General features: G+C 57.1%; 110 protein-coding genes and 1 tRNA gene (1 of these 111 only partly in view). 74 read left to right on the forward strand and 37 right to left on the reverse strand.

What is annotated here, in order from left to right; genetic code table 11:
- Positions 1-13: 13 nt before the first annotated feature.
- Together AC2FIM_RS09215 and AC2FIM_RS09220 are read left to right on the forward strand one after the other, a co-directional pair.
- The gene (locus tag AC2FIM_RS09215) at positions 14-268 is read left to right on the forward strand and encodes a BolA family protein (RefSeq protein WP_142634975.1); all 255 of its coding nucleotides are present in this window, start codon (positions 14-16) and stop codon (positions 266-268) included.
- Between the two features lie 262 nt (positions 269-530).
- Positions 531-1,613, forward strand: coding sequence for a glycosyltransferase family 4 protein (locus AC2FIM_RS09220; protein ID WP_496702210.1), 1,083 nt, complete (start codon positions 531-533; stop codon positions 1,611-1,613).
- A 55-nt stretch (positions 1,614-1,668) separates the two neighbouring features.
- On the opposite strand, the gene AC2FIM_RS09225 is transcribed toward AC2FIM_RS09220, so the two are convergent.
- The 5 genes from AC2FIM_RS09225 to pepN form a co-directional block, all read right to left on the reverse strand.
- Positions 1,669-2,100, reverse strand: coding sequence for a DUF4177 domain-containing protein (locus AC2FIM_RS09225; RefSeq protein ID WP_496677550.1), 432 nt, complete (start codon positions 2,098-2,100; stop codon positions 1,669-1,671).
- 182 nt (positions 2,101-2,282) lie between these two features.
- Positions 2,283-3,794 carry an Asp-tRNA(Asn)/Glu-tRNA(Gln) amidotransferase subunit GatB gene (gene gatB / locus AC2FIM_RS09230; RefSeq protein WP_496677547.1) on the reverse strand — a complete coding sequence of 504 codons (1,512 nt, stop codon included), beginning with the start codon at positions 3,792-3,794 and terminating at the stop codon, positions 2,283-2,285.
- Positions 3,795-3,864: 70 nt separating this feature from the next.
- Entirely contained in the window at positions 3,865-5,076 is a 1,212-nt protein-coding gene (locus AC2FIM_RS09235) for a hypothetical protein (protein ID WP_496708089.1), read from the reverse strand.
- Between the two features lie 178 nt (positions 5,077-5,254).
- Complete coding sequence (locus AC2FIM_RS09240) at positions 5,255-5,683, reverse strand: hypothetical protein (RefSeq protein WP_271950240.1); 429 nt, start codon at positions 5,681-5,683, stop codon at positions 5,255-5,257.
- The gene (pepN, locus tag AC2FIM_RS09245) at positions 5,680-8,289 is read right to left on the reverse strand and encodes an aminopeptidase N (protein WP_496677544.1); all 2,610 of its coding nucleotides are present in this window, start codon (positions 8,287-8,289) and stop codon (positions 5,680-5,682) included. The genes AC2FIM_RS09240 and pepN overlap by 4 nt, the downstream gene beginning before the upstream one ends.
- Positions 8,290-8,508: 219 nt before the next feature.
- Between pepN and AC2FIM_RS09250 the strand changes: the two genes are divergently transcribed.
- From AC2FIM_RS09250 to AC2FIM_RS09260, 3 genes are all read left to right on the forward strand, one after another.
- Complete coding sequence (locus AC2FIM_RS09250; protein WP_271950236.1) at positions 8,509-10,641, forward strand: malate synthase G; 2,133 nt, start codon at positions 8,509-8,511, stop codon at positions 10,639-10,641.
- Between the two features lie 25 nt (positions 10,642-10,666).
- Entirely contained in the window at positions 10,667-11,092 is a 426-nt protein-coding gene (locus AC2FIM_RS09255) for a GlcG/HbpS family heme-binding protein (protein WP_142635183.1), read from the forward strand.
- 220 nt (positions 11,093-11,312) lie between these two features.
- Positions 11,313-12,092 carry a gamma-glutamyl-gamma-aminobutyrate hydrolase family protein gene (locus AC2FIM_RS09260; RefSeq protein WP_142634959.1) on the forward strand — a complete coding sequence of 260 codons (780 nt, stop codon included), beginning with the start codon at positions 11,313-11,315 and terminating at the stop codon, positions 12,090-12,092.
- 42 nt (positions 12,093-12,134) lie between these two features.
- Here the strand turns inward: AC2FIM_RS09260 and AC2FIM_RS09265 are convergent, their stop codons facing one another.
- Positions 12,135-14,375 carry a xanthine dehydrogenase family protein molybdopterin-binding subunit gene (locus AC2FIM_RS09265; protein WP_496731949.1) on the reverse strand — a complete coding sequence of 747 codons (2,241 nt, stop codon included), beginning with the start codon at positions 14,373-14,375 and terminating at the stop codon, positions 12,135-12,137.
- A gap of 3 nt (positions 14,376-14,378) precedes the next feature.
- Positions 14,379-14,843 carry a (2Fe-2S)-binding protein gene (locus AC2FIM_RS09270; protein ID WP_496708087.1) on the reverse strand — a complete coding sequence of 155 codons (465 nt, stop codon included), beginning with the start codon at positions 14,841-14,843 and terminating at the stop codon, positions 14,379-14,381.
- A gap of 102 nt (positions 14,844-14,945) precedes the next feature.
- On the opposite strand from AC2FIM_RS09270, the gene AC2FIM_RS09275 reads away from it, so the two are divergent.
- Positions 14,946-15,524 (forward strand): TetR/AcrR family transcriptional regulator, encoded by a 579-nt coding sequence (locus AC2FIM_RS09275; protein ID WP_142634953.1) that lies wholly within the window; start codon positions 14,946-14,948, stop codon positions 15,522-15,524.
- On the opposite strand, the gene kynU is transcribed toward AC2FIM_RS09275, so the two are convergent.
- A complete protein-coding gene (kynU, locus tag AC2FIM_RS09280; protein ID WP_496708085.1) occupies positions 15,517-16,710 on the reverse strand; it encodes a kynureninase in 1,194 nt (397 codons plus the stop codon). The two genes, AC2FIM_RS09275 and kynU, sit on opposite strands and share 8 nt — an antisense overlap.
- Positions 16,711-16,893: 183 nt before the next feature.
- On the opposite strand from kynU, the gene AC2FIM_RS09285 reads away from it, so the two are divergent.
- The 7 genes from AC2FIM_RS09285 to AC2FIM_RS09315 all read left to right on the forward strand — a co-directional run bounded on the left by AC2FIM_RS09285 (position 16,894) and on the right by AC2FIM_RS09315 (position 24,813).
- On the forward strand, positions 16,894-17,346 hold the full coding sequence (locus AC2FIM_RS09285; RefSeq protein ID WP_142634949.1) for a methyltransferase family protein: 453 nt from the start codon (positions 16,894-16,896) through the stop codon (positions 17,344-17,346).
- Between the two features lie 128 nt (positions 17,347-17,474).
- Positions 17,475-19,046, forward strand: a complete 1,572-nt coding sequence (locus AC2FIM_RS09290; protein ID WP_142634946.1) for a Re/Si-specific NAD(P)(+) transhydrogenase subunit alpha — start codon at positions 17,475-17,477, stop codon at positions 19,044-19,046.
- A 13-nt stretch (positions 19,047-19,059) separates the two neighbouring features.
- A complete protein-coding gene (locus AC2FIM_RS09295; protein WP_271950227.1) occupies positions 19,060-20,514 on the forward strand; it encodes an NAD(P)(+) transhydrogenase (Re/Si-specific) subunit beta in 1,455 nt (484 codons plus the stop codon).
- A gap of 160 nt (positions 20,515-20,674) precedes the next feature.
- Positions 20,675-21,031 carry a VOC family protein gene (locus AC2FIM_RS09300; RefSeq protein WP_271950225.1) on the forward strand — a complete coding sequence of 119 codons (357 nt, stop codon included), beginning with the start codon at positions 20,675-20,677 and terminating at the stop codon, positions 21,029-21,031.
- Between the two features lie 108 nt (positions 21,032-21,139).
- Positions 21,140-22,417, forward strand: a complete 1,278-nt coding sequence (locus tag AC2FIM_RS09305) for a DUF3422 family protein (RefSeq protein WP_142634941.1) — start codon at positions 21,140-21,142, stop codon at positions 22,415-22,417.
- A gap of 68 nt (positions 22,418-22,485) precedes the next feature.
- Entirely contained in the window at positions 22,486-23,631 is a 1,146-nt protein-coding gene (locus AC2FIM_RS09310; RefSeq protein WP_496677527.1) for an MFS transporter, read from the forward strand.
- An 18-nt stretch (positions 23,632-23,649) separates the two neighbouring features.
- On the forward strand, positions 23,650-24,813 hold the full coding sequence (locus tag AC2FIM_RS09315) for a M20 aminoacylase family protein (RefSeq protein WP_496708083.1): 1,164 nt from the start codon (positions 23,650-23,652) through the stop codon (positions 24,811-24,813).
- 28 nt (positions 24,814-24,841) lie between these two features.
- Here the strand turns inward: AC2FIM_RS09315 and AC2FIM_RS09320 are convergent, their stop codons facing one another.
- Both AC2FIM_RS09320 and moaA read right to left on the reverse strand, forming a co-directional pair.
- Positions 24,842-26,152: a 3-deoxy-D-manno-octulosonic acid transferase gene (locus AC2FIM_RS09320; RefSeq protein ID WP_496731952.1), complete on the reverse strand. Its 1,311-nt coding sequence runs from the start codon at positions 26,150-26,152 to the stop codon at positions 24,842-24,844.
- 1 nt (position 26,153) lies between these two features.
- Positions 26,154-27,161: a GTP 3',8-cyclase MoaA gene (gene moaA, locus AC2FIM_RS09325; RefSeq protein WP_496731954.1), complete on the reverse strand. Its 1,008-nt coding sequence runs from the start codon at positions 27,159-27,161 to the stop codon at positions 26,154-26,156.
- A gap of 90 nt (positions 27,162-27,251) precedes the next feature.
- Between moaA and AC2FIM_RS09330 the strand changes: the two genes are divergently transcribed.
- Entirely contained in the window at positions 27,252-27,668 is a 417-nt protein-coding gene (locus tag AC2FIM_RS09330) for a hypothetical protein (RefSeq protein WP_142634930.1), read from the forward strand.
- Here AC2FIM_RS09330 and AC2FIM_RS09335 read toward each other — a convergent pair.
- The 4 genes from AC2FIM_RS09335 to glmU are packed head-to-tail and all read right to left on the reverse strand — an operon-like array spanning position 27,656 to position 32,067.
- Positions 27,656-28,345, reverse strand: a complete 690-nt coding sequence (locus AC2FIM_RS09335) for a DNA alkylation repair protein (protein WP_496731956.1) — start codon at positions 28,343-28,345, stop codon at positions 27,656-27,658. The two genes, AC2FIM_RS09330 and AC2FIM_RS09335, sit on opposite strands and share 13 nt — an antisense overlap.
- The gene (locus AC2FIM_RS09340; protein ID WP_496677512.1) at positions 28,342-28,887 is read right to left on the reverse strand and encodes a pyridoxamine 5'-phosphate oxidase family protein; all 546 of its coding nucleotides are present in this window, start codon (positions 28,885-28,887) and stop codon (positions 28,342-28,344) included. Before AC2FIM_RS09340 ends, AC2FIM_RS09335 begins: the two co-directional genes overlap by 4 nt.
- 3 nt (positions 28,888-28,890) lie before the next feature.
- Complete coding sequence (gene glmS / locus AC2FIM_RS09345) at positions 28,891-30,711, reverse strand: glutamine--fructose-6-phosphate transaminase (isomerizing) (protein ID WP_142634924.1); 1,821 nt, start codon at positions 30,709-30,711, stop codon at positions 28,891-28,893.
- 3 nt (positions 30,712-30,714) lie between these two features.
- Positions 30,715-32,067 carry a bifunctional UDP-N-acetylglucosamine diphosphorylase/glucosamine-1-phosphate N-acetyltransferase GlmU gene (gene glmU / locus AC2FIM_RS09350; protein ID WP_271950216.1) on the reverse strand — a complete coding sequence of 451 codons (1,353 nt, stop codon included), beginning with the start codon at positions 32,065-32,067 and terminating at the stop codon, positions 30,715-30,717.
- Between the two features lie 134 nt (positions 32,068-32,201).
- On the opposite strand from glmU, the gene AC2FIM_RS09355 reads away from it, so the two are divergent.
- A complete protein-coding gene (locus AC2FIM_RS09355) occupies positions 32,202-32,873 on the forward strand; it encodes an HAD-IA family hydrolase (protein ID WP_142634920.1) in 672 nt (223 codons plus the stop codon).
- A gap of 40 nt (positions 32,874-32,913) precedes the next feature.
- Positions 32,914-34,104, forward strand: a complete 1,191-nt coding sequence (locus AC2FIM_RS09360) for a DegT/DnrJ/EryC1/StrS family aminotransferase (RefSeq protein ID WP_496708080.1) — start codon at positions 32,914-32,916, stop codon at positions 34,102-34,104.
- Here the strand turns inward: AC2FIM_RS09360 and AC2FIM_RS09365 are convergent, their stop codons facing one another.
- Positions 34,105-35,175, reverse strand: coding sequence for a Hint domain-containing protein (locus AC2FIM_RS09365; RefSeq protein WP_496708079.1), 1,071 nt, complete (start codon positions 35,173-35,175; stop codon positions 34,105-34,107).
- Positions 35,176-35,351: 176 nt separating this feature from the next.
- Between AC2FIM_RS09365 and AC2FIM_RS09370 the strand changes: the two genes are divergently transcribed.
- Complete coding sequence (locus AC2FIM_RS09370; protein WP_271950212.1) at positions 35,352-36,515, forward strand: isovaleryl-CoA dehydrogenase; 1,164 nt, start codon at positions 35,352-35,354, stop codon at positions 36,513-36,515.
- A 52-nt stretch (positions 36,516-36,567) separates the two neighbouring features.
- Here the strand turns inward: AC2FIM_RS09370 and AC2FIM_RS09375 are convergent, their stop codons facing one another.
- A complete protein-coding gene (locus tag AC2FIM_RS09375; protein WP_271950306.1) occupies positions 36,568-37,173 on the reverse strand; it encodes an OmpW/AlkL family protein in 606 nt (201 codons plus the stop codon).
- 136 nt (positions 37,174-37,309) lie between these two features.
- Here AC2FIM_RS09375 and AC2FIM_RS09380 point away from each other — a divergent pair, with 136 nt between their 5' ends.
- The 33 genes from AC2FIM_RS09380 (at position 37,310) to AC2FIM_RS09540 (ending at position 67,435) form a co-directional block, all read left to right on the forward strand.
- Positions 37,310-38,842, forward strand: a complete 1,533-nt coding sequence (locus AC2FIM_RS09380) for an AMP-binding protein (protein ID WP_271950210.1) — start codon at positions 37,310-37,312, stop codon at positions 38,840-38,842.
- 1 nt (position 38,843) lies between these two features.
- Complete coding sequence (locus tag AC2FIM_RS09385; RefSeq protein ID WP_496708078.1) at positions 38,844-39,650, forward strand: EcsC family protein; 807 nt, start codon at positions 38,844-38,846, stop codon at positions 39,648-39,650.
- Position 39,651: 1 nt separating this feature from the next.
- Positions 39,652-41,256, forward strand: a complete 1,605-nt coding sequence (locus tag AC2FIM_RS09390; RefSeq protein ID WP_496708077.1) for a carboxyl transferase domain-containing protein — start codon at positions 39,652-39,654, stop codon at positions 41,254-41,256.
- A gap of 1 nt (position 41,257) precedes the next feature.
- Positions 41,258-41,683 (forward strand): ASCH domain-containing protein, encoded by a 426-nt coding sequence (locus AC2FIM_RS09395; protein ID WP_142634907.1) that lies wholly within the window; start codon positions 41,258-41,260, stop codon positions 41,681-41,683.
- Positions 41,684-41,686: 3 nt separating this feature from the next.
- Positions 41,687-43,618 (forward strand): acetyl/propionyl/methylcrotonyl-CoA carboxylase subunit alpha, encoded by a 1,932-nt coding sequence (locus tag AC2FIM_RS09400; RefSeq protein WP_142634905.1) that lies wholly within the window; start codon positions 41,687-41,689, stop codon positions 43,616-43,618.
- Positions 43,619-43,682: 64 nt separating this feature from the next.
- A complete protein-coding gene (locus AC2FIM_RS09405) occupies positions 43,683-44,537 on the forward strand; it encodes a hydroxymethylglutaryl-CoA lyase (protein WP_496731960.1) in 855 nt (284 codons plus the stop codon).
- A gap of 3 nt (positions 44,538-44,540) precedes the next feature.
- Positions 44,541-45,323, forward strand: a complete 783-nt coding sequence (locus tag AC2FIM_RS09410) for a crotonase/enoyl-CoA hydratase family protein (protein WP_271950204.1) — start codon at positions 44,541-44,543, stop codon at positions 45,321-45,323.
- Positions 45,324-45,505: 182 nt separating this feature from the next.
- On the forward strand, positions 45,506-45,871 hold the full coding sequence (locus AC2FIM_RS09415) for an NADH-quinone oxidoreductase subunit A (protein ID WP_142634899.1): 366 nt from the start codon (positions 45,506-45,508) through the stop codon (positions 45,869-45,871).
- Positions 45,862-46,395: a NuoB/complex I 20 kDa subunit family protein gene (locus AC2FIM_RS09420; protein ID WP_037307875.1), complete on the forward strand. Its 534-nt coding sequence runs from the start codon at positions 45,862-45,864 to the stop codon at positions 46,393-46,395. The genes AC2FIM_RS09415 and AC2FIM_RS09420 overlap by 10 nt, the downstream gene beginning before the upstream one ends.
- A gap of 10 nt (positions 46,396-46,405) precedes the next feature.
- Positions 46,406-47,011: an NADH-quinone oxidoreductase subunit C gene (locus AC2FIM_RS09425; protein ID WP_271950203.1), complete on the forward strand. Its 606-nt coding sequence runs from the start codon at positions 46,406-46,408 to the stop codon at positions 47,009-47,011.
- Positions 47,011-47,184 (forward strand): hypothetical protein, encoded by a 174-nt coding sequence (locus AC2FIM_RS09430; RefSeq protein ID WP_170433422.1) that lies wholly within the window; start codon positions 47,011-47,013, stop codon positions 47,182-47,184. The genes AC2FIM_RS09425 and AC2FIM_RS09430 overlap by 1 nt, the downstream gene beginning before the upstream one ends.
- A gap of 1 nt (position 47,185) precedes the next feature.
- Positions 47,186-47,317: a hypothetical protein gene (locus tag AC2FIM_RS09435; RefSeq protein ID WP_281972810.1), complete on the forward strand. Its 132-nt coding sequence runs from the start codon at positions 47,186-47,188 to the stop codon at positions 47,315-47,317.
- On the forward strand, positions 47,317-48,540 hold the full coding sequence (locus AC2FIM_RS09440; RefSeq protein ID WP_281994873.1) for an NADH-quinone oxidoreductase subunit D: 1,224 nt from the start codon (positions 47,317-47,319) through the stop codon (positions 48,538-48,540). The genes AC2FIM_RS09435 and AC2FIM_RS09440 overlap by 1 nt, the downstream gene beginning before the upstream one ends.
- 367 nt (positions 48,541-48,907) lie before the next feature.
- Positions 48,908-50,008 (forward strand): NADH-quinone oxidoreductase subunit NuoE, encoded by a 1,101-nt coding sequence (nuoE, locus tag AC2FIM_RS09445; protein ID WP_271950195.1) that lies wholly within the window; start codon positions 48,908-48,910, stop codon positions 50,006-50,008.
- Between the two features lie 32 nt (positions 50,009-50,040).
- Positions 50,041-50,262 (forward strand): DUF5337 domain-containing protein, encoded by a 222-nt coding sequence (locus AC2FIM_RS09450; RefSeq protein WP_271950193.1) that lies wholly within the window; start codon positions 50,041-50,043, stop codon positions 50,260-50,262.
- 12 nt (positions 50,263-50,274) lie between these two features.
- The gene (gene nuoF / locus AC2FIM_RS09455) at positions 50,275-51,573 is read left to right on the forward strand and encodes an NADH-quinone oxidoreductase subunit NuoF (protein ID WP_142635179.1); all 1,299 of its coding nucleotides are present in this window, start codon (positions 50,275-50,277) and stop codon (positions 51,571-51,573) included.
- Between the two features lie 5 nt (positions 51,574-51,578).
- Complete coding sequence (locus tag AC2FIM_RS09460; protein WP_271950191.1) at positions 51,579-51,995, forward strand: MAPEG family protein; 417 nt, start codon at positions 51,579-51,581, stop codon at positions 51,993-51,995.
- Positions 51,995-52,378, forward strand: a complete 384-nt coding sequence (locus tag AC2FIM_RS09465; RefSeq protein WP_142634885.1) for a hypothetical protein — start codon at positions 51,995-51,997, stop codon at positions 52,376-52,378. Before AC2FIM_RS09460 ends, AC2FIM_RS09465 begins: the two co-directional genes overlap by 1 nt.
- 98 nt (positions 52,379-52,476) lie before the next feature.
- Complete coding sequence (locus AC2FIM_RS09470; protein WP_271950189.1) at positions 52,477-52,881, forward strand: DUF5333 domain-containing protein; 405 nt, start codon at positions 52,477-52,479, stop codon at positions 52,879-52,881.
- Positions 52,882-52,901: 20 nt separating this feature from the next.
- Complete coding sequence (locus AC2FIM_RS09475; protein WP_496708076.1) at positions 52,902-53,327, forward strand: DUF5333 family protein; 426 nt, start codon at positions 52,902-52,904, stop codon at positions 53,325-53,327.
- A gap of 8 nt (positions 53,328-53,335) precedes the next feature.
- Positions 53,336-55,357, forward strand: coding sequence for an NADH-quinone oxidoreductase subunit NuoG (gene nuoG / locus AC2FIM_RS09480; protein WP_496677485.1), 2,022 nt, complete (start codon positions 53,336-53,338; stop codon positions 55,355-55,357).
- 204 nt (positions 55,358-55,561) lie between these two features.
- Positions 55,562-56,599 carry an NADH-quinone oxidoreductase subunit NuoH gene (nuoH, locus tag AC2FIM_RS09485; RefSeq protein ID WP_142634879.1) on the forward strand — a complete coding sequence of 346 codons (1,038 nt, stop codon included), beginning with the start codon at positions 55,562-55,564 and terminating at the stop codon, positions 56,597-56,599.
- 1 nt (position 56,600) lies between these two features.
- Positions 56,601-57,095 carry an NADH-quinone oxidoreductase subunit NuoI gene (nuoI, locus tag AC2FIM_RS09490; protein WP_037307839.1) on the forward strand — a complete coding sequence of 165 codons (495 nt, stop codon included), beginning with the start codon at positions 56,601-56,603 and terminating at the stop codon, positions 57,093-57,095.
- Positions 57,092-57,502, forward strand: a complete 411-nt coding sequence (locus AC2FIM_RS09495; protein ID WP_142634878.1) for a carboxymuconolactone decarboxylase family protein — start codon at positions 57,092-57,094, stop codon at positions 57,500-57,502. The genes nuoI and AC2FIM_RS09495 overlap by 4 nt, the downstream gene beginning before the upstream one ends.
- Complete coding sequence (locus AC2FIM_RS09500) at positions 57,499-58,101, forward strand: NADH-quinone oxidoreductase subunit J (RefSeq protein ID WP_496731962.1); 603 nt, start codon at positions 57,499-57,501, stop codon at positions 58,099-58,101. The genes AC2FIM_RS09495 and AC2FIM_RS09500 overlap by 4 nt, the downstream gene beginning before the upstream one ends.
- A gap of 98 nt (positions 58,102-58,199) precedes the next feature.
- Positions 58,200-58,733: a hypothetical protein gene (locus AC2FIM_RS09505; protein ID WP_142634876.1), complete on the forward strand. Its 534-nt coding sequence runs from the start codon at positions 58,200-58,202 to the stop codon at positions 58,731-58,733.
- A complete protein-coding gene (nuoK, locus tag AC2FIM_RS09510; RefSeq protein ID WP_050602759.1) occupies positions 58,730-59,035 on the forward strand; it encodes an NADH-quinone oxidoreductase subunit NuoK in 306 nt (101 codons plus the stop codon). Before AC2FIM_RS09505 ends, nuoK begins: the two co-directional genes overlap by 4 nt.
- A 6-nt stretch (positions 59,036-59,041) precedes the next feature.
- Positions 59,042-61,192 (forward strand): NADH-quinone oxidoreductase subunit L, encoded by a 2,151-nt coding sequence (nuoL, locus tag AC2FIM_RS09515; protein WP_496731964.1) that lies wholly within the window; start codon positions 59,042-59,044, stop codon positions 61,190-61,192.
- On the forward strand, positions 61,192-62,736 hold the full coding sequence (locus AC2FIM_RS09520) for an NADH-quinone oxidoreductase subunit M (protein ID WP_271950170.1): 1,545 nt from the start codon (positions 61,192-61,194) through the stop codon (positions 62,734-62,736). Before nuoL ends, AC2FIM_RS09520 begins: the two co-directional genes overlap by 1 nt.
- A gap of 15 nt (positions 62,737-62,751) precedes the next feature.
- Positions 62,752-64,194, forward strand: a complete 1,443-nt coding sequence (nuoN, locus tag AC2FIM_RS09525) for an NADH-quinone oxidoreductase subunit NuoN (RefSeq protein WP_271950168.1) — start codon at positions 62,752-62,754, stop codon at positions 64,192-64,194.
- Positions 64,195-64,230: 36 nt separating this feature from the next.
- Positions 64,231-64,980 carry a biotin--[acetyl-CoA-carboxylase] ligase gene (locus tag AC2FIM_RS09530; protein WP_271950167.1) on the forward strand — a complete coding sequence of 250 codons (750 nt, stop codon included), beginning with the start codon at positions 64,231-64,233 and terminating at the stop codon, positions 64,978-64,980.
- An 11-nt stretch (positions 64,981-64,991) separates the two neighbouring features.
- On the forward strand, positions 64,992-65,771 hold the full coding sequence (locus AC2FIM_RS09535; RefSeq protein ID WP_271950166.1) for a type III pantothenate kinase: 780 nt from the start codon (positions 64,992-64,994) through the stop codon (positions 65,769-65,771).
- A complete protein-coding gene (locus tag AC2FIM_RS09540; protein WP_271950165.1) occupies positions 65,768-67,435 on the forward strand; it encodes a ribonuclease J in 1,668 nt (555 codons plus the stop codon). Before AC2FIM_RS09535 ends, AC2FIM_RS09540 begins: the two co-directional genes overlap by 4 nt.
- 6 nt (positions 67,436-67,441) lie before the next feature.
- On the opposite strand, the gene AC2FIM_RS09545 is transcribed toward AC2FIM_RS09540, so the two are convergent.
- The gene (locus AC2FIM_RS09545) at positions 67,442-68,146 is read right to left on the reverse strand and encodes an NUDIX hydrolase (protein WP_271950304.1); all 705 of its coding nucleotides are present in this window, start codon (positions 68,144-68,146) and stop codon (positions 67,442-67,444) included.
- A 25-nt stretch (positions 68,147-68,171) separates the two neighbouring features.
- Positions 68,172-68,570, reverse strand: coding sequence for a DUF983 domain-containing protein (locus tag AC2FIM_RS09550; protein ID WP_271950164.1), 399 nt, complete (start codon positions 68,568-68,570; stop codon positions 68,172-68,174).
- 222 nt (positions 68,571-68,792) lie between these two features.
- On the opposite strand from AC2FIM_RS09550, the gene AC2FIM_RS09555 reads away from it, so the two are divergent.
- Genes AC2FIM_RS09555 through AC2FIM_RS09570 form a run of 4 tightly spaced genes read left to right on the forward strand, consistent with a single transcriptional unit; the run spans position 68,793 to position 70,685 of the window.
- The gene (locus tag AC2FIM_RS09555) at positions 68,793-69,260 is read left to right on the forward strand and encodes an EF-hand domain-containing protein (protein WP_142634858.1); all 468 of its coding nucleotides are present in this window, start codon (positions 68,793-68,795) and stop codon (positions 69,258-69,260) included.
- A 6-nt stretch (positions 69,261-69,266) separates the two neighbouring features.
- Positions 69,267-69,881, forward strand: coding sequence for an RNA polymerase sigma factor (locus AC2FIM_RS09560; RefSeq protein ID WP_496731966.1), 615 nt, complete (start codon positions 69,267-69,269; stop codon positions 69,879-69,881).
- A complete protein-coding gene (locus AC2FIM_RS09565; RefSeq protein WP_271950159.1) occupies positions 69,868-70,215 on the forward strand; it encodes a hypothetical protein in 348 nt (115 codons plus the stop codon). The genes AC2FIM_RS09560 and AC2FIM_RS09565 overlap by 14 nt, the downstream gene beginning before the upstream one ends.
- Positions 70,212-70,685, forward strand: a complete 474-nt coding sequence (locus AC2FIM_RS09570; protein WP_271950157.1) for a periplasmic heavy metal sensor — start codon at positions 70,212-70,214, stop codon at positions 70,683-70,685. Before AC2FIM_RS09565 ends, AC2FIM_RS09570 begins: the two co-directional genes overlap by 4 nt.
- A 5-nt stretch (positions 70,686-70,690) precedes the next feature.
- On the opposite strand, the gene AC2FIM_RS09575 is transcribed toward AC2FIM_RS09570, so the two are convergent.
- Positions 70,691-72,112 carry a diguanylate cyclase gene (locus AC2FIM_RS09575; RefSeq protein WP_496689766.1) on the reverse strand — a complete coding sequence of 474 codons (1,422 nt, stop codon included), beginning with the start codon at positions 72,110-72,112 and terminating at the stop codon, positions 70,691-70,693.
- Positions 72,113-72,178: 66 nt separating this feature from the next.
- On the opposite strand from AC2FIM_RS09575, the gene AC2FIM_RS09580 reads away from it, so the two are divergent.
- The 5 genes from AC2FIM_RS09580 to AC2FIM_RS09600 all read left to right on the forward strand — a co-directional run bounded on the left by AC2FIM_RS09580 (position 72,179) and on the right by AC2FIM_RS09600 (position 76,563).
- Complete coding sequence (locus AC2FIM_RS09580) at positions 72,179-72,463, forward strand: DUF3572 domain-containing protein (RefSeq protein ID WP_142634849.1); 285 nt, start codon at positions 72,179-72,181, stop codon at positions 72,461-72,463.
- A gap of 25 nt (positions 72,464-72,488) precedes the next feature.
- Positions 72,489-73,184, forward strand: coding sequence for an HAD family hydrolase (locus AC2FIM_RS09585; RefSeq protein ID WP_271950155.1), 696 nt, complete (start codon positions 72,489-72,491; stop codon positions 73,182-73,184).
- Between the two features lie 118 nt (positions 73,185-73,302).
- A complete protein-coding gene (locus AC2FIM_RS09590) occupies positions 73,303-74,862 on the forward strand; it encodes a trimethylamine methyltransferase family protein (RefSeq protein ID WP_271950153.1) in 1,560 nt (519 codons plus the stop codon).
- Positions 74,863-74,983: 121 nt separating this feature from the next.
- Positions 74,984-75,571: a heme NO-binding domain-containing protein gene (locus AC2FIM_RS09595; RefSeq protein WP_271950151.1), complete on the forward strand. Its 588-nt coding sequence runs from the start codon at positions 74,984-74,986 to the stop codon at positions 75,569-75,571.
- Entirely contained in the window at positions 75,568-76,563 is a 996-nt protein-coding gene (locus AC2FIM_RS09600; RefSeq protein WP_271950149.1) for a diguanylate cyclase domain-containing protein, read from the forward strand. The genes AC2FIM_RS09595 and AC2FIM_RS09600 overlap by 4 nt, the downstream gene beginning before the upstream one ends.
- Positions 76,564-76,608: 45 nt before the next feature.
- Here the strand turns inward: AC2FIM_RS09600 and AC2FIM_RS09605 are convergent, their stop codons facing one another.
- From AC2FIM_RS09605 to AC2FIM_RS09640, 8 genes are all read right to left on the reverse strand, one after another.
- On the reverse strand, positions 76,609-77,307 hold the full coding sequence (locus AC2FIM_RS09605; protein WP_496677453.1) for a CbiX/SirB N-terminal domain-containing protein: 699 nt from the start codon (positions 77,305-77,307) through the stop codon (positions 76,609-76,611).
- 69 nt (positions 77,308-77,376) lie between these two features.
- Positions 77,377-78,309, reverse strand: coding sequence for an AEC family transporter (locus AC2FIM_RS09610; protein WP_142634838.1), 933 nt, complete (start codon positions 78,307-78,309; stop codon positions 77,377-77,379).
- A 62-nt stretch (positions 78,310-78,371) separates the two neighbouring features.
- Positions 78,372-79,169 (reverse strand): MBL fold metallo-hydrolase, encoded by a 798-nt coding sequence (locus AC2FIM_RS09615; RefSeq protein ID WP_271950144.1) that lies wholly within the window; start codon positions 79,167-79,169, stop codon positions 78,372-78,374.
- The gene (locus tag AC2FIM_RS09620; protein WP_271950143.1) at positions 79,166-79,972 is read right to left on the reverse strand and encodes a TatD family hydrolase; all 807 of its coding nucleotides are present in this window, start codon (positions 79,970-79,972) and stop codon (positions 79,166-79,168) included. The genes AC2FIM_RS09615 and AC2FIM_RS09620 overlap by 4 nt, the downstream gene beginning before the upstream one ends.
- Positions 79,969-81,090 carry a DNA polymerase III subunit delta' gene (locus AC2FIM_RS09625; RefSeq protein ID WP_496677446.1) on the reverse strand — a complete coding sequence of 374 codons (1,122 nt, stop codon included), beginning with the start codon at positions 81,088-81,090 and terminating at the stop codon, positions 79,969-79,971. Before AC2FIM_RS09625 ends, AC2FIM_RS09620 begins: the two co-directional genes overlap by 4 nt.
- Positions 81,091-81,100: 10 nt before the next feature.
- Positions 81,101-81,724: a dTMP kinase gene (gene tmk / locus AC2FIM_RS09630; RefSeq protein ID WP_496677443.1), complete on the reverse strand. Its 624-nt coding sequence runs from the start codon at positions 81,722-81,724 to the stop codon at positions 81,101-81,103.
- Positions 81,721-82,887: a D-alanyl-D-alanine carboxypeptidase family protein gene (locus AC2FIM_RS09635; protein ID WP_496690829.1), complete on the reverse strand. Its 1,167-nt coding sequence runs from the start codon at positions 82,885-82,887 to the stop codon at positions 81,721-81,723. The genes tmk and AC2FIM_RS09635 overlap by 4 nt, the downstream gene beginning before the upstream one ends.
- Before the next feature lie 19 nt (positions 82,888-82,906).
- A complete protein-coding gene (locus AC2FIM_RS09640) occupies positions 82,907-84,091 on the reverse strand; it encodes an SPOR domain-containing protein (protein WP_496708068.1) in 1,185 nt (394 codons plus the stop codon).
- A 204-nt stretch (positions 84,092-84,295) separates the two neighbouring features.
- Here AC2FIM_RS09640 and AC2FIM_RS09645 point away from each other — a divergent pair.
- Positions 84,296-84,385, forward strand: a tRNA-Ser gene (locus tag AC2FIM_RS09645).
- Between the two features lie 374 nt (positions 84,386-84,759).
- Here AC2FIM_RS09645 and AC2FIM_RS09650 read toward each other — a convergent pair.
- From AC2FIM_RS09650 to AC2FIM_RS09660, 3 genes are read right to left on the reverse strand one after another with little or no spacing between them, the layout of a single operon-like run.
- A complete protein-coding gene (locus tag AC2FIM_RS09650) occupies positions 84,760-86,439 on the reverse strand; it encodes a recombinase family protein (RefSeq protein ID WP_271950134.1) in 1,680 nt (559 codons plus the stop codon).
- On the reverse strand, positions 86,436-86,852 hold the full coding sequence (locus AC2FIM_RS09655; protein ID WP_271950132.1) for a DUF2924 domain-containing protein: 417 nt from the start codon (positions 86,850-86,852) through the stop codon (positions 86,436-86,438). Before AC2FIM_RS09655 ends, AC2FIM_RS09650 begins: the two co-directional genes overlap by 4 nt.
- Positions 86,849-87,079: a DUF3489 domain-containing protein gene (locus tag AC2FIM_RS09660; RefSeq protein ID WP_496677439.1), complete on the reverse strand. Its 231-nt coding sequence runs from the start codon at positions 87,077-87,079 to the stop codon at positions 86,849-86,851. The genes AC2FIM_RS09655 and AC2FIM_RS09660 overlap by 4 nt, the downstream gene beginning before the upstream one ends.
- 457 nt (positions 87,080-87,536) lie before the next feature.
- On the opposite strand from AC2FIM_RS09660, the gene AC2FIM_RS09665 reads away from it, so the two are divergent.
- The 6 genes from AC2FIM_RS09665 (at position 87,537) to AC2FIM_RS09690 (ending at position 94,441) form a co-directional block, all read left to right on the forward strand.
- The gene (locus AC2FIM_RS09665) at positions 87,537-88,931 is read left to right on the forward strand and encodes a site-specific DNA-methyltransferase (RefSeq protein WP_271950128.1); all 1,395 of its coding nucleotides are present in this window, start codon (positions 87,537-87,539) and stop codon (positions 88,929-88,931) included.
- Positions 88,924-89,358, forward strand: a complete 435-nt coding sequence (locus AC2FIM_RS09670; protein WP_271950126.1) for a DUF5681 domain-containing protein — start codon at positions 88,924-88,926, stop codon at positions 89,356-89,358. Before AC2FIM_RS09665 ends, AC2FIM_RS09670 begins: the two co-directional genes overlap by 8 nt.
- Positions 89,345-90,823, forward strand: coding sequence for a phage terminase large subunit (terL, locus tag AC2FIM_RS09675; protein WP_282168758.1), 1,479 nt, complete (start codon positions 89,345-89,347; stop codon positions 90,821-90,823). The genes AC2FIM_RS09670 and terL overlap by 14 nt, the downstream gene beginning before the upstream one ends.
- A 479-nt stretch (positions 90,824-91,302) precedes the next feature.
- The gene (locus AC2FIM_RS09680; protein WP_058274113.1) at positions 91,303-92,274 is read left to right on the forward strand and encodes an ABC transporter substrate-binding protein; all 972 of its coding nucleotides are present in this window, start codon (positions 91,303-91,305) and stop codon (positions 92,272-92,274) included.
- A 67-nt stretch (positions 92,275-92,341) separates the two neighbouring features.
- Positions 92,342-93,370 carry an ABC transporter permease gene (locus AC2FIM_RS09685; RefSeq protein WP_496677432.1) on the forward strand — a complete coding sequence of 343 codons (1,029 nt, stop codon included), beginning with the start codon at positions 92,342-92,344 and terminating at the stop codon, positions 93,368-93,370.
- 12 nt (positions 93,371-93,382) lie between these two features.
- Entirely contained in the window at positions 93,383-94,441 is a 1,059-nt protein-coding gene (locus AC2FIM_RS09690; protein ID WP_496677429.1) for a quaternary amine ABC transporter ATP-binding protein, read from the forward strand.
- A gap of 33 nt (positions 94,442-94,474) precedes the next feature.
- Here the strand turns inward: AC2FIM_RS09690 and AC2FIM_RS09695 are convergent, their stop codons facing one another.
- Positions 94,475-95,398 (reverse strand): LysR substrate-binding domain-containing protein, encoded by a 924-nt coding sequence (locus AC2FIM_RS09695; RefSeq protein ID WP_298856016.1) that lies wholly within the window; start codon positions 95,396-95,398, stop codon positions 94,475-94,477.
- Positions 95,399-95,635: 237 nt separating this feature from the next.
- Between AC2FIM_RS09695 and AC2FIM_RS09700 the strand changes: the two genes are divergently transcribed.
- The 6 genes from AC2FIM_RS09700 (at position 95,636) to AC2FIM_RS09725 (ending at position 103,755) form a co-directional block, all read left to right on the forward strand.
- Positions 95,636-97,240, forward strand: coding sequence for a fatty acid--CoA ligase (locus tag AC2FIM_RS09700; protein WP_496677425.1), 1,605 nt, complete (start codon positions 95,636-95,638; stop codon positions 97,238-97,240).
- Entirely contained in the window at positions 97,237-97,923 is a 687-nt protein-coding gene (locus AC2FIM_RS09705; RefSeq protein WP_496677422.1) for a dimethylsulfonioproprionate lyase family protein, read from the forward strand. The genes AC2FIM_RS09700 and AC2FIM_RS09705 overlap by 4 nt, the downstream gene beginning before the upstream one ends.
- 11 nt (positions 97,924-97,934) lie before the next feature.
- Complete coding sequence (locus AC2FIM_RS09710) at positions 97,935-100,055, forward strand: 3-hydroxyacyl-CoA dehydrogenase NAD-binding domain-containing protein (RefSeq protein ID WP_496708059.1); 2,121 nt, start codon at positions 97,935-97,937, stop codon at positions 100,053-100,055.
- Positions 100,052-101,236 (forward strand): acetyl-CoA C-acyltransferase, encoded by a 1,185-nt coding sequence (locus AC2FIM_RS09715; RefSeq protein WP_496708058.1) that lies wholly within the window; start codon positions 100,052-100,054, stop codon positions 101,234-101,236. Before AC2FIM_RS09710 ends, AC2FIM_RS09715 begins: the two co-directional genes overlap by 4 nt.
- 128 nt (positions 101,237-101,364) lie before the next feature.
- Entirely contained in the window at positions 101,365-102,384 is a 1,020-nt protein-coding gene (locus AC2FIM_RS09720) for an AraC family transcriptional regulator (protein ID WP_496708057.1), read from the forward strand.
- A gap of 192 nt (positions 102,385-102,576) precedes the next feature.
- Positions 102,577-103,755, forward strand: coding sequence for an acyl-CoA dehydrogenase family protein (locus AC2FIM_RS09725; RefSeq protein WP_496677409.1), 1,179 nt, complete (start codon positions 102,577-102,579; stop codon positions 103,753-103,755).
- Between the two features lie 685 nt (positions 103,756-104,440).
- Here AC2FIM_RS09725 and AC2FIM_RS09730 read toward each other — a convergent pair.
- From AC2FIM_RS09730 to AC2FIM_RS09755, 6 genes are all read right to left on the reverse strand, one after another.
- Positions 104,441-105,094, reverse strand: a complete 654-nt coding sequence (locus AC2FIM_RS09730; protein WP_271950326.1) for a DUF3299 domain-containing protein — start codon at positions 105,092-105,094, stop codon at positions 104,441-104,443.
- 18 nt (positions 105,095-105,112) lie between these two features.
- Positions 105,113-106,516: an ABC transporter permease gene (locus tag AC2FIM_RS09735; protein ID WP_271950328.1), complete on the reverse strand. Its 1,404-nt coding sequence runs from the start codon at positions 106,514-106,516 to the stop codon at positions 105,113-105,115.
- Positions 106,516-107,202 (reverse strand): ABC transporter ATP-binding protein, encoded by a 687-nt coding sequence (locus tag AC2FIM_RS09740; RefSeq protein WP_271950330.1) that lies wholly within the window; start codon positions 107,200-107,202, stop codon positions 106,516-106,518. Before AC2FIM_RS09740 ends, AC2FIM_RS09735 begins: the two co-directional genes overlap by 1 nt.
- A 29-nt stretch (positions 107,203-107,231) precedes the next feature.
- A complete protein-coding gene (locus tag AC2FIM_RS09745) occupies positions 107,232-108,341 on the reverse strand; it encodes an HlyD family secretion protein (protein WP_271950332.1) in 1,110 nt (369 codons plus the stop codon).
- Between the two features lie 82 nt (positions 108,342-108,423).
- Positions 108,424-109,878, reverse strand: coding sequence for a guanitoxin biosynthesis MBL fold metallo-hydrolase GntH (gene gntH, locus AC2FIM_RS09750; protein ID WP_271950334.1), 1,455 nt, complete (start codon positions 109,876-109,878; stop codon positions 108,424-108,426).
- A gap of 4 nt (positions 109,879-109,882) precedes the next feature.
- Positions 109,883-110,191: a hypothetical protein gene (locus tag AC2FIM_RS09755; protein ID WP_271950336.1), complete on the reverse strand. Its 309-nt coding sequence runs from the start codon at positions 110,189-110,191 to the stop codon at positions 109,883-109,885.
- Between the two features lie 144 nt (positions 110,192-110,335).
- Between AC2FIM_RS09755 and AC2FIM_RS09760 the strand changes: the two genes are divergently transcribed.
- Both AC2FIM_RS09760 and AC2FIM_RS09765 read left to right on the forward strand, forming a co-directional pair.
- Positions 110,336-111,661, forward strand: a complete 1,326-nt coding sequence (locus tag AC2FIM_RS09760; protein ID WP_496708056.1) for a tetratricopeptide repeat protein — start codon at positions 110,336-110,338, stop codon at positions 111,659-111,661.
- A gap of 599 nt (positions 111,662-112,260) precedes the next feature.
- A protein-coding gene (locus AC2FIM_RS09765) for an IS6 family transposase (RefSeq protein WP_282021412.1) crosses the window boundary here: on the forward strand, positions 112,261-112,523 show its start. It continues 445 nt past the right edge of the window; 263 of the gene's 708 nt are visible here — the first part of the coding sequence; the start codon lies at positions 112,261-112,263; its stop codon lies off the right edge, out of view.

Genomic DNA, 112,523 nt, shown 5'->3' on the forward strand with positions numbered 1-112,523 from the left:
GCTGAGCGTAAAAATGACCGTGACCGAAGAAATGCGAAGCCGCCTGCAATCGGCGTTTGATCCACATGAGCTTGAAATCGTTGACGACAGCGAAAGCCACCGCGGGCATGCCGGATTCCAAGAAGGTGGTGAAAGCCATTTCAACATCCGAATCCGCGCGGCTGCATTCGAGGGGCAATCTCGCGTTGCCCGCCACCGCGCAGTGCACAAAGCGCTTGGAGATATCGTGCCGCGGATCCATGCTTTGGCATTGGATATCGGTGTTTAGGCAGGCTTTTGTAACGCGGCCCGGAACGGTCGCACCCCTGCAGCGAAGACAATTCGCGGGTTTTGCCGTGATCGTTCAGAGATTGGCACAGGGTCGCGGGTTGGATAGGTGAAAGCCGGCCGGTAATTTTTCGGTGTTTTGGTGATTTCGACCGGTTTCTTGCAGTGATGGCAACAAATCAGGAAATTCAGTCTGAATGTGAAAACATTCCATGCATAACAGTTGCTCGAACGCGGGCCCTAATCTACCCTCAATTGACGGGATGTTTTTCAGGTATTTGGTTTTGAGAGTTCTTTTTGTGCAGGCTGGATTTGGGCCTGGGGGGGCAGAGAAAGTAATAGCCATGCTTTCAGGGCATTTTGCCCGGCGCGGTTGTGCTGTTCACGTTACCGGTTTTCAGATGCCGACCGATGGTCCCTATTTCCCGATGCATCTCGATGTTGAACTCAGCGTTGCAGAAAAGGCGACGGGACAGGCGTCACGTATTACGCATATCCGCTCTGTCATAAAGAAATTCCGACCGGACGTTGTAATCTCATTCCTGACCAAGGTGAATGTTCAGACTCTTCTGGCAAGCGTTGGAACCGGGATTCCCGTTATCATTTCTGAACGCAATAATCCGCTGCGACAGGACGCACATCCCCTTTGGGCACCGCTTCAAGGGATTGCGGGGATAAAGGCAGCAAAGGTTGTCGGGCTGACACATCGCGGATTGGCGGATCTTCCCTTCACTTTGCGCAAGAAGGGGATGGTTATTCCGAACCCGATCCTCCCCTTTGAGCGAGTTGAATCCTCTGGCACGAGGCAGGGTGTGCAACTGGTCGCGGTTGGCCGCCTCGTTCGGCAAAAGGGGTTCGACATGTTGCTGCAGGCGATGCAGCGCATTCATTCCCAAGCTCCAGATACCAGGTTGATTATCTATGGTGAGGGCAGCGAGCGGGAAAATCTGCAGAAACTGCGCGATGATCTGGGGCTACAGTCGGTTGCTCGGCTGCCCGGCAATACGATCGAGGTCGGGGAATGGGCGCAGCGTGCGGACATTCTGGTAGCCACCTCGCGGTTCGAAGGGTTTCACAATGTCGTCGCTGAGGCGGCGGTCAGCGGGATACCGGTCGTGTCTTTCGATTGCGATTACGGTCCGTCAGAGTTCATTCAAAACGGACGGAACGGATATCTGGTTCCCGTCAACGATGTCAGTGGTTTGGAACAGGCAGTGCTGAAGCTGATCCATGAACCCGACCTCAGGGCGCAGATGTCCAAGGTGTCACCTACGCTAAAGGCCGATCTGTCCCCAGATCAGGTCTTTGCCCAATGGGACACGCTAATTCGCGACGTCACGAGCTGAGATTCAAAACGCTACTCCTGACAGCCGTTTTTTTTGACAGGCCCGGTTAGGGCAATCAGGTTTTTTGACCTTCAGTCTCTGCAGTTTCGTCTTCCGATTTTTCTGTTTCAGCACCTTTCAGCGACAAAGGCGGCTCTTTGGCCTGTTCTGCAATGGGGGCCGGGGCCTGAACGGTATCGGGACCAGGAACAGGTTGAGCAAGAGCAACGCCATCCTTCGTTTCGGTCGGGCCAGGTGTCGGGGCAACAGGCATATCAATTTCACGGCGAAATATCAGGACATTGCGCCAGTTCACGGTGCTGCCGGTCAGGCCGGAGCGTTCCTCGCTGGGCAACAACTCGGCGCGTTGATATTCCCAGCCATCCTGCCCCATCTGGTTTAGCACCTGTTCAATAGAAGCAGCGAAACGTCCCTCGGCTGACTTTTCACCCTTGGTCTTGGCAGACTTTTGGGGGGAAGGGACAACTTTGTATTCGTAGCGGGGCATCGGAATTCCTACCTGTAAGTTCCGGGTAATCTAGCAGGTTGATCACAATGGGAAAGTCATCATAGCGCGGCGGGCGAATTCCGGCACATCTGCTGGTGCGGGCCTGGTGCCACAAATGACAAGCGGCGGGACTTTGCGCAAAGGCTAAAGTCCCGCCGCCGAAATCAGTAAAACCGAAAGATCTACGATCCCAGTTTCTTGGCAATCAGCTCGTTGACGGCCTTGGGATTGGCCTTGCCACCAGTCGCCTTCATCACCTGACCAACGAACCAGCCGGCCAGTTTCGGGTTTACCTTGGCCTTCTCGACCTGTGCCGGATTGGCGGCTATGATCTCGTCCAAAGCGGCCTCGATCGCGCCCGTGTCCGTCACCTGCTTCATGCCGCGGTCTTCGACGATCTGCGCCGGATCTCCGCCTTCGGTATAGACGATTTCGAACAGGTCCTTGGCGATCTTGCCCGAGATCGCGTCCGAGGAAATCAGGTCGATGATGCCGCCAAGCTGTGCAGGTGAAACCGGCGAGTCGGTGATCTCGTGATCTTCCTTTTTCAGGCGGCCAAACAGTTCGTTAATGACCCAGTTTGCAGCCAGTTTGCCATTGCGACCCTGCGCGACCTCTTCGAAATAGGCAGCCGATTCAACATCAGCAGTCAGCACCGATGCGTCATAGTCCGTCAGTCCGAACGTGCTGATAAAACGCGCTTTTTTATCGTCAGGCAGCTCGGGCAGGTTGGCGGCGATGTCGTCAACCCAGGCCTGCTCGATCTCTAGCGGCAGCAGGTCAGGGTCAGGGAAGTAGCGATAGTCATGCGCTTCTTCCTTGGACCGCATCGAACGCGTCTCGCCCTTGTCCGGGTCATACAGGCGGGTTTCCTGATCGACCTTGCCACCACCTTCGACGATCGCGATCTGGCGGCGGGCTTCGACCTCAATGGCTTGCTGGATGAAGCGCATCGAGTTCATGTTCTTGATCTCACAACGGGTGCCCAGATGCGAGAAATCCTGTGTTTCCTGATACTTTTCATAGGCCCCCGGCAAACAGATCGAGACGTTCACGTCTGCCCGCAAATTGCCGTTCTGCATGTTGCCGTCACAGGTGCCCAAATAGCGCAGGATCTGACGCAACTTGGCGATATAGGCGGCGGCCTCTTCCGGGCCGCGAATGTCGGGGCGGCTGACGATCTCCATCAGGCAAACACCGGTTCGGTTCAGGTCGACGAAGGACATATGCGGGTCCATGTCGTGGATTGATTTGCCTGCGTCCTGCTCCATGTGGATGCGTTCGATCCGCACCATGCGCGCGGTGCCGTCACCCATCTCGACCAGCACTTCACCTTCGCCGACAATAGGCTGATAAAGCTGGGAAATCTGATAACCCTGCGGAAGGTCGGGGTAGAAATAATTCTTGCGGTCAAAAGCCGATTTCAGGTTGATATCGGCTTTCAGGCCCAACCCGGTGCGCACGGTCTGTTCGACGCAATATTCGTTGATCACCGGCAGCATTCCCGGCATTGCCGCGTCCACAAAGGCCACGTTCGAGTTCGGCTCGGCCCCGAATTGGGTCGACGCGCCAGAGAACAGCTTGGCATTGGACGAGACCTGCGCATGCACCTCCATCCCGATTACCAGTTCCCAATCGTGCTTGGCCCCGGCAATGGTTTTGGGCTTAGGCATTTCGTATGTCAGGTCGAGCATGGCGCGCCTCATTTCCGCAGAAGTCTAAGCCTGCGTATTAGGCCCGGCGCGCCAAAGGGGCAAGGGGGAATCAGTGTCCGGACAGGTGCAACCCTGTCGGAGTAAAGGTCACATCCATGCCGCTGCGCAGTTCCTCGCGAAACAGGTCGCCGATTGCCCGCAACGCATCGCGGTGCCCGCGGGCTGCAAACCGTTCGGGCGAGTTGATGCGGACCGAGTTATTGAACCCTTGTGCCGCATGGGCCCAGATCAGCGGATGCAGTTCGGTCAGGTGATCACGGATCAGCCAGTTGGCCGCGTCGTGGATCTGAGCGCGCACCGCGTCGGCCTTTTCATTCCCCCCAAGGCCGTTCTGGATGGTTATCGCACAATAGGCAGCCAGCATATTGACCATCTGCTGGTCGGGGCGGTTGCGCAGTATATCGTGCAAACCCTGCAGGAAATATTCGATATCCAGTCGTGCGCAGGCTTCGTCGTCTAGGGCGATGGCATCAAACTGGACCCAAGTGTAGCCACCGGCGCCCCAAAGGTCATGGGTACGGGTTGCATTGCGCAGGGCCTGAACCTCAAGCTCTTCATAGCTGCCGAACCAGCGTGGCAGCAGATGAGTGCCCATTGCACGCATATGGCGTTGGTTATGCGGGTCCAACGTAATCAACTGTTCATACTGATCAGCCACGCGCAGATTGGACTTGCGCTGACCTGCCAGCAGAGCACAGCCAACAGCCGCAACCAGCGCATTGTTGGGCGCGGCTTCGCGGCATTTTGGCAGGATATCGGCCGCGCGGTCGAAATGGGCGGTGCAGCGAGACCGGTGCAAGGGGGGAAGAACTGCGTTTGTCGCAGTGCCGCGCCACGCCCAGGCCAGGTCAATATGCGCCATAGCCACAACAAGGGCGATCATCGGATCATCCTCATGCGCCCGCATTTCATCCTCAAGCTCAGAAATTCCGCCAAGAAGATCATAGTCTGACAATGCCCGATAATCGGACAGAGCGTGTTCGACCGCCAGCACTACATCGGACCGAGCGCCGAATGCCAGCAAATCCGCGATTGGCATCCCATCGGGCGCAGTTTCGCGCGCGTCATCGGCGGCACGCATCTTTGCAGAAAGGTCTGCCCACCGATCCTGGCGGGCCAGATCGCGGCCAAGTTCGATGACGTCCTGACCGATCAGTTCATCGGCCGAGACATTTGCGACGGGGATATTTACCGAACCCTGATCTGGCAGAGCAGCGGCCAGCACTGCATCGGCGGCGTCGAAATCTGACGCAATTTTCAAGGATGGATGTGGAACGCGGGCCTTTTGGGCCATCAGAAACCGGAACATGCTTACACTCGAAACAAAAAAAAATCGTAACCTAGCTTTAGAGACTGGCCTCTATTTGGCTCAAATTCAAGCTACAACCGTCTTATTGTCGCTTTGTTCCGGTCAATGCGCCCTGAGACTCGGGATCGTTTCAAAATGGGCCGAAATGATGCCGTTCAACCTTTAGGCCAGCCTCTTTCAGGCGGGACTCGAGTTCCTTATGCGGAGGGGTCGACTCATCAGGCAGGCGAATCCGCTTTTCCGAGGTCAGCACCAGCGACATGCGCACCGAGAAATCCCAGCGTGTATCCAGGCGCACATGGTCGATTTCGCTCAATCTTACGCCAGCCTCGCGCCGCCCCGAGAACCACCGCAGCCCATCCTGATCCAGCCGGAGCCCCGAACGGGTGTTTTGTGCAAAGTCCCATAATGCGGGTAGGGTGAACAGGGCCAGCAGGCCAATCAGCCACCAGACGGCATCAAAGGCGATGACCAACACAGCCAGCGCGGCATAGACCGACAGTAGAATTGCGATGACCTGCGGTGACCTGTTATGCCGTGTATAGGAATAGGGGGTCATGCGTTCAGGATGCGCGTCACCATTTCGGTCGTGTCCCGTGAAAGGTCTGGCGTTTCGGCGATGCGGGTCAGCTGGTTGCGGATAAGGGCCTGGCGATCTGCGTCATACCGCTTCCACGTCTGGAATGCCGAACACATCCGCGCCGTGGTCTGCGGATTGACCGGATCCAGTTTGATCAGCCAGTCCGCCAGCAGAGAATAACCAGCTCCATCAGCACGGTGGAAACCGGCGTGATTCGTCGCCAATGCCCCTAGAACAGCCCGGAAACGGTTCGGGTTCTTCCAGTTGAAATCCGGATGCCCGGTCAGGTGGCTTACGATATCTGCAGTCTCTGCCGGGGCTGACATCGCCACCTGCAGGCCGAACCATTTGTCCATCACCAGCCGGTCATCTTGCCACCGGTCATAAAACGCGTTCAGTTCCTGTTCCCCTTTGCCCGCACGCAACAGGCAGGACAAAGCCGAAAGCTGAAGGGTCATGTTATCGGCGCGCTGATAATCCTCGGCCGCTTTTGCACCCCCGTCCAGCCGTGAGGTCAACGCCAGTGCGGCCCCACCCAGAGCCCGCTGGCCAGCTTGTTCTGCGTCCGGGCTAAAGGGGGCTTCGATGCTGGTTTCGCTGTGCAGGCGGGGCAGCAGATCCTGAACGTGCTGGGCCGTTACCTGCCGCAGCGTTTCAACAGCCGTCCAAATGGCCATCGGGTCGGGCGTGACACCCTGTTCATGCATCATCGCAGCAAGTTCAGATTGGGACGGCAACCCCAGCATCAAGGCGCGATAAGACGGGTCAAGATCGCTGTCGCGCAATACGGCGAGGATGCCATCGAGATAATCCGTTTCCGGTGCCGCATCCGTCAAGATCATCTTGATCAGCGTGTCTTCGGCTAAAGATCGCCCTGCTTGCCAGCGGTTGAACGGGTCGCTGTCATGAGCCAGCAAAAAAGCTCGCTCAGCGCTGCTCTGGTCATGTTCCAGAATCACGGGGGCCGAGAAATCGCGCAGGATTGAGGCCGTGGGTTTGGGCGGATTGGCACCGGACACGCGTTCCGGTCCTTCGCAACCCTGCAAGCGCCAGCCTTCTACTGTGTATTCGAAAGCAAAGCTTTGGGTTTCCTGCGTGAACTCCAGTATGGTTGTGGGCATGGTTTCATCCCCGTTCGCGCCGATCAGCCCGACCGCGACGGGGATAACCTGCGGCAGTTTTTCTGACTGTCCGGGGGTCGGGTCGGTGCGCTGTCTCAGCGTCAAGGTGTAGATGCCATCAGTCCATTCTTCGGTCACCGATACGCGCGGGGTGCCAGATTGGCTGTACCAGCGTTTGAACTGGGTCAGGTCGCGACCTGTGGTGTCCTCAAACACCTTGATCCAGTCCTCGATGGTGCAGGCCTGACCGTCATGCCGATCAAAATACAGCTCCAGCGCCTGCGCATAGGCCTCGTCACCCACCAGACGTTTCAGCATGCCGATCACCTCGGCGCCTTTTTCGTAGACCGTCGCGGTGTAGAAGTTGTTGATCTCTTGAAAGCTCTCTGGCCTTACCGGATGTGAAAGCGGGCCGTTATCCTCGGCGAACTGGCGCGCCCGCAGGTCGATGGCATCGTGGATACGTTTGACCGGGGCCGAGCGCATGTCCGAGGTGAACTGCGCATCGCGGTACACTGTCAGACCCTCTTTCAAGCACAGCTGAAACCAGTCGCGGCAGGTGATGCGGTTGCCAGTCCAGTTGTGGAAATACTCATGCGCGATGATCGCCTCGATCCGTTCGAAATTCATATCGGTGGATGTCTCAGGGCTGGCCAGCACGGCGGACGAGTTGAAAATGTTCAGACCCTTGTTTTCCATCGCCCCCATGTTGAAATCATCGACGGCGACGATGTTAAAGACATCCAGGTCGTATTCGCGGCCATAGACGTCCTCGTCCCATTTCATCGACTTCTTCAGCGCCTCCATACCGAAGGCGCATTTTCCCTCATCGCCCGGGCGCACCCACAGGTTCAGTTCAACCTCGCGGCCCGATTTGGTTGTGAACTGACCGGGATGTGTAATCAGGTCGCCTGCGACAAGGGCGAACAGATAGGCGGGTTTAGGCCAGGGGTCATTCCATTCGGCCCAACCATCCCCCTTGCCGGTCGGGTTGCCGTTCGACAGCAGAACCGGCAACGCGCCATTAATGCGTACGGTGAAGATCGACATCACGTCGGGCCGGTCGGGATAGAAGGTGATCTTGCGAAACCCCTCGGCCTCGCATTGGGTGCAATACATGCCGTTCGACATGTAGAGCCCCTCAAGCGCAGTGTTGTTGCCTGGGTCGATTTCGACCTCGGCTTCCCAGACAAATGCCGCGTCGGGAACAACCGCCGTCAGACCGGTCTCTGTGACGTCTGGAGTGATCTCAACCCCGTCAACAGTAGCACGGATCAGTTTCAGTTGCTCACCATGCAGGAAAAACTGACGGTCTAAGGCATCAGGATTGGGCCGGAAGGCGATGCGCGAAGTCACTCGGGTCGCATTTGGGGCCAGATCAAAGGTCAGATGTACGCTGTCCACCAGATAACCAAACGGTGTGTAGTCTTTCAGATAGATCGTCGTGGGGGCTGCGTCGCGCATCGGTGGCCTCGAATGGGTTGGTATCAGGCGCGACGTTATGGGTTGCTGCGATGGGCTGCAAGCGGTGCAAGTAAGCTTGCTCAATAGGCGATAAGCATCTGTCGATGTCGACGTGGCCTGACGACCAAAGACCCAAACTGACCAAGACATGTTGCCTATCGGAAATATCCGCCCTAATTGGGGCCTGTATACAACGGCGTACATACGAGGGAATGTGGCATGAGCAGCAGACAGATGCGGAGCGGACTCAAGGTCGACGGGATTCTGACCGAATTCATAGAAGGGCATGCTCTGTCTGGAACAGGCGTTGCGGCTGACACCTTCTGGAACGGGCTTGCGCAGATGGTTCTCGAGTTGGGTCCAAAGAACCGTACACTTTTGGCAAAGCGGGCCGATATCCAGGGGCGCGTCGATGCCTGGCATCTGGAAAACAATGGCCAGCCGCATAATGCTGTCGCCTATCAGGATTTCCTGCGCGAGATCGGCTATTTGGTGGCTGAAGGCGGGGATTTTCAGATCGAAACCGACAATGTCGATCCCGAGATCGCGTTGATTCCCGGTCCTCAGCTGGTGGTTCCTATTACCAATGCGCGTTTTGCACTGAACGCTGCCAATGCGCGCTGGGGCAGCTTGTATGACTCGCTTTATGGCACCGATGCGATGGGCGATCTTCCCGTCGGTGGTGGTTATGATGATGCGCGCGGAGCACGCGTGATTGCTTGGGCCAAAGCGTTTCTGGACGATGCCGCCCCGCTGGCCAGCGGATCGTGGGCTGAAATGTCAGAACTGCGCGTTGAAAATGGGGTTCTGGTGCCCGCGCTGGCAGATCCAGCGCAGTTTGTGGGTTTTGGCGGTGCCGCTGAAAACCCGGACTTTGTTCTGCTGAAGAACAACGGTCTGCATGTCAAAGTCGTGATTGACGCTTCCAGCACCATTGGCGCCACCGACCCGGCCGGTATTGCTGACGTGCATCTTGAATCGGCGCTGTCGACGATCATGGACTGCGAAGATTCAGTCGCCTGTGTGGATGCCGAGGACAAGGTGGTTGCCTATGGCAACTGGCTGGGCCTGATGAAGGGTGATCTGACCGAAGAGGTCAGCAAAGGCGGCACGACTTTTACACGCAAACTGGCCGATGACCTGACCTTTACCGCGGCGGACGGTGGCGCTGGTGTTCTTAAGGGCCGGTCGCTGATGCTGGTCCGCAATGTGGGGCACCTGATGACCAACCCCGCCGTTCTGGATGCCGAAGGGCGCGAGATCGGCGAAGGTCTGATGGACGCGCTGTGCACCACTCTGATTGCGATGCACGACCTGCAGCGCGATGGCGGCAACTCGGTCACTGGTTCAGTCTACGTGGTAAAGCCCAAGATGCACGGCCCCGAAGAGGTCGCCTTTGCCGTCGAAATTTTCGATATGGTTGAGGACATCCTCGGCCTGCCGCGGAATACCGTAAAGCTCGGTATTATGGATGAAGAGCGCCGCACCTCGGCGAACCTCAAGGAATGTATCCGCGCCGCCAAATCGCGCGTGGCCTTCATCAACACCGGCTTTCTGGACCGGACCGGGGATGAGATCCACACCTCGATGGAGGCAGGACCAATGCTGCCCAAGGGCGACATCAAGAACACGCCGTGGATTGCGTCTTATGAAGATCGCAATGTTGATATCGGTCTGGCATGTGGCTTGAAGGGCAAGGCACAGATAGGCAAAGGCATGTGGGCGATGCCCGACCGTATGGGTGACATGCTGGACGCCAAGATCGGTCACCCGAAATCGGGCGCAACTTGCGCCTGGGTGCCGTCGCCGACTGCCGCGACTCTGCATGCAACACATTATCATAAGGTCAACGTCCTAGAGCGCCAGGACGAATTGGCTGCCGGTGGCGCACGTGGTACGCTGGATGATCTGCTGACCGTGCCTTTGCTGGGCGGCCGCAACCTCAGCGATGATGAGATTGCGCGTGAGATCGAAAACAACGCGCAAGGCATCCTGGGCTATGTGGTTCGCTGGGTCGATCAAGGCGTTGGCTGTTCGAAAGTGCCGGACATCAATGATGTTGGCCTGATGGAAGACCGTGCCACCTGCCGGATTTCGTCTCAGGCCTTGGCCAACTGGCTGCATCATGGCACTGTCGATGAGGCGCAAGTCATGGCCGCGATGCGGAAAATGGCCGTGGTGGTCGATCGGCAGAATGATAGCGATCCGGCGTATCGCCCAATGGCTCCCGGTTTCGACGGGATCGCCTTCCAGGCGGCCTGTGATTTGGTTTTCAAAGGCCGTGTTCAGCCTTCGGGTTATACCGAACCTGTCCTGCACGCCCGCCGACTGGAGATGAAAGCCAGCCTTTAACCCAACAGAAATGACTGGATCGAATATGGTAATTTCTTTGCGCAAAGCCCGTACCCTTATCCGCAAAGCCCTTGAAAAAGGGCGCGAGTTGGGGCTGAAACCCCTCTCGGTCATCGTTCTTGATGCTGGTGGCCACGTCATCGCGTTTGAGCGTGAAGACGGTGCTGCCCCTGGTCGTTTTGCGATTGCGCAGGGCAAGGCCTATGGCTCGGTCATGCTGGGGATGGCGGGCACAGCCCAGATGCAACGCGCCGAGGCGCAGGCCTATTTCATGGCCGCCGTAAACGGTGTTTATGGCGGTCAGGTCGTGCCGGTTCCGGGTGGTGTTCTGCTACGTGACCGAAAAGGTGCCGTAATCGGCGCAGTCGGTGTGACCGGCGACACGTCGGATAACGACGCCATCGCTGCCATGGCCGGGATCGAAGCGGCCGGGCTGACTGGCGAAATTTGACCTTTGGTGAACTCGGAGAGCCGGCAAAGGCTCTCCGATCTTTACGAGGCACAAGCGGCGCGCAAAGCGAATAGGGCCTATTCGGCGGTGGTCCGATCAGGCCCCTTGTTGTGCAGGGGTGAACAGAGACTTGCGCTGACACACAGGCTATGTGCTATTGCGCGCCTGTGACCCTGTCGATACCTTTCCCGGAACGTGCGGAAAGAACTAGGAAAGAATAATGGCTCGACCTGTCGTCGGTATCATCGGCAATTCATATTTGATGAACGATCAATATCCGACTCATGCCGGCGGCACGATGAACTCGGACGCCGTGGCCAATGTCTCGGGTTGCTTGCCGATGCTGATCCCTGCCGACCCGCGGTATGTCTGTGTCGAGGAACTGCTTGAGGTCTGTGATGGTTTCCTGCTGACAGGGGGGCGTCCCAATGTTCACCCCGAGGAATATGGCGAACCTGCGACCGACGCGCATGGCGATTTCGACCGGGCGCGCGATGCGATCACGTTACCCTTGGTGCGGGCCTGTGTCGAAAGAGGACAGCCCTTTTTCGGCATCTGCCGCGGCTTTCAGGAGGTCAACGTGGCCATGGGCGGAACGCTTTATCCAGAAATCCGCGATCTGCCGGGGCGCATGAACCATCGGATGCCCCCCGACGGCACCTTGGAAGAGAAATTTGCCCTACGCCATGTGGTCAACCTGACCGAGGGGGGCGTGTTTCATCGGTTGATGGGCGCTGCCGAGGTGATGACCAACACGCTGCACGGGCAGGGGATCAAAACGGTTGGACATCGCATTGTGATTGACGGCGCTGCACCAGACGGCACGCCCGAGGCGATTTATGTGCAGGACGCGCCCGGTTTCACGCTGTCGGTGCAATGGCACCCGGAATGGGACGCGGTCAATGACCCTGTCTCGCGGCCGCTCTTTGAGGCGTTTGGCGATGCGGCACGCGACTGGTCCGCAGGAGTGCGATCGGGATTGGTTAAACAAACCGCCTGAGTCCCTGCGCCGGCCCTGATTGAAGGGACCGGCGCTTTGCTATCAAACCAGCAGATCGAATTGGTTGATCAACGGCAAGCTGCGGGCGCGCTTGCCGGTAAGGTCGAACAGGGCGTTGCCAAGTGCTGGCATCGACGGAGGCGTCCCCGGCTCGCCCACACCACCCAGATGGCGATTGGTTTCCAGAATGCGGACCTCGGTCACCGGGGCATTATGCATCCGCAGCGCGTCATAGTCGGGGAAGTTATATTGCTCGACCTCACCGTCGGCGAAGGTGATCTCGCCCATCACGGCTGCTGACAGGCCATAGATCATGCCACCGAACATCTGCGCTTCGACCGTTCCCGGATCCAAAGCAAGACCCACATCGCAGGCAATCCACGCCTTTGCGATGCGAATGGTGCCGTCCTCATCGACCACCTCGATCACCTGCGCTACCGGGGTGCCAAAGCTGTAGGTCATTGCTACGCCACGACCAACACCGGCAGGCGTTTCACCCGTCCAACCTGACATTTCCTTGACGGCTTGCAGGACCGCAGCTGAGGGCGCGTGTTCGGTTTGGGCCAGCTCAAGTCGGAATTCCAGCGGATCGCGACCGGCGACCAGGGCCAGCTCGTCCATGAATGTCTCGTGGAAGAACCCGTTATGGCTGTTGCCGACAGAGCGCCAGAACCCCACAGGTACATCCAGATCGGCGATGTGGCCGCTGACGCGGTAGTTCGGCACGGCATAGGGCTGGTTAAAAAGACCTTCGACCAGGACCTTGTCGGGGCCAGCGCCGGGCAGGCCCGATATGCGTTCCACGGCCTGTTGCGTGCAGGATTGCGATGCAACTCTGGCGTCGATCAAAACCGCCTTGCCGTCTTTGACTGCGCCACGCATCCGCGCCAGTGCACCGGGTCGGTAGAAGTCATGGCGCATGTCCTCCTCGCGGCTCCAGGTGGTCTGGACCGGAGTATTGGGCATGGCCATGGCAACTTTGGTTGCGATTTCGATGAAATCCAGCTCTCCACGACGACCAAATCCGCCCCCAAGATAGGTGGTGTGAATCTCGACCGCTTCTTTATCCAGATTCGCCGTGTTTGCAGCGCGGGTCAGAAGGAAAGTCGGCGCCTGGTTGCCACACCACAGCTCGAGCCTGGAACCAGTGAACAGCGCGGTGGCGTTCATGGGCTCCATCGTGGAATGCGCCAGATAGGGTACCTGATATTCAGCGGTGATTTCGGTGGCCCCTTCGGGCAAGGTTTCAACATCGCCATCGTCACGCATGGTCGAATTTGGCGAGTCGTCAAACGCCTCGGCAATTTTTGCGAATATACCGTCAGTATCCGGCGGGTATGGGGCGTCGGCCCAATCGACGTCTATGGCCTCAACCGCTTGAATGGCCAGCCAGGTGTTATTGGCAATAATCGCCACGCCGTTGCCCAGATCGACCACCTTTTCCACGCCGGGCATGGATTCCGCAGCGCTGGCGTCAAAGCCGTTCATCGCACCGCCTAGTTTCGGGTTCATCCGGACCGAGGCGAATTTCAGACCTTCGGGGCGCACGTCGATGCCAAACTCGGCCGTGCCCGTGGATTTTCCAACCATGTCGACTCGTGGCAGATTCTGTCCCAGCAAACGCCAGTCTGAGGGATCGCGCAGCTCGACCTGCATGGGCTCGATCTGTCCGGCGGCCTCAGCCAGTTCGGTATAGGGAATGCGCGTCCCGTCCGGCGCGATCACGGCGCCGTTTTCGGTCTTCAACTGGTCACGCCCCACGCCCAGACGATCAGCAGCGGCTTGTTTCAGTGTTTCGCGGGCGGTGGCCCCTGCCTCGCGCATACGTTCGAACCCGTCGCGCATCGAGGTCGATCCGCCGGTGACCTGCAGGCTGACAACCTTGCCCAGAACGCCTAGCGATTGTGCTAGATTGTGCTGGAAGTTCGAGATGTCATATCCCTTGTTCGGCAGGCTCTCACCCAAAATGGCCGAGTTGTAATAGGCGGCTGCCGCAGGCCCATGAAGGACCCGGATATCGTCCAATTCGACGTCCAGTTCTTCGGCAATCAGGGCTGCCCAAGTGGTCATTACGCCCTGTCCCATCTCGGCACGTGGCGCGAACAGGGTAACGCCCTGCTGATCAATCAGGATGAACGGGCTAAGCGCGGTTTCCCCATCACCAGGCTTCAGCGGGTTGGCTGCCGGGCGGCTGACATAATAGGCGCCAAACGCGACGCCGCCAACAATGGCGGCTGAGCCGATAAGAAACGTGCGGCGAAGAATTTTTCCTACGGAAGCCATCGCTTATGCCTCCTTCAGTCTGGAGGCTGCGTCATGGATCGCGGCACGGATACGGGGATAGGTGCCGCAGCGGCACAGATTGCCCTGCATCGCATCGTCTATGTCCTGATCCGTGGGGCTGGGGTTCTCGGCCAATAGCGTGGCGGCTTGCATGACCTGACCCGATTGGCAATAACCGCATTGCGCAACCTGATGGTCAACCCAGGCCCGCTGTATCTTGGCCATCGCGTCCGGGCTGCCCAGACCTTCGATTGTGGTGACGTCACCCCAGACATCGGACAAGGCAACCTGGCAAGAGCGCACGGCTTCTCCGTCTATATGAACGGTACAGGCGCCGCATGCCGCAACCCCGCAGCCAAACTTGGTGCCGGTCAGTCCGATCTCGTCGCGCAGAACCCATAAAAGGGGGACATCCTCGGGTAGATCGACCTCATATGACGTCCCATTTATCTTTAAGCTGGCCGTCATAGCTGCGTCTCCCTCTTGGCATTTAGTGACGTTCTGACATAAATGGGTGTGAGTGTCAGAGTGTCAACTGACAAATTGAGTGAAAAGTGTCAAAAGGTACAGATGAGAGATTTCGTGCTAGACGCAAAGTGCCTTGCCATACTGGATTCGGCGCGTAAGGCATTCGCGGCTTACGGCTTTAAAAAGACGTCGATGGATGAAATCGCAAAGGGCGTGGGGATCTCGCGCCCGGCATTGTATCTGTATTTCGACAACAAAGAGGCGATCCTGCGCAGACTCACCGAGTTGCACTATGAGGAGAAGATCGAAGCCGTTGCGAAAGCCCTGCAGGCAGACGGCTCGGTTTCGCAGATCATCGGCCAGGCAATCCACGTGCAGACCGATGGTATGGCTCAGATCATGTCCTCTCCACACGGGATGGAACTGTTAGATGCAGGAAAGTCGCTGGCCTCGGATATCATCACGCAGGGCGAGGCCCGGCTGCAATCTTTATATACCGGGTGGCTACAGAAAGAAGCGTCGAATGATCGTGCCCGTTTGTTTGATGGCGCAAGAGAAACTGCGGAGACCATTGCCTCTGCGCTGCGGGGAAACAAAATCAGCGCGACGGATTTTCAAGAATTCGACCGGATGAACTCGAACCTTGCCGCCATGATTGGTGCAGCGTTGGAAATCAGGTAACCCGCTGTCTGACTTTGTATTCCGGTGCGTCCCATAACCGGTTGGTCATGATGTCGGCCAGAATGTCCACCGCGCCGTTTACATCCTGCTCATCGATATAGAGCGGGGTGAACCCAAAGCGCATGATGTCCGGGGCGCGGAAATCACCGATCACGCCGCGCGCGATCAAGGCCTGCATTGCGGCATAGCCATCGGCGAAACGGAATGAAACCTGACTGCCACGCTGCGCAGGGTCGCGGGGGCTGGCCAGTTTCAGGTCAGGGCAGTTGGCCTCGACGCCCGAAATAAACAGCTCGGTCAGTTCGATTGACTTGGCGCGTACGTCCTTGATGTTGGCCATGTCCCAGATGTCCATCGCCGCAGACAGCGCGGTCATCTGGATGATCGGAGGTGTGCCGACACGCATCCGCTCGATACCCTGCCCGGGGCGGTAATCCAGATCGAACGTGAACGGGGCTTCATGGCCCAGCCACCCGGATAATGCAGGGCGCACGCGATCCGCATGGCGGGGCGCCACATAGATGAACGCCGGCGCGCCAGGGCCTCCGTTCAGATACTTATAGCTGCAGCCAACGGCAAAATCCGCATTGCAGCTGGACAGCTCAACCGGGATCGCCCCTGCGGAATGGGCCAAATCCCAAACGGTTATTGTGCCGTTCGCATGGGCCTGTTCCGTCAGCGCCTTCATGTCATGGATCCGGCCAGACCGGTAATCGACCTCGGTCAGCATCAGAACCGCGACGTCTTTGGTGATGTTTTCGGCAACATCCTCGGGTGCGACCACCCGTAATTCGTATTCCGATCCGAGTGTACGCAGCAGACCGTCGACCATATAAAGGTCCGAAGGGAAATTGCCGTTATCAGACAGCACAACCTTGCGGTCGGGGCAAAGCTCCAGCGCCGAGGCAACAGCCTGATAGACCTTGATCGACAGGGTATCGCCGGTCACGATGGTACCCGGTTCCGCACCGATCAACCGTCCGATACGGTCGCCAAGCCCGGTCGGAAGCCCCATCCACCCGGCCTTGTTCCAACCGGTGATCAGCATTTGACCCCATTCGTGTGTCATCATTCCACTCACCCGCTCGGCGGCAGCACGTGGCAATGGGCCAAGCGAGTTGCCGTCCAGATAAATGGTTCCATTCGGCAGATCGAACATGGCTTTGGTTGCAGCGAAATCAGTCATGGAGGTCCTGTGCAGAATTCTGACAAATGTCTGACTAAAGGGCTATCTGATCAGTTCTGCCGTGTCTACGCGTTCGGCCGAAAATGCACAGATGCGACCAACTGTGGTTTTGCTTTCGTGGATGCAAAGCGGTACATACCCCGACAAATGCGACATCCATACCGCAGGATCAGAGGAACAAGCATGAAGCGCAAACTCGACATTCCGCCCGCTTGGTTGGTGGCCTTTGCTGTTCTCGCCTGGCTGCAGGCGAACTATGCGTCCTTCGGCCTGTCGCTGGCCAGCGGGTTTACCGACCTGCTCAGCGGCCTTCTGATCGGGGGCGGCGTCGTTCTTGTCGTGCTGGCGATTGCCGAGTTTCGTCGACATCGAACAACTGTCCTGCCGCATGAAACTCCATCGAGTCTGGTTCAAACAGGTATCTTCAAGCGCAGCCGCAATCCGATCTACGTTGGCGATGTACTTATTCTGGCCGGCTTGATTCTGCGTTTCGACGCGGTGCTGTCCTTGGTGTTGATGCCTGTTTTTGTCTGGATTTTGGAACGCAGGTTTATTGTGCCGGAAGAAAACCGTATGCGCCGTGCCTTTCGCACGGATTTCGCCAGATATGAAAGGCAAACCCGCCGCTGGATCTGATGTGGACGGGATTTTACACGACGTAACAATGCTGCGCTTGCGAAATAATCTTGCGCAGTTAAAACTGGTTCTTCAGATAGAATGCCAACTATCCTTGCGAACTGACCGAAAATTAGGGGGACGCGCCGTTGAAGATTGGAACGCCAAAGGAAACATTTGACGGTGAGAACCGGGTCGCGATGACTCCGGATTCAGCCCGTCAACTGCAAAAGCTCGGGTATGAGTGCCTGATCGAGAAAGGGGCCGGCGCTGCGGCCGGGTTCTCGGACGCCACATATAAAGAGGCGGGTGTCGAGGTTATCGGAACCGCGGCGGCGCTGTGGAAAGCCGCCGACATCGTCGCCAAGGTACGTCAGCCAAATGAAACCGAGCTGAAGCGTCTTGCCAAGGGCAAGACATTGATCTCGTTCTTCAACCCCGCAGGGAATGAAAAGGGCATGGAGGCCGCCAAGTCCAAGGGCGCCAACGTGATCGCCATGGAAATGGTGCCGCGTATCAGTCGTGCCCAGAAGATGGACGCTCTGTCGTCGATGGCCAACATAGCGGGCTACCGCGCGGTGATCGAAGCGGGTAACAACTTTGGCCGGTTCTTCACCGGTCAGGTGACGGCTGCTGGTAAAGTACCGCCTGCCAAGGTTCTGATCGTAGGTGCCGGTGTGGCCGGTCTGGCCGCCATTGGCACCTCGACCTCTCTGGGTGCGATCACCTATGCGTTCGACGTACGCCCCGAAGTGGCGGAGCAGGTTGAATCCATGGGCGCCGAATTCGTCTATCTGGACTTCGAAGAAGACCAGCAGGACGGCGCGGCAACCGGCGGTTACGCGAGTGTTCAGTCCGATGAATTCCGCGAGGCACAGCTGGCCAAGTTCCGCGAACTTGCTCCGGAAATGGACATCGTGATCACCACCGCGTTGATCCCCAACCGCGAAGCGCCCGAGCTTTGGACCAAGGACATGGTCGAAGCGATGAAACCGGGTTCGGTGATCGTGGACCTTGCGGCGGAAAAAGGCGGCAACTGCAAGCTGACCGTTGCTGACGAGAAGATCGTGACCGATAATGGCGTGACCATCATCGGCTATACCGATTTCCCAAGCCGGATGGCGGCACAGTCTTCGTCGCTTTACGCAACCAACATCCGTCACATGATGACAGACCTGACGCCTGAAAAGGACGGTCAGATCAACCATGACATGGAAGACGACGTGATCCGCGGCGCAACCGTGACGCATGAAGGTGAAATCACCTTCCCGCCACCGCCGCCGAAAGTTCAGGCGATTGCCGCTCAGAAAAAGCCTGAGGTCAGGGAGCTGACCCCGGAGGAGAAAAAGGCGCAGGAAGTTGCGGCCTTCAAGGCGCAAACCAAACAGCAGTTCACCTTGCTGGGTATCGGCGGTGCGCTAATGCTGTTGATCGGTCTGATTGCTCCGGCCAGCTTCATGCAGCACTTCATCGTCTTTGTGCTGGCGATCTTCGTGGGATTCCAGGTGATCTGGGGCGTCGCGCACAGCCTGCACACACCGCTTATGGCGATTACCAACGCGATCTCGTCGATCATCATCGTTGGCGCAGTGATGCAGATCGGATCCGGGTCGTTTCTGGTTATTCTGCTGGCGGCTCTGTCCGTTTTCATGGCCGGGATCAACATCTTCGGTGGCTTCCTCGTAACTCGGCGCATGCTTGCCATGTTCCAGAAATCTTAAGGAGGCCGGGCACATGGATTATGGCTTCACCACTGCCGCCTACGTTGTTGCGGCTGTTCTGTTCATCCTCTCGCTTGGCGGCCTGTCGAACCAGGAAAGCGCCAAGCGCGCTGTCTGGTATGGCATCGTCGGTATGGCGCTGGCGGTTTTCGCTACGCTGGTCGGCCCCGGTTCGGGCTTGTGGCTGCTGTCATTGCTGCTGATCATAGGTGGTGGTCTGATCGGTCAATATGTGGCGCAGCGCGTCCAGATGACCGAGATGCCACAGCTTGTGGCTGCGATGCATTCGCTGGTTGGTTTGGCGGCTGTGTTCGTGGGTTTCAACGCGCATTTTGAAATCAAGAATGTCGCCGAAGTTTTTGCGGTTGTTGATGCCGCCAAAGACGTCGACCTTTCCGACCTGGGCGCGTTTGCCAAGCTGATCGCCAAGAAGACAGCGGCAGAGCTGGCAATCCTGCACGTGGAACTGTTCCTGGGCATCTTTATCGGCGCGATCACCTTTACCGGTTCGGTCGTGGCTTATGGCAAGCTGGCTGGCAAGGTTACATCGACGGCAACCAAACTGCCCGGTGGTCACGCGCTGAATGCGTCTGCGGCGGGGCTCTCGCTGATCTGTCTGGTTTGGTACACGTCCACGGGCGGATTCCTGCCCCTGTTCCTGATGACGCTGGCCGCCTTGTTTATTGGTTATCACCTGATCATGGGCATCGGCGGTGCCGACATGCCGGTGGTTGTGTCGATGCTGAACAGCTATTCAGGCTGGGCGGCTGCGGCCATCGGCTTTTCGCTGGGCAACGACCTGCTGATCGTGGTCGGTGCGCTTGTGGGCTCGTCCGGTGCGATTCTCTCCTACATCATGTGTAAGGCGATGAACCGGCACTTTGTCAGTGTGATCCTGGGTGGCTTTGGTGGTCCGCAAGGTGAGCAGATGGCTGTCGAAGGCGAGCAGATTGCAATCGAGGCCGACGGTGTTGCCGCAGCCCTGAATGACGCCGACAGCGTGGTGATCATTCCGGGCTATGGCATGGCGGTGGCGCAGGCGCAGCAATCGGTTTCCGAGCTGGTGCGCAAGCTGCGCGCGCAAGGCAAGAACGTACGCTTTGCGATCCACCCCGTTGCCGGTCGTCTGCCGGGTCATATGAACGTGCTGCTGGCGGAAGCCAAAGTGCCCTATGACATCGTTCTGGAAATGGATGAGATCAACGACGACTTCCCGGATACGGATGTTGCCATTGTGATCGGCTCCAACGACATCGTGAACCCTGCGGCGCAAGAAGATCCCAACAGCCCCATTGCCGGCATGCCGGTTCTGGAATGCTGGAAGGCCAAGCAGGTGTTTGTATCCAAGCGTGGTCAGGGCACCGGCTATTCGGGCATCGAAAACCCGCTGTTCTTCAAAGAGAACACCCGCATGTTCTATGGCGACGCGAAACAATCGCTGGACAAGCTGCTGCCAATGATCGATTGATCTAAAGCCTTAACCAAAATGCAAAGGGCGCCTTCGGGCGCCCTTTTCTTGTTTGTCATGTTGGGGGCTTTGCCTCCAAGCCCCCAAGATTTTTCTGGCCAGATGAGGCGGGCGGAATGTGGTATCCTTGGGCTATTATAGAGAGACAAGGAGGTGCCCTATGGAAAAGGTCAACGGCATAGGTGGTGTGTTTTTTCGCGCCAGAGATCCGGAAGCGCAGCGGCATTGGTACGAGACCCATCTTGGCGTTCATCATTACGATCCCGTCCCCTGGAAACAGCGCGAAGGCTATACGGTCTTTGCCCCGTTTGCGCAGGACACCGATTATTTTGGCCGCGCCGAGCAGCAGTGGATGATCAATTTTCGGGTTGATGATCTGTCTGCCATGACGACCCAGTTGCAAGCCGCAGGCATTGCCGTCGAGACCAATCCGGAATGGGATAGCGAGGTTGGAAAATTCGCACGTATTCACGACCCTGAGGGCAACCCAATCGAACTGTGGCAGCCAAATCAATGACATAAGGGGTTTGTATACCGTAGTATCCATGTAAGCTATTGAAATAAAAAGATAATTGATGTATTTTTGAACTGTCGTATAGTGCGCCGGACAACGCCGGAGCATTCAATGACGCCGATCGACGATCATCCATTGCGCTATTCGCTGGCCAACGAGCTGCATGCGCGCCCGTTTCCCGTGGCCTCGACGCCATGCACCGTTGCGTTTTTGGCCATCAAGAAACCCGTGGCGGCGGTTGCGCGGGACCGGAGCGAAGACATTGCCCATCTGGTCAATCTTCTGGACCGTCACGGTGCGCAGCACCCGCAGCCGGACGCGACGCATTACGCGGGTCAGATCGGGCGTCACTGGCTCAAGTGGGAGCAGCACACGGAATTTGTGACCTATACGGCGATCACCCGGAATGTCAGTGACCGGGCCTTCAACCCCGCTGATTTTGAGGCTTTCCCACCTGATTGGCTGATGGCCAGCCCGGGCCAGAGGATAACCTCGGCCATGGTTCGGGTGACCGAAAGACCAGATGATGAGGCGGTAAAAGCCGCGCTGGCCGAATGGTTCGAACCCGAAAGCCTTGCGGTTGCGCGCGTGCTGGATGATGCTGCGATTTGTGCCAGTGACTTTCGGATTGATCCGGCTGGGCATATGCGGTTCGCGCTCTTCGTGACCAAGGGAACAGGACAGCGCCGAACCGGACGCATCATCCAGCGCCTGTGCGAGATCGAAACCTACAAGGCCATGTCCATGTTGGGCTTTGCTCGCATCAAGCAACTGATGCCGAAAATCGGAGAGCTGGATGGAAAGCTGACCCGGCTTATGGGGCAGATGACAGATAACTCGGCGCATCCTGACGAACTACTGCCGGATCTGCTGTCTACATCCATCGAATTGGAAACGCTTTCTGCCCGATGCGCATTTCGCTTTGGGGCTACCGGGGCCTATGAGGCCATCGTGAACCAACGGATTGAGGTATTGCGCGAGGAAAGGTTCGAGGGCCGTCAGTCCTTTGCCGATTTCATGATGCGCAGGTATGAGCCCGCAATTCGGACTGTGAAAGCCACGGAAAGTCGGCTGCAGACCTTGTCCGACCGGGCGATCCGGGGGGGTGAGTTGCTGCGGACCCGGGTAGATGTGGAACGCAGCGCCCAGAATCAGGCATTGCTGGAAAGTATGGACCGCCGTGCTGATCTGGCCCTGAGGTTGCAGCACACAGTCGAGGGGCTTTCCGTGGTGGCGATTAGCTATTATGCGGTCTCACTGGCCAGCTATCTGTTGTACCCGTTGACCGCCACCGGGATCAGCAAGGGGATGCTGACCGCGGCGGCAACCTTGCCGGTTGTCCTGTGTGTCTGGCTGGGTATCAGGCATATACGAAAGCGGTTGGCCTAATCCGCGTTTGCTAAACCTTCCCAAGGCTGTAGAACTGACAGGGGCGGGCGCGGAGCAAAGGAAAATACGTGATCGGAATTATGGCCGCTTGGCGGGCCGTGGCGGCCATGTTCATTTTGAACGGCGCTTTGTTCGGGATCTGGGCCTCGCGTATTCCCGCAGTCAGGGATCACCTGGACCTGTCGCACGAAGCGCTTGGCTACGGCTTGCTGTTCATGGCGGCTGGGGCTGTGTGTTCGTTCCCGGTTACCGGACGTCTGACAGATCGGTTCGGGGCTGTGGTGATCACACGGATCATCGCCATTCTTTATACCGCATCCCTTATCTTGCTGGCCTTTGCCGGAAGCTTTTGGGCATTGGCGTTTTTCCTGTTCGTATTCGGGGCCTTCCACGGCTCGATGGATGTGGCGATGAACGCCTGGGCAGCAGAGGTTGAGCGCGCTTATGACAGGCCCGTTATGTCGTCTTTTCACGCGATGTGGAGCCTGGGGGCCGGTCTGGGAGCGATGAGCGGATTTGGTGCGATACAGATGGGCCTGACGGTGTCACAGCACTTTTTGCTGGCCGGTGGCATCGTAGTTGGGCTGACACTGGCTCTGTCCCTTGTGCAGTGGAATTCGCACCGTGTTGTGGCCGCGGGCGGGGCGATATTTGCACTTCCGTCGGGTGCGTTGATACTTGTCGGATTTATTGCCCTGTGCGGGGCATTGGGTGAAGGGGCCGTCGCGGACTGGAGCGCGATTTTCCTGCGGGATGTGACCGGTGCACCCGAAAGCGTCGCGGCGCTGGGATATGCCGTCTTTTCGGTGACAATGGTCGCGTTCCGTCTGGTGGGTGGTGTCGTGATCGCGCGGTTCGGACCAACCGCGACGGCCCGTTTCGGAGGGGTATGCGCCGCTTTGGGGGTGCTGGCTGTGGTATCGGCCTATGATGCCGGGATTGCTCTGGTTGGGTTTGGACTGATGGGGCTTGGATATGCAGTGATCATGCCGCTTGCGTTCAGCAGGGCGGCAAATGATCCGCATGTCCCGCCTGGTCAAGCCATCGCCAGCGTGGCCACATTAGGGTATGGCGGGTTGTTGATTGGCCCGCCCCTTATTGGGTTTCTGGCAGAGATGCTTACATTGCGTCTAGCATTCATGGCCTTGCTGCCGCTGGCCGTTTTTATTGTCCTGTTGTCCGGCGCGTTGCGGCCCGGTGACAGCGAAGAATGATGATATTGGGAGATACAGATGCCGATCAAAAACCGCTTCGCGGAACTGCAGGGTGAAATCACCGAATGGCGGCGTGATATTCACCAAAACCCAGAGATCCTGTTTGAAACCTACCGCACTAGCGCGTTGGTCGCGGATAAGCTGAAAGAGTTCGGCTGCGATGAGGTGGTCACTGGAATTGGCCGTACCGGCGTGGTTGGGGTGATCAAGGGCAAGGCGGACACGGCCGGCAAGGTTATCGGTCTGCGCGCCGATATGGACGCGCTGCCGATCCATGAGACGACCGGATTGGACTATGCCTCGAATACCGATGGGGCGATGCACGCCTGCGGCCATGATGGTCATACTGCGATGTTGTTGGGGGCGGCGAAATACCTTTCGGAAACGCGGAATTTTGACGGGACAGTGGTGGTCATTTTCCAACCTGCCGAAGAAGGCGGCGGCGGTGGTCGTGAGATGTGTGAAGACGGGATGATGGATCGCTGGGGCATTCAGGAAGTCTACGGAATGCATAACTGGCCCGGCCGTCCGGTGGGCAGTTTCGCCATCCGTCCTGGCGCGTTTTTCGCAGCTACTGATCAGTTCGACATCGTTTTTGAAGGCAAAGGCGGCCACGCAGCCAAGCCGCATGAAACCGTGGATACAACGGTGATGGCGGCGCAGGCGGTTCTGGCGCTCCAGACCATCGCGGCGCGAAACGCTGACCCGGTGGATCAGGTGGTTGTGTCGGTGACCTCGTTCGAAACCTCTTCAACCGCATTCAATGTGATCCCGCAGACTGTAAAGCTGCGCGGCACCGTCCGCACGATGAGCCGGGAGATGCGGGATATGGCCGAAAAGCGCGTGACCGAGATCTGCAACGGCGTGGCCGCCACATTCGGAGGGGCGGTTGAGGTGACCTATTACCGGGGATATCCGGTAATGGTGAACAGTGATGATCAAACCGATTTCGCAGCCCAGGTGGCGCGGTCCGTCTCGGGCGATTGTGACCAGGCACCGCTGATCATGGGCGGCGAGGATTTCGCCTTTATGCTCGAAGAACGCCCCGGCGCTTATATTCTGGTGGGCAACGGGGACACCGCTGCAGTGCATCACCCTGAATACAACTTCAACGATGAGGCCATCCCTGCAGGATGCAGTTGGTGGGCCGAAATCGTTGAACAAAGGATGCCAGCGGCGTGATCCCAAGGGGCAGGCAGATGCTCTGCCCTTAAACGCCGGTGGTCTTCAGATTTAGCCGGTCGCACAGGGTCTCGACAATGGAATCGAGCGCGGATTTCTGCGTGTTGACGCAGGATTCTGCAGCATCGCGCGCGGTGTCCAATGCGCCCTTATCGCTGAGCCAGGTCGTGACCGCGTTTGTCAGGTCTTGCGCAGAGTTCACCTCAATCGCGCCACCGGCCTCGATGAGCGGCGCAAAGGTTTCGGCAAAGTTGAAGTATCCGGGTCCGGTTATAACCGCAGCCCCGGCCTGAGCGGGTTCGAACGGGTTGTGGCCGCCGATCTCATGCAGTGAGCCGCCCAGAAAGACGATCGGACAAAGCGCGTACCATGTGCCAGTCTCGCCCAGAGTGTCTGCGACATAGACCTGCGTTTCGGTGTCGATCCGCCGCTCGGATGTTCGGAACACGGCGGGTTGACCGGCCTGTTTCAATAGCGCGGCCACATCCTGCCTGCGTTCGGGGTGGCGCGGGATCAACAGCAGCAGAAGGTCGGGCCAACGTTCCAGCAATTTTGCATGGGCAGCCAGAACTATTTCTTCTTCTCCGGCATGGGTCGAGCTGGCGATCCAGAGAGGGCGTCCGGCGATCTGGGTCTGAATATCTTCCAACACAGAATTATCGACCGGAAGCGGATCGGACATCGCTTTGAGGTTGGTTCCGGGTTGCACGCGGTCCGCCACAGCCCCCATGTCCACCAGATTAGCGGCGGTTTTGCCATTCTGGGTCAGGAACAGGCTGAAATTGCCCAAAATGAATCGTGCGGTTTGTGGCCGTTTCTTCCAACCTTCGACGGATTTCTCTGACAGGCGCGCATTCAACAGGGCCAGAGGGATTCCCCGTCCAGCCGCGTCAACGATCAGGCGTGGCCAGATTTCGCTTTCGACAAATACTCCGGCTTCGGGGCGCCAGTGATCCAGAAATCGCCTGACCGGCCCTGCGGTGTCCAGCGGCGGATACTGGTGTCGCGTACGGGGTGGCATCCGTTTTTCGATCAGCGCCGCCGAAGTTGGGGTGCCCGAGGTCACCAGGAACTGGGCATCCGGCAGGCGTTCACCCAGCCGTTTGATCAGGCTGATGACCGACAGGGTTTCCCCCACACTTGCAGCGTGGAACCAGATCAATCGGCCCTTGGGGCGTGGTAGGCTGGCATGGCCGAGCCTTTCATGCTGGCGAATTGTCGGGACATCTGCCGCCAGGAGTTTCTTGCGCACGGTGCGCCAAGCCAAAGGTGCAGCAACGGCGGTCAGGCTGCAATACAAACGGTAAAGCAGCGTCGGCTGGCCAGAGGGGGCGGTCATGTCAGCCGCCCGTATGGCTCATGTGGCGGCTCATCTTGCCGTCGACCGCCTGGCGGGAATAGTCGAAGTCGTGGCCTTTGGGCTTAAGATTTATCGCCGCGCGGATGGCCTGTTCCAGCGGCGCCTCGGTATCGAGATGATCTCGCAGGGGGGCACGCAGATCGGCCATATCCTCTTGCCCCAGACACATATACAGCTCACCCGTACAGGTCAGGCGGACACGATTGCAACTTTCGCAGAAATTGTGCGACAGCGGTGTGATAAAGCCGATCTTCTGGCCCGTTTCTTCAAGCCGCGCATATCGCGCCGGGCCACCGGTGCGTTCTGCCAGATCGGAGACGGTATAGTGGCTTTCATATTCTTTGCGGACATCCTTGAGCGACCAGTACTGATCCAGACGGTTCTCGTTCCCGATATCGCCCATCGGCATCACCTCGATCCAGGTCAGATCCATGTCGCGCTCAGCGCACCATTGGGTGATTGTTGGAAGCTCGGCCTCGTTGAAGCCTTTCAGGGCCACGGCGTTGATCTTGACCCGCAGGCCAGCCTTTTGGGCCGTGTCAATTCCGTTCAGAACCTGTTTCAACCGGCCCCAACGGGTGATCTGGCTGAATTTCTCATCATCCAACGTGTCCAGCGACACATTCACCCGGCGCACGCCCGCCGCATAGAGATCGTCAGCAAAGCGGTGCAGTTGCGAGCCATTGGTTGTCAGCGTCAGCTCTTTCAACGCGCCGCTGTCCAGATGCCGGGTCATGGCATTGAAGAATGACATGATGTTTCGGCGGACCAGCGGCTCGCCCCCGGTGATGCGCAGCTTTTCCACGCCCATCTTCACGAAGGTCGTGCACATACGGTCCAGCTCTTCCAGCGTCAGCAGATCCTTTTTCGGCAGGAACTTCATTTCTTCGGACATGCAGTAAACACAGCGAAAATCACAGCGATCCGTAACGGAGACGCGGAGATATGTGATGGCACGTGCGAACGGGTCGATAAGCGGAGCTGTCATGAGTCATACGTAAAGCGGCGACTGGCCTGCGACAAGCCTGAACTGTGCTTTGTGCTGGCACAGTCCTGTGAGGGGGGCTAAGTTCAGGCCATGAAATACACTCTGCTGACCATTTGTATCCTTGTTGCGGGCTGTGACACTGTCCGCTCGACAACTGATCGGGTTTTCGGTCGCGACAAACCTGCGGCTGAACCAGAGGTCGCCGCGGAAGCTGACGTCACCGAATCCGTTCCGGTCCCCGCAACCGCCGCTGGTTGGGTTGGCGCCAAGACCACCATTGCCAGCTTGGGTGATCCGACAACGCCGGGACGCTGGATGGAAACGCCTTTGGTCGAGACAGAGTTCACAGGACGTGTTGTTGTGCCCAGAACAGGGGCGCAGGCCTATATCACGCTGGTCCCGGCCCGTGGGCCCGAAAGCGGCGGCAGCAGGCTGTCGCTGGATGCAATGCGGGCGCTGCTTTTGCCTTATGACGAACTTGTCGAGCTGGAAGTTTATTCCAACTGACCTTTCAGATATTTGCCAGCTTCACGCCGGGCAAAGGGCTTCATGGCCGAACTATGGTTGCGCAGAAAGTTAACCACTCGGTCCGCGTCATGTTTCGACAGCTCGCGCAGCCACCATGCGATTGCTTTCTGGATGAACCAGTCACGGTCGGGCACATAGCCCGCTGCCCAGCCAAGAATACGGTCGCGCCGGTTCAGGTCTTCTGGCTTGGGGTGGTTCTGCTTGGTCCAGGGCAGGGTGGCCACCAGCGCGGCGCGCCGTGTCCACATGTGGTCTGACGCTGTCCAGCTTTCGACCTGATCCAACCGCGCCGGGTCCGCAGATAAGCGTTTCTGCATCGCCATACAGGCGTGATCTGCCACCGCCCAGGCATCGAAATCTGGCAACCAGCTTTGCTGCAGGTCCCAAGCAGCCTCATCGGGGCGGATACGGGCTTGGGTCAGCAACTTGGCTGCGGCAAGACGGCCCTCGTGGATATCGGTCTGCCAGAGTGCGTCAGCCAGATCCACCCGCGCAGCAACGTCCAGTTCCTGTCGCCATAGTTTGCTCAGGTCGTTCAGAACCGGATTTGCAACACCCAGATAGAGGCGTTCGACCTTGTGATAAGCCGCCATCTGCACGGCGCGTTCTGGGTCGGCATGGGCGCGGATCTGGTCAAGATAGGTGACGGGCGTCATAGGTCCGCAGCGCGTGTTGGCCTGCCGTCGATCGTCTGATGGTTCCGCTCAACCCAATAATCGCGGATATCGTCATCGGACTTACCGTCTACCCATTTCTGCATCGTGTCCCGTTCGGACTGGTATTCCATGAACGGTACGGCATATCCGCAAGAGGTCTGAACCATGTCAATCGCAAGGTCATAGATCTGGCGGGCGCTGCGGTGGTCGGGAAACAGCCCGGCCAACGCGTCCCAGCCCTCATCCCCGGCATGCAATGTACGCGCGGTGCCATAGGTGCGCAGGATCAGCGGGCGTGTGGTGAAGGAACACCACATCAGGGTCATGCGATTGACCTCAAGCAAATGCCCGGCGGTTTCGTTGCCACTGCCGGTCAGGTTCATCCAGATAATCCGATTGGGCCCCAGTACCCGCAGCGAGTCCATCCCTTTGGGAGAGATGTTGACCCGTCCTTCAGGTCCGGCGGTGCCGACGAAGAACAGATGCTGATCCTCGATAAACTTGCGATGGGCGTTATCCAGCGCCGGAAATTGCTTGGACATGCGTCACTCCACCGTTACGGATTTCGCCAGATTGCGCGGCTGGTCCACATCCGTGCCCTTGGCCACCGCCGTATGATAGGCCAGCAGCTGAGCGGGCACCGAATAGAGGATCGGCGCAAGGCTGGGGTGCACATGCGGCATGCGGATCGTGCTCCAGACCCCGTCTTCCGCCTCGGCGATGCCGTCATCATCGGACACCAGGATGACTTTACCCTTGCGTGCCATGACCTCTTGCATATTCGACACGGTTTTGTCGAACACCGTGTCTCGCGGGGCCAGAACCACCACGGGCATGTGTTTGTCGATCAGGGCAATGGGGCCGTGCTTTAGCTCACCCGAAGCATAACCTTCGGCATGGATATAGCTGATTTCCTTGAGTTTCAGCGCCCCTTCCATCGCCAGCGGGTACATCAGGCCGCGTCCCAGAAACAGAACATCGCGCGCCTCGGACAAGCGCTGGGCGGATTTCCTGATGGCCCGGTTCTGATCCAACGCGGTGTTCAGCACCGAAGGCAGCCCGCGCAACGCGGCGGCGTGATCGGCAAGTTCCTCGTCGCTCAACGTGCCACGGTCCGCGGCAGCCTTGAGCGCCAGCATCAGCAACACGCTCAGCTGACAGGTGAAGGCTTTGGTCGAGGCGACGCCTATCTCGACCCCGGCATGGATCGGCAGGGCGATGTCGCTTTCACGTGCGATCGAGCTTTCTGGAACATTGACGACTGAGACGACCTTGTCCGCTTTGCCGTCGCAATACCGCAGGGCGGCCAGCGTGTCGGCGGTTTCACCCGATTGGCTGACAAACAGCGCCATAGTGCGTTCCGGGATCGGAGGTTCACGATAGCGAAATTCGCTGGCGATATCGACTTCGACCGGTATTCTGGCAAGTTGCTCGAACCAGTATTTGGCGGTCAAACAGGCGTAGAAAGCAGTCCCGCAAGCGACCATCGTCAGACGGTCCAGCTTGGTGAAATCCAGATCCCCCGGCAGAACGACCTGATCCCCGGCAGAGGGCAGGTAGGACCGGATCGCCTCGGCAACCACAATCGGCTGTTCCGCGATTTCCTTGGCCATGAAATGCTTGTGCCCGGCCTTGTCGGCGCGGCTGTGATCCACTTTGATCTTGCGGGTTTCGCGATTGGCAAGCTCACCTGCTTCGTTGCGGATTTCCAGCGATGTGCGGGTCACAACCGCACGGTCACCTTCTTCCAGATAGGTGATGCGATCCGTCAGCGGCGCTAGCGCGATGGCGTCCGAGCCGACAAACATCTCTCCGTCCCCGTGCCCGATTGCCAGTGGCGAGCCTTTGCGCGCGGCCACGATCAGGTCATCTTCGCCGTCAAACAGAAAGGCCAGGGCAAATGCGCCGACCAGCCGGTCGATGGTTTTATAGGCGGCTTCAACCGGGGGCAGCCCTGATTTGAGGTAATGTTCAGCCATCAGGGCGACGGTTTCCGTATCGGTTTCGGTTTCGAACCCGATCCCGTGTTCCGCCAGCTCTGTCCGCAGCTCTCGATAGTTTTCAACGATGCCGTTGTGAACAACGGCAACCGGCCCGGCCCGGTGGGGATGCGCATTCGAAACTGTCGGCGCGCCATGGGTGGCCCAGCGGGTATGGCCGATACCGGATTTACCGGGAAGCGGGTCATGCACCAGCAGGTCGCTGAGGTTTACCAGCTTGCCTACAGCCCGACGCCGACCCAGGGATCCGCCATTGACCGTAGCAATGCCTGCACTGTCATACCCCCTGTATTCCAGCCGTTTTAGGGCCTCGACCAGGATAGGGGCAGCTTCGTGCTTGCCCAATACACCTACAATCCCACACATCTGTCAGGCTCCTTTGTCGCGACGAGCCTTCTTCGCCGTCAACATGTCAAACAATTTACGCGCATAACCGGGCTTGTTGTCCTGCTTGGCGCGCGCTACGGCCAAAGCATCCGCTTCCACATCGCGCGTCACCACGGTTCCAGTGGCCGTCATCGCGCCGTCACCAATGGTGACAGGTGCCACTAACATGGTGTTCGATCCGACAAAGACGTTCTGACCGATGGTTGTTTGGTGCTTCATTACGCCATCGTAATTGCAAGTGATCGTACCCGCGCCGATATTCGTCGCCGCCCCAACCGTTGCGTCCCCGATATAGCTGAGATGGTTGACCTTCGCGCCTTCGGCGATCTCAGCATTCTTGATCTCAACAAAATTACCGACGCGGGTGTTTTCTGCCAGCTCAGCGCCGGGGCGCAGCCGGGCATAGGGGCCAACGATGGCACCGCGGCTGACATGGCAGCCCTCAAGATGCGAAAACGCGCGGATCGTTGCACCGCTTTCCACCGTGACACCGGGGCCAAAGACCACGTTGGGTTCGATCACCGTATCGCGGCCAATGACGGTATCAGCGGCCAGATAGACGGTTTCCGGCGCCATCAGCGTGACCCCCAAATCCAGCAGTTCGGCGCGGGCACGGGCCTGAAAAACCGCATCCGCAGCGGCCAGGTCAACGCGTGAGTTCACACCCAGCGTCTGTGCCTCGTCACAGGCGACTGCGGTGACATTCAGGCCACGGGATCGGGCGATTGCCACGACATCCGGCAGGTAATATTCACCGGCGGCATTGTCATTTCCCACGCTGTCGATCAGCGAAAACAGTAATTCAGCGTCACAGGCCAAAAGACCAGAGTTACAAAGTGTTATATCGCGCTCTTTATCCGAGGCGTCTTTGTATTCGACGATGCGTTCAAGGGCCTGTCCGTTCATGACCAACCGGCCATAGCGTGCAGGATCTGCGGCCTCAAAACCCAGAATAACCAGATCGTTCTTGGCCCGCGCTTCGATCATACGTTCCAACGTATCGGGTTGCAAAAAGGGCGTGTCTCCGTACAGAACAACCACGTCGCCGTTGAAACCCTGCAGCGCTTCGCGCGCCTGTGCGACAGCATGGGCGGTGCCCAGCTGTTCGGCCTGAATGGCGATTTGTGCGGTCTCGTCCTCGGCCAGGGTTGCTTTGGCAACGGCTTCGGACCCGTGCCCGGTGACAATGACGGTCCGCTCGGGCGACAGAACAGCACCAGCGCGCATGGCATGGACCAGCATAGGCGCCTGAGCAATCGGGTGCAGGACTTTCGGGATATCCGAATTCATCCTGGTGCCTTTACCGGCAGCAAGGATGACAAGGGCGATACTCATGAAATCGTTTTCTCTTTGTGTTTTGTTGCAGTCCGTTTTATCCGCTGAGGGTAAAGTCGCAAGCGGTTCAGCCATCAAACTAGATTGCCGTTTGCAACAAGACGTGGCGAAAACCCGCCGAGGCAGGAGGCGTAATGCGAACAGTCATCTTTGATCTGGACGGGACACTGGCGGATACTTCCGGGGATTTGCTGGAGGCCGCAAACCATTGTTTTCGCGATATGGGGCACGGCGATGTGCTGGTCCACGGGCAGGATGCTGGTATTGCTTTGCGTGGTGGGCGGATGATGCTGACCCACGGTTTGAAGCGGGTTGGGGCCTATGACGAGCAGGCTGTTCACGCTTATTACCCGATGCTTTTAGAAGCGTACTCGGAGGCGATTGACACCCATACCCGGTTTTATCCAGGCGCGCTGGACGCGGTTGGAAAGTTGAAAGAGGCCGGCTATGGCGTTGGTATCTGCACTAATAAACCCGAGGCTCTGGCACATCAGTTGCTGACCCAAATGGGTGTGCGCGACCGGTTCGGCTCACTCGTCGGTGCGGATACTTTGCCGGTTCGCAAACCCGATCCGGAGCCCCTGCGTGAAGCTGCCCGCCGGGCCGGCGGACACCCGGATCTGTGCGTTCTGATCGGGGATTCCGACACCGACCGGAATACGGCGCGTGCTGCAGGTGTACCTTCGGTGCTTGTAACATTCGGGCCATCTGGCGACGACATGGCTGCGCTGAAACCCGAAGCGCTGTTGCATCATTTTGATGACCTGCCGAAACTTGTTTTTGATTTGGTCGGAGCTGCAGCCTGACCCCTTGACCCCGGCCCATCGCGGCCTCAAGAGCGAAAAGATGACTGAGAAGTTTACTGGCAATTTCACCCAGCAGGAACCAATCTCGGATGAGGCGATCGAGGCGGCTCTGGCCGTTTTGCGTCATGGCCGGCTGCACAGATATAACGTCTCGCCCGGCGAACTGGCCGAGACCGCCCTGTTAGAACAGGAATTTGCCGCGCAGACCGGCGCAAAATACTGTCTGGCGGTCTCTTCGGGCGGCTATGCACTGGCGACAGCATTGCGCGCGATAGGGGTGCAGCCCGGAGATACGGTTCTGACCAACGCTTTCACCCTGGCGCCGGTGCCGGGGGCGATTGCCTCGATCGGAGCCAAGCCGGTATTTGTCGGTGTGACCGAAGCGCTGACGATTGATCTGGATGATCTCGAAAGCAAACTGGATCAGTCAGATGTGCTGATGCTCAGCCATATGCGCGGGCATCTGTGCGACATGGATCGGTTGATGCAAATCTGCGATGCCGCCGGTGTGGCCGTGATCGAAGATTGCGCGCACACGATGGGCGCCGCATGGCGCGGGCAAAAATCCGGACGGCAGGGCGTTATCGGGTGTTATTCCTGCCAGACCTACAAGCACATAAATTCCGGTGAAGGCGGGTTGTTGATTACCGATGACGAGGAACTGGCTGCCAAGGCGACGGTCCTTTCAGGATCCTACATGCTGTATGAGCGCCACCTTGCAGCGCCGGGCCCAGAGGTGTTCGAGCGGATCAAGTACACCACGCCCAATGTCTCAGGGCGCATGGACAATTTGAGGGCCGCGATCCTTAGGCCGCAACTTCGCAACCTGGAACAACAGATTGACCGGTGGAATGAGCGCTATGTCGAGATCGAAAAAGGGCTGCGCGGCACGCCGGGTCTTACCATTGTCGAACGACCCGAGGCGGAAACTTATGTGGGCTCGTCTATTCAGTTCTTGCTGCTGGACTGGTCACCCGAACGGATTGCTCTTGTGATGCAGCGCTGCGCGGCGCGTGGTGTGGATCTGAAATGGTTCGGCGGAGCAGAGCCCACCGGGTTTACCTCGCGCTATGACAGTTGGCGATATGTGGAAAGCGCGCCTCTGCCTGCGAGTGACCGCATTTTGACCGGGATCATGGATATGCGGGTGCCATTGACTTTTTCACTGGATGATTGCCGGTTGATCGCACGGATCATTCGCTCAGAGGTCGGCGCGGTGTTCCAGTCCTGATCACATTACCTGTGACTCGAGCGGGGATTTTTGGTTCTTCCGCAGCCGCTCGACCAGTCGTTTTTGCAGCCGATTTTCAGGGATCGGATAAGACGGCACCGTATTTTTGGCTTCCAGCAGATTTGGAAAGATCATTTGGATTTCTTCGCGGGCCTGCGCCGTAACGGATGCCAGCGACGTGTCGGTCAGCAACAGGCTTTCGCTCGGGGCGCCATTTGCAAAAACGATTTCGTGGTTGTCGAACAGCAGGTGGTAATACACAACCTGATCAAGGCTGTTGTCTATCTCGATTCCCGGCAATTCCGACAGCTTGATGGCCGCGACCAGCACATCCGGCGATCCGAACATGCGCTGCGCCACCGCCGAAGAGATTTGCATTCTGTGCTGCCGGGAAACCAATAGATCCTGGTTCGGCAAACCGTCCCCCAATGCGGATTTCGCGATTCGAACCGGATTCAGGTTTGGATTGATTGCCAGATCGGTTGCCGAAAGATGCCGCTGTCCGATCCATCTGACAGGTTTCAGCCCCGATCGGGTCAGCACAAGATCACCTTCACGCAAGGTTTCAACGGGACGTTCCCCGAGTTCCGTCTCGATCAGGGTGCCCTGACAAAAACACACCAGTAACTCGATGTTATCGACAATGGCGCCAAGGCTATCATTAAGGCCAAGTTCGGTAAGGCGCAGGGTATAGTCACCGGCGGAAGGGAAATCGACCTGCATGGTGAATGTGGAAAAGCTGTTCGCGGTCGGCAGAACGGTCATCGAGGCGATAACGACGCCGTTGCTGTCCAGAATCTCGACGGTAAATCCTTCGCTGCCTGCATTTGAGTTAGATGCCGTCCTAAGTGCGGAATCCAGGCTAAGCTCGCCGGATTTGGGGTCATCCAGCGTAAAGGTTTGCTCCATCACCGTGACTTGGCTTGCGTTGCCATCCATTTCGGCCACACGATTCGATGAACCATTCCCGAGATAGGCGCCCTCAGTGTGGTCAGCTTCGATATCCGTACCAGACCAATTTGCGGAACCGCTATTAAAAGTACCATTTACGATGACATTGGTTGGGGCCATTCGCTGAATCCTTGAAGCAAAAAACCTTAACGGCTTTGGCGATCTAATCGTCGAGTATGGTGAATTTGTGACGCTCCGGATCGGCTCGCGGGTGAACCTTTTTCGGTCAGCGCTTGACCCGGGTTCATGGTCATGGCAGATTATTTGAACAATCGTTCATTTACTGGGAGAGTTCGATGTTCACGGCGGCCATGCAATTCGATCTGGGTGAAGATGTGAACGCACTGCGTGAAATGGTGCATCGCTGGGCGCAAGAGCGGGTGAAGCCGATGGCCGCGAAGGTCGATGCCTCGAACGCGTTTCCGAATGAACTTTGGCGCGAGATGGGTGAGTTGGGCCTGCTAGGAATTACAGTGCCCGAGGAATATGGTGGCGCGGCCATGTCCTATCTGGCCCATACCGTCGCGGTTGAAGAAGTGGCGCGGGCTTCTGCCTCAATCTCATTGTCATACGGGGCGCATTCAAACCTGTGCGTCAATCAGATCAAGCTGAACGGCAGCCCCGAGCAAAAGGCGAAATATCTGCCTCGGTTGATTTCCGGCGAACATGTGGGCGCGCTGGCCATGTCTGAGGCGTCCGCCGGATCAGACGTCGTTTCGATGAAGCTGAAGGCGGAAAAGCGCAATGATCACTACCGGCTGAACGGAAGCAAATACTGGATCACGAACGGGCCGGACGCGGATACTCTGGTCGTTTACGCCAAGACGGATCCTGATGCTGGATCCAAAGGGATCACCGCCTTTCTGGTCGAAAAAGAGATGACGGGCTTTTCGACCTCGCCCCATTTCGACAAGCTGGGCATGCGCGGATCAAACACGGCGGAATTGATTTTTGATGACGTCGAGGTGCCCTTTGAAAATGTTCTGGGCGAAGAGGGTAAGGGTGTCGCGGTTCTGATGTCAGGGCTGGATTACGAACGCGTTGTGCTCGCCGGGATCGGAACTGGAATCATGGCCGCCTGTCTGGACGAAGTCATGCCGTATTTGGCCGAGCGCAAGCAGTTCGGCAAACCGATTGGCAGCTTTCAGCTGATGCAAGGCAAGATTGCTGACATGTACACGGCCATGAATTCAGCCCGGGCTTATGTCTACGAGGTCGCCAAGGCCTGTGACCGCGGGGATGTGACCCGGCAAGATGCGGCAGCGTGCTGTCTGTATGCTTCGGAACAGGCCATGACGCAGGCCCATCAGGCAGTTCAGGCTATGGGCGGCGCGGGGTTCCTGTCGGATTCGCCGGTCAGCCGCATATTCCGTGACGCCAAGCTGATGGAAATCGGCGCCGGTACCAGCGAAATCCGCCGGATGCTGATCGGACGGGAACTGATGAACGAAATGCTCTGAGCAAAAAAACGCCCCGCCGACGAGGTAACGGCAGGGCGTTCTGTGTAAAGGATCAGAAGCGGTGAACGTAGGATACGCCGACCAGCCAAGGATCGATTTCAGCGGTGCCGATATCGGTGCCGTTCAGTTTGACGTCCGAGTCGATATCGAACCAGCGAACGTTCAGACGAACAGCGCCTTTTTCGGTGACCATATAGTCCAGACCGGCCTGCAGTGCGAGGCCGACCGAGTTGTCGAGCTCGAGATCACCCAGGGCCGATTTTTCGTCGAAGAAGATGGTATAATTGATACCCGCACCGACATAGGGTTTCCAGACCGAGTTGGTCGGGAAGTGATAGTTCAGCGACAGTGTGGGCGGCAGGTGTTTGACGGTCCCTGCGTCGAGGCTGCCACCCAGTGTGACCTCATGGCTGAACGGTGTGGCGGCCAGCAGCTCGATACCCAGATTATCCCGAACGAAATACTCGGCAGTAAAGATCGGGCGTGTGTCGGAATCGACATCTGCATCCAGCCCGGCGAGGGATCCATTGTCGGATTTCGGGTCGAGATAGCCGACACCGACACCAACGGTCCAGTCGCCCTGATTTTGGGCGAAAACGGGCGCAGCAAACGCGACGAGCGCGGTCGAAAGGGTCAAAGCGGCGAGTTTCTTGGTCATTTTACGGCCTTTGGATTTGTTGATGACCGGGTTTTGCATGAAGCAAAGCCCGCCGACTCTGATCTGCATCAAATTCCCGTGACCGTCTTTGGTGGCTCGATTCAGGAAAAACCCAGAAAAACAAAGGGTTTCGGTAATGTGTCCCGCTGAAGGCATACCTGGTTTGCATCAGGGTGGGGGCTGGGACCTGCCGGACCGGTTGAACATGGCGCGGCAATGCTTGGAACAACCCCCAGAGCAGACGGCGATCATCGACCTGACCGGGGGTGAGGGCAAGGTCGTCTCGTTTGCACAACTTGGACGCTTGGCCGATGACATCGCACACGCCTTGCTCGATCGGGTGCGGCCTGGGGATCGCGTTGGAGTACTGCTCAGTCAGTCACCCGGCTGCGCGGCGGCGCATCTTGCGATCTGGAAGATCGGCGCGATTTCGGTGCCTTTGTTTAAATTGTTCAAACATGACGCGCTGGCCTCGCGTGTCGCGGATGCAGGGGCGCAACTGGTGTTGACAGACGCAGAGGGTGCTGCACTGCTGGGGGATTTGGCCGTACCGGTTCGGGTCGATCAGATAGCTCCGTCTGATGATCCGGTGCCCTTTGCGGATACCGGCCCCGAGGATCCGGCAGTTCTGATCTATACTTCCGGCACAACCGGCAGCCCCAAAGGCGCGCTGCATGGGCATCGGGTTTTGACCGGCCATTTGCCGGGGGTCTCGATCAGCCACAACCATCTGCGCGAAGGTGACTTTCTGTGGACGCCCGCCGACTGGGCATGGATTGGCGGGTTGTTCGATGTGTTGATGCCAGGGCTGGCGCTGGGCATTCCGGTGGTCGCGGCCCGGCTCGAGAAATTCACCCCCGAGGCCTGTGCGGATGTGATCTCACGTGGCGGGGTACGGAACGTGTTCTTTCCGCCTACCGCATTGCGGATGCTCAAGGCCACGGATCAGGCGATCCCCGGTCTGCGCTCGGTCGCTTCCGGAGGGGAGCCGCTGGGTGCCGAGATGTTGGAATGGGGGAAGCATGCGTTCGGCCTGACGATCAACGAATTCTACGGCCAGACCGAATGCAACATGGTGGTGTCTTCCTGCGCTCAGGATTTTCCCGTGCGCCCGGGTTGCATCGGTAAACCGGTTCCGGGGCATGAAGTTGCAGTGATCGACCAGGATGGCCAGCCCACAGATCAAGAGGGCGACGTGGCCATCCGCCAAGGCTCGGCCTCGATGCTGCTGGAATACTGGAACCGACCTGAGGCCACGGCCGAGAAGTTCCGCGGCGATTGGCTGATAACCGGAGATCGCGGCGTGTGGGAGGGTGAGTACTTACGTTTTGTTGGCCGCGATGACGATGTGATCACTTCCGCCGGGTATCGCATCGGCCCCGCCGAGATCGAAGATTGCCTACTGACCCACCCGGCGGTGGCGACAGTGGGTGTGGTCGGTAAACCTGATCCTTTGCGGACCGAGATTGTGAAGGCCTATGTCGTGTTGAAACCGGGAGCCACGGTTGCGGAGCGAGAGTTGCAGGATTGGGTCAAGGATCGTCTGGCGCAGTATTCCTATCCGCGCGAGGTGGCGTTTCTGGAGGAACTGCCGATGACTGTGACGGGGAAAGTGATCCGGAAGGAATTGAAGGCGCGGGCTGCCATTGAAAAGAGTGGGGAGATTTAAGTTGGGCAAAGAAATAATTTCACAAAAGAACATTGTCGACATCGTCACTGAGGCAATGAAGCAGTGTCGTGAATACGAAGAGGAACGGGCATCGTTCTTGGCGCAAGGACTCTCAAGCATAACTGGCCCACTCGGTTCAGCGGTTAGTAGCGTTGTTCCGGCTGATTGGCTGAGGAGTTCCGTTGAGCTTGCCGATGATGCGGCAGCTTTGTCCCTCCCAAGCGAACAATTTTCACACGATTTTATGGACCTGCCAGCCTGTGAGGATGCCGCAACGTCAGTGGGGTATTGGGCATCAGGACAAAACGCGGTTTCCGGTGGGTTTGCCGGTTGGTTCGGTTTAGCGGGTATGGCAGCTGACGTGCCCACGACCATCACTCTGGCTGCCAGAAACGTGCGCGCTACCGCCGCCGCCTATGGTTTCGACGAAGACTCCGAATATGAAAAAGCGTTCCGCCTGATGGTTTTGGACTTGGCGACATCTATGGCTGAAGAAAGTCGTGAAGAGAGCCTTGAGAAAGTTAATCAACTATCTCGAATGTTGACTTCACCAAAAGCAAGAATTCTTTGGGATGGGGCCGGACGTTGGGTGGCCGACACCGTTTTCGAACGAGTAGCCAGACAGATGGGCGCGAACTTGATAGGGCGTAAAGCTGCCCAAGTCGTTCCAATAGTTGGTGGAGTAGTTGCTGCTGCTGTGAACGCGAGTTTCCAAAACGATGTGAATCGAGCAGCGCGTTATGCATATAGATTGCGTTGGCTTATGCAGCAGAACCTAATTGCTGCTCCTTTGAATGAGGGTGAATAGAATGAAGCTCACATCCAAGGCCATGCCCGCCTCTGAGGGTTTCAAAGCAAACCGCGCGGCCCATCTCGACGCGCTGGCGCAAATCTCTGCCGCTGCGGAAGCGGCCCGTCTGGGCGGGGGTGAAAAATCCCGCGCGCGGCATGAATCCCGTGGCAAGATGCTGCCCCGGCGCCGGGTTGCGAACCTGCTGGACCCGGGGTCCCCGTTTCTGGAAATCGGCGCGACGGCGGCGCATGGGATGTATGGTGATGCCGCGCCAAGCGCTGGTGTGATTGCGGGCATTGGCCGGGTGCAGGGGCGCGAGGTCATGGTGGTTTGCAACGACGCCACCGTGAAGGGCGGCACTTATTATCCGATGTCGGTCAAGAAACACCTGCGCGCGCAGGAGATTGCCGAGGAAAGCCAACTCCCCTGTATCTATCTGGTCGACAGCGGCGGGGCGAACCTGCCCAACCAGGATGAGGTCTTTCCCGACCGCGACCACTTCGGCCGCATCTTCTATAATCAGGCCCGAATGAGTGCCAAAGGAATCCCTCAGATCGCGGTGGTCATGGGTTCGTGTACGGCGGGCGGGGCCTATGTGCCCGCGATGTCGGATGTGACGATCATCGTCAAAGATCAGGGCACGATCTTTCTGGCCGGTCCGCCTTTGGTCAAGGCCGCGACCGGGGAGGTTGTCAGCGCCGAGGATCTGGGCGGTGGCGACGTCCATACCCGTCTGTCCGGCGTGGCCGATTACCTGGCTGAGGACGACGCCCACGCGCTGGCCTTGGCGCGGCAGGCGGTGGGATCTCTGAACCTGCGCAAACCGCAGACCGTGGATTGGGCCAGCCCCGAAGACCCGGCTTATGACCCCGAGGAAATTCTGGGCGTTGTTCCCGCCGACCTGCGCACGCCCTATGATATCCGCGAGGTGATCGCTCGGCTCGTCGATGGCTCGCGATTTGATGAATTCAAACCGCGCTTTGGTGAGACGCTTGTGGCTGGGTTTGCCCATGTCAAAGGCTGCCCGGTTGGGATCATCGCCAACAACGGCGTGCTGTTTTCCGAGGCCGCCCAAAAGGGCGCGCATTTTGTTGAGCTGTGTTCGCAACGCAAAATCCCGCTGGTCTTCCTGCAAAATATCACCGGCTTTATGGTGGGCCGCAAATACGAAAACGAAGGCATTGCGCGGCACGGGGCAAAGATGGTGACAGCCGTTGCTACGACTTCGGTACCCAAGATCACCATGCTTGTCGGGGGCTCGTTCGGGGCCGGGAACTATGGCATGGCGGGGCGGGCCTATCAGCCCAGGTTCCTGTGGACTTGGCCGAACTCGCGTATTTCCGTAATGGGGGGCGAGCAAGCGGCGGGCGTGCTGGCCACCGTCAAACGAGACGGGATCGAGCGGCAGGGTGGCAGCTGGTCGGCTGAGGAAGAGATCGAATTCAAGCGCCCAACATTGGATATGTTCGAGGAACAATCTCACCCACTCTATGCCTCGGCGCGCCTATGGGATGATGGCATCATCGACCCGCGCAAAAGTCGCGATGTTCTGGCCTTGTCGCTGAGTGCCGCCCTGAATGCCCCGATTGAGGAGACACGTTTCGGCGTGTTCAGGATGTAAGATGAACGTTTCTTTGAATGATGTCATGGCCCGCTATCCGGGTGCTCAGACTTTCAAGTTTGGTGACAACGCAACGTTGAGCGCAGAACTTTTGGCCTTAGTGCGTGCAGGAAGGAAAACAGCGACCTGCGGTGCTTTGCGAGACTATCCCGAAGGCAGTGCGGATACTCCGGTCGTTGGGCGGCGCGATATCGCTTTGGACTGGGATGGTCGTCCCGCGCTGGTGATCGAAACGAATGAGGTAACGACCTGCCGATATTGCGATGTGACCGAGGATTTCGCGCTGGCCGAGGGCGAGAATGAGGCGCTTGAAGGATGGCGCGAAGATCACCGCCGGTATTTCGAGCGAAACGGCGGGTTTGATCCCGAGATGGAATTGCTCTGCGAGCGGTTCCGACTTGTCGAAGATCTCGGGGTTGAGGGATAAGCCATGTTCAATAAAATCCTGATTGCTAACCGAGGCGAGATTGCCTGTCGGGTGATGGAAACGGCTCAGAAAATGGGTGTGTCCTGTGTTGCAGTGTACTCGGACGCGGACGCCTCGGCCAAGCATGTGCAAATGGCGGATGAGGCGGTGCATATCGGTGGCGCGGCCCCGGCGGACAGCTATTTAAAGGGTGATGTGATCATTCAGGCAGCGCTGGATACGGGCGCGCAGGCGATTCATCCGGGCTATGGGTTTCTGTCTGAAAACCCCGGTTTCGTTGACGCGGTTGAGGCTGCGGGTCTGATCTTTATCGGGCCCTCGGCGGATGCGATCCGCAAGATGGGCCTCAAAGACGCGGCAAAAGTGTTGATGGAGCTGGCGGGCGTGCCCGTGGTTCCGGGTTATCACGGCGATAACCAAGACCCTGATCATCTGGCGGGCGCGGCCCAGACCATCGGCTATCCAGTGCTGATCAAGGCCGTTGCTGGGGGCGGCGGCAAGGGGATGCGGCTGGTAGAGCACCCCGAAGACTTTACTGAGGCTCTAGACAGTGCGCGGGGAGAGGCGAAAACCGCCTTTGGCAACGATGCCGTTCTGGTCGAAAAATTCGTTTCCAAGCCTCGGCATATCGAGGTGCAGGTGTTCGGCGATGGCACCCAAGCGGTACATTTGTTCGAACGCGATTGTTCGCTGCAACGGCGGCACCAGAAAGTGATCGAAGAGGCCCCGGCTCCTGGAATGACAACTGAAATGCGCGAGGCCATGGGGCAGGCGGGCGTGCGGGCCGCCGAGGCGATTGGCTACAAAGGCGCAGGTACGGTTGAGTTCATCGTTGATGCATCGGACGGGCTGCGCCCGGATCGGTTCTGGTTCATGGAGATGAACACGCGCTTGCAGGTGGAACACCCCGTGACCGAGGCGATTACCGGCGTTGATCTGGTCGAATGGCAGTTGCGAGTCGCTTCGGGTGAGGCGTTGCCAAAAACGCAGGATGACCTGACGATCAACGGGCATGCGTTCGAAGCCCGGCTTTACGCCGAGGACGTGCCCAAAGGGTTTCTGCCCGCAACAGGTACGCTGACACATCTGCGCTTTCCTGCGGAATGCCGCGCCGATAGCGGAGTGCGGTCCGGCGATACAATCAGCCCCTGGTACGATCCGATGATTGCCAAGGTCGTGGTGCATGGCCCGACGCGTGCGGTGGCGCTGGAAAACCTGCACCGGGTTCTGCGGCGGACCGAGGTTGCCGGGACGGTCACGAATCTCTCGTTTCTTGGCGCGCTGACCCGGCACCCTGGATTTGCGGCGGGCGATGTCGATACCGGGCTGATCGGTCGGGATATCGACGGGCTGGTCCGAACTTCTGATGCGGGCGCGCGCTTGATTGTTGCAGCAGCCATGACGGCGCTTGATCTGGTCGAGACCGGGCCCGACACGGGTTTCAGCCTGTGGGCGCCGCTGCACCGGGCCGTCCAGTTGAAGTGCGATAGCGAGGTCATTGATCTAGACGTACAGGTCGAAGGACCTGACCGGCAGGTCTGGCAGATCAAGGACACAACGGTTCTGGCGCAACGGCGCAATGGAGGCTGGTACATTGATGACCGCCCGATGCCGCCCGTGGCACTGGCTGGTGCGACAATCACAGTATTCGATGACTATGGGCAAGTGTTTGAGCATGTCGATCCGCTCGATCGCGATGCAAGCGCCTTGGGCGATACGAATGTGGTCGAGGCGCCGATGCCCGGTCTGGTCAAGGCCATGTTCGCCACCGTTGGGCAAGCCGTTTCAGAAGGTGATCGACTGGCCATTCTGGAAGCGATGAAAATGGAACATTCCTTGCTGGCTGCCCGTGATGGCGTGATCGCTGAGGTGCTGGCCGAAACGGGCGCTCAGGTCGAGGCCGGCGCGGCGCTGGTCCGGCTGGAGGAGGAATGATCTGTCCCGCTGCGCCGCAACGTGGCACAGTCGGGACAACACGGCATAACGGGAGGCGAAAGCTATGGGTGAACGGGTCGACATTTTTGAAGTAGGGCCACGTGATGGGCTGCAGAACGAACAGCGGGAAATTCCTGTTGCCGAGAAGGTCGCTCTGATCGATTGCCTGAGCAAGGCGGGCTTCAATCGGATCGAAGTTGCCAGTTTTGTGTCTCCGAAATGGGTGCCCCAGATGGCTGGCAGTGCCGATGTTCTGGCCGGGATCCAGCGGGTTGGTAAGGTGCGCTATGCGGCGCTGACGCCAAATATGCGCGGGTACGAGGACGCCTTGTCTGCCAAAGCGGATGAGATTGCCGTATTCGCATCTGCCTCGGAAGGGTTCTCGAAGGCCAATCTCAACGCGACCATCGCCGAATCCATTGAGAGGTTCAAACCGATCCTAGAGGCTGCGCGCCATATTGACCTGCCAGTGCGCGGTTACGTGTCCTGCGTGACCGACTGCCCCTATGATGGTCCGACCCCACCCGAGAAGGTGGCCGAGATTGCGGACACACTATTTGCGCTGGGTTGCTATGAGGTATCGCTGGGAGATACGATCGGGCACGGAACACCGGACACTATCGCCCATATGCTTCTGGCGGTGCGTGAGACGGTGCCTGTTACCCGCTTGGCGGGACATTTCCACGACACCAATGGTCGGGCCATCGACAATATCGACGCTGCATTGGCGCTGGGCGTGCGGACATTTGACTCAGCAGTCGGGGGGCTGGGCGGTTGCCCCTATGCACCCGGCGCCGCAGGGAACGTGGCCACCGAAGCCGTGGTCGCGCATCTAGAGCGTCTTGGATACGAAACGGGACTTGATCTGGGGATCGTGGAACAAGCGGCACAAATGGCACTGGCCATGAGGGCGGAGTAGGCGATGTTAGAAACGATCTCGGTCACGGTTGATCCACGTGGCGTTGCAACCCTGACGCTGAACCGCCCGGAGAAGCATAATGCGATGTCCGCGCAGATGATCCGGGAACTGACACAAGCGGCGGTGCAGTTGGGCAGCGATGGCACTGTGCGCGTAGTCGTTCTGACCGGAGCAGGCAAAAGCTTTTGTGCCGGTGGGGATCTGGGCTGGATGCAGGACCAGATGGCAGCGGATCCTCAGACACGCTTTGTCGAAGCACGCAAACTGGCCGAGATGTTGCAGGCGTTGAATGTGATGCCCAAACCGCTGATCGGAGCGTTACAGGGCAACGCCTTTGGTGGCGGTGTGGGCCTTGCCGCCGTCTGCGACGTGGCAATAGGTGTCGAGACCCTAAAAATGGGCCTGACCGAGACGCGACTGGGTCTGATCCCGGCTACCATCGGCCCCTATGTTGTCGCTCGGATGGGGGCGGCACGTGCGCGGCGGGTCTTTATGTCGGCCCGATTGTTTGACGCGGCCGAGGCCGTCGATTTGGGCCTATTGGCAAAAACGGTATCAGCAGAAGATATGGCGGACGCTGTCGAGGCCGAGGTTGAACCCTATTTGTCATGTGCGCCTGGTGCGGTGGCCTCGGCCAAGGCCTTGGTCCATAGTCTGGGGCCGCGTGTTGACGATCCCGTTATCGACCAAACGATCCGGGCGCTGGTTGCGCGCTGGGAAACTGACGAGGCGCATGAGGGAATCAGCGCATTCTTCGACAAGCGAAAACCTGTATGGAATAGTTAGGTTTACGTTCTGTCGGTTTGGGCGTTTCACGGATCGAAGTTCGGCTGGAATGAAACGGAATATTAGGGTGCCATGCGGTTGTGTTTGGTTGACCCTCTGACCCCGCGCGGATAGAGAATGTCCAGTCAACACGCTAATTGACGGCGCTCCCCTACTGGGCACGCGCAGGAAAGGAGCTATTCGTGGAAGACCTGCTGCGGGAGTACCTCCCGATCCTGGTGTTTCTGGTCGTCGCTGCGGGCCTTGGAATCGTCCTGATTCTTGCCGCTGTGGTGCTGGCCGTCCGCAATCCCGACCCGGAAAAGGTCAGCGCATACGAGTGCGGGTTCAACGCCTTCGACGATGCGCGCATGAAATTCGACGTCCGGTTTTACCTGGTTTCGATTCTCTTCATCATCTTCGATCTGGAAATCGCGTTCCTGTTTCCCTGGGCCGTCGGTTTCAAGGACATCAGCGATGTGGGCTTCTGGTCCATGATAGTATTCCTGGGCGTTCTGACCATCGGCTTTGCCTATGAATGGAAGAAAGGGGCCCTGGAATGGGAGTGATGACGGGTGCAAACACCGCCGGCGTCGACAAAGAAGTCGCCACCCAGGCCCTGAATGCCGAGCTGCAGGACAAAGGCTTTCTGCTGACCTCGACGGAGGATATCATCAACTGGGCCCGAACCGGGTCGTTGCACTGGATGACCTTCGGGCTGGCCTGTTGCGCAGTTGAGATGATGCACACCTCGATGCCGCGTTATGATGCAGAACGGTTCGGTATCGCGCCACGCGCGTCCCCACGTCAGTCAGACGTTATGATTGTGGCCGGAACGCTGACCAACAAAATGGCGCCTGCGCTGCGTAAGGTCTATGACCAGATGCCCGAGCCGCGCTATGTGATCTCGATGGGATCCTGCGCCAACGGCGGCGGGTATTACCATTATTCCTATTCTGTTGTGCGCGGCTGTGACCGCATTGTGCCGGTCGATATCTACGTGCCCGGTTGCCCTCCGACGGCTGAGGCGCTGTTGTATGGTCTGATGCAGCTGCAGCGCAAAATCCGCCGCACTGGCACCATTGTACGCTGAGGAGAGGGCAATGAGCGAAGCACTCAAAGAACTTGGCGCGCAGCTGGAACTCAAACGGACCGATTGCGTTCTGTCCTGGGATGTCACCCATGATGAGTTGAACGTGGACGTGGCCCCGTCGAACCTTGTGGAATTTATCGAATTTCTGAAGGGCGATGCCAGTTGCAAGTTCTCGACCCTGGTGGACATCACAGCCGTTGACTATCCCGAGCGGGCCAAGCGGTTCGATGTGGTCTATCACTTCCTGTCGATGTACCAGAACCAGCGTATCCGCCTGCGCGTGTCGATCCGTGAGGATGACATGGTGCCGTCGATTGTCGACGTTCACCCCTCGGCCAACTGGTTCGAGCGCGAGGTGTTCGATATGTTCGGCATCCTTTTCTCGGGCCATCCTGATCTGCGGCGAATCCTGACCGACTATGGCTTTCGTGGCTATCCGCTGCGCAAGGATTTCCCGACCACCGGCTATACCGAGGTCCGTTATGACGAGGCGCAAAAGCGTGTGGTCTATGAGCCGGTCAATCTGGTGCAGGAATACCGTCAGTTTGATTTCATGTCTCCGTGGGAGGGTGCGAATTACATCCTGCCCGGCGATGAGAAACAGGAGAGCGAATAATGGGTGGCATTTGGTGGCTGATCCTATCTGCACTGACCATCATCCCGATGGTGAAGATTTTGCCGTTCTTCGGGATTAACAAATACTGGTGCCTGCTCTGTCTGATCCCTTTTGGCACGATCGCGTTGCTGTGGTGGGTCGGGCTGAAACTGCAAGAGCTGGAGCGCCGCTGAGATGATGATGCTGGGAGAACTGATCGTGCTGGGTGCGCTGGGGGTCCTTCTGGCGGGGGCTGCAGCCAAGGCGGCCGAGGCCGAAAAGGTCCGGGTTCGGGCCGAAGCGAAAAAGAATAGGCGGGGGCGTTGATGGACGGCTCAAGATATGATGACGGCAGCACGGACGCGCTGAGCGGAGAACAGAAGATCCGCAATTTCAACATTAACTTCGGCCCGCAACACCCTGCGGCGCACGGTGTTTTGCGTCTGGTGCTTGAGCTGGACGGCGAAATTGTCGAGCGTTGCGACCCGCACATCGGTTTGCTGCACCGTGGCACCGAAAAGCTAATGGAAAGCCGGACGTATCTGCAGAACCTGCCGTATTTCGACCGTCTGGACTATGTGGCGCCGATGAACCAGGAACATGCCTGGTGTCTGGCCATCGAAAAGCTGACCGGGGTCGAGGTGCCGCGCCGAGGTTCTCTGATCCGGGTGCTGTATTCCGAGATCGGGCGCATCCTGAACCACTTGCTGAACGTGACCACGCAGGCGATGGATGTGGGGGCGCTGACCCCGCCGCTCTGGGGGTTTGAAGAGCGCGAAAAGCTGATGGTGTTCTATGAACGCGCCTGTGGTGCCCGTCTGCACGCGGCCTATTTCCGCCCCGGCGGCGTACATCAGGACCTGCCGCCGGAACTGCTGGACGATATCGAGACGTGGAGCCACGAATTCCCCACCATCCTCGACGACATTGATGGTCTGCTGACCGAAAACCGCATCTTCAAACAGCGCAACGCCGATATTGGCGTGGTGACCGAGGACGACATCCAGAAATACGGTTTTTCGGGTGTGATGGTGCGCGGATCGGGTCTGGCCTGGGACCTGCGTCGCGCGCAGCCCTATGAATGCTATGATGAATTCGAGTTCCAGATCCCCGTCGGCAAGAACGGCGACTGCTATGACCGTTATCTCTGCCGCATGGAAGAGATGCGTCAATCACTGCACATCATCCGTCAGGCCATCGCCAAAATCCGGGAATGCCCCGGAGACGTTCTGGCCCGTGGCAAGATCACCCCGCCCAAACGCTCGGATATGAAGACCTCGATGGAAAGCCTGATCCATCATTTCAAGCTGTACACCGAAGGCTTCCACGTGCCCGCGGGTGAGGTCTATGCCGCCGTCGAGGCCCCCAAAGGTGAGTTCGGCGTCTATCTGGTCGCCGATGGCACCAACAAGCCCTACAGGGCCAAACTGCGCGCGCCGGGATTCCTGCATCTGCAAGCCATGGACCACATCGCCGGAGGTCACCAACTTGCGGACGTCGCAGCCATCATCGGCACCATGGACGTTGTGTTTGGGGAGATTGATCGGTGAGACGGTGTTTCAATTCGTTCGCCGCAATAGGTTTGTCCGTGGTTTGCGGGGCAGAGCTTTCGGCGGGCCAAGCCGTCGACGGCAACTTAAATGATCTTCTGGCCGAGGGCTTTAAGATTGTTTCGACCGTTGGGACACCAAGATCAACTGGCATGGATTTGCTAGTTATCGTGCAAAAAGAAGAGGTTGCCGCATTCTGTCAAGTTGGGCTGCAAGAGGTAACCAAATCGCACGAAAGCACCCCAGTGTACGTTTCCGGGCCTTGGAATAATTCCTTGCTTTGCTTGCCCTTGGTAAATGGAGCGTACGAAGGGATTGTGCCGGAAGGTCAATATCAGCCGAATTCAGTGCAGGAGAGTAAGAACTAATGCTCCGCCGTCTCTATCCTGAACAACCCGATAGCTTTGCCTTCACTGCTGCCAACCGGCAATGGGCCGAAGCGCAGATCACCAAGTATCCCGAGGGCCGTCAGGCCAGTGCGGTAATCCCGCTGCTGTGGCGCGCGCAAGAACAAGAGGGCTGGCTGAGCCGTCCGGCGATTGAATCCGTCGCTGACATGTTGGGTATGGCCTATATCCGCGTGCTCGAAGTCGCCTCGTTCTATTTCATGTTCCAGCTGCAGCCGGTTGGATCGGTGGCGCATATTCAGGTGTGCGGGACCACGTCCTGCATGATCTGCGGGGCCGAGGATTTGATTGCGGTCTGCAAGGACAAGATCGCCGCCAAGCCGCATGCTTTGTCCGCGGATGGCAAGCTCAGCTGGGAAGAGGTCGAATGCCTGGGCTCTTGCACCAACGCGCCGATGGCGCAGATCGGCAAGGACTATTACGAAGACCTGACCGCCGAGGGTTTTGGCAAGATCATCGACGATCTGGCCGCTGGCAAAGTGCCGACACCGGGCCCTCAGAACGGGCGCTATGCGGCAGAGCCTCTGAAGGGGCTGACCAGCCTGTCCGAATATGACAGCGGCCGAACCCAGTATAATGCCAGCGTTCAGTTGGCGACTGATCTGGGGGATACCGTCAAACGCATCGACGGGACCGAGGTTCCGATCCTTACGCCATGGCTGGGCAAGGATGGCAAGGCAGCGGCGACAAAGGCTGCTCCGAAACCTCCCAAGGCCCCCGCACCTGCCAAACCTGCGGTGAAACAAGCGGCTGAAGCGAAGGCGGTCAAAGAAGACCAGCCCGATACGCTTTCGGGTGCGCGGGACGGCAAGTCGGACGATCTGAAGCTGCTTAAAGGTGTCGGGCCTAAGCTTGAGAAGACGCTGAACGAGCTGGGCTTCTATCATTATGATCAGATCGCCAAATGGACGCCTGAGCAGGTTGCCTGGGTTGATGCGCGGCTGAAGTTCAAAGGCCGGATCGAGAGAGACGGCTGGATTGATCAGGCCACCAAGCTGGCGGCGGGTGAAGAAACCGAGTTCGCCAAGCGGGCCAAGGACGACGGTACATACGAAGACTAGGATGTGTGCCCGCTCTGGGCATTTAGGACAAGATGGACAAGGACAAGGAACAGGCCATGGCCCGCAAGGGTCGACATATCGGAGTGGTCATCGCCGTGACCATGCTGATCTGGCTTGCCATGACCATGTTCATTGGCCCTGCGATGGAACTGCCGGGACGCTATGCGCTGCTGTTTGATTTTGCCGCGCTGGCCGGGTTCATCTATGCGGGCGTCAACATTTTTCAACTCTGGCGCATGCGTCAGGACAGCTGAAGGTAACACATGATGCTGAAGGATCAGGACAGGATCTTTACCAACATCTACGGGATGCATGAGCGTACATTGCGCGGTGCACAGGCCCGGGGGCATTGGGACGGCACCGCTGGCCTGATCGGCAACGGGCGCGACTGGATCATCCAGACGATGAAGGATTCAGGGCTGCGCGGCCGGGGCGGTGCGGGTTTTCCAACCGGTCTGAAGTGGTCCTTCATGCCCAAGGAAAGTGACGGTCGCCCGTCCTATCTGGTGGTGAACGCGGATGAATCCGAGCCTGGCACCTGCAAAGACCGTGAAATCATGCGCCACGATCCGCATACGCTGATCGAAGGCTGCCTGATAGCCTCTTTCGCGATGAATGCGCATACTTGCTATATCTACCTGCGCGGTGAATACATCCGCGAGCGTGAGGCGCTGCAGGCCGCGATTGACGAAGCCTATGACGCCGGTTTGTTGGGCAAGAATGCCGCTGGGTCAGGCTGGGATTTCGACTTGTTTCTGCATCACGGGGCGGGCGCCTATATCTGTGGTGAAGAAACTGCCCTGATCGAAAGCCTTGAGGGCAAAAAGGGCATGCCGCGGATGAAGCCACCGTTCCCGGCGGGCGCAGGTCTGTATGGGTGCCCGACCACGGTGAACAATGTGGAATCCATTGCGGTAGTGCCGACGATCTTGCGTCGCGGGGCCGACTGGTTCGCAGGCTTTGGCCGTCAGAACAATGCAGGCACCAAGCTGTTTGCGATCTCGGGCCATGTGAACAACCCTTGTGTGGTCGAAGAGGCGATGTCGATCCCGTTTGAACAGCTGATCGAAACCCATTGCGGCGGCATTCGCGGCGGCTGGGACAATTTGCTGGCGGTTATTCCGGGTGGTTCGTCGGTGCCCTGTGTGCGCGGTGAGAATATGCGCGACGCGATCATGGACTTTGACCACCTGCGCAACGATCTGGGCTCGGGCCTGGGTACGGCTGCCGTGATCGTGATGGATAAATCCACCGATATAATCAAAGCGATCTGGCGATTGTCGAAGTTTTACAAACATGAAAGCTGCGGTCAGTGCACGCCGTGTCGCGAAGGCACCGGATGGATGATGCGCGTCATGGACCGCCTTGTGCGCGGTGAGGCCGAGTTGGAAGAGATCGACATGCTGTTTGACGTAACCAAACAGGTGGAAGGCCACACGATCTGTGCCCTCGGTGATGCGGCAGCTTGGCCAATCCAGGGCCTGATCCGCAATTTCCGGGAAGAAATCGAAGACCGCATCAAGGCCCAGAAATCGGGCCGCACGGGTGCGATGGCAGCGGAGTGATTCAAATGGAAGTATTCTTGGACTATGGCCATGCACTTGCATCGGTGATGATCTTCACCCTAGTCGTCCTGTTCCTAGCCCCATTTTCGGCAATGGCCAAACAGGGTAAGGGGCTGGCGCCAGGCGCCACGCCCGAGCAAGATTATTCAGACAGGGCTTATCGCCTGAACCGTGCCTATCTGAACGGCACTGAAACGCTTCCTGCTTTTGCGGCGGTGACGATCGCGGCAATTTTGGTGGGGGTCAGCCCGTTTTGGGTAAACTTGCTCGCCTCGGTGGCACTGGTTTCGCGTCTGGCAATGCTGTTTGTTCATCTGCGTGGACTGGGTAAACCGAACTCTGGCTTGCGTTCGGTTCTTTACGTGGTTGCCTGGCTTTGCATGTTCGTGATGGGGATCATGGCATTGGTGGCGGCGTTTTAATGATTGAACGAACTGTTGATCTTGTGACCAGAACCAAGAATGTTTCCCTCATCGGCGCAGTTTTACTGCTGGTGGCGGTTTCGGCCTGCGGGCTGATTAAGCCTTCGGAAGATCGTATTCTATTCGATGGCAAGTCGTTCAGAGCCAAAGCAAAGCACATCAACAAAAAAGCGTCTCCTTCGGATTTCACCGTTGTGATCAAAGGAGTATCTGCCTCATTGGATGGTGCACGCGAGGCCGGCCGTTATGAGGGCACCAAGTTTTGCATCGCGAATTTCGGATCCTCCAGGATCGACTGGAAGGTCGGGCCGGATACCGAACCACAAAACCTTCAGATCAACGATGACAGACTAACCTTTGCCGGGAGCTGCCGCCGTCCATGAAGCGGGTTTTTGCATATCACGCCGTGACAGGCCCATTGCTATTGCATAGCAATGCTGGCCTCCGTCGTCTTGGTCTTTCCAAGACGAAAGGATTTGTCATGTCTGGTATCAAAATGCTTGCCGTTGCAACGGCGCTGACACTGCCCGCGGTTGCTTTGGCTAAACCTCCCTTGCGCGAAGTCAAAGAGATCGACAACGAACTCTATTACATCGCAATCGCGAACGAAATTTCGGAATACTGCCCCTCCATCAGCGGACGGCGTATGAAGGCGATTGGTGTGATGTGGGGCTTGCGGTCGAAGGCGAACCAGTTGGGCTATTCCGACAGTGAAATCCGCTCCTATGTCGATTCGGATGCAGAAAAAGACCGGATGCGCGCCAAGGGCGAGGCCTATCTGGCCCAAAATGGCGTGTCGTATGACCGGCCGAATTCCTTCTGTACGCTTGGTCGTGCGGAAATTGAAAGAAACAGCGCCATCGGCGTGTATTTGAGGGCGAATTGAGTATGGGTTTCAGAGCTTTGATGACGGGCTTTGCTGGTGTTTTGCTTTTGGTCTTAGCTGGATGCGAGTCAACATCCAGCCAAGCTTTGGACGCTGACACATCTCGCGCTCAGTTTCGTACACAGGTTCCGCAGAGCCTCTATGATGTGGCCTTTGCCAACGCTATGGCAGAGCAGATTGCAGGCGTTTGTCCGAATTTGTCGCTCAATCGATCGCAGATCAGGCAAAGCATGAAAACGGTAGCTGACGACCTAGAAGCCAAGGGGTATCGGGAAAGTGATTTTGTCTATCTCGAAAGAAATTTGCCGCGGAAGCGGATACAGGACGACGCTATTCGTTATATCCAAGGAAACGGCATCGTGATTGGCGTTCCAGATACGATGTGCTCGGCAGGGCGAAGCGAAATCGCCAAAAAATCTGCTATCGGCACATTCCTGAAAGGGTAGTTTAAATCATGTCTGACCTCCGCAAAGTTAACATCGACGGACAGGAAATCGAAGTCGATGGTGCGATGACCCTGATTCAGGCCTGCGAACAGGCCGGGGTCGAAGTGCCGCGCTTTTGCTATCACGAGCGTCTGTCGATTGCCGGGAACTGCCGGATGTGTCTGGTCGAAGTTGTTGGGGGGCCGCCCAAACCTGCGGCCTCTTGTGCCATGCAGGTGCGCGATCTTCGTCCAGGGCCGGAAGGGCAGGCACCGGTGGTCAAAACCAACTCGCCCATGGTCAAGAAGGCCCGCGAAGGAGTGATGGAGTTCTTGCTGATCAACCATCCACTGGATTGCCCGATCTGCGATCAGGGTGGCGAGTGCGATCTGCAGGATCAGGCGATGGCTTATGGGATGTCGGGCACGCGGTTTAAGGAAGCCAAGCGCGCGGTCGATGATCTGGATCTGGGTCCGCTGGTTGGTACCGCGATGACCCGCTGCATCAGTTGCACCCGCTGCGTGCGCTTTACAACCGAAGTGGCCGGGATCACTCAGATGGGTCAAACCGGACGGGGCGAAGACGCCGAGATCACGTCATATCTGAACCAGACGCTGGATTCGAATCTGCAAGGTAATATCATCGACTTGTGCCCCGTCGGGGCGCTGACCTCGAAACCCTATGCTTTTACCGCGCGCCCTTGGGAACTGACCAAGACCGAAAGCATCGACGTGATGGATGCATTGGGTTCGAACATTCGTGTGGATACCAAAGGGCGCGAAGTCATGCGCTTTTTGCCGCGCAATCATGATGGCGTGAACGAAGAATGGATCAGCGATAAGACGCGGTTTGTGTGGGACGGCCTGCGTCGTCAGCGGCTGGACAAGCCATACTTGCGTGAAAACGGTAAGCTGCGCCCGGCGACGTGGCCCGAGGCGTTGACCAAAGCGGCCGAGGCGTTGAAAGGGGCTGAAAAGCCCGCCGGTATCGTGGGCGACTTGGCCCCGGTCGAGGCTACGTTTGCTCTGAAGCAGATGATTGAAGGGCAGGGCGGGGTTGTCGAATGCCGTACCGATGGCGCCAAGTTGCCAACGGGCAACCGCGCGGCCTATGCCGGGACCGCTGCGATCGAAGATATCGACAGCGCCGAGCGCATTCTGCTGATCGGAACCAACCCGCGTGATGAGGCGCCGGTGCTGAACGCGCGCATTCGCAAAGCCTGGGCGCATGGGGCCGAGATTGCTGTGGTCGGCCCAGCAGTCGATCTGACCTATGATTACCACCATGTCGGCGATGATCGTGCGGCATTGCAGCAGGTGGTGGATATGGGCGGAGATGATGAGGTCAAGGGCAAACGCTCGTTGGTCATCATTGGTCAGGGTGCATTGCAGGAAGCGGATGGCGCTGCGGTTTTGGCCGCTGCGCAAACCATTGCGGCGAATACCGAAAGCGGTTTGATTGTCCTGCACACAGCCGCCTCACGTGTTGGTTCTATGGATGTCGATGCCACCAACGAAGGTGGCATGGATACAATCAGCGCGGCGGATGTGATCTATAATCTCGGTGCCGATGAAGTTGAAATCGGCGACGGCGCCTTTGTCATCTATCAGGGCAGCCATGGCGATCGAGGTGCACACCGCGCCGACGTGATCCTGCCGGGCGCAGCCTATACCGAGGAAAACGGCTTGTTCGTGAACACCGAAGGCCGCCCGCAACTGGCGATGCGTGCCGGGTTTGCACCAGGTGAGGCGAAGGAAAACTGGGCGATCCTGCGCGCTTTGTCTGCCGAACTGGGTGCAACGCTGCCTTATGACTCGCTGGCGCAACTGCGCACCGCGCTGATCGAGGCGGTGCCGCATCTGGCCAGTATCGACGAGGTGATCGAAAACGAGGTTCAGGCGCTGAAGCTCGGCCCTCTGGGCAAGGCGAGCTTCCGTCACACCGTCAAGGACTTCTACCTGAGCAACCCGATTGCACGGGCCTCGCAGTTGATGGCTGAGCTATCGGCGCAGACGCAGGCACGCAAAGGCGAAAAGATCGCGGCGGAATGAACCGAAACTCTGTCATATCGCATTTCGACCCTGTGCTCGTCGGACAGGGGCTCGCCCCTGTTTTGCCTATGAAACGGAATAAAAAGGGTGGCGTAGAGGCTGCAGATGCTGTTTACACCAACGCGCCGACCCAGACGCACTTTGCGCAGGCACATGGCCTTAGCATTTCGTGCGGAAAACGGAATACCCACGGTGTGAGGACCAATGGCTGAATTCTTTAACACCCCAGGCGGAATAGCCCTCATCATTCTGGCACAAGTGCTTGCCGTTGTGGCCTTTGTGATGATTTCGCTGTTGTTCCTTGTCTATGGAGACCGCAAGATCTGGGCGGCGGTTCAGATGCGCCGTGGCCCCAATGTGGTGGGCGTCTATGGCCTGCTGCAATCGGTGGCCGACGCGCTGAAATATGTGGTTAAAGAGGTGGTTATCCCAGCGGGTGCAGACCGCACCGTCTTTATCCTCGCGCCGTTGACCTCATTTGTTCTGGCGATGATCGCCTGGGCCGTGATTCCGTTCAACGACGGCTGGGTGCTGTCGGATATAAATGTCGCCATCCTGTATGTCTTCGCCGTGTCCTCGTTGGAGGTTTATGGCGTGATCATGGGGGGGTGGGCGTCGAACTCAAAGTACCCTTTCCTTGGCTCATTGCGCTCTGCCGCTCAGATGATTTCCTACGAGGTCTCGATTGGTCTGATCATCATCGGTGTGATCCTGTCGACCGGGTCGATGAACTTCGGTGACATCGTGCATGCGCAAGACGGGCGCTTTGGGTTCTTCAGCTGGTACTGGTTGCCGCATTTCCCTATGGTCTTCCTGTTCTTTATCTCGGCGCTGGCCGAAACCAACCGCCCACCGTTTGACCTGCCAGAGGCGGAATCCGAACTGGTAGCGGGCTATCAGGTCGAATACTCGGCCACGCCTTTCCTGTTGTTCATGGCTGGTGAATATATCGCCATTTTCCTGATGTGCGCGCTGACCACGCTGCTGTTTTTCGGCGGCTGGCTGTCCCCGATCCCGGGCCTGCCCGACGGCGTGTTGTGGATGGTCGCGAAGATGGCGTTCTTCTTCTTCCTCTTCGCAATGGTCAAGGCGATCACGCCGCGCTACCGCTATGACCAGCTGATGCGGCTGGGTTGGAAAGTGTTCCTGCCCTTCTCGCTGGCTTGGGTAGTCTTCGTGGCCTTTGCGGCGAAATTCGACTGGTTCTGGGGTGCATTCGCCCGCTGGAGCGTAGGAGGCTGACATGACCCAAATCGACTACACCCGCGCCGCCAAGTACTTCCTGCTACAGGACTTCTGGGTCGGCATGAAGCTGGGACTGAAGTACTTCTTCGCACCGAAGGCCACCCTGAACTACCCGCATGAAAAGGGTCCTCTGTCTCCGCGTTTTCGCGGTGAACACGCCCTGCGTCGCTATCCCAACGGTGAAGAACGCTGTATTGCCTGCAAACTCTGCGAGGCGATCTGCCCTGCACAGGCCATTACAATCGACGCCGAACCGCGCGAAGATGGCAGCCGCCGTACCACGCGCTATGACATCGACATGACCAAGTGCATCTATTGCGGTTTCTGCCAAGAGGCCTGCCCGGTCGATGCCATCGTCGAAGGTCCGAATTTCGAATTCGCCACGGAAACCCGCGAAGAGTTGTTCTACGACAAGGAAAAACTGCTCGACAACGGCGAGCGCTGGGAAGCCGAGATCGCCCGCAATCTGGAAATGGACGCGCCGTACCGATGACTGACGCCCCGACAAATCCGTTTGAGCTGATGATGAAGCAGGCGCAGGACATGGCCAAGGCGATGAACCCTGCGATGGAGAGCTTCTCGCCCAAAGGGTTCGAAACTCTATGGCCGACCATGCCGAAAGAAGTCATGGAGATGATGTTCGGCAACACCGTCAACAAAGACGGGTTGGATGCCAAAACGCGCCTGTTGCTGACACTGGCCGGGCTGACCTGTCAGGGCGCGCAGGCGGATGCGGCGGTGCGTCAGACCGTGCGCCACGCTGTGGAAGCCGGTGCCAAGAAACAAGAGATCGTGGAAACGATCGGTCAGATGTCGGTCTTTGCCGGCATCCCGGCCATGACCCGCGCGCTGGAATTGGCGCAAGAGGTCATGGGCGATAACGAGGATGAGGATCAATGACCGTCTTTGCCTTCTATCTGTTCGCCGTCAGCGCCATCACCGGCGGGCTGTTCACGGTGATCAGCCGCCAGCCGGTGCATTCCGTGCTGTGGTTGATCCTGTCCTTCCTGTCCGCGGCAGGATTGTTTGTGCTGCTGGGGGCTGAGTTCGTGGCGATGCTGCTGATCATCGTCTATGTCGGCGCGGTCGCGGTGCTGTTCTTGTTCGTGGTGATGATGCTGGACGTGGATTTTGCTGAGCTCAAGGCCGAGATGGCACGCTATATGCCGCTGGCCTTGCTGATCGGTCTGGTCATCCTGATGCAGTTTGTCATGGCCTTTGGGGCTTGGGACAGCGCGCAAGGTGCTGCGGCCAATCTGGCTCAGCCGGTCCCGGCGGACCGCCACAACACCGAGGCGCTGGGCGTTATTCTTTACGATCAATACTTCCTTCTGTTCCAGCTTGCGGGCCTGATCCTGCTGGTGGCCATGATCGGAGCCATCGTGCTGACCCTGCGCCACCGTCAGGACATCAAGCGTCAGGACATCATCGGCCAGATGATGCGCGACCCGGCCAAGGCGATGGAACTGAAAGACGTGAAACCGGGGCAGGGGTTGTGAAAAAAGTAACGAAGCATATCCTAGCGATCTGTTTCGCTTGGGTTGCGTCAAGCGGTGCTTCCTACGCTTGTTCGTCAGCCTCTATGGCGGGAGTCCTGATGGATACGGGTACAGAGTATCATTGGGATGTCCTCGAAAAGATCCGCGACCAAGAAGGTGGTGAGGGCATATTTCCGGTTGCCCGTGGGCAGTACTGCAGTTTTGCCTTTGCTGGCGAATACGATAATTATTTTGGTACACCAGTTAACAAGATCAAATCAGGCTTGCTGGTGCAAACGGTCCACAGTCTGGATGCTTGTAATCCTGAAACCAACTTGGTGATCACCGATTGCCAGAATGTGCAGGCTGCCATCCTGCTTGGGAAAGGACCTTATCCGGAAGAAGGTCAAGCTCACATTGCGGGATATACGCCAAGCCTAATTGGACACCATCTAGCGCCCGAAGGCCCGCTAGAGCTTTCTGAAATTGACAACGTTAGTGATTTGCGCGCCCAAGCGTCGGAGATTGGACTTCGTTCATACGACGAAAGCGAATTCGAGGAATTCTACAAATACCGTTTGGGCAACGATTCGATAGACGCTTTTTGCGGCTGCAAACTTTACTACCCCGACTCGCCAGGAGCGAAGCTATGATCGGACTTGAACACTATCTTACGGTCGCGGCGACGCTGTTCGTCATCGGCATCTTCGGTCTCTTCCTGAACCGCAAGAACGTCATCATCCTGCTGATGAGCATCGAACTGATGCTGCTGGCGGTGAATATCAACCTTGTGGCGTTCTCCAGCTTCCTGGGCGATCTGGTCGGGCAGGTGTTTACGCTGTTCGTGCTGACCGTGGCGGCGGCCGAAGCGGCGATCGGGCTGGCCATTCTGGTCTGCTTCTTCCGCAACCGCGGCTCGATCGCGGTTGAAGATGTCAATATGATGAAGGGGTAAGGGCACATGGAAACCACCATCCTCTTTGCCCCGCTGGTGGGCGCGATCCTGTGCGGGTTCGGCTGGAAGTTCATAGGCGAGAAAGCCGCCATGTGGACCGCCACGGGCCTGCTGTTTCTGGCCTGTTTGCTGTCGTGGATCGTCTTCCTGACGTTCGACGGCCACACCCAGCAGATCGAGATCATGCGCTGGATCGAAAGCGGCTCGCTCTCGACAAGCTGGGCCATTCGTCTGGACCGGCTGACAGCAATCATGTTGATCGTGGTGACGACCGTCTCGGCGCTGGTGCACCTGTATTCCTTTGGCTACATGGATCACGATCCGCAATGGCGCGAAGGCGAAAGCTATAAGCCACGTTTCTTTGCCTATCTGTCCTTCTTTACCTTTGCCATGCTGATGCTAGTGACGGCGGACAATCTGGTTCAGATGTTCTTTGGCTGGGAAGGTGTGGGCGTCGCGTCTTATCTGCTGATCGGGTTCTACTATCGCAAGCCCACCGCCAACGCCGCTGCGATGAAGGCGTTTATCGTCAACCGGGTTGGGGACTTTGGCTTTGCGCTTGGTATCTTTGCGCTATTCCTGCTGACCGACAGCATCAATTTCTCGGACATCTTCGCCTCTGCCCCGGCATTGGCCGAAGAGAAGCTGCACTTCCTGTGGGGTGAATGGACCGCGATCGAAGTGATCTGCGTTCTGCTGTTCATCGGTGCGATGGGCAAATCGGCACAGTTGTTCCTGCACACCTGGTTGCCGGATGCGATGGAAGGTCCGACGCCTGTATCAGCCCTGATCCACGCCGCGACCATGGTGACTGCGGGTGTATTCCTGATCTGCCGCATGTCGCCGCTGATGGAGTTCGCGCCGGGGGCTACTGGTTTCATCACCTTCCTCGGCGCTTCGACGGCGTTCTTTGCAGCGACCGTGGGATTGGTTCAGACCGATATCAAACGCGTTATCGCCTATTCGACCTGTTCGCAGCTGGGTTACATGTTCGTTGCCGCGGGCGTTGGTATGTACTCGGCTGCCATGTTCCACCTGTTGACGCACGCGTTCTTCAAGGCGCTGCTGTTCCTTGGCGCTGGTTCCGTGATCCACGCGATGCATCACGAGCAAGAGATGACGGAATATGGCGGGTTGCGGAAGAAAATCCCCTATACGTTTTGGGCGATGATGATCGGTACGCTGGCTATTACTGGGGTTGGCATTCCTCTGACCACATTTGGCTTTGCCGGGTTCCTGTCGAAAGACGCGATCATCGAAAGCGCCTTTGCGGGCGGTACGGGCTATGCGTTCTGGATGCTGGTGATTGCGGCGGTATTTACGTCATTCTACAGCTGGCGTCTGATTTTCCTGACCTTCTATGGCGAGCCGCGCGGGGACAAACACACGCACGACCATGCGCATGAAAGCCCGTTGGTCATGCTGGTTCCGCTGGGCGTTCTGTCGCTGGGTGCGGTTTTCGCCGGGATGATCTGGTATGGCAACTTTTTTGGCCACACCGACAAGGTCGGCCAGTTCTATGGCATTCCGGTTGCAGAGGCTTCGGTGGATGGCCACGCGGCAGAGGGCGCGCATGGGGACGATACCCATGCCGAAGATGATCACGGCGACGATACGCATGCGGATGCTGGTCACGCGGAGGACAGCCATGGTGAGAAGGACGCGCAGGGCGGCGATCACCATTATGCCTTTGTTGGAACGCCCGGAGAAGGCGCGCTCTACATCGCACCGGACAATCATGTGCTGGACGATGCGCATGCTGTTCCGAAATGGGTCAAGGTCTCACCCTTCGTTGCGATGCTGCTTGGTTTCATCGTGGCCTATTGGTTCTATATCGTGAATACGACGTTGCCCGCGCGCTTGGCAGCAAACCAGCGTCCGCTTTATCTGTTCCTGCTGAACAAATGGTACTTTGATGAGATCTATGACGCGATCTTCGTCAAACCTGCCTTGGCACTTGGGCGGTTCCTGTGGAAACGCGGAGACGGCAACACGATTGACGGTTTCCTGAACGGGGTAGCGATGGGCATCGTGCCATTCTTCACCCGCCTCGCAGGCAAGGCGCAGACTGGTTACATATTTACCTATGCCTTCTGGATGGTCCTGGGAATTGCTGCCCTGGTCACCTGGATGTCGATCGGCGGAGGCGCACACTAATGGACAATATCCTCTCGATCGTCACCTTCATCCCCGCAGCGGCGGCCGCCATACTGGCGCTGTTTCTGCAGGGCGACGACGCAGCCGCGCAACGCAATGCCAAATGGGTGGCCATGGTTGCGACGACGGTGACCTTCCTGGTCTCGATTGGCATCTATACTGGCTTTGATCCTGAAAACACCGGCTTCCAGATGGTGGAAGAGGGCCAGTGGCTGATGGGTCTGAAATACAAGATGGGTGTGGATGGCATCAGCGTCCTGTTCGTGTTGCTGACCACTTTCATTATGCCGCTGACAATTCTGGCCAGCTGGAATGTGACAGACCGCGTCAAGGAATACATGATTGCTTTCCTGCTGCTGGAAACGCTGATGCTTGGCGTGTTCATGGCGCTGGACCTGGTGCTGTTCTACCTGTTCTTCGAAGCGGGTCTGATCCCGATGTTCCTGATCATCGGCATCTGGGGTGGTAAAGAGCGCATCTATGCCAGCTTCAAGTTCTTCCTCTACACGTTCCTTGGCTCTGTGCTGATGCTGGTGGCTATGGTTGCGATGTATGCGGATGCAGGCACGACGGATATCGAAGCGCTGATGGCGCATCATTTCTCGTCCGACAGCTTTACCGTTCTGGGCATCCATATCGTAGGCGGTATGCAGACGCTGATGTTCCTGGCGTTCTTTGCCTCATTTGCGGTGAAGATGCCGATGTGGCCGGTCCACACCTGGCTGCCGGATGCACACGTGCAGGCGCCGACCGCAGGGTCGGTCGTGCTGGCGGCGATCCTGTTGAAGATGGGTGGCTATGGCTTCCTGCGGTTCAGCCTGCCGATGTTCCCGGTGGGGTCGGCGGTGATGACAGATCTGGTGCTGTGGATGTCGGCCATCGCTGTGGTTTACACATCGCTGGTTGCTCTGGTGCAGGAGGACATGAAAAAGCTGATTGCTTATTCCTCGGTCGCGCATATGGGCTTTGTCACCATGGGCATCTTTGCGGCAAACCAGCAGGGTGTCGACGGAGCCATCTTCCAGATGCTCAGCCACGGGTTCATCTCGGCGGCGCTCTTCCTGTGTGTCGGCGTGATCTATGACCGGATGCACACCCGCGATATCGAGGCCTATGGCGGTCTGGTAATCCGGATGCCGGCCTACGCGCTGGTCTTCATGCTGTTCACCATGGCCAATGTTGGCCTGCCGGGCACCAGTGGGTTCATCGGAGAGTTCCTGACCCTGATGGGCGCATTCCAGGTCAATACCTGGGTGACTGCTGTGGCCGCGACTGGTGTTATCTTCTCGGCGGGATATGCTTTGTGGCTGTATCGTCGGGTTGTATTTGGGGATCTTATCAAAGAAAGCCTCAAGGCGATGACTGATATGAGCTCGCGCGAGCGGTTGATATTTGCCCCCCTGATCGTCATGACGATCCTGCTGGGTGTGTATCCATCGCTGGTAACAGATGTGATTGGCAACTCGACTGCCGCGCTGATTTCGAACTATGATACGGCTCTGGCCGCGGCTGAGACCGCGACCCAGACAGCCGCCTCGCATTAAGGAGGCTTTGGAGACATGATCCAGGCTGATCTGACAATTATCCTGCCAGAGATCGTTTTGGCACTATATGCGATGGCGGCATTGCTTGCGGCTGTTTACACCACCAAGGACGGGCTTGCGCCGACATTGGTCTGGGTGACAGCAGGGCTGATGGCGCTGCTGGCGTTCTGGATCGCAACAAATGGCGACGGAACAAACATCGCGTTTAACGGCATGTTTGTTGATGACGGGTTCTCGCGCTTTGCCAAAGTGGCGATCCTGCTATCTGCCGCAGCCGTTTTGATGATGAGCCAGGACTATATGACCCGCCGCGGGTTGTTGCGTTTCGAATACCCTTTGCTGGTGGCGCTTGCCGCTGTCGGCATGATGATGATGGTCAGCGCGGGTGACCTGATGTCTCTGTATATGGGTCTCGAGCTGCAATCGCTGGCACTCTACGTTGTGGCTGCGCTGCGTCGTGACAGCGCCAAATCCACCGAGGCTGGCCTGAAATATTTCGTTCTGGGCGCGCTTAGCTCGGGTTTGCTGCTGTATGGGGCTTCGCTTGTCTACGGCTTTACGGGTACCACGCTGTTCTCGGGCATCATTCAAACAGTTCACCACGGCGATGTGACCCTTGGGTTGCTGTTCGGGATGATCTTCCTGATCTCGGGGCTTGCGTTCAAGGTATCGGCCGTTCCGTTCCACATGTGGACACCCGATGTCTATGAAGGATCGCCCACACCAGTCACTGCCTTCTTCGCCACGGCGCCCAAAGTGGCCGCCATGGCCCTGTTTGCGCGCGTGTTGCACGACGCATTTGGAGGTGTCGTAAAGGACTGGCAGCAGGTGATCGTACTCTTGTCTGTTCTGTCTATGCTGCTGGGGGCCGTGGCTGCCATCGGACAACGCGACATTAAACGGCTGATGGCGTTTTCGTCGATTGCCCATATGGGGTATGCGCTGATCGGACTGGCGGCTGGGACCGAGCTGGGTATCAAGGCGATGCTGATGTATCTGGCGATTTACGTGACCATGAATGTCGGAACTTTCGCCTTTATCCTGATGATGGAACGGGACGGTAAACCTGTTACCGACATTGACGCCTTGCGCCAGTATTCCAAACGCGATCCGGGTAAGGCTCTGGCCGTGCTGATCCTGATGTTCAGCCTTGCCGGTGTTCCACCGATGCTTGGGTTCTTTGCGAAATTCGGCGTCTGGCAAGCGGGTATTGAGGCTGGCCTGACCGGTCTGGTTATCATGTCTGCCATCGCCTCGGTGATCGGTGCATTCTATTACCTACGGATCGTATACTATATGTATTTCGGTGCCGAGAATGACGACCCGATCGACGCAAATTCGTCTCCGGTTCTGTGGGTTGCTCTGATGGGGTCAGCTGCATTGATGTTGGTTGGCGTATTCTATCAGTTTGGGATTGAGGGCGCAGCGGCAGCTGCAGCGGCGACGCTTGTTAACTGATTTCGACCATTGCCCGCGGCCTAATGTTCTTGTGACATGAGCGATTGGCCGGATGGATATGGCCTGCATGTATTGCAAGAGGTCGATAGCACTCTGAACGAAGCCGCCCGGATCGCGCCGATGGCTCAGGGTCCGGTCTGGATCCTAGCGCACAGCCAGACACAGGCGCGCGGTCGGCGCGGACGGGTCTGGACCAACCCCGAGGGAAATCTTGCCGCAACGCTGCTGATGCGGCCCGCAGGACGCCCGGAACAGGCCGCTCTGCGCAGTTTTGTCGCCGCCTTGGCCCTGTTTGATGCATGTGTGGCGGTTACCGGGCGCATATCGGGTTTGTCGCTAAAATGGCCCAATGATGTGTTGCTGAACGGTGGCAAGCTTGCGGGGATACTGCTGGAAAGTACCGGGCAGGGGCGGGACGTCTCGCATTTGGCAATCGGCATCGGCGTCAATCTCGCGCAGGCACCGACTGCAGATAAAGTCGAACCAGGCGCGCTAAGGCCGGTTTCGCTGTTGTCCGAGACAGGGGCAGATGTCACCACCGAAGATTTTTTGACCGAGCTTGCATCGGCCTATGCGCGTTTTGAGGCCCAGTTTGTAACCTACGGGTTCGAACCCATCCGCTCTGCTTGGTTGTCCCGCGCAGCTAAGCTGGGTGAGGTCATCACCGCGCGTACTGTCACCACTGAGACCGTCGGGACCTTCGAAACGGTGGACGCACGGGGTAACCTTGTCCTAAACACCGCGAAGGGCCGCGTCAGCATACCTGCGGCAGACGTATTTTTCTGAAAGGGGCACCAATGCTTCTAGCCATCGACTGCGGCAACACCAATACCGTTTTCTCGATCTGGGACGGTGAGGAATTCGTCTGCACGCTGCGCACATCTACGCACCATGCCCGTACGGCGGATGCCTATTTCACCTGGTACTCTACGCTGGTCAAACATTATGAGATCCAAGCTGATATCACCGATGTGATTATCGCCTCGACCGTGCCGCGTGTGGTTTTCAATCTGCGCGTCTTTGCGGACCGGTTCTTTGGCTGTCGCCCATTGGTCGTGGGCAAGCCGGAGTGTCTGCTGCCTGTCAGCCCGCGCATTGATGAGGGTACGGTCCCTGGCCCGGATCGCCTGGCCAATGCTGCCGGGGCGTTTGAACGGCATGGCGGGGATGTGGTTGTTGTCGATTTTGGAACGGCCACCAACTTTGACGTGGTGTCTTCGGATGGAGCATATGTCGGCGGCATCATCGCTCCAGGTGTAAACCTGAGCCTTGAGGCGTTGCACCAGGGGGCCGCCGCGTTGCCGCATATCGACATCACACGTCCCGAAAAAGTGATTGGAACAAATACGGTTGGCTGCATTCAATCTGGCGTGTATTGGGGCTATTCCGGTCTGATCGAAGGGCTGATTGCCCGGATAAAGGCGGAATATGGCATGCCGATGAAAGTCGTGGGGACTGGGGGGCTTGCGCCTCTGTTCGATCAGGCAGATGTTGGGTTTGACGCTATAGAAGACGATTTGACGATGCACGGACTGACCGTGATCCATCGCTATAACAAGGAAAATGGCTCAACATGAGCAGTGAACGACTGATCTATCTGCCCCTGGGCGGGGCGGGCGAAATTGGGATGAATGCCTATGTCTATGGCTATGGCAAGCCGGGAAAGGAGAAGCTGATCCTTGTCGATCTTGGTGTAACCTTCCCAGATATGGACACAACACCCGGTGTCGACCTGATCCATGCCGATATCAACTGGCTAAAAGAACGTGCCGACCGGCTTGAGGCGGTATTCGTCACCCATGCCCACGAAGATCATGTCGGCGCTGTGGCGCATTGCTATGACGATTTAGGCGCCCCGATCTATGCACGCGCTTTCACCGCAAATCTCGCGCGTCGCAAGATGGAAGAGAAAGCCCATCCGACAGACGCGGTTCAGACCCTGTCAGCCTGGCCTGAACAGGTGACGGTTGGCCCGTTTACAGTCGGGTTTTTGCCGGTATCGCACTCTATCCCCGAAAGTGCGGCGCTTGTCATAGACTCGCCTGCGGGGCGGATCGTGCATACAGGGGATTTCAAGCTGGATGCCAACCCTGTGGTAGGTGAACCGTTTGATCAGGACCTTTGGGCAGAGATTTCAAAGGACGGTGTGAAAGCATTGGTCTGCGACAGCACGAACGTGTTTTCAACGCATGCAGGCCGCTCGGAATCCGAGGTCGGGCCTGAGATCACCAAATTGGTCGAAAATGCCAAATCAATGGTGGTTGCGACGACTTTTGCCTCGAATGTCGCACGGGTGAAGACGCTGGCCGAGGCTGGGCAGCGCGCGGGACGCTCGGTCGTTCTGTTAGGTCGTGCGATGCGGCGGATGATTGAGGCCGCGACGGAAACCGGTATTCTCACGGATTTTCCCAAGGTTATCAGCGCCGAAGAGGCCGTAGATATCCCGCGCCAGAACCTGATGCTGATCGTAACCGGCAGCCAGGGTGAACGCCGTGCGGCCAGTGCCCAGCTTGCACGCGGTAAATACCGCGGGATCGAGTTGAAGGAAGGCGATCTGTTCCTGTTCTCGTCGAAGACGATACCGGGCAATGAGAAGGGCGTAATCTTCATCATGAACCAGCTCAGCGAAAAGGGCGTTGATGTGGTGGATGACAGCTCGGGTCTGTATCACGTCTCTGGCCATGCCAACCGGCCTGATCTGGAAAAAGTGCACGCCATAGTCAACCCACAGATGGTTATTCCCATGCATGGTGAACACCGACATCTGCGCGAACATGCTAAACTGGCCGAAGCGGGTGGTCGTACCGGGGTTGTGGCAGTCAATGGCACGATGCTGGATCTCAGCGGCAATGCCCCCAAGGTCGTCGACTACGTCGAGACAGGCCGAACTTATCTGGATGGAACCGTAAAGGTCGGAGCCTTGGATGGAGTTGTCCGCGACCGCATTCGCATGGCCTTGAACGGGCATGTGACCGTGACGGTTATTTTAGACGAAGAAGACGAACCGTTAGGTGAACCTTGGTGCGATACGATGGGCTTGGCCGAGACCGGAACATCGCGCGCAGCACTGGTTGAAGTTCTGGAAGAGGACCTGAACCAATTCCTCATGCGGGCGGATGCCAAAACACGGCGCGACGATGACAAGCTGGAAGAGGCACTGCGCCGGATCGTGCGTCAGACAGCAAAGACCGAGATCGGCAAAAAGCCCGAGGTGACCACGGTGATCAGCCGAATGAAGTAGGTTCGGCTAGAAGTCCTGTTCGGACATTGGATAGCCTTTGATCTGTAAGAACAGGCTTTGTTCTTCTTGATTGAGGAAGAACGGAACGCTTTGGGGTGGTTCGGGTCGTGTGACCCGGGCTGCGACTTCGGCCAGAACAACTTCGGTTATGAAGGGAAGATCAAGCTCGCGCGCCTTGTTCAACGGAACCCATTGCAGGTGAGACAACTCATCCGAAGCGCGGCCAAAGTCATCCAGATCGCCTTGCAGGGCGTCTGCATCTACCAAAAAGAATCGTGCATCGAACCGGCGCGTACGGCCGGGCGGGGTGACGGCGCGAAAAACAAACTGCAATGCCTGTGCAGAGGGCAGAAATCCTGCCTCTGCATAGCTTTGCCAGTCAATCGGCACCTCACCTGTCCAAGCGCCGGGAACTCCAAGCACCAGGCCAGTTTCCTCCCAGAGCTCGCGGATTGCGGCGGCCGCCAAAGCATTCTGCAGCCCGGGCGGAGACTGTTCAGCAAGCCGATCGCGGCAGAGCTGGGACATGTCAGCCGATAGCGGGACCAGGGCGTCCTCTGCGTCTACCGCGCCACCCGGAAACACGAATTTGTTCGGCATAAAAACGGCTTTTGCGCCCCTTTGACCCATCAAAATGGAAGGGTTCGTCATCCGGTCCCGCAACACGATAACTGTTGCAGCGTTCCGTATAGCCGTTTTGTCCGTACTCATCTCAGGGCCGACCCAATCATTCCGGTCATCGGTCCGTTTCGAATCCATGCATCCGTCGTGCCCACTGATAGGCGACAACGGCCCCTTTAAGTCGCGGTAGCAGGAACAGTGTCAAGGCTGTACATCCGAATGCAAAAATCAGGAACATGTTCAGCGGGTCAGGGCGCCACTGGACATAAGAGATGTGCAAAGCGGGCGCCAGCAGGTGACCGACCAACAGGATCGTCAGATAGGCTGGACCGTCATCCGCACGGTGATGAAACAGTTCCTGACCACAGCTGCTGCAGCTGTCATTCACTTTCAGGTAGCTGTGCAACAGCTTGCCTTCACCGCATTTTGGGCAGCGGCAGCGGAAGCCTTTGATTAGCGCAGGCCGGGTTGGACGGTCGTTCTCGGATATTGTGTCGATCGTTTGATCTGTCATTTTGAAACTCGCGCATTCAGATTGCCCTGATATTGCGCTTGTTTTGCCCCACAGAAAAGGGGGGTGCGTCGCTTTGTGCCGCGATGAGATGTCCGGAAATTATGTGGTCGATGGCAGTGAGCAACAGAAAAAATTCAAATTGGGCGACGGAAACCGAAAACTGCACCGTTTTAACCTATGTGAGCAGCGACAAACCGGTCGCGAGAAACAAAGGAAAACGATATGAAAAGCGCGAAACTTATCCCGGCCATTCTGGTATCGGCCATTGCATTGACAGGCACAACCGCCTTGGCTGTCGGTCCGAAAGGCCGAGAGGACGTGACCTTTCAAGAGCTGGACCTGAACAATGATGGTCAGGTCACGCAGGAAGAAATGCAAACCTATAGGCAACAGCGTTTCACCAATGCTGACACCAATGGCGACGGCATGTTGAGCGTCGACGAGATGCAAGCGGCTAGCCAGAAGAAGGCGAATGAGCGTGTGAATCAAATGTTCGAAAAGCACGATGCCAATCAAGATGGCCTCTTGTCCGATGATGAGTTGCCCAAGCCGCGCCGTGCTGGCAAGATGTTTGACCGCATCGACGCGGACAAAAATGGCACGATCTCGGAACAGGAATTTGCCGATGCGAAAAACCGGATGGGCTGGCACCACAAAAAACGTGACAAGGCTGGCACCGACGACAGCTAATGGAGGATGCGGGACCTGAGTACCTCATCAACGGGGGCTCGCAGCCAAAGTCAGGCTGCGGGCGACCCCGGAGACGATGCATTGTTGCGGCGGTTCGCCGAGGGTGACGCTGATGCGGCACGCATTTTGACCGATCGGCTTGGGCCGCGCAGTTTTTCGGTGGCGCTCAGGCTGTTGAACGACCGGGCCGAAGCCGAAGATGTCACACAGGAAGCCATGATGCGCCTATGGAAGATGGCGCCGGATTGGGTTGCTGGACAGGCAAAGGTGTCGACTTGGCTTTACCGGGTCACTCTGAACCTGTGTGTCGATATTCGGCGGAAGAAATCGGCGGAAAGTCTTTCTGATGTTGCCGAACCTGAAAGCGATGCGATCAGTGCAACCGAACACCTTCAGGATGCCGCCAGGTTGGACGCACTGCAGTTCGCGTTGGCGCAACTTCCGGACCGGCAACGTCAGGCTGTTGTCTTGCGCCACATCGAAGAGTTGCCCAATCCCGAAATCGCGGGAATCATGGATGTTTCCGTCGAAGCTGTAGAGAGTCTGACAGCTCGGGGAAAGCGGGCACTGGCACAGCAGTTAGCCACAAGAAGAGACGAGTTGGGATATGCCGATGGATGAAAATAGCGACCTGAATCACCTGTTTTTACGTGCTCGTCAAGAAGATGAGCCGTTACCCGATGCTCTCGCCCGTCGTATTCTGGCCGATGCGGAAACCGTTCGTTTGCAAAGGCTTCAGAAATCACCCCAAGGGTTCTGGGCACAGGCATTGGATAGTTTCTTTGGCTGGCAGGGGATGGGAGGTTTGGCGGCCGCGGGCATTGCTGGCATCTGGATTGGATTGACTGCCCCGGCCTTTTTGCCTGATCCGGCGACGTTGCTTTATTCGCAATCCTCTGGCTTTGAGGTTGCGGATATGGATCTGAATACAATCTTCCTGGAGGAAGGCGAATGAGCGAACAGTCAAAACCTAAACGCCGGTGGATGCCTGTCCTGCTGATCGTGTCCCTTGCTATCAATCTGCTAGTCGTCGGTGCGGTTGTTGGCACGGCGCTGCGCGTCAGAAACAATGACCACGTCAAAACCCCTCCGGGATTTGGATCGGCGCTTTATCGCGCGCTTCCCAAGCATGAACGCCAGGCGATGCGGGCCGAGCTTTCGGGCCTGCACCGCCAAGGTGTCGATCATCGGGCGGCGGATTTTCAAGCCCTTGGCGACGCACTTCGCGCCGAACCCTTTGCGGCTGACGCTGTAGAGGCTTTGTTGGGTCAGCAGGCGCAGGTGATGTCAGAGATGCAGTCTGCTTTGCAGGAACAGTGGCTGATCCGTGTGTCAGCCATGAGCCCGAAAGAACGCGTCGAATACGCTGATCGTCTGGAAGATGTGGTGCACCGAAAATCGAAAGCGGGCAGAAAACACGACTGACCGGATCAGGCTGCGTGATCCTGGACCATGACCTGATTGCGTCCCGCCTTTTTCGCAGCATACAGGGCTGTATCCGCAGATTTTATCATGTTGTCCAATGGTGCGGGTGGGATGCCCCGGCGAAACGTGTTGTCATCAGCTGTAATGAGGCCGATGCTGATTGTCACTGCGATTGGTTCGGCGGCCTCGGATAGGTCAAATGGACACTGGCAGATGTCGTCGCAGACGGTTCGTGCGATCCCCAATGCTCGAGGCCCCGTAGTTTCAGGCAGACCGATCAAGAATTCTTCGCCACCGATCCGTGCCACAAAGCCGTCAGAACCAATGGAATTGCGCATGCGCCTGGCTGTTTCGATCAAGACCTGATCGCCTCCGGCATGGCCAAACTTGTCGTTGATTGATTTGAAATGGTCCAGATCGGCCACCATCACGGTAAACCCGAGCCCGGTCTGCGCAGACTGCCGGGCGATTTGCTTCAATGCTCGCATTGCATAGCGGCGGTTATGCAGGCCGGTCAGTGGATCCACCCAGGATTCCGCGATGCCACGCCGCAAAGAATCCCGCATCTGGTCAATTCGGCTTTTGCGGGCGAGCTGGTTATCAAGCCGCAACAGAGTTTCACGGGGGCAGAGCCCCGCCATACAGATGGCATCCGCGCCACGATCCAGCGCTTCGGCAGCCAGAGACGCGTCATCCTTTCTCAAGATGCCGATCAGCACCGTGTGCCGTGTTGCCCCGCGCGATTTCAAATCCGCCAGAATACTCAGGCCTGAAGATTCGCCATCAATTTCGACAATAATCGCGTCCGGGATGGGGCCGGAAAGCAGGCGGTGAAGGTTCGATATCGTGTGAATTGACAGACTGTGATGCGTATGTTCGGACAGCGCCTTCTGCCAAAGCGCCCCGGTTTTAGCGGATTGCGTCAGTAGGGCGGCGCGCGCAGCTTTGGGTGGCGTAGCAAAGGCGCTTGTCGCTTCAGCAAATCCCAAACATGGCGATCCGCTATTGTCTTGCAATTCCTGCGTATCGGCGCGTGCCCTTAGCAAGCTGCGAACCCGAGCTAGCAACAACGTGTCCTTGAACGGGTGCGCCAATACATCGTCCAACCCATCTGACAATGCCCTCAACCTTGCGGATTTGTCGTTTTGCGGCGCGATAGCGACAATGGGTATATCCGCCAGATCCGGGTCGGCCATTACCACTTTCTTGACATCTGCCGCCGTTCCATCCGGCAATGACTGCGCGGTTAAGATCAAATCGGGGCGCACACGTTTCAACAGCCCATCAAGACCCCGCAGATTTTCCCCCTGTGCGACGTGATACCAGGCCGCGGTAAGCTGTACCTTCAGCATAATTCGATTGGTTGAGGTCCCGTCCAGGACAAGGATCGTGCCTTGCACCGACATATCAGTCACCGTTGATTGCATGCGTTGCTAAAGTGTTTATGACTCTGGTTAACAAACCCTTTCCAATATCAGATCAGGGGCTTCTTTATGCCAATTTCCGCTCAATCCGCCGAGACGCTGGCGCTGAATGCCCTTGCCTGGCTTGTGGGCAATGATGACCTGCTGCCTGTATTTCTGGGTTCGACGGGGGCTTCGGTGCAGGACATAAAAGACAGGGCAGCAGAGCCGGAGTTTCTGGGCTCTGTTCTGGATTTTCTAATGCTTGACGATTCGTGGGTAGTCGAGTTTTGTGACGTCAATTCTGTGCCGTATGATCAGCCGGGCCAGGCCCGCGCCTTGTTGTCCGGCGGCGCGGAAGTTCATTGGACCTGAAAGCCTACCGGGCAGGAGTTTCACAATGCCAATCCAAGCCATCCTGTTTGACAAAGACGGTACCCTGTTTGATTTCGCGGAAACCTGGGGCACGTTCGGGCGCAATTTTTTACTGCGAGTGACGAACGGAGATCATGCCCGGGCGGCCGAGCTTGGGCAGGTGATCGGCTTTGACCTCGAACAGGTTGCCTATTCTGAGGACAGTGTTGTCATTGCGGGCACCGTCGAAGAAATCGCCGAGGTTCTAGAGCCGCACCTCCCGGAAATGCCGCGCGAAGAGTTGGTGGATCTGTTGAATGCCGAGTCGGCCTCATCTCCGCAAGCCCAGGCCGTTCCACTTATCCCGTTCCTTGAGGGGCTGCGTGAGGCAGGGCTGAAACTGGGTGTTGCGACCAATGACGGAGAAATGCCCGCATCCGAGCATCTTTCGTCTGCAGGAATCCGCGAACATTTCGATTTTGTCGCCGGTTATGACAGTGGGCACGGATTCAAGCCAGGCCCGGGTCAACTCTTCGCCTTTGCGCAGCATGTGGGGGTAAACCCAGAAAACATAGCAATGGTGGGCGACAGCCTGCATGATCTCCAGGCCGGACGGGCAGCAGGTATGAAGACGATCGGGGTTCTGACGGGTCTGGCGCGTGCAGAAACGCTCGAAGCGATGGCCGATGTCGTCTTGCCAAACATCGGACATATACCTGCTTGGTTGTACGAAAATGCGTGATCGGGCTGTGAATTCGGCGGTTCAGACGTCGAAACCGACATAGCCTGTCGCAGACAGAGCGGCCAACAGTACGCGTTCGGGGCTTGCTTCTAGAAAGCCAAGTTCCGAGGAGTGTCCAATGACCGACAAGAAAGCACGCAGAGGTCGCAGCGGAGGACGGGCCGGTGCCGCCGAGAGACGGGGCGCAGCGGTTATTGATCAGATGCCGTGGAGCCCTCCGATCAACACCGACAAACCAACCGAACCGTTGGACGAGATTGGCGTCGCGGCGATCCACGAGGGCGCAATGCGGATTCTCGAAGAGATCGGGATCGAGTTCTACAACGAAGAGGCAATCGGAATCCTGCGTGAGGCCGGATGTACGATCAACGGTGACAACGTTCGAATGGGCCGGGACTTTGTCATGGAAATGGTGCGTAAAGCCCCATCCACCTTTACCATCACACCGCGTAATCCCGACCGCGCAATCGAGATCGGGGGCAAAAACCTGCTGTTCGGAAATGTGTCGTCCCCGCCGAACTACTGGGATATGGAGATTGGCACCAAGGTACCGGGAAATCGCGAGATGTGCCGGAACCTGTTGAAGTTGACGCAGTATTTCAACTGTATCCATTTTGCCGGCGGATACCCGGTCGAGCCAGTGGATATACATGCCAGCGTCCGGCATCTGGATGTTCTCTACGACAAGCTGACTCTGACCGATAAGGCGATGCATGCCTATTCGCTGGGCAAGGAACGCGTCGAAGACGTCATGGAAATGGTGCGGATCGCAGGGGGTCTGAGCCATGAAGAATTCGAAGCCAAGCCGAGGATGTATACCAACATCAACTCGACTTCGCCGTTGAAGCACGATCAGCCCATGATCGACGGTTGCCTGAGGTTGGCGCGGCGCGGGCAGGCGATTGTTGTGACGCCGTTCACCTTGGCCGGGGCGATGGCCCCCGTCACAATGGCCGGTGCAGTAGCGCAATCCCTGGCTGAGGCTCTGTGCGCGATTGCATTGTTCCAATATGTGCGACCAGGGATTCCTTGTGTCATCGGTACGTTCACCTCGAATGTGGATATGAAATCTGGTGCTCCGGCTTTTGGAACGCCGGAATACATGCGGGCGACACAGATGACCGGCCAGATGGCCCGATTTTATGACCTGCCCCTGCGGTCTTCGGGTGTCTGCGCGGCAAACGTTCCGGATGGCCAATCTGTGTGGGAGACCTCGAACTCATTATGGGCGGCGGTGCAATCGGGCACCAACATGGTCTATCACGCTGCAGGTTGGCTTGAGGGTGGCCTGATCGCAAGCCCTGAAAAGTTCATTATGGATTGCGAGATATTGCAGCAAATTCAGCGGTATATGCAGCCGGAATTGACGGCAACCGGCCCCGACGAGATTGCTCTGGATGCGATCCGGTCAGTCGGCAATGACGGGCATTTCTTTGGCATTCAGCACACTCAGGATCGCTATACCACCGCGTTTTATCAGCCGTTTCTGAGTGACTGGAAGAATTATGAGGGTTGGGAAGTCGCAGGAGGCGTCTGGACCGCTGAGCGCGCGCATCACATGTTCAAGGAAATCATCACCAGCTTTGAAGCTCCGGCAATGGATGAGGGCATCCGGGAAGAGCTTGCCGACTTTGTCGCACGACGCAAAACCGAAGGCGGAGCGCCGACAGATTTCTAGCGTAATCTCAGTCACTTCCACTTCGATACTTGCGTGAATTCTATGTGGTGACGCCCGCGTGTTGGGTGTTTGTTAACAAATTTCAGAGCACACTGCGTGAGAAACCAATTTGAGGTCTCTTATGCATGGTCTGATCAACCGGGCGATTCAATCCTTTGTTGCGGTGACCTACGGGCAGCCGTGCTGGATGCGCGTGATGGATTCAGCCGAACTGGGCTTTGCCGAGTTCGAGGCCATGCTTGTTTACGACGATGATATTACCGAGCAGGTATTGGATAAGGTATGCACGGTCCTGAAACGTTCACGAAGTGACGTTCTTGAAGACCTGGGAACGTACCTTGTGTCTCATCCCAACATGGAAGACCTGCGCCGTCTGTTGCGATTTGGCGGTGTCAGCTATCTGGAATTTCTCCATTCGCTTGATGATCTGTCAGACCGGGTCAGATTGGCCGTATCGGATCTAAATCTTCCGGCACTTGAATTGCACGAGCTTTCACCGACGGAATACAGATTGTCCTGCCATCCAGGCCTGCCTGGCTTTTCAAGCGTCATGGTTGGTGTATTGCGCGCGATGGCTGATGATTACGGGGCTCTGGCTATGCTATCGCATGAGGGCCAGCAGGGTGAGATTGAGTTTATCTCAATCGTTCTGGTAGAAAGCGCTTTTTCAGAAGGCCGGCATTTTGATTTAGGGGCGCGAAAAGCATGATGAACACGAATAATCTGGCAGAGCTTTTACAAACCCTGTGCCCAATGTTTTTGCTGGTGAACGAGGATGGGAAAGTGACCCGCGTCGGATCAACCTTGCAAAAGCTGCGCCCTGAAAAGCCGATGGAAGGTCAGAGCTTTCTGGATATCTTTGAGCTGCTTCGCCCTAGGGCGGTTACCACAGTTTCAGGCTTGATGTCCCAGGCCGGCACCAAGTTACAGCTCAGGTTCCATGACGCCCCGCGCACAGCATTGAAGGGCCTTATCGCTCCGCTGCCCGAAGGTAAGGGGGCGGTCATCAATCTGTCTTTCGGAATATCGATTTTGGATGCGGTCCGGGACTATGCCCTGACCAGTGCGGATTTCTCGGGCACTGATCTGGCGATCGAATTATTGTATCTGGTCGAGGCGAAATCGGCAGCGATGGAGGCGTCCAGATCTCTGAACCTGCGCCTTCAAGGGGCGATGCTTGCCGCCGAGGAAAAGGCATTTACAGATACACTGACGGGGCTGAAAAATCGCCGGGCGATGGATGTTCTATTGGATCACATGATCTCGTCCAAATCTCCATTCGCGCTGATGCATCTGGATCTTGATTTTTTCAAATCGGTCAATGACCAATTCGGGCATGCCGCGGGCGACTATGTGTTGCAACAAGCGGCGCGGATCATGGGTGAGGAAACCCGCGGAGACGATACAGTGGCGCGTGTCGGCGGGGACGAATTTGTAATTATATACAAAGGATTGACGGACGAGGGTGTTCTCTCTGCAATCGCCAGCAGGCTGATCGAACGGCTGCGGGAACCGATGATGTTCGACAACGTGTCGTGCCAGGTTTCAGCCAGTATAGGCACGGCGCTTTCGACCCAGTTTCCATCGCTTAAACCGGCTGAGATTTTGCATGCGGCAGACCTTGCCCTGTATGCGGCCAAACGAAATGGCCGGTCTCGCCACTGTCTATATTCGCAGCTTGTGGATCACTCACACAGATAGGTTTTCCCCTAAAGGAACCGGCAAAGTGTATGTGGTCAGACGACTCTATTTCGATGAAGAAAAAGCTTTGAGAACGGACGCTATGTGTTGCTGCACCAGTGGCAGTTCACCCACAACCGGTAAAACCTGTCCCTTGAACTTGGCCTTGCTTAATTCTTGCGGCACATCCTCAAGAACATGGCCACCCGTGCAGGCAAAAAATGGCAAACACAGGGTTTGGGCGCCGGTTCCTGCGGCGGCCACAGAAATCGAAGGGGCCTCTTCGACAAACCCAAGGCGCAGGGATCCAAGTGGTATCAGTTGCAACAAAGCGTCGCCGAATGCCGTTGCAACGGCGGAAGGGTTTCTGCTGCGGCCCGATCCATGCGCAGCGATCACAAGGTCCGTTTCTTGTGACCGCCAGTCTTTGTCCTGCAGCGTTCCCTCAAGGGTTTGCGCGATCAACTGGGGCAATTTCGGGTCCGCGCCCAAAGGATCCAGAATAGGGTTTCGGCGGTCACCAATACGTTTCGGCAGCACATCTGTGACAAACCACCCTTTGGCCATGAACAGGGGATAGATGACGGCGTTGCCGGGAATCTTGTCCAGTGCGCTGTCAAGTGCCCCAGGGGCTGCCAGCGTTGCAGAATGAACCGAAACACCGGCACACAGGGCATTTACATCGGCCGCATAAGCCGCCAAGGCCGCTTCGGCTGGTTCTGGGTCAGAAGGTTGGCCATGGGTAACGATAAGGGCGTGTGTCATAAATCTGTCCTGTCCACTTTAGCGATAGGTGCGCCGCGTCGTGTAAGAGTCAATCCGCCTGCCGCACCGTCAGCCCAATAGGGTCAGCCAAAACCAGACGCTCAGGATAGATACTGCCGTCCCCAACAGAACAGAGGATGCCGCAACCCGTTTGGCGCGGCCATAGATGTTTGCAAAGATATAGGCGTTGAAACCAGGGGCCATGGCGGCTGTCATCACTCCGGACCGGAATAGATCCTGTGGCAGTCCAAGGGTGGATCCGAAAAGCCAGAAAAGGCTCGGGTGCAGCAGCAGAGAAACGCCGCAGACAAAGGCGATCGCCCTTAGGTCACCTTCGGGTCTGTATTTAACCAGAACGCCCCCAAGCGCGAATAGCGCGCCGGGAAGGGCCGCGCGGGTCACCAGGCCAAGGGCATCATCCACAACGGCTGGCACGCCGAGCCCGGACAGATTTACGATGAAACCCAGTGAGATCCCGACAATCAGAGCGTTGCGAAACATCGCGGTCAGGACCGAGCGAACCATTCGCGATCCTCCGTGGCCTCGGTTCCGGATCACCTCCATTACCGTGATGCCTAGGCCGTAACAAAACGGCGAGTGAAAGGCGATGACGGCATAATTGCCCGTAAGGCTTTCAGGGCCATAAGCCCGTTCAGTAATCGGCAATCCCAGCAGGACGGAATTGGAGAACAGGCAGCAAAAACCGATTGCGACGCAATCTTCCCATTCGCGGTTGAAGATCAGTCGCGCGCCGAACAGGCCGGCACAAAAGCAAAGCGCAGCAGCAGAGTAAAAGCTGATCAACAGCTTGGGATCAAAACTGACACTGAGGTCGAGATGTGAAATCGCAAGAAACAGAAGGCAGGGGATTGCAAAACCCTGAGTGAACTTCATCAGGCCATCAATGTGGTTTTCCTTGAAGTATCCAAGAAGAGTGGAGACGTAACCGGCTCCAATAACAAGAAAAACTGGAAGGATGACTTCAATGAGATTTTGCAGCATGTCAGCGTTCCGCAACAGTTATTCGCGCGGGAAAGGATATCTGCATGATCTCGGCCAGGGCTCTACAGAGCCTGATGTATCACCATGCCGTCATAAGCAGGGGTGATGTTGTCTGCGGTTTCTGCGTCGACCGTGGCATAGTCAAGATCGATATGCATGTTGGTCAGAACCGCGGTTTTTGGTTGCAACAGGTCGATCCAGCCAAGGGTCTTTTCCAGATGCGCATGGGTCGGGTGCGGGGACCGGCGCAGCGCGTCGATCACCAGACAGTCCAGACCCTCTAATGTGGTCCAGGCATCGTCATATATCTCTGCCACGTCCGGCAGGTAGGCCAGATTGCCCATTTTGAAACCAAGCGCGTCGATTGATCCGTGGTTCACCTTGAAGGGGTGAAATGGGATAGGGCCTCCGGGGCCAGTGATCTCGAACGGGCCGTCGATTGTCTTGAGGTTGAGGATCGGCGGGTAGGGTGAGTTTTCGGGTTGGATGAAGGCATAGCCAAATCGGCCCAAAAGATCATTCTGGGTGTCACCATCAGCCCAGACCGGCACCCGTTCGCGCATGTTGAAGACGATCATGCGCAAGTCGTCAATGCCATGGACGTGGTCGGCATGGGAATGGGTATAGACCACCCCGTCCAACCGCCCGGTGCCGGTGTCCAGCAGCTGGCTGCGCATGTCAGGCGTTGTGTCGATCAGAACCGAGGTGGTGCCTTCGGGCCCGTCACGTTCGACCAGCATCGAGCAGCGGCGGCGGATGTTCCTGGGGTTTTCGGGGTCGCAGTCGCCCCAGTGACCGCCAAGACGTGGCACTCCACCTGACGAGCCGCAGCCCAAAATGGTGCAGCGCAGCGTGGTCATGCCGCCGCCTTGTAAGAGGCGACCTTGGTGAAAAGTCTTTCGAAATTGGCCTGCGTCTGCGCCGCGAAATCGGCATAGCCCATGCCAAAGACCTCGGCGCCTTTGCGGGCGGTGTGGGCGGTATAGGCCGGTTCATTCCGTTTACCGCGATACGGGGGGGGCGCCAGATAAGGTGCATCGGTTTCAACCAGGATGCGGTCTACTGGCGCATTTGCGAAAATATCGCGCAATTCCTGGCTTTTGGGAAAAGCGGCGATGCCCGACATGGACAGGTAAAACCCAAGATCCAGGGCGGACTGTGCCAGCTCGGCCGAAGACGAAAAACAATGCATCACACATGAATAGGGGGCATTGCCGTATTCTTCGGCCAGAATGCGGGCCATGTCTTCGTCCGCCGCGCGCGCATGAATGATCAAAGGCAGTCCGGTACGCTGAGCGGCCTCGATATGAACGCGCAGGGATTGCTGCTGAACCTGCGCACTGTCGGCGGTATAGTGATAATCCAGCCCGGTTTCACCGATACCAACAAACTTGGGGTGCTGTGACAGTGCCACCAGCTCGTCCACAGTTGCCATCGGTTCATCGGCTGCACTCATCGGGTGCGTGCCTGCCGCGTAGAATACCGGCGCGTGAGCCTCAGCTATGGCGCGCACAGTGGGTTCGTTCCTCAACCTGGTGCAGATCGTCACCATCCGGATCACGCCGGCTTCGGCCGCATTTGCGACGATCAGGTCCAACTGTCCTTCAAAATCGGGGAAGTCCAGATGGCAATGGCTGTCGGTGATTTGGGGGGTGTCGCTCATCTGTTCTGACCGGCGGTTTCCTGTATCTTGAACACCGTATCTAGGACCAGAGCGGCAGGGTCAAGGTTCACCGCCTGCCCGTGGCGGGCGCGGGCGGTGATCTGGGCTGCGGTTTCCGCCCAAAGGCGTGCCTGCTCCGGCGATCTGGACAAACGGGACAGGATATCACCTTCGTTTGGCGCGGCCTCTAGCGATGGCGGAGCACCAGTCGCACCGGTCACAGCAAGACGTGACAAGGCAATGTCGATCAGCGTCAACAGCAACTCGAACCGTTCGGCTGCTCCGCGCTGTGCGGCGGCCTCGGCCAGAGCCAGAGCGCGTAGTCTGTCCAGCCGGGGCAGGGTGCCCAGGATCGCGATGAGCTCGGCATATATTTCGAGTCCGCTCAGGTTTATCAGGCGGACGGCGTCCCCAACGGACCCGCTGGCCAGAGCGGCCAGATGGTCGGGGTTTCCAGTCAGCTCAACCCCGGTCTGGGTCAGTGCGGCGTTCATATCTTCGGCGTTCAGCGGCGAAAGGCGCAAGGTACGGCACCGGGATCGGATCGTGGGCAAAAGGCGGGACGGTTGATGCGATATCAACAGCAGCGTTGTCCGCGCAGGCGGTTCTTCGAGCATTTTCAGCAATGCGTTGGCGGCGCTGATGTTCATTTCATCCGCAGAATCTACGATGACGACACGGCGGCCCCCATCGGCCGAGGACAGGCCGAAGAACTTCCCAAGTTTGCGAATGTCGTCCACAACGATTTCATTTCGCAACCTGCCCTGATCGTTCACGGATCGTTTGATGGCGGCCAGGCCAGGCTCGGCACCAGCCAGAATTCGATGAACAACCGGGTGATCTGGTGGAATCTCAAGCGTTTTAGGGGGAGGTGGCGCGCCAAACAGTCCGTCCTCTTCGACCGGCGGGGTTGCCAGCAGAAACCGCGCGATCCGCCAGGCCAGCGTTGCCTTACCCACACCTCGGGGGCCGGTCAGCAGCCAGCCGTGGTGCAGACGATCAGAAGTATAGGCGTCAAGAAAGGCCTGCTCGGCCTCGGCCTGCCCAAACAGTTGCGGTGTTTCGCGCGGATGGAGGGCACCGGGTGCCTGATCCGGGATCGGGGTGTCGTCGCTCATCAATCGTCCGTCACAAGGCTTGCATGACGATATCTGTCACATCCCGGGCAACGCTGTCCATGTCCCTGTCGCCGTCGATCACGCGAAACCGGTCGGAGAACTCATCTGCCAATGCCAGAAAACCGGCCCGCATCTTCTGTTGCAGGTGAATGCCGAAATCCTCGAACCGTTCTTCGGTGCCCTGCCGACCCTTGGCCCGAGAGAGGCCGGTTTCAGGATCCATGTCGATCAACACGGTCAGATCCGGTTCACGTTTGATCATCAGCTTATGCAACTGATCGACCAATCCCCGCAGGTCGCCGCGAGATAGGCCCTGATACATGCGGGTGCTATCGGCGAAACGGTCGCAGATGACGATCTTGCCCGCAGTCAAAGCGGGTTCAATGGTGCGTTCCAGATGGTCGCGCCGCGCAGCAGTGAACAGCAGGATTTCCGTCTCGGCGGACCAGCGGTCGGGATCGCCCTCAAGAACCAGCCTGCGGATTTCTTCGGCCCCGGCTGAGCCGCCAGGTTCACGTGTCAGTACGACATCATGCCCGAGGCCGCGCAAATGCTCGGCCAGCATGCGCGCTTGAGAGGATTTGCCCGATCCGTCAATGCCTTCGAAGGTCAGAAACAACCCGCCCGCCGTCACATCGCGCCCAACGGGTTACCGATGACATCTTTTGCAACAATGCCGCCGACCGTCATGATCCGCACGAAGAAACCGCCCTTTTCGACGCTTTCCGCTGCGACCAGAGGTCGGCGGATCTCGGGCAGGCCATCGGGTTTGATGACAAGCTCAGCGATTTCCTGTCCTTTGGCGATGGGGGCCTCAAGCGGACCGTCATAGACGATTTCTGCCTCAACATTCTTATCCCCGAGAACAGGCAGCAGCAGTGTCAAATCCTCTTGCGGGACAAGATCAACCGTTTTCGAAGTGCCCATCCAGATATCGGCTTGTCCTATCGGTTTTTCTGCTTCGGCAAGCTGCCTCTCGACAAAATTGCGAAACGACCAGTTAACGACGGCCTCAGCCTCCTCTGCGCGGCGGGCGACGCTGTCGAGCCCCGACAAAACGAATATGACCCTGCGATCGCCCTGTTGGGCCGATCCTACAAGGCCATAGCCCGCTTCTTGCGTGTGGCCAGTCTTTAGCCCATCCGCACCAATCCCAAGTTTCAGTAAGGGATTCCGGTTACGCGAATTTGACGGCACCCGGTTGTCGAATTCGAACTCTTCCTCGGCGAACAGAGGGTAATATTCGGGAAAGTCGCTAATCAGATGGTCGGCCAGAATGGCGAGGTCATGCACAGACATCATGTGGCCTGCGGCTGGCCATCCGTTCGAATTCGCAAAGTTCGAATTATTCATACCCAGCTGTTGCGCGCGTTGGGTCATGAACCGGGCAAACCCAGCTTCGGTTCCGTCCGGGCTGAGGGCTTCGGCGATAACAACACATGCGTCATTTCCTGACAGGACTATGATCCCGCGCAGCAGGTCTTCGACCCGGACACGGTCCTGCGTGTTCAGGAACATACTTGAGCCCTTATAGCTGGTCGCATGTTCGGAAACCGGAAGTTCCTCATTCAGTTCCAGGCGACCGTCCCGCAGCGCTTCGAATGCTACAAACAGGGTCATGAGTTTGGACATGGACGCGGGCGGCAACGGCTGGTCTGCGTCTTTGGACAAAAGAACGGTTCCTGTCGTTTGGTCCATGACATAGGCAGCACGGGCTTGCGTATCGAAAGCTTGTGCGGGCAGGGCAAACATAGCCAAACCGAGGGTCAGTACAGATGATCGAAATGAGGACAGCACGAGGGGGACCTCCTTTTGCTTAATTCTTCACGGTATAGGCGTCAGAAAAGCCCAGATCTTTGACGTCGCTTTGCATTGCGTTTCGTTCCGCCCGCGTCAAAGCAGGACCAACGATCACCCTCCAAACAGTTTTGCCATTGGCTTCGAGTTTTTGAACTTTCGCAGGCAACCCGTTTCGCCGAATTTTCTCGGCAGCACCTTCGGCATTTTCTTCAACTGTGAAGGTGCCCACCTGAATAAACGGTTTTGAAAGCGATGAAACGGAGGTTGCCTCAGTGCTGACTGCGGTTGCTGCCGGGGTAGGGGCGGCCTCTTCGATGGCCGCTGCAGCGCCCTCAATCGGGTCCAGAGGTGTTTCGGTGATTTCGTCGGCAGGCTTCTTTTGCCACCATTTCCGCTTCGGTGCAGCCTCGGTTGGCGGCGTGACAGTGGGATCGGTCAGATTTGCGGTTGGTGCTGGCTCAGGCGCCGCCTCGATAATCTCTGTTGCCACCTCATCGGTCTTTTCTGCGGTTTCAGCCACGGCTGAAGCTGTCGCAGCACCAGCTGCAGCAACTGGAGCCTTCTTTTGCCACCATTTACGCTTGGCTGGTTTATCAACGTCTTCGGACACATCTGCTGTGGTCTGGCTATCGGTTTTCTTGTCCTGAGGTTCAACCGCCTCAGCCGTTGGGGTCTCTTCGGGTTCAGCGACCTCTTCGGGCTCAGGAGCTTTTTCTTCTACTTTCTCGGCAGGCTTGCGCCGCAGGGCAACAACTTCAACCCGAGTCGGTGCGCCTGCGAGGATACCCAGTTTCGCGGCGGCAGTCGAAGACAGTTGCAGCGCAGGGCCCGGCAAGTTGCGTTCGCGGCGGAAAAGTGCGCCGGTTACGGATTTGTTGTTCTTTGTATTCGTTATCCGAACACGTTCAGGCTGTGTAACGTCCGGGTGCGCGACCCAGATTCCGCCCAACGAGGGGCGCCCATCCCACAAACCGGCTTCGGTGACCTTGAAGACATCAGGAGCTTCAACATCATCACGCGCGTTCCCTGTCGTTTTGGGAAACAGCTCTAATTTGCCGTCGTCCTGCACGCTTTCGTCCGCCTGCTCGGTGGATGTTCCACCCGATGTCAGGGCCTCGTCGCACCCTGACAGAGCCGCAACTGTTATTACCAGAACCGCCAGTGCCCGCGGTTTTGCGCGTGTCGTGGTCGCTCGATCCATATTTGCAATCCCTTGCCTGTAAGGGGCCTCTTTCATCGTACCCCGCCGCCGATCGCTGGTTCTGAGCTGCCAGCCTGTCACGGTCTTTCACGCAAAGCATAGCCTGCACGTTCGGCCATGGAAAGTCTGCTGCACAGGCTTCGGCAAGATTTCCCTATTTGGTCTTGCCACCGTTTAAAGATAGCCTTAGACCCGGCCCCACGCGGGGAGGTGGCAGAGTGGTCGAATGCGGCGGTCTTGAAAACCGTTGGGCGTGAGAGCGTCCCCAGGGTTCGAATCCCTGTCTCCCCGCCACTCATACCTGTCTCACTTGAATTGTTTTTTCTGATCCTGAATTGTGCCGCAATTCCCGCGAGTTGGCGCATGCGCTTTCAATCAGAGACGGAGCAGGCCGTACACTCAGAGCGCAATTCAGGCCTCAGTCTCAGTGGCGCATTTTGGCGGGGTCGCTTTGGGCTGGGTTTCCCTGATAACCTGCGATTTACAGGGAATTTTCGTGAGATGGCTTCGATTTCAGACATTATGCATGTCAAAATTGTATTTTTTCAGAGGTTTATGTTGCAAATTCCCTAAAAGGTGGAACAGGGAATTTTCTTGAGCGAACAGGGAATTATTCCGACGGATCAGGGAGGGCGAACCCTGTATCAGGGAGGCCGGTTCTTGAGGTGTCAAAAGTCGAACAGACATTCCTGTTCGGCCCAATCAAGTGGGTGGGTCACGCTGACCAGGCGCTTGAGTGTGAGTTCGGGCGGCTGGGTGCCGTCGAGAATCGCGGCCTGAATCTTCGGTGAGAGAAAGGCGAGCTGAGCACGGGTACGGATGAAAGCGCCGGGAACGCTTTCCCGGCGCGCGATTTCCATCAGTTGAACTCCTGCTTTCAGATCACGGGCCCAGCCATGGGCGCGGATCAGCATGGAACGGAGGTGGGGGTCGGGTTGGGGTACCGTGTCTCCGGCGATGACCTTGACCTCGACACCGCGGCGGCGCAGATCGAAGGATGCGGTGACGTGGGCGAGATCCGGGTGCAGATGGTCCGCGGCGATGCCAAGTGCGCTTGCCAGGGTTTTGCGGTTCAATTCGAGGTCGATCTGGCCTCGTGCAATTCTGCCGCTGGCCAGAATATCAGCGCCGAACTGACCGCCTTGGCCTTGAAGCCGGGTCACTAAATCCGCAACTGAAGTCTGCACCGCCTCGGCTGATCTGGCTTCCGGCAGCGCCAGAACTCGATGCGTGATTGCAGCGTCTTGCAATTGTCTGACGATGACATCAATGACAGCGTTTTCCAGCGCCGGGCCGGGCAGTCGCCAGCCGGAGATATCCTTGCCGCCCGAGATCAACCGATTGGAGATATAGTAGCGCAATCGTCGGCCTTTGCGCGTGGTGTGGGTTGGCGTCAACCTGTCACCAGTTTCGTCCTGCATCAAACCGGTGAGCCAGGCGCCGGGGTCATTGGAGCGTTGGCGCGCATCGGAGCCGCCGCGTACCCGGGAGCGGTTCGATGCCTGTCGCATTTTCTCCTGTACCCGGTCCCAGACGCCCTGGTCGATGATCGCCGGGTGTTGTCCGTCCCAAGTCTTATCCTTGTGGCGGATTTTTCCGAGGTAAACCGGGTTGCGCAGCAGGTAATAGATCTGGCCGCGTGACAGCGGACAATCCCCCTTCACGCTGCCATCTGTCCGAATAACCCGTTTTGACCGCAGCCCTTCTGCCGTTGCTTCTTCTTCTACTTTGCGCAGGCACCCCAACTCGTCATAGAGACCAAAGAGATGCCGGACCGTTCTGGCCTCCTCCTCATTCACCACCAGCGTTCTTGCTTTTGGATCGGGGTGGCGATCATAGCCAAGGGGCAGATTGCCGCCCATCCAAAGCCCCTTTTTCTTTGACGCCGCGATTTTGTCACGGATGCGTTCAGCAGTGACCTCGCGTTCGAATTGGGCAAAGGACAGAAGCACGTTCAGAGTAAGACGACCCATGGAGGAAGAGGTGTTGAAGGCCTGCGTGACGGACACAAACGAACAATCCGCCTGTTCCAGCCGTTCGACCAGCTTCGAGAAGTCGGCGAGCGATCGGGTCAGCCGGTCGATCTTGTAGACCACCACCATGTCGATACGCCCGGCATCGATCTCTTCAAGCAAGTGTTGAAGGGCAGGGCGTTCGAGTGTGCCGCCCGACAGGCCACCGTCATCGTAGCGGTCTGACAAAAGGGTCCAGCCTTCATGTCGCTGGCTGGCGACATAGGCCGCGCAGGCCTCGTACTGGGCATCGAGTGAATTGAAGTCTTGGTCCAGCCCATCTTCCGATGACTTGCGCGTGTAGATCGCGCATCGGGTTTTGCGGCGCGGCCTCATTTTGCCGCCTTTCCGGTGAGCCCGAAGAAGCGCGGCCCCGACCAATGCGCGCCGGTAATCTCCCGAGCGATGGCCGAGAGTGAGCGATAAGACCGACCGCTCCAGACAAAACCATCCTTGGTGACATCGACCACATGGGTCACGCCGTTCCACTCGCGCAGCAGGCGCCCGCCGGGTTTAAGGGCAGGGCATTTAGGCCGGGGTTTCTTATCAGAGCCCTTTTCCAGCGTGGCTTTGACCTGGCGGGGTAGCCCGCCATGACGGCGGGACTGCATCTCAAAGGCGATAAAACGGCGCAGGAAGGGTTGGCTGAGCATGGCGGGTGCGGGTTGATCAAACAGTTGCTGCCAAATCGTAACCAGATCCAATCGACCCATGGCGGCGAGATCGGCGACATCGCTCGTCTTCGTCATGACTCTTTTCCTGTTCCCACCGTCAGGTGATACGTGGATGGTCCATTTGGTTTGTCGGATGCCCGCCTTTCAATTGTGACGCCTTTTTTCCGCAGACCGCTTAGAGCCGCTCGGACCGAATGAGGCTGCCACCCCGTTGCTTTGCAGAGCGCCTCAAGGCTGGTGCCGCTCGGGCGACGCAACAAAGCTTGCAACTTGTCAATTTTGCTTTGTTTGGATTTGGACATGTATTGTCTCCTCTGATCTGGGGCTGGCGAAATGCCGAACCCCGGTACCGAGGAGCGCCCGAATGGCTCGGGCGTAGAACCATTGATGCGTGGTTTATAGCAACAGTCCAGCCCTTTCTGGAGCAGCCTCAGAAGGGGTGTGTTTTGCAGGGCGCTGCTGCTGTACCCCCGATTATTCGTCAACAATCTTAATTGGTTACGATTTGGTTGCGTTTGGTTTGGGGGTTGCGTCTCGTATTGATGACACCTACATTTGGCTCAATCGCCCGGACTATCAGGGCGGGAAACTGCTCCCGCAGGCAGCACTCATTGGAAACACAGGTTTCCGCAGAGAGCATTCGAAGGGGCAACGAACCGGATCGATTGGTCCGGAGAGTTGTTAATCGTGCTCTCTCCGAATTCCCAACACGATCCTTTCTTGTCGACGCTAACGAGCGTCAAACGAAAGGAGGCGGCTATGTCTGCCAAAAATACACAGAGCGACGCTAAGGCGTCCAACACACCGATCTGGATGGCGGACAAAGTCGTCCAATCTCAGATCAGCCAGATCAAGCCATACGACAACAACAACCGCGTGCACGCGGCCAAGAGTATTGACAAGCTGAAGGCGTCGGTGGCCCAGTTTGGATTTGTCACTCCGATCCTTTTGGATGGTTCGGCCACAATCATTGCGGGTCATGGCCGCTATGAAGCCGCTAAGGCCCTGGGGTTGATGTCCGTGCCGACTGTTGTCGCGGATCACTTGTCAGAAGCAGAAGTGCGCGCTCTGCGCATTGCGGATAACAAGCTGGCGGAACTGTCGGACTGGAACGAAGCTGCTCTGCAGATCGAGTTTGCCGAGCTGATGGATCTCAGCCTTGATGGCGAGCTCGATTTTGATCTGGATATCACAGGGTTCGAAACGCCGGAGATCGACATCATCATCGACGCTGCGAGCGAGGCTGCGGAGACCGAAGCTGAAACTGTAGAAAACCCGGACCCTGCGGCACCTGTCGTCACGCAGCCGGGCGACCTCTGGCTTCTCGGAGATCACCGCATCTTCTGCGGGGATGCCTTGCAAGCCCAAAGCTACGACACCTTGCTGGAAGGCGAGACACCACAGATGATCTTCACTGATCCGCCTTACAACGTACCGGTCAATGGGCATGTCCGCTGTGGCATCAGTGGCGAACATCTCGAGTTCGCCATGGCGTCGGGTGAAATGTCTAACAGTGAGTTCCGCGTCTTTCTTTCAGGCGTGGTCACCCGGCTGTTTGACTGCTTGCCGGACGGAAGCATTGCGATGATCTGCATGGACTGGCGTCACATTGAAGAACTGATTGCGGCCGGCAAGGCAGGCGGCTTGGATCTCATCAATCTTTGCGTCTGGAACAAGACTAACGGAGGGATGGGCAGCCTTTATCGTTCCAAACACGAGCTGGTCGCAATCTTTAAGAAGCCCGGCGCGTCGCATATCAACAATGTCGAACTGGGCAAACATGGGCGCAACCGCACCAATGTCTGGGATTACGCCGGTGTGAACAGCTTTGGGGCAGGACGCGAAGCGGATCTCGCTGATCATCCCACGGTGAAGCCGACAGCTTTGATGGCAGATGCCATGATGGATGTAAGTCATCGCGGCGATGTCGTGCTGGACGTCTTTGGCGGGTCCGGCGCGACCTTGCTGGCAGCTGAGAAAACCGGGCGCCGGGCGCGGCTCATTGAGCTTGACCCTGTTTACGTCGATGTCGCCATCCACCGTTGGCAGGAGATGACCGGTGAAAGCGCGGTGCATGCTGTCACGGGGCAAACGTTCGATACGCGTTCTGCAGCCAACGACACCACTTCAGAGCAGGAGGTGGATCATGTCTGACGATACGAAAGAGTATGAGGTGGGCTACGGCAAGCCGCCCAAAGCGACCCAATTCAAGAAAGGCCGCTCCGGCAATCCGAAGGGACGACCAAAAGGTGCCAAAGGGGTGAATGCTAGCTTGAAACGCGAACTGGAAGCCAAGATCACCGTCCGCGAAGGCAACAACGAAGCTCGGATTTCCAAGGCGGAGGCAATTGCAAAGCGGCTCACGGCCGGTGCGTTGAAGGGCGACACGAAATTGCTAATGGCGCTTCTCAAGGTCGACGCTGATCTGTTCGGCGGTCCAGATGATGGGAGCGAACAGGCTGGCTCTGAAGTGAATGGGCCGGAGGCAGTTGACTATGACATCCTCCGGGATTTCTTTTCCAGCCAACTGGACGGTGACGGTGGTCCGGAAAACGAGGAGGCGGAAGATGACGACTCCTGATCCAAAAATGGTCCTGCAAGCCGCTCGCGAGGTTTGCCGGGACAATTTCTTTCCTTTCGTGTGGCGTGTGTTTGACACGCTGCACCAAGGGACTGACCGCAGCTTTGATCCGGCTTGGCATGTGCGTGCCATGTGCCATGAGTTGGACAATGTCCGCCAAGGCGAAAACAAGCGGCTGATCATCAACATCCCGCCACGTTGCCTGAAATCGGTCACCGTGGCCGTTGCATATGTCGCTTATCTTCTGGGGCACTCACCCAGCGCCAAGATTATTGTTGCCAGCTACGGGCTGGATTTGGCGCGCAAGCATTCTGAAGATTGTCGTCGGATCATGTCCGCGCGCTGGTACCGGGAAATGTTCCCTGAAACGGTTTTGGCCCAAAAGGGCAACTCCTCAGAAGAAATCCGCACCACAAAGGGAGGCAGTCGCAAGGCTGTCTCCATCGGCAGTTCTGTTACTGGCCATGGCGCTGATTACATCATCATCGATGACCTGCTGAAAGCTGGTGATGCGGGTTCCGAAGCCGAGCTGGTCAAGGCACAGGAGTTCATTGAGGGGACCTTGCTGTCGCGCTTTGACAACCCGGCCGAAGGGCGTGTGGTTATGGTTGCACAACGGTTGCACGAGATGGATCCGCCAGGCTACCTGCTTGAACGCGGTACCTATCGGCACCTGAATCTGTCTGCCATCGCCGAAGAATATGAGACGGTGCCTCTTGGGCGTGGAATGGCCATGCACCGCAAACCGGGTGATCTCCTTTGCCCGTCGCGCCTGGATCAGCAAACGCTGGATACCAAGCGCCGTGAAATGGGCGCAGCCGTGTTCAATTGCCAGTATCAGCAGAACCCGATTGCACCAGACGGATCGCCCCTTCGCTGGGAGTGGTTCAGTATTTATGAGACCATCGAAAATCGTCGCTGGTTCCAACTGGTGGTTCAAAGCTGGGATACGGGCATGTCAGCGGATCCCCGGTCCGACTTCTCGGCCTGTACAACCTGGGGATTCCGCGAAAATGCGTGGTACCTTCTCGACGTCTGGCGCGGGCAGGTGGACTACCCAGACCTGAAAGCCAAGGCGCTACAGCTTGTCGGCCTTTGGGATCCGGATCGTGTTTTGATCGAAGATGCGGCCTCCGGTAAACCGCTTCTGGACGAGCTGTTTCGTGATGACCGTCGGCGCTACGAACGCATTAAACCCGACAAGGACAAGGAAACCCGGTTCCAGTCCGCTTGCGGTCCTGTCGAAGAGGGCAAGGTGTATCTGCCTGCAGACGCACCCTGGCTGCCGGTATTCAAACGAGAGCTTCAGTCCTTTCCACGCGGGCGTAACGACGATCAGGTCGATAGCTTCGCGCATTTTCTGAACTGGTCCAAGGGACTGGGGTTCTACCGGGCATTGGGTCGCGACCACCGGATCAACATCGAACGTCGGGAGCGTAATCGAGAGAGGATCAGGCGACGGTAGAACCTCAGCGTCAAGCTTGAAAACTCGTTGAATAGTGCTGGGAGGGCCGATGTCGGACCAATCCTGAGAGCGGCCCCAATGACCGCTCGCAACCACAAACCAGTCTCATCGCTAATGCTGTCGGATGACGGCTTCGAGCCCAAATCTACCGATGCTGCAGCTAGTTCGAATGGGCGTGATGAGCACAGAACGGACGTCCCCGGGTTTGATCACTCCTCCTGCCGACTCTTGAGAAGAGGCAATTATACACACGCATAAGCCACCTATGGATTTACATCTAAGAAGCTTTCGTTGGAACGAAGGTCACTAAATTCGAGCCTGGCTTCAACTCTCCACCTGTAAACAATTGTACATGATATAAAATTCTTTTCAGTTTTTGGCTATTAGGCCTGTCTGTACAAATCATCGCTACAAACAAGGCGAATTTTGGCTTGGAGCGTTTCTCTGCCCCTGTTTCGCCGATGACAAGGAGGAAAGAAATGTTCAAGATTTCAGCGGGTCTCGGGTGCGTATTTGCTGCGGCAATCACCGCTTCGGCGGCCCAGGCAAACGAATGCGGTGAAGTATCACTGATGCAGGCCGATTGGGGGTCAGCGCAAATTGTGACCGCGGTCTCGAAGTTTCTGATGGAGCAAGGCTATGGTTGCGAAGTGACCACGGTTCCGCTCTCGAGCAACCCTGCGCTGGCATCCGTTTCCGAGACAGGAGAGCCCGATATTCTGACTGAAATCTGGACAAACGGCGCGCCGGCTTACCAAGGGCTGGTTGACTCAGGTGCAATCATTCCTGTGACCGAAGTTCTGTCAGATGGCGGTGTCGAAGGGTTCTTTGTTCCGAACTACCTTGTGGAGGAGCATCCGGAACTGGCAACAATTGAAGGCATCGCAGCCAACCCCGAACTCGTTGGAAATCGCTTTCACAATTGCCCCGAGGGATGGACCTGTCTGAATGTCAGCACCAACCTGATGAAGGCAGGCGGGCTGATTGATGCAGGCATTGAAAACTTCGTGCATGGATCAGGCGAAACCCTTGCGGCTTCGATCGCTGCCGCCTACGAAAACAAAGAGCCATGGTTCGGCTTTTATTGGGCACCGACATCGGTACTGGGCAAATACCCGATGACCCTGGTCGATATGGGCCCCCATGACCCTGAAAAGCACGCCTGCAACATCACAGCGGAATGCGCGACGCCAGAAATGAGCGCCTTCCCCCGCAGTGAAGTCGTTACAGTTCTGTCGAAAGAATTCATGGCCGAAAACGCAGCAGTGTCTGACCTGATGACAAATCTGTCCTTCACCAACGCACAGATGGGCGAAACGCTGGCATGGGTCGAGGACAACAATGCCTCCTACGATGAAGGGGCGGTGCATTTCCTAACAACCTACAAGGATGTCTGGGGGGCGTGGCTTAACGATGCTGCGCGCGACAAACTTTCCGCATTGCTGCAGTAAACTGCACGGACAGGGGCGTCCTCAGCGATGCCCCTAACGCACTGAAGTAGATCGGAAAGTGGGATAGATGGCCTTCTATGACAAGTTATTCAGCGCATTGGGTTTGAGCGAATGGTGTGGCACGTCAGACGATAAAGCGCCTCTTTCGCTGGCGGACCTTGCGGCGCAAGCAGGAGGAGAAGAGGCCTCTGGACCGTTCATTCCAATTCCCTCATTTGATAATCTGCACGAAAGCTGCAACCGCATATGGCAGTCGCGCGATGTAACCAACGGGATCGAAGAAGGGTTTCTGGCAGCCAAACCGGTTCTGAAAACTGTTCTGGACCCGATCACACAGCCACTGAGCTGGATGTTGGATGGCGCACTTTGGCTCTTTGAAGCGATGCCATGGTTCATCATGGTCCCGCTGTTGGTGGCGATTTCCTGGTACGCGTCGCGTTCGCGCCCTGTGACGATCTTCGTCGCCGTCTCGATTATGCTGCTGGCCCTCGTAGACCACTACGATGTGGCGATGCAGACCCTGTCGATCATCTTTGTATGCACGACGATATCGGTGCTGTTCGGTGTGCCCATTGGAATTGCCATGTCGAAATCCGACCGATTTCAAAAAAGCGTCGTTCCGTTACTCGACCTGCTGCAGACCCTGCCGACCTTCGTGTACCTGATCCCTCTGATTTTCTTGTTCTCGGTCACGGAATCCAAACTCTACGGGATTGCGATCATCCTTTATGCGATCGTGCCGGTGATCCGCCTGACCGACCTTGGCATCCGTCTTGTCGACAGGGATGTGATCGAAGCGGCCAACGCCTTTGGCATGAATGACCGTCAGAAACTGGTGCGGGTACAATTGCCGCTGGCGCTACCGAACATCATGGCCGGGATCAACCAGACCATCATGATGAGCCTTGCCATGGTCGTGATCGCCTCTCTTGTTTCGGCCCCTGGCCTTGGCGTGAACGTGTTGCGCGGTATCCGAAACCTTGAACTGGGTGTGGGCATCGTCGCTGGCATCGGCATTGTTCTGCTGGCCGTGATCCTTGACCGCGTGTCCAAGGCAGCTCTCACACGAGTCGATAAGACCCAAGTCAAACATTAAGGAGCCGGTTCAATGACACAACCAATGGTCCGCCTGTCCGGGCTCTATAAAATCTTTGGCGCCCGCGACAAGGACGTGTTGCAGCATGTCAAAGGAGGCATGGGCAAGGAAGAGTTGTTGGCACAGCACGGGCACGTGTTGGGTCTCAACAACATCAACGTCGATATGCAGGCGGGCGAAATCACGGTTGTCATGGGCCTGTCGGGTTCGGGAAAATCCACGCTGATCCGCCACCTGAACCGGTTGATCGAACCCACAGCGGGCGAGATCTTCGTGCAGGGCGAAGACGTGATGCAACTGTCCGAGGACGGGCTGCGTCATGCCCGTCAAGAAAAGATGTCGATGGTTTTCCAGAAGTTCGCGTTGTTGCCGCACAAGACCGTGCTGAAGAATGCAGGCATGCCCTTGTCGGTGCGTGGCGAAGACGAGGTCACCTGTGACCGCGAAGCCGCGAAATGGCTGGACCGCGTCGGTCTGAGCGGGTTCGAGAACCATTATCCAGCGCAGTTGTCTGGAGGGATGCAGCAGCGGGTAGGCATTGCTCGGGCGCTGACCGCAAACACACCGATCATGCTAATGGACGAGGCTTTCTCGGCCCTTGATCCGCTGATCCGAACCGATATGCAGGACCTGCTGCTCGAGCTGCAAAAAGAGCTGCACAAGACCATCATCTTCATCACGCATGACCTTGATGAGGCGCTGAAGCTGGCCGATCACCTTGTGATCCTGAAAGACGGCTTTGTTGTGCAACAGGGCGAGCCGCAGCATATTCTGTTGAACCCCAACGATCCTTACATCGAAGACTTCGTGAGCGACATCAACCGCGCACGGGTTCTGCGGGTCCGCTCGATCATGACCCCGCTGGACGGTGGCAAAGTGCCAAAAGATGCCCATGGCGAAGTGGACGTGAACGACACGCTCGAAAGCATGATCGCGCGGTCCGGCGGGGATACGTCACACGCCTACGTTGTCAAAGATGGGGAGCAGACGGTCGGCACACTGGATATGACCGAACTGGTGCGCGCTCTTGTCCCTCGCGTCGCATCCGAGGCCGGTGCGCGTCAGTCCTGACGCGCGCTGACCGCAGAGCTGGAATTCAACAGATCAGGCCCGAAATAGCCGCATGGTTGGGTCGGCCTCGATCTGTTCGAACAGCCAGTCGATAAATGTATCGAGCTTGGGGTTGGGTGCACGTTCTTTTTGCGTCGCCAGATACCAGCGGCCTGGCTCGGGTACTGAAATGTCGAAGGGTCTAACCAGACGCCCCCGCTCAAGATCACGCTCGCAAAACGGTGCCCTTGCGACGCTGATACCGTGATTATTTAGAACAGCCTCACGGACAAGCGGGTAATTGTCGAAAACAGAGCCAAATTTCATCGTTTCGCGATCTAAGCCCGCCGCATCCAACCAACAGTCCCAGTCATCCGGCTCATTCCATGTGCTTGGGACACTAAGCAGAAGGAAATTTCTGAGCTCTTCCAGCGGCATTCCACCGCTTGCGGTTTTCAAGGCCTCCGGAGCACATACCGGGTAGATATCGGTTTCGAACAAGGGGCTGTAGTCAAATCTCTTATCAAACGGTGGCGCGTTGAACACGCCCACATCGAACCGGTGCATATCATAATCACCGTCTTCAAAGGTCGAGACGATGCGCACGCGTGTGTCCGGATTATCCTGAAGAAATTCAGCCAATCTGGGCTGCAGCCACATTGTATTGAAACTTGCGTAGGACTGAACGAGCAACACGTCCGGTTCCTCAGGTGTCTGGATGCGCCGAGTGGCTTTGATGATTCCCTGAATGTGTTCGCGTATTGGCGGGTAATATTGCTCGCCAGCCGGTGTTAGCTCGACCGAACGGCTTGTGCGTTCCAGTAGTTTAACACCGATTGTTGTTTCCAATGCTTTGACCTGGTGGCTGACTGCCGCATGCGTCACACAAATCTCGTCAGCGGCCTTTCGGAAACTCTTGTGACGCGCCACCGCCTCAAAAGCGCGCAGTGAAACCAGCGTGGGCATGTGAGTGGTCATTGCTGCATCTCCTCGATGAAATCAATTCTGCTTACCCTCAAGCAGAGTTATCCGACGACGGGCGCGAATATAGCAGGGTATTGATACTCTTTTTCATAACCTGTCAGGGGGTAGCACGCAATTCGCGGTGCGATGTGATCGGTTAGAATATCTTGATGAACGGAAATTTCTTTCAGTTCTTCAACTGGGGAAGAGATGCCAGATTAGGGGCTAAGGAAGCTCAAGGATTCCACCTTCATGCCACCATTATCACCTTCGTCAAATGCATATGGCTATCCGTTGCTGATTAAACACTTGCTGGCCGGATCTCAGCTCGCGTCAGCCAGCCAAGAGATCGTCAGCGGCACCAAAATGCGGTTGAGTTATGCGGATTTGGGCAAACGCGTACGCCAACTTGCCAGTTCTCTAAAGGCCAGCGGGATAGGTGAGGGCATGCGCGTCGGCGTCATGGATTGGGATACCCACCGCTATCTTGAGTGTTTTTTCGCGATCCCGATGATGGGCGCGTCCCTTTTCACGATCAACGTGCGACTATCTCCTGCTCAGGTTCTTTATACGATCAACCATGGGCAACCAGATCTGATCATCGTGCACCGCGATTTCATGTCGCTCATAGAGGGTATCAAATCGGGCTTTGATCGGGACATCACCATCGTGCCGATTGGAGACGGAGAAGGATATGAAGAGTGGATAGGCGAGGCCCCAGACAGCTTTGACTTCCCGGACTTCGATGAAAACCAAACCGCAACCCTGTTTTATACGACCGGGACCACCGGCAATCCCAAGGGGGTGAGCTATTCACACCGGCAGTTGGTCCTTCACACGTTGGGCCTGATCGCCGGCTTCGGAGCGTGGCCCGGAAACGCCGGATTTCATCGCGGCGACGTCTACATGCCGCTGACGCCCTTGTTTCACGTCCACGGCTGGGGATTTCCATATGCCGCAACGATGCTGGGGCTGCGTCAGGTCTATCCCGGTCGATATGACCCTGACACAATCTTACGATTGATTGCAGACGAAGGCGTCACCTTTTCCCACTGCGTGCCCACGGTTCTGTCAATGGTGCTCGACCATCCGGGCTGCCCACAAATTGACCTGGACAGATGGAAAGTGATCATTGGCGGGGCCGCTTTGCCGCGCAATTTGCAGGACCGGGCGGCGGCGGCAGGCATATCCTTGCATGCGGCCTATGGGATGTCCGAGACCTGTCCGTTTCTGACGGTGGCCGATTTGTCCAGCGACGATCCAGAGGTGCAGGCGCAAACCGGCTTTCCCGGCCCGCTTGTCGACCTTCGTGTTGTGACACCGGATATGCAGGACGTTCCACATGACGGCGAAACAACCGGCGAAGTTGTTGCTCGGGCTCCCTGGTTGACACAAGGCTATCTGGATAATGCGCAAGCCTCGGATGAGCTTTGGGACGCTGGGTATCTGCATACCGGGGATGTTGGGTATATCCGCGAGAATGGATCGTTGCAGATTACTGACCGCCTCAAGGATGTGATCAAGACCGGCGGCGAATGGATATCTTCACTGGCACTGGAAAACATAGCATCGTCTTGCAGCGGCGTTGAGGACGTCGCAGCAATCGGGCTGCCGCACGCGAAATGGGGCGAAAGGCCAGTGTTGGTCGCTCAAGCCGCAAAGGATGCCGATCCGGATCTTGTGCGCTTGAGAGTCATTGAAGAAATCCAGTCGCGTGTCGGTGCAGGCGAGATCTCAAAATGGGCAGTTCCAGACGAGATAGTCTTTGTCGACCGCCTACCTAAAACCAGCGTCGGCAAGCTCGACAAGAAACTCGTGCGGAAAGATATTTCAACGCGCTCGGACTTTAAATCATGACAGACAAGCAACGCCGTATTCAGGCGCTTATCGGGTCCATTGTCACCTATCTGCAGGCTCACAGAGCTGCCACGCGCGGCGTTGACCTGACGTTGGACAAGCTGGCAGCCATGGACCTGAAGGGTGAGAGGCTCATTGATTTACCTCCCCAAGGAACCCGGCACGATGAGGTTCTGAAGAACGCCATCGCCGGGATTGTCGCCCCCGAATTGCAGGAAATCGCACGTTGTCTGAAAGCGGCCAAGGATGATCTGATCTGGCGCGAAGACAACGCCCAATTCTATCCCCCTGGTGCCGAATTGGGCGAGGGATACACAAAGTGTAACCTACATACTCTGCTGATTGGGCCAGACGCATGTGGACATCACCATCCCGATTTCAACCTTGGCATTTTCATGCTGGGCCCAAGGACGCTGTATCGCGACCACAACCACGACGCGCCAGAGCTGTACCTGAACCTGTCCGAGAAATCTGGTTGGCGGTTTGGCACCCGTGACTGGCAGGATTATCCGGCTGGATCACTTATCTGGAACGCGGCGGGCGATCCCCACGCCACCCGGGTCTATGACCAGCCATTCATCTCCGTCTTTGTCTGGCTCGAGAACGTGAATTCACCCTGCAATGTAATCCACTTCGACGATTGGGCAGAGATCGAACAAGATCTTGCCAAGCAGTCCAATTGAGGTTTCCAAACATGATTTCCATTAAACACACCGAGGGTGTCGCTTTCATTGAGCTGAATGCCCCGCCAGTGAACGCTCTTGGCCTGAAGATGCGGCAGGCGCTTTCCTCGGCCATCCACGAGTTGGACGCCGATGAACAGGTCAAAGCTATCGTTCTATGCTCGGCTCTGCCGCTCTTTTGCGGCGGCGCTGACATCGTCGAGTTCCGTACCGGGGCAGTTTGGGACAAGCCGGACCTGCCAAACCTGTGTGTAACGATTGAAACCAGCAAGAAACCCATTATCGCCGCGATAGCAGGTCCCGCTATGGGTGGTGCGCTGGAGATCGCGCTTGCCTGTGATTACCGTGTCGCCACGCCGGATGCCGTGATGGGCCTACCTGAGATCAAACTGGGGCTGCTGCCTGGTGCCGGCGGCACCCAGCGACTACCCCGGATTTCCGGGCTGGAAGCGGCAACGCAAATGATCCTCTCGGGTGATCCCGTGAAAGGCGAATATGCCCTGTCTTGTGGGCTGGTCGACGCGCTGCTTGAAAACAACCAGGATTTTCGCGCGCATGTTTTGGGTTTCGCCACCCGTGTCAGCCATGAGGGCGATCCGAAACGCAGTTGCGCGGATATGACCGTCACACACCCTGATCCGAAGGGATATCTGACGGGTTTCCGAGACCAGATAGCGCACACGTCCAAAAACCTTGTCGCCCCTGAACGATGTTTGGTGTCCATCGAGGCCGCGTGCGAAATGCCGCTGGCCGAGGGGTTGGCACAAGAGAAGGCAGGTTTCGCTGAACTGCTCGACACACCTCAATCGCGCGCGGGGCGGCATCTGTTCTTTGCAGAGCGTGAATGCACCAAGGTTCCCGGCGTTACCCGTGCTGACCAACCACGTAGCATTTCATCGGTCGCTGTGATCGGTGCCGGAACAATGGGGCGCGGCATTGCCATCGCCTTTCTGCAGGCGGGATATCCGGTCACGCTTCTTGAAACCACGCAAGGCGCGCTCGAACAGGGGCTGGAAAAGGTCCGGGAGCATTTTCAGCGTGCGGCTCAAAAAGGGCGGCTCAGTGCCGATCGGGCAGAGGCCATCGTATCCAACGCCACCGGGACGCTCAGCTACGGCGACCTCGCAGAGGCCGACCTGATCATTGAAGCGGCGTTTGAAAGCATGAATGTCAAACGCCAGATTTTCGAAGCGTTGGGCCAGCACGCTAAACCCGGCGCGATACTGGCCTCAAACACATCGACGTTGGATCTTGATGAAATAGCTGCGGTCACGTCCCGTCCGGAGGATGTGATTGGTCTCCATTTCTTCAGCCCGGCCAATGTCATGCGCTTGCTGGAGGTGGTGCGCGGCGCCAAGACCGCTCCCGATGTCATTGCAACGGCAATCATGGTCGCAAAGAAGATCCGAAAGCTCCCTGTCACGGTTGGCGTGTGCTACGGCTTTGTTGGAAACCGGATGCTGGAACCATACTTCCGCGAAGGATCCCGTCTGCTTCTAGAGGGGGCGACACCGAAACAGGTGGATAACGTCCTTGAAGGCTTCGGCATGGCCATGGGCATTCATGCGATGGCAGATCTGGCCGGAGTCGATGTGGGCGCACGCGTGCGTCAGGAACGGCGTAGTGAAATCGCGCATGACCCGACATACCAGGTTGTGCAGGACAGGTTGTTTGAACTAGGCCGACTGGGTCAGAAAACCGGGCGTGGAAGCTATGTCTACGAGGGACGGACACGGGTCGAAGACCCTGAGATGGTTCAAATCAGTTCCGAGCTGTCGGACCTGCATGGCGTGAAACGCAGGGACATCGACGATCAGGAAATCCTTGAGCGATGTCTCTATCCCCTGATCAACGAGGGCTTTTTGATCCTTGAAGAGGGCATTGCAACGCGCCCGGGTGATTGCGACCTGATCTGGGTCAATGGCTATGGCTTTCCAAACTGGCGCGGCGGCCCAATGCAATATGCCGACGAGATTGGATTAAGCCAGATTTTGGAACGCATGACCCACTATCAGCAGTCGCTTGGCACCTATGGCGAGATGTGGTTCACGCCTGCGCCTTTGCTGGAACAACTTGCAACCTCGGGTGTGACACTTGCCGCACATTTTGATGCCAAAAAGGAAAAATCATGAGAGCAGCCGTTGTCGTCTCAACCGCACGAACCCCTATTGGGGTGGCCTTCAAAGGTGCGCTGAACAACATCAAATCCCCCACCATGATGGGGCACGCCATTCAGCACGCGGTTGAACGTGCAGGCGTGGACCCCGGTTCGATCGAAGATGTCGTCATCGGATCGGTCCTTACGGCGGGAACCGCAGGCATGAATGTCGCGCGTTTGTCGGCGCTGGCGGCGGGCCTTCCCAATACGGTGGCAGGACAGACGATCGACAGGCAATGTTCATCGGGATTGATGGCCATTGCGACGGCCGCAAAGCAGGTCATTGTGGATGGTCAGAATGTCTCGGTGGCAGGCGGGCAGGAAAATATTTCCATCCTGCAGAATGCCTATCTGAAATGGGCGGGCGATGAGAAAGATCCAAACGTTATCGCCCAATCTGAACATGCCTATATGCCGATGCTGATGACGGCGGAAAATGTGGCGCAGGTATATGGGATCAGTCGTGACGCCCAGGATGAATACGCTGCACTTTCCCAAGGTCGGACGGCCCGGGCTCAGGCCGCTGGCGCCTTTGATGACGAGATCGTTCCGATCACTGCGATAAAGCGGGTCAAAAACCGCGAAACCGGAGAGGAAACCCTGGACGAGGTGACCTTGTCAAAAGACGAAGGCAACCGGCCGGGCACGACGGCCGAAACTCTCGGGGCATTGAACCCAGTTGTCGAAGGAGGCGTGATTACTGCCGGAAACGCAAGCCAACTCTCTGACGGGGCCTCGGCTTGTGTGCTCATGGAAGGCAAAGTGGCTGAGCAGCAGGGCCTCACACCGCTAGGTATCTATCGCGGCATGGCTGTTGCAGGAAACGCACCGGAAGAGATGGGGGTCGGCCCGATCTTTGCAATTCCAAAGCTGCTGAAGAATGCAGGTCTTCGCATCGAAGACATCGGCCTTTGGGAGCTTAACGAAGCCTTTGCCTGCCAGGTTCTGTATTGCCGTGACCATCTTGGGATCGATCCCGAAATCTACAACGTGAACGGCGGTGCAATATCGATTGGCCACCCCTACGGCATGACAGGTGCGAGACAAGTCGGGCATGCTCTGATTGAGGGGAGGCGTCGTGGCGTGAAATACGTGGTGACCTCCATGTGTGTCGGCGGAGGCATGGGCGCCGCAGCACTGTTCGAAGTCGCCTGACCCCACTGAAATTAGTTCAAGCAGAGCGTTATCTGGTTGAGACATTGACATTCTGTCATCTGCGAGGGTCGCCATCTGCAAGCCTGCGTTTCATGTCGACCGGAATTGGTGATACCTCCTGAGGCGTTATGACCAATGTCGCGCCAACGATCCTTTCCACGGTTTCCAGCCAGTTTGTCGATGACTGGCTGGCGGCGCTGCGTGCCCTGTGCCCAGAGGCGCAGATGGCTTCGCTGCTGAGCCGGTCCGGTCTGAACGCGGATACGCGCTCGCCGAATGGTCGCGTCACGCTGGATCAGATCGTTTGCCTCTATCAACTTGCTGCAGTTGAGACCGGCGATGAGATGATGGGGCTTTGGAGCAGGCCCGTCCGGCCGAGGGCCCTACAACATCTTCTGACCACTGTCAGGGAAGCCACGTCTCTTGCATCGGCGCTCTACCGGTTTTCAACGTTCTGGAACTTGTTGCTGGATGATTATCAGTTTGATCTGGAGGACGCCGACAACGCGTTGGTGCTTACCCTGAAACCACAAGGCGAAGTGCCGCTTCAGCGGTTTGGACATATGCTGATCCTCAAACTTGCCCACGGGCTCATGTCTTGGCTGGCAGGGCACGAGGTTTCGGTCAGGGGCGTCGATTTCGCATTTGACCGCCCGGACTTTGATCAGGATTACGCGATCATCTTTCCCGCACCGCTACGGTTTGGCCAACCCTCCACCGCCATCGCGTTTGACCCGAATGCACTGGGTCCAGTGCAGACTCGAAGTACAGCTGATCTTGACCGGTTTTTGCAAAACGCGCCCCGGGACTGGATCTTCACCTCTTCGCGTGAACACACCCAATCGCTGCGGGTGCGCACTTATCTGGGCCAAACGGGATGGGACGCGGCGACCCTGACCCAGACAGCATCCGCAATGCACATGACCCCGCGCACCCTGATCCGCAGGTTGCAGTCGGATGGGACGTCGTTTCAGGCGATCAAGGATGCCCTGCGGCGCGACATCGCGATCCGCGATCTACAAGCGGGACGCAAAAGCGTTGAGGCCATCGCACATGATGTCGGCTTTTCCTCGGCTGCCAATTTCCACAGGGCCTTTCAACGCTGGACCGGCAGTACACCCAGCGCATATCGCAAATCACATACATAAGCGGCCATTTGTCACTTTTGGACAATTATCTGTCAGCACACGAGATAGAGCTTAACGGGCTGGCTCGCTAAGTCTTGCCGCAGAGAAGCATTTTCAGCTGAAGTTTCGCCTTCATAGCTCATCAGTCCGGCCATCCACGATTGCCGGGTTGTGGCGTCATCTGAGAACAATCGCCATTGAAAGGATCCATCAATGTCAGACAAACTCGCCACCATACTCCAGGCCGCACGCGACCACGCCGAGCAGGTCATCCTGCCCAATGTGGACGCCTGGAACGCCACGAAGACATGGCCCCGTGATGCGTCAGACAAGGCCGGGGCCGTTGGCCTGACGGGGCTCTACGCCCCCGAGGAGTTTGGCGGCCAGGGCTTGCCACTTTCAGAGGGCATTCAGGTCTACGAACAGCTGGGGCTCGGAGATGGCGCTTATGCCTTTGCCCTGTCGATGCATAACATCTGTACGTTCGCGGGCTGCGGCTATGGCACAGATGCCTTCAAGGAAAAATGGGCGCGAGACCTGACCTCTGGCCGCAAACTGGCGAACTTTGCACTGACCGAACCGCAATCCGGATCGGATGCCACAAACATGTATTCGCGGGCCGTGATCAATGACGACGGCACATGGACGATCAGCGGTGCGAAGGCATGGGTCAGCCTGGCGACCGAGGCTGATATCTATTTCGCCGTGGTCAAGACCAGCAATGAGCCCGGCCACCAGGATATGGCGATGATCGCCATTCCAGCCGATGCGCCGGGCCTCAGCTTTGGTCCGCTCTACGACACCCCGTCCTATAACTTCCTGCCGCTGGCCGAGATGTACATGGACACAGTCGTGGTGAGTGACGACAACATCATCTTGCCGATCGGTCAGGGCTTGCAAGGCTCGCTCATGGCGATCGATATCGCCCGCGTTTCGATTGCGTCAGGATGCTGTGGATTGATGCAAGCCGCATTGGACACGGCGCTGTCCTATTCCAAGAACCGCAAGATGTTCGGTGGCAAGAACCTCGATCTGGACGGGATCCAGTGGATGCTCGGCGAGGTTGCAACCGATCTTGAAGCCTCCAAGCTGCTCTATCGAAGGGCGGCAGAATCCCTTGGCACACCCGAAGGCCCTCTGATGGCCGCTCATGCCAAACGGTTTGTGCCAGATGCCGCAGTGAAGGCTGCGAACACCTGCACGCAAGTGTTGGGCGGTATGGGGCTGTTGCAGCCCTATGGTCTGGATCGTTTGTCCCGCCTCGCACAAATGCTGCGGATCGTGGACGGGACGACCGAAATCAGCCGGGTGGTCATTGGGCGGGCCCTGCAAAGACGAGCGGCGACCTTGCCTGACCTGCCAGTACCGAAAGGATTTGGTGAAACCGGCTGAACGTCCCACCCCCGGTGAAGCGGAACCAACCTGAAAATCTCCTCTGAGATCGGTAAAGTCGAAAGACCAGCCGCACATGTGCGGCCGGTTACTCGAGATTGCAGACCTTGGTGCAAACGCAGCGGATTCACCCTTTGTTCGCAGACTGTGAGTTACCGTTCTACAGGATTTCGCACGCGCGACGAACGGCGGCTATGCGGGCTGCGACTGCAGCATCAAGACAAGCCGGTGGATGTCGGCTAAGGGCCGTCCTCATCGCCGCGATCTGAGCCCTCCAATAAGATGTCGCGGTTGCTCCGAGGTCGGCTCTGAGCCCAAACTAACGGATGCTGCGACACGCACGAAAGGCGGCTTACAAGCGCGGTATGCGATGCGATTAAGAACTCTGATCAATAGGTCAAAGAAACAACATGATCGATCAAGAGCAATGAAAAAGAGTTCTTGCTACTTATGATAAGCTGATTAACCAGCGAGGGTTGCCGGGTGTATTTGTGAAACCCGTACGCGCGGATTGGTGTGGTCACGAAATGGCGGATCGTGACAAAAAAATCGCCCTATTGATCATCAAGGAGCTTCAGATGAGATTTGCAGCGTCACATCTGCACGAACCAAAGATCCTGATACAGGGGTGCGGTGCAAAGATTTATCCCGGTGAAGCCATAGAACGGACCTCTAGTCTGACTGATCAGTCATAGATTTCTACCGACAGCGCATCCATCGCATATGAGGTTTCGATATTTGCCTGGCCGTCCACGTAATTGAGTGACTGGGACCTGCTCAGTGCCCGCATTTCCCCGCTTATCCAGACTGGTTTATATAACTCGTCGATTTCGAAGCCTTGTTCGTATCGCACATAAACCATCTGATTGGCTGGAGGTGGTGGTGTGTGAATGCAGGCTCCAACTGTCGGAACCAGAAGGAATTCGACCGCCTTCTGGTCGACAATATCCAGGGGAAGGAGATAGCCGGGAAGGCGCACGTTCTCCCCCAAAAGGTCAAGGTTCGGTTCGCGCGCGGCAATCAACCGTTGGTTCATCACAATTTCGCGTTGTTCAAACAACCAATCTGGGTCAAGGCCTTGAGATACGAGGTCTTCGCGGATCTGAAACGCTTCGGCGCGCTTCTCGTCATCCGCAGTGTCCGCATGCAGAATCTCAATCCGATAAAGCATGGCCAACGCATTGACCTGAGAATATTCTAGGGTGGCAAAAGGATCGTGGTAAGGCCGCTCTTCAGGAAGGAGATCCTGCCAACTTATGTTGCGCGGATCCGCCGCTAGAAGAGGCCCCGCAATCGCAAAGGCGAATAAGATATTCAGAAAATGCGCAATGGTCTTCATTTCAGCGGATCCTTTTATTCAAAGCCGCACCGACAGTCCGTCTGATAGCGTCATACGGTACACCCTTAACGCAGGTATAATACTGGCAAGAAGACCAGAGCAGAAAACGAGGGCTATGAGAAGAACCTCGCGAAAACTCGGCAGGCCAACACCGATGCGAAGCCCAAAATTTGCGGCAAGAATCGGATCTATCACGAGCGTGAGAGCGCTGAGCGCGATTACTCCAAGCACGATGCCGGCCGACAACAATAAAACGGCTTCAAGCAAGATCAGGGAAAAGACGCCGGCTGGTGTTGCGCCCACGGATCGAAGGATCGTAAATTCACGCCGCCGGTTGTCGAGCGAAGCAGACAACATGACCACCATGCCGATCATTCCAGCCACAGCCACAGCGCCTGCCATCAGACGCAGCGCAGTCTCGGCCGTACTGGTAATCGACCAAAGCTGCAACAGCGCAACATTAGGAAGAACAGCGGTCAGTGCCTCGTCGCGATGGTCTGCCAGTTGCCGTTGAACTGAAAGCACCGCCGTTTTCTCCTCCAGCCCGGCAAAAATCGCGTTGATGGTCCCCGGTTCATGATCATGGCCATCGTGATCGTGCCCGTCAGAGGTCGTGACAGTTTGCCCCTCGTCTTCATGGCCGCTTCCGTGAGCATGACGGTCGTCATGTTCCTGATGCCCTTCTTCGTGCTCGTCAGGCTCGTCTAACTCCACATGGTCATGGTCTTCGTGTTCTCCGGCGACTTCTGGTGCTTCGATCAAAACGAATGGGTCCGCAACCTCTGATGCAGGTTCTTCGTGCAAGGCGTCAAAACCCTCGAGTGAGACAAAAACCATTCTGTCGACGGCCGTCCCGGTATGCTCCAGCACGCCGGTCACTGTGAATGGCGCTTCGTCGTGCACATCAAAGGCGACTTCCCCTGAGCCATGGGCATTCACGATTTCAGTACCTGACGTGTACCCGAAAGCCTGAGCAACTTCTGCTCCAATCACTGCACCATCTGGAGATTTAAACGGAACACCTTCAGCAAATATCAGTTGCCGGCCGCCACTATGACGAAAGTGGTCAAAATATTGCTCGGACGTTCCGATCACGGGATATCCACGGTGGTTGTCACCCATCATGATTGGCACTGTCCAGCTTATCTGGGGCAGATCTTCGATCATCTCGTAGCTGTCCCAGCTGATACCAGCGCCAGTTGTGCCGACACCAAAAACCGTTGCCATCAGGATCTGCACATCGTTTCCGCGTGCCGCAATGATCAGATCGATCCCTGATGCAGAATTGGCAAAACCCGCTCGTGCCTCTGTTCGCAGTCGTTCAACCCCAACAATCAAAGCCACGCTCAAGGCAATGCTAAGAACAGTTAACGCAGCGATAAAGCGGCGATTGAGAAGGCTTTTATAACAAAGATTAAACATCACGTTTTGCCCGCGTTCAGCATCGGCAAGTCAACGCTCCGATCGAAGTGTTTTTCCAGGCTGCGATCATGGCTGACAAATAACAAACTCGCCCCTGATGCTTTGCATTCCTTCAACAACAACTGGACAAACGTATCTTTCGCTTCCTCATCCAAAGCCGAGGTGGGTTCATCCGCCAAAACTACTTCAGGCGCCCCTATCAGAGCACGCGCCGCCGCAACGCGTTGTTGCTGCCCAACACTCAGTGCGCTGGCAGGTCGATTGATGAGCTCAGTATCTTTAAGACCCAGCTCACTTAGCAACCGTGTGGCGGTAGCCTTGGGGTCTGGCCCCGACCGATTGCGCCGTTGCGCTGAAAACCGGCAGGGCAGCAACGTGTTTTCAAGCGCACTGAGCCAAGGCAAGAGATTGAAGACCTGGAAGACAATCCCCAATTGATCCACGCGAAAACGGTCACGATCACCTCCGGCCAAAGCCCCGACATCCGTGCCTGCAACGCGAACCGCGCTTTGCGGTACATCGATCACGCCAGCAATTGCCGAAAGCAATGTGGTCTTTCCGCTGCCACTGGGGCCTTTCATAAACACACTTTCCCCGGCCTCAAGATCGAAGCTATCGACTGAGAGAACCGGGTCAGGTTGACCGGGCCACCGAAACACCAAGGATTTGAGCTCTACAGTTTTCATTGATGACACAGATGCTTTGGCTTGGTTTTTCAAAGATAATTGAGCTTCTTGGTGACCCAGAAAAGGATCTCTGCCAAAACACCAATGGCTCCGGCCTCGTCTGTCTTGACCAAAGCTGTTCCTGACGTTCCAAATTGCAAGTAATTTATGTCTGCATCTGCAGGTAGTTCAACCAATACGATGTAGCTGGATATCCCGGTTAGTTCGCGCAATGAGGGAAGGCCTGACCTTAGATCAACAGTACCTTCGACAGTTCCGACCGGAAAATCGGAAATACGGCCGGTAATTTCTCCGCCGGGTTCCGTTCTAAATGCAAGCCGGATTTCGTCACCGACCGAAACATTGGCACGACTGGATTGGGGCAGAGTAGCAATTACTGCAAAGTCTCCGGGTTCGACAAAGGTTATTGCCCCTTGTAGCGGAGTGGCGCGGTTACCTGGTCGTAGTGATACAGCCGTGACAACGCCGTTTCCCGGCGCTTTTACAACTGTTTGCTCTAAATCCCAAAGAGCTTGCGCAAGTGTCTGTTCGGCCTCCACAACACCTGCGTCACGCCCGTCGATCTTCGCGGCGATACGCCGCTCAAGGCTTGTCTTCCGGGCTTCTGCTGCGCGGATATTCGCGGTCAACTGGTCGATGGTTGAGACAGCCTCTTGCAGTTGGAACGTGGTTGATGCCCCGCGTTCTTCCAAACGGATGATGTCATCACGACGCTGAATTCCGAAAGTCAGCTGAGCAGTCAGGGATTCAATCTCGGCCTCGGCAGCTGATAAATCTGATAACAGTTGATCGGCAGATGACTTTGCAGTTTCCAAGACAGCTTCGAGCCGGGAAACCTCGGCTTGGAAAACCTCATTATCTATCCGGAATAGGGTCTCGCCCTTTGCGACTTCCTGGTTTGGCTCCACAACGACTTCTGTAACCGTGCCCGCCACGTTCGGAGCAATATTCGTTGAAACACCCTGAATGGATACCGGGCCAGTCGGAGTTGTGTGGTTCAGCGCACCGATGACCACCAGAGCGATAACACCGGCTACACAGTAAACCAGAGTTTTCCAGAATCCATTCCAGGGGAGAAGGTGAAACTTGGAAAAGACCAGCCAGACTATTCCAAAGTAGAGGCCAAGTACGATTAACAAGACTTCATTCCTTCGTGATGTTTCCGGAAAGTTCGAACGACCACCCAAACTTACGAGTGATCGCCCTGTTTGTCATGATGACTTAGTTGTCACCTTGCTCTTCCAACACTTTGCGGTTGGCTTCACGATGGCGCCACGCCGCGCCCATACTCTCTTTCAGATTTTCGGGAAGCGCTTCCAGAGGAACAACAAGGTCGTCATCAACTGGCCACTCTGTCAGCAGCTCAGGATGATATCCCTCGGGATAGTACAGCTTAGGATCGATCTCCATATCGCGCACGTAGGGTTCTTGAATGTCTTCGCGCCGATGGGGTGGCTTCGGCACGATCAATTGACCGTTGCTAAAGTCAAACTGCGGCGCACGTGAGTTTGGAAACTCGGGCAATATGCCTTCGCGAACCCATATCTGATCTTTGGTGACGTTCACAACGATCCCGTCAGGCGCTCCAAAGTGATAGGGCCCTTTCCAGTGCTCTCGGATTTCCGCCACGGTTTCCTCGATCTGATAGGGGTCATAGCTCATGTGAGTGTTCATCAGAAGTCTGGGTTGCACCAGGTTGGCAATGTAGCCGGCCGCATAGCTGGGCGTGTGATGAGTGTCGACGGTATACCGCCCGAGGAAAGGCGGTACGCCTTGAACTCCGGATGAGATTTCGATGATTTCCTGCTGCTGTTCCGTTACGAAGACATCGCAGCCTTTGGCGAAAGGAATGTCGATCATGTTGGGTCGACCGTCACCTGTCCAGATAAAGCACATGCCATTCCAGTCCATCCGGTATCCGGACGCACCGTCCTTGGCATGGCTTCTTTGCCAGTGTGTGACTTTGACCCCGTCTTCATCATAGATCACGCCGCCATTGTCACGGAAATCAAATTCGTTGACTTCGATGTCCCAACCTTTGCCAACGGGAAAGACGCTGAACGCATCCCGGTGCCAGCCGGTCATCATTTTCATGCCTTCTACCATCGTTGCGGTGCCATACTCTTTGGTGCGGCCGGATGGACCGTGGACCGTCAACTGCTCGTGCCATCCACCTGCCCAGGTTCCGAACATCCACAGGTATGGCAGCCCACCAAAGTGGTCTACGTGCAGGTGCGTGATGAATACATCGGTAATTTCATTCAGTGCATATCCACTGGCAATGATGTTCGCTGGTGAGCCCTCACCAATGTCAAACATGAAAATCTTACCGTTACCCAGCTCAACAAGAATCGCCGTGTTCATTTGTCCAGGGCGAATGAACGGAGCAGATCCCATGAAGATAATTCTCATCTCGTTGGGCTGTACATCTTCGGTGCGTGGGAACCAGTTTGCCGCACTTTTCAACCACGGTTGAGGAGAGATGCCCTCAAAGGTCAGACCCTCTTTCCAACGTCCCATTGGGACGCCGCCAGTCAGTGCAGCCTCAATATCTTCTTGGGATGAGGGCTCCTGTACCGGAGGAGCCTGACCGAACGCATTTGTGGCGAACAATGTCGCTGCGACGGCGAGTGCGCTGAGTGACTTAATTGACTTCCTCTGTCTGTCTTGCATCATATTTTCAGTCCTTTGTTCGAGCCTGGGTGAATATGGGAACCACTTCTGAAATGGCTTTCGGGACAATCTCTGAATTAGTGAATCGAGAGAGATGCTCGGCGATTTCCTCGGCCAGCCCGTCTAGGCTTTCGGTGACAGGATCGATCAGACATGGTGACGTCTGCTCATTGACCTTCCGGACCCTCTCCAACTCGGTTGAGAGCAACTCGAAGTCACCGCAAAGTGCCTCGAATCCACGATGGTTCTTTCGCATGACTCGGATGCGGCTGATTTGGTCCGGAAAAGCGAGCTCTAGTAAGTTGATGTCCGTCATTGCCCTGGCGCCTAGTCCATCTCTGGGCACCAGGCTGAGGGCACATCGCGCAACGCGGAAGGGTTACACCGTGAAATTAGGGTGACATTCAAATATTCATTTGACAGTATGGAGTTGAAAATACAGAGAAACTTGAAGTTTCAGATGCCCGACAGAGAATTGACCCTTGATCCGGAACGTCACGCGACCCGTGTGAAGTACGCGCTGGACCAGGTATTGGCGAGTGACATATTTGGCAAGGCGGAACGCCTTCGGAATTTTCTGAGCTACGTTGTCGAAGAGGCCATTGCGGGTAGATCCGAGGCTATTCTTGGCAAAACAATCGCTCAGGATGTTTACTTCAAGAGTTTTGCCAGTGATGACGGCCACATCAACGTTGTTCGTGTGGATGCGGGGCGGTTACGGCGGAAACTTCAGCAGTACTATGAAACTGCAGGTGCTGGAGACGATCTGCGCATTCACATTGATAGCGGCGGCTACGCGCCTTGGTTCGAGGACCGCTCTGGAACAATTCAGAGCAATGTCGATCATACGCCATTCAAGCCAGGATTACCTTGGCGGATTGGTATCCCTGCTGTCACCATAGCGATCATTGCTCTTGCTTACGTCTTGGGCGGGCGCATGGAACAGGTTGTCGACCTCAACCCAAAGACATCCGCGCGCTCACTTGAGCGACAGGCTCTATCCGCTAAATCACCCGCTGCAGTACAGGCGTCAAATTACTGCGATCAAGCTCGGGGCCTGCTGTTTCCAATCGCAACTATCGATAACCAGATCCTGGCCAGCGACATATTTAGAATGGCAATAAATGAGGCTCCCGATTTTTACTGTGGATATGCCGGATTGGCCCATAGTCTGGGAACCCAGGCTCTACTAACGCGAGGCGAGGAAGAGCGTGACGCGCTGAAACTGTATTCAGGACAAATGGCACAGAAAGCTGTGGATATTGCGCCCTCAAACGGCTGGAGCCAATCGGCAATGGCATGGGTGTCTTACGTTTCTGGCGACTATGACAGCGCATTGGAGTATTCAGCACTCGCGCAGTCGCTTCGACCCAATGACGGAAACGTTCTGGACTTTCGCGGCGTGATACTACTGGTTATGGGCCGCTTTGAAGAAGCGTATGACGTCAGCGACCCAAGCCACCCGAGAGAGATAGGAAGTCATCGGTTTGCCCACAGGAACATTCACGCGGTTGCCAGTTTCCACATCGGTGAGTTTAGGGAAGCAATCGCATCTTTGAAATTTGCGAGTGACAATGGGGACCCGGTCAGCGCGCTCTCTTTGGTTTATTTGGCGGCTGCCCATCAGAGTTTGGGTGAATTCGAGGAAGCAAAGGCAACACTAAAACAACTTAAACAGTCCTGGCCAGAGTTCAGGCCAGATCTTGTACTAGCTGTGTTTTATTCCAGTCCAGATTTATCAGAAGAGGTGATTTCAGCCTTAACGGATGCGGGATGGCGGTTTTAAGATATACCCTTTCGAGCCATGGTTGGAGACAGGCCCACGTACGTAAAGTGTGTTTTACCGCCAACACAAGCGAACATACCTTGGTAGTGTTAATGTACGCCGTAAGCGGTCATCGGAATTTGTTGTAGCTAACGGCGGAATTGTCCGCAGAGCCGACCCTCTGTCGATTTGGTTGGGCGTCCGCTTCGAGCCCTTACCGGACCTTGATCACACCTCGGTCTTTCGCTCATGCGGCAGGTCGAGAACTACTTAAACCGGACATTCTCTGAGTGGTACGCAGATGGCGGTGACGCGGACAAAGCGGACGATGTCCGCACACAAGATTTGCATCAATAACATGGCCAATTGACTTCAGAAGACAGGTTTTAGCCTGTCTAACATCCAGCGCATGTCAGGTGGCAAGACCGGTGGTTTTGTCGTCATCATTGGGGCTTGTGATAGCTGCCGGGCCGCTTGCAAGCATGCCTGGGCTTGTTCATGAAGTTGCATCTCAGTCAGCGCCATCGCGCGGAGTTTTAGGTGGCCAGCTTCATTTGGGCGCATGGCACTGTCAGAAGAAACTTATTGAGGCGGGCAGGGCGAGCACTTAGCGTCGCAGGATGACAAGACGCAGCCCTTTTCGCTACTTCAAGACGAGCCCCGAGATCATCCGTCTGGCCGTCATGATGTATGTTCGGTTTCCGCTTTCGCTTCGCAATGTTGAAGATCTTTTGCACGAGCGCGGCATCGAGATCAGCCACGAAACTGTGCGTTATTGGTGGAACAGATTTGGCCCGATGTTCGCGGCAGAGATCCGCAGAAACAGGGTCAATCGGATGCGATCTTATTCGAACTGGCAGTGGCATCTGGACGAGGTCTTCGT

This window comes from Ruegeria sp. CDSC052, assembly GCF_059610685.1.

Coding starts and splice junctions, on each gene's coding strand:
- AC2FIM_RS09215 (WP_142634975.1), top strand. CDS start 14: ATGACCGTGACCGAAGAAATGCGAAGCCGCCTGCAATCGGCGTTTGAT.
- AC2FIM_RS09220 (WP_496702210.1), top strand. CDS start 531: ATGTTTTTCAGGTATTTGGTTTTGAGAGTTCTTTTTGTGCAGGCTGGA.
- AC2FIM_RS09225 (WP_496677550.1), bottom strand. CDS start 2,100: ATGCCCCGCTACGAATACAAAGTTGTCCCTTCCCCCCAAAAGTCTGCC.
- gatB (WP_496677547.1), bottom strand. CDS start 3,794: ATGCTCGACCTGACATACGAAATGCCTAAGCCCAAAACCATTGCCGGG.
- AC2FIM_RS09240 (WP_271950240.1), bottom strand. CDS start 5,683: ATGACCCCCTATTCCTATACACGGCATAACAGGTCACCGCAGGTCATC.
- pepN (WP_496677544.1), bottom strand. CDS start 8,289: ATGCGCGACGCAGCCCCCACGACGATCTATCTGAAAGACTACACACCG.
- AC2FIM_RS09250 (WP_271950236.1), top strand. CDS start 8,509: ATGAGCAGCAGACAGATGCGGAGCGGACTCAAGGTCGACGGGATTCTG.
- AC2FIM_RS09255 (WP_142635183.1), top strand. CDS start 10,667: ATGGTAATTTCTTTGCGCAAAGCCCGTACCCTTATCCGCAAAGCCCTT.
- AC2FIM_RS09260 (WP_142634959.1), top strand. CDS start 11,313: ATGGCTCGACCTGTCGTCGGTATCATCGGCAATTCATATTTGATGAAC.
- AC2FIM_RS09265 (WP_496731949.1), bottom strand. CDS start 14,375: ATGGCTTCCGTAGGAAAAATTCTTCGCCGCACGTTTCTTATCGGCTCA.
- AC2FIM_RS09270 (WP_496708087.1), bottom strand. CDS start 14,843: ATGACGGCCAGCTTAAAGATAAATGGGACGTCATATGAGGTCGATCTA.
- AC2FIM_RS09275 (WP_142634953.1), top strand. CDS start 14,946: ATGAGAGATTTCGTGCTAGACGCAAAGTGCCTTGCCATACTGGATTCG.
- kynU (WP_496708085.1), bottom strand. CDS start 16,710: ATGACTGATTTCGCTGCAACCAAAGCCATGTTCGATCTGCCGAATGGA.
- AC2FIM_RS09285 (WP_142634949.1), top strand. CDS start 16,894: ATGAAGCGCAAACTCGACATTCCGCCCGCTTGGTTGGTGGCCTTTGCT.
- AC2FIM_RS09295 (WP_271950227.1), top strand. CDS start 19,060: ATGGATTATGGCTTCACCACTGCCGCCTACGTTGTTGCGGCTGTTCTG.
- AC2FIM_RS09300 (WP_271950225.1), top strand. CDS start 20,675: ATGGAAAAGGTCAACGGCATAGGTGGTGTGTTTTTTCGCGCCAGAGAT.
- AC2FIM_RS09305 (WP_142634941.1), top strand. CDS start 21,140: ATGACGCCGATCGACGATCATCCATTGCGCTATTCGCTGGCCAACGAG.
- AC2FIM_RS09315 (WP_496708083.1), top strand. CDS start 23,650: ATGCCGATCAAAAACCGCTTCGCGGAACTGCAGGGTGAAATCACCGAA.
- AC2FIM_RS09320 (WP_496731952.1), bottom strand. CDS start 26,152: ATGACCGCCCCCTCTGGCCAGCCGACGCTGCTTTACCGTTTGTATTGC.
- moaA (WP_496731954.1), bottom strand. CDS start 27,161: ATGACAGCTCCGCTTATCGACCCGTTCGCACGTGCCATCACATATCTC.
- AC2FIM_RS09330 (WP_142634930.1), top strand. CDS start 27,252: ATGAAATACACTCTGCTGACCATTTGTATCCTTGTTGCGGGCTGTGAC.
- AC2FIM_RS09335 (WP_496731956.1), bottom strand. CDS start 28,345: ATGACGCCCGTCACCTATCTTGACCAGATCCGCGCCCATGCCGACCCA.
- AC2FIM_RS09340 (WP_496677512.1), bottom strand. CDS start 28,887: ATGTCCAAGCAATTTCCGGCGCTGGATAACGCCCATCGCAAGTTTATC.
- glmS (WP_142634924.1), bottom strand. CDS start 30,711: ATGTGTGGGATTGTAGGTGTATTGGGCAAGCACGAAGCTGCCCCTATC.
- glmU (WP_271950216.1), bottom strand. CDS start 32,067: ATGAGTATCGCCCTTGTCATCCTTGCTGCCGGTAAAGGCACCAGGATG.
- AC2FIM_RS09355 (WP_142634920.1), top strand. CDS start 32,202: ATGCGAACAGTCATCTTTGATCTGGACGGGACACTGGCGGATACTTCC.
- AC2FIM_RS09360 (WP_496708080.1), top strand. CDS start 32,914: ATGACTGAGAAGTTTACTGGCAATTTCACCCAGCAGGAACCAATCTCG.
- AC2FIM_RS09365 (WP_496708079.1), bottom strand. CDS start 35,175: ATGGCCCCAACCAATGTCATCGTAAATGGTACTTTTAATAGCGGTTCC.
- AC2FIM_RS09370 (WP_271950212.1), top strand. CDS start 35,352: ATGTTCACGGCGGCCATGCAATTCGATCTGGGTGAAGATGTGAACGCA.
- AC2FIM_RS09375 (WP_271950306.1), bottom strand. CDS start 37,173: ATGACCAAGAAACTCGCCGCTTTGACCCTTTCGACCGCGCTCGTCGCG.
- AC2FIM_RS09380 (WP_271950210.1), top strand. CDS start 37,310: ATGTGTCCCGCTGAAGGCATACCTGGTTTGCATCAGGGTGGGGGCTGG.
- AC2FIM_RS09390 (WP_496708077.1), top strand. CDS start 39,652: ATGAAGCTCACATCCAAGGCCATGCCCGCCTCTGAGGGTTTCAAAGCA.
- AC2FIM_RS09395 (WP_142634907.1), top strand. CDS start 41,258: ATGAACGTTTCTTTGAATGATGTCATGGCCCGCTATCCGGGTGCTCAG.
- AC2FIM_RS09400 (WP_142634905.1), top strand. CDS start 41,687: ATGTTCAATAAAATCCTGATTGCTAACCGAGGCGAGATTGCCTGTCGG.
- AC2FIM_RS09405 (WP_496731960.1), top strand. CDS start 43,683: ATGGGTGAACGGGTCGACATTTTTGAAGTAGGGCCACGTGATGGGCTG.
- AC2FIM_RS09410 (WP_271950204.1), top strand. CDS start 44,541: ATGTTAGAAACGATCTCGGTCACGGTTGATCCACGTGGCGTTGCAACC.
- AC2FIM_RS09420 (WP_037307875.1), top strand. CDS start 45,862: ATGGGAGTGATGACGGGTGCAAACACCGCCGGCGTCGACAAAGAAGTC.
- AC2FIM_RS09425 (WP_271950203.1), top strand. CDS start 46,406: ATGAGCGAAGCACTCAAAGAACTTGGCGCGCAGCTGGAACTCAAACGG.
- AC2FIM_RS09430 (WP_170433422.1), top strand. CDS start 47,011: ATGGGTGGCATTTGGTGGCTGATCCTATCTGCACTGACCATCATCCCG.
- AC2FIM_RS09435 (WP_281972810.1), top strand. CDS start 47,186: ATGATGATGCTGGGAGAACTGATCGTGCTGGGTGCGCTGGGGGTCCTT.
- AC2FIM_RS09440 (WP_281994873.1), top strand. CDS start 47,317: ATGGACGGCTCAAGATATGATGACGGCAGCACGGACGCGCTGAGCGGA.
- nuoE (WP_271950195.1), top strand. CDS start 48,908: ATGCTCCGCCGTCTCTATCCTGAACAACCCGATAGCTTTGCCTTCACT.
- AC2FIM_RS09450 (WP_271950193.1), top strand. CDS start 50,041: ATGGACAAGGACAAGGAACAGGCCATGGCCCGCAAGGGTCGACATATC.
- nuoF (WP_142635179.1), top strand. CDS start 50,275: ATGCTGAAGGATCAGGACAGGATCTTTACCAACATCTACGGGATGCAT.
- AC2FIM_RS09460 (WP_271950191.1), top strand. CDS start 51,579: ATGGAAGTATTCTTGGACTATGGCCATGCACTTGCATCGGTGATGATC.
- AC2FIM_RS09465 (WP_142634885.1), top strand. CDS start 51,995: ATGATTGAACGAACTGTTGATCTTGTGACCAGAACCAAGAATGTTTCC.
- AC2FIM_RS09470 (WP_271950189.1), top strand. CDS start 52,477: ATGTCTGGTATCAAAATGCTTGCCGTTGCAACGGCGCTGACACTGCCC.
- AC2FIM_RS09475 (WP_496708076.1), top strand. CDS start 52,902: ATGACGGGCTTTGCTGGTGTTTTGCTTTTGGTCTTAGCTGGATGCGAG.
- nuoG (WP_496677485.1), top strand. CDS start 53,336: ATGTCTGACCTCCGCAAAGTTAACATCGACGGACAGGAAATCGAAGTC.
- nuoH (WP_142634879.1), top strand. CDS start 55,562: ATGGCTGAATTCTTTAACACCCCAGGCGGAATAGCCCTCATCATTCTG.
- nuoI (WP_037307839.1), top strand. CDS start 56,601: ATGACCCAAATCGACTACACCCGCGCCGCCAAGTACTTCCTGCTACAG.
- AC2FIM_RS09495 (WP_142634878.1), top strand. CDS start 57,092: ATGACTGACGCCCCGACAAATCCGTTTGAGCTGATGATGAAGCAGGCG.
- AC2FIM_RS09500 (WP_496731962.1), top strand. CDS start 57,499: ATGACCGTCTTTGCCTTCTATCTGTTCGCCGTCAGCGCCATCACCGGC.
- AC2FIM_RS09505 (WP_142634876.1), top strand. CDS start 58,200: ATGGATACGGGTACAGAGTATCATTGGGATGTCCTCGAAAAGATCCGC.
- nuoK (WP_050602759.1), top strand. CDS start 58,730: ATGATCGGACTTGAACACTATCTTACGGTCGCGGCGACGCTGTTCGTC.
- nuoL (WP_496731964.1), top strand. CDS start 59,042: ATGGAAACCACCATCCTCTTTGCCCCGCTGGTGGGCGCGATCCTGTGC.
- AC2FIM_RS09520 (WP_271950170.1), top strand. CDS start 61,192: ATGGACAATATCCTCTCGATCGTCACCTTCATCCCCGCAGCGGCGGCC.
- nuoN (WP_271950168.1), top strand. CDS start 62,752: ATGATCCAGGCTGATCTGACAATTATCCTGCCAGAGATCGTTTTGGCA.
- AC2FIM_RS09530 (WP_271950167.1), top strand. CDS start 64,231: ATGAGCGATTGGCCGGATGGATATGGCCTGCATGTATTGCAAGAGGTC.
- AC2FIM_RS09535 (WP_271950166.1), top strand. CDS start 64,992: ATGCTTCTAGCCATCGACTGCGGCAACACCAATACCGTTTTCTCGATC.
- AC2FIM_RS09540 (WP_271950165.1), top strand. CDS start 65,768: ATGAGCAGTGAACGACTGATCTATCTGCCCCTGGGCGGGGCGGGCGAA.
- AC2FIM_RS09545 (WP_271950304.1), bottom strand. CDS start 68,146: ATGAGTACGGACAAAACGGCTATACGGAACGCTGCAACAGTTATCGTG.
- AC2FIM_RS09550 (WP_271950164.1), bottom strand. CDS start 68,570: ATGACAGATCAAACGATCGACACAATATCCGAGAACGACCGTCCAACC.
- AC2FIM_RS09555 (WP_142634858.1), top strand. CDS start 68,793: ATGAAAAGCGCGAAACTTATCCCGGCCATTCTGGTATCGGCCATTGCA.
- AC2FIM_RS09560 (WP_496731966.1), top strand. CDS start 69,267: ATGCGGGACCTGAGTACCTCATCAACGGGGGCTCGCAGCCAAAGTCAG.
- AC2FIM_RS09565 (WP_271950159.1), top strand. CDS start 69,868: ATGCCGATGGATGAAAATAGCGACCTGAATCACCTGTTTTTACGTGCT.
- AC2FIM_RS09570 (WP_271950157.1), top strand. CDS start 70,212: ATGAGCGAACAGTCAAAACCTAAACGCCGGTGGATGCCTGTCCTGCTG.
- AC2FIM_RS09575 (WP_496689766.1), bottom strand. CDS start 72,112: ATGCAATCAACGGTGACTGATATGTCGGTGCAAGGCACGATCCTTGTC.
- AC2FIM_RS09580 (WP_142634849.1), top strand. CDS start 72,179: ATGCCAATTTCCGCTCAATCCGCCGAGACGCTGGCGCTGAATGCCCTT.
- AC2FIM_RS09585 (WP_271950155.1), top strand. CDS start 72,489: ATGCCAATCCAAGCCATCCTGTTTGACAAAGACGGTACCCTGTTTGAT.
- AC2FIM_RS09590 (WP_271950153.1), top strand. CDS start 73,303: ATGACCGACAAGAAAGCACGCAGAGGTCGCAGCGGAGGACGGGCCGGT.
- AC2FIM_RS09595 (WP_271950151.1), top strand. CDS start 74,984: ATGCATGGTCTGATCAACCGGGCGATTCAATCCTTTGTTGCGGTGACC.
- AC2FIM_RS09600 (WP_271950149.1), top strand. CDS start 75,568: ATGATGAACACGAATAATCTGGCAGAGCTTTTACAAACCCTGTGCCCA.
- AC2FIM_RS09605 (WP_496677453.1), bottom strand. CDS start 77,307: ATGACACACGCCCTTATCGTTACCCATGGCCAACCTTCTGACCCAGAA.
- AC2FIM_RS09610 (WP_142634838.1), bottom strand. CDS start 78,309: ATGCTGCAAAATCTCATTGAAGTCATCCTTCCAGTTTTTCTTGTTATT.
- AC2FIM_RS09615 (WP_271950144.1), bottom strand. CDS start 79,169: ATGACCACGCTGCGCTGCACCATTTTGGGCTGCGGCTCGTCAGGTGGA.
- AC2FIM_RS09620 (WP_271950143.1), bottom strand. CDS start 79,972: ATGAGCGACACCCCCCAAATCACCGACAGCCATTGCCATCTGGACTTC.
- AC2FIM_RS09625 (WP_496677446.1), bottom strand. CDS start 81,090: ATGAGCGACGACACCCCGATCCCGGATCAGGCACCCGGTGCCCTCCAT.
- AC2FIM_RS09640 (WP_496708068.1), bottom strand. CDS start 84,091: ATGGATCGAGCGACCACGACACGCGCAAAACCGCGGGCACTGGCGGTT.
- AC2FIM_RS09650 (WP_271950134.1), bottom strand. CDS start 86,439: ATGAGGCCGCGCCGCAAAACCCGATGCGCGATCTACACGCGCAAGTCA.
- AC2FIM_RS09655 (WP_271950132.1), bottom strand. CDS start 86,852: ATGACGAAGACGAGCGATGTCGCCGATCTCGCCGCCATGGGTCGATTG.
- AC2FIM_RS09660 (WP_496677439.1), bottom strand. CDS start 87,079: ATGTCCAAATCCAAACAAAGCAAAATTGACAAGTTGCAAGCTTTGTTG.
- AC2FIM_RS09665 (WP_271950128.1), top strand. CDS start 87,537: ATGTCTGCCAAAAATACACAGAGCGACGCTAAGGCGTCCAACACACCG.
- AC2FIM_RS09670 (WP_271950126.1), top strand. CDS start 88,924: ATGTCTGACGATACGAAAGAGTATGAGGTGGGCTACGGCAAGCCGCCC.
- terL (WP_282168758.1), top strand. CDS start 89,345: ATGACGACTCCTGATCCAAAAATGGTCCTGCAAGCCGCTCGCGAGGTT.
- AC2FIM_RS09680 (WP_058274113.1), top strand. CDS start 91,303: ATGTTCAAGATTTCAGCGGGTCTCGGGTGCGTATTTGCTGCGGCAATC.
- AC2FIM_RS09685 (WP_496677432.1), top strand. CDS start 92,342: ATGGCCTTCTATGACAAGTTATTCAGCGCATTGGGTTTGAGCGAATGG.
- AC2FIM_RS09690 (WP_496677429.1), top strand. CDS start 93,383: ATGACACAACCAATGGTCCGCCTGTCCGGGCTCTATAAAATCTTTGGC.
- AC2FIM_RS09695 (WP_298856016.1), bottom strand. CDS start 95,398: ATGACCACTCACATGCCCACGCTGGTTTCACTGCGCGCTTTTGAGGCG.
- AC2FIM_RS09700 (WP_496677425.1), top strand. CDS start 95,636: ATGCCACCATTATCACCTTCGTCAAATGCATATGGCTATCCGTTGCTG.
- AC2FIM_RS09705 (WP_496677422.1), top strand. CDS start 97,237: ATGACAGACAAGCAACGCCGTATTCAGGCGCTTATCGGGTCCATTGTC.
- AC2FIM_RS09710 (WP_496708059.1), top strand. CDS start 97,935: ATGATTTCCATTAAACACACCGAGGGTGTCGCTTTCATTGAGCTGAAT.
- AC2FIM_RS09715 (WP_496708058.1), top strand. CDS start 100,052: ATGAGAGCAGCCGTTGTCGTCTCAACCGCACGAACCCCTATTGGGGTG.
- AC2FIM_RS09720 (WP_496708057.1), top strand. CDS start 101,365: ATGACCAATGTCGCGCCAACGATCCTTTCCACGGTTTCCAGCCAGTTT.
- AC2FIM_RS09725 (WP_496677409.1), top strand. CDS start 102,577: ATGTCAGACAAACTCGCCACCATACTCCAGGCCGCACGCGACCACGCC.
- AC2FIM_RS09730 (WP_271950326.1), bottom strand. CDS start 105,094: ATGAAGACCATTGCGCATTTTCTGAATATCTTATTCGCCTTTGCGATT.
- AC2FIM_RS09735 (WP_271950328.1), bottom strand. CDS start 106,516: ATGTTTAATCTTTGTTATAAAAGCCTTCTCAATCGCCGCTTTATCGCT.
- AC2FIM_RS09740 (WP_271950330.1), bottom strand. CDS start 107,202: ATGAAAACTGTAGAGCTCAAATCCTTGGTGTTTCGGTGGCCCGGTCAA.
- gntH (WP_271950334.1), bottom strand. CDS start 109,878: ATGATGCAAGACAGACAGAGGAAGTCAATTAAGTCACTCAGCGCACTC.
- AC2FIM_RS09755 (WP_271950336.1), bottom strand. CDS start 110,191: ATGACGGACATCAACTTACTAGAGCTCGCTTTTCCGGACCAAATCAGC.
- AC2FIM_RS09760 (WP_496708056.1), top strand. CDS start 110,336: ATGCCCGACAGAGAATTGACCCTTGATCCGGAACGTCACGCGACCCGT.